The organism is Enterobacter sp. RHBSTW-00994 (assembly GCF_013782625.1).
Classification (GTDB): Bacteria; Pseudomonadota; Gammaproteobacteria; order Enterobacterales; family Enterobacteriaceae; genus Enterobacter.
Genome location: NZ_CP056199.1, coordinates 287,480 through 402,822 on the forward strand (window position 1 = coordinate 287,480; position 115,343 = coordinate 402,822).

Annotated in this window: 108 protein-coding genes, 2 tRNA genes, 3 rRNA genes and 4 pseudogenes (2 of these 117 running past the window's edge); 45 read left to right on the forward strand and 72 right to left on the reverse strand. The window is 52.1% G+C overall.

Going from position 1 to position 115,343, the window contains the following annotated elements:
- Together dnaB and alr are read left to right on the forward strand one after the other, a co-directional pair.
- Window positions 1-176: the end of a replicative DNA helicase gene (dnaB, locus tag HV346_RS01335; RefSeq protein ID WP_181621840.1), read on the forward strand. The gene continues 1,237 nt to the left of window position 1, outside the view; only the last 176 of its 1,413 coding nucleotides appear in the window; its start codon lies off the left edge, out of view; its stop codon occupies window positions 174-176.
- Window positions 177-321: 145 nt separating this feature from the next.
- Window positions 322-1,401 (forward strand): alanine racemase, encoded by a 1,080-nt coding sequence (gene alr, locus HV346_RS01340; protein WP_181621841.1) that lies wholly within the window; start codon window positions 322-324, stop codon window positions 1,399-1,401.
- 59 nt (window positions 1,402-1,460) lie between these two features.
- Here the strand turns inward: alr and HV346_RS01345 are convergent, their stop codons facing one another.
- The gene (locus tag HV346_RS01345; RefSeq protein WP_181621842.1) at window positions 1,461-2,594 is read right to left on the reverse strand and encodes a hypothetical protein; all 1,134 of its coding nucleotides are present in this window, start codon (window positions 2,592-2,594) and stop codon (window positions 1,461-1,463) included.
- 316 nt (window positions 2,595-2,910) lie between these two features.
- On the opposite strand from HV346_RS01345, the gene HV346_RS01350 reads away from it, so the two are divergent.
- On the forward strand, window positions 2,911-3,504 hold the full coding sequence (locus HV346_RS01350) for a response regulator transcription factor (protein WP_239006406.1): 594 nt from the start codon (window positions 2,911-2,913) through the stop codon (window positions 3,502-3,504).
- Window positions 3,505-3,589: 85 nt separating this feature from the next.
- Here HV346_RS01350 and HV346_RS01355 read toward each other — a convergent pair whose 3' ends face one another.
- From HV346_RS01355 to HV346_RS01380, 6 genes are all read right to left on the reverse strand, one after another.
- On the reverse strand, window positions 3,590-3,880 hold the full coding sequence (locus tag HV346_RS01355; protein ID WP_181621844.1) for a hypothetical protein: 291 nt from the start codon (window positions 3,878-3,880) through the stop codon (window positions 3,590-3,592).
- Window position 3,881: 1 nt separating this feature from the next.
- Entirely contained in the window at window positions 3,882-4,289 is a 408-nt protein-coding gene (locus tag HV346_RS01360; RefSeq protein WP_181621845.1) for a hypothetical protein, read from the reverse strand.
- Between the two features lie 70 nt (window positions 4,290-4,359).
- The gene (locus tag HV346_RS01365) at window positions 4,360-4,842 is read right to left on the reverse strand and encodes a ribonuclease domain-containing protein (RefSeq protein WP_181621846.1); all 483 of its coding nucleotides are present in this window, start codon (window positions 4,840-4,842) and stop codon (window positions 4,360-4,362) included.
- 16 nt (window positions 4,843-4,858) lie between these two features.
- On the reverse strand, window positions 4,859-5,308 hold the full coding sequence (locus HV346_RS01370; RefSeq protein ID WP_181623663.1) for a lysozyme: 450 nt from the start codon (window positions 5,306-5,308) through the stop codon (window positions 4,859-4,861).
- Window positions 5,308-5,913, reverse strand: a complete 606-nt coding sequence (locus HV346_RS01375; protein WP_181621847.1) for a DUF2589 domain-containing protein — start codon at window positions 5,911-5,913, stop codon at window positions 5,308-5,310. Before HV346_RS01375 ends, HV346_RS01370 begins: the two co-directional genes overlap by 1 nt.
- Before the next feature lie 75 nt (window positions 5,914-5,988).
- On the reverse strand, window positions 5,989-6,546 hold the full coding sequence (locus HV346_RS01380) for a DUF2589 domain-containing protein (RefSeq protein WP_181621848.1): 558 nt from the start codon (window positions 6,544-6,546) through the stop codon (window positions 5,989-5,991).
- A gap of 207 nt (window positions 6,547-6,753) precedes the next feature.
- On the opposite strand from HV346_RS01380, the gene tyrB reads away from it, so the two are divergent.
- From tyrB to HV346_RS01395, 3 genes are all read left to right on the forward strand, one after another.
- Window positions 6,754-7,947 carry an aromatic amino acid transaminase gene (tyrB, locus tag HV346_RS01385; protein WP_181621849.1) on the forward strand — a complete coding sequence of 398 codons (1,194 nt, stop codon included), beginning with the start codon at window positions 6,754-6,756 and terminating at the stop codon, window positions 7,945-7,947.
- A gap of 218 nt (window positions 7,948-8,165) precedes the next feature.
- A complete protein-coding gene (aphA, locus tag HV346_RS01390) occupies window positions 8,166-8,879 on the forward strand; it encodes an acid phosphatase AphA (RefSeq protein WP_181621850.1) in 714 nt (237 codons plus the stop codon).
- A gap of 115 nt (window positions 8,880-8,994) precedes the next feature.
- Window positions 8,995-9,348: an MmcQ/YjbR family DNA-binding protein gene (locus tag HV346_RS01395; RefSeq protein ID WP_181621851.1), complete on the forward strand. Its 354-nt coding sequence runs from the start codon at window positions 8,995-8,997 to the stop codon at window positions 9,346-9,348.
- Window positions 9,349-9,351: 3 nt separating this feature from the next.
- Here the strand turns inward: HV346_RS01395 and uvrA are convergent, their stop codons facing one another.
- A complete protein-coding gene (uvrA, locus tag HV346_RS01400) occupies window positions 9,352-12,174 on the reverse strand; it encodes an excinuclease ABC subunit UvrA (protein WP_181621852.1) in 2,823 nt (940 codons plus the stop codon).
- A gap of 251 nt (window positions 12,175-12,425) precedes the next feature.
- Here uvrA and ssb1 point away from each other — a divergent pair, with 251 nt between their 5' ends.
- On the forward strand, window positions 12,426-12,950 hold the full coding sequence (ssb1, locus tag HV346_RS01405) for a single-stranded DNA-binding protein SSB1 (protein ID WP_181621853.1): 525 nt from the start codon (window positions 12,426-12,428) through the stop codon (window positions 12,948-12,950).
- Window positions 12,951-13,007: 57 nt separating this feature from the next.
- On the opposite strand, the gene HV346_RS01410 is transcribed toward ssb1, so the two are convergent.
- The 3 genes from HV346_RS01410 to HV346_RS01420 form a co-directional block, all read right to left on the reverse strand.
- The gene (locus tag HV346_RS01410; protein WP_181621854.1) at window positions 13,008-13,499 is read right to left on the reverse strand and encodes a hypothetical protein; all 492 of its coding nucleotides are present in this window, start codon (window positions 13,497-13,499) and stop codon (window positions 13,008-13,010) included.
- Between the two features lie 142 nt (window positions 13,500-13,641).
- A complete protein-coding gene (locus tag HV346_RS01415) occupies window positions 13,642-14,241 on the reverse strand; it encodes an EAL domain-containing protein (protein WP_181621855.1) in 600 nt (199 codons plus the stop codon).
- Window positions 14,220-14,414 (reverse strand): EAL domain-containing protein, encoded by a 195-nt coding sequence (locus HV346_RS01420; RefSeq protein ID WP_181621856.1) that lies wholly within the window; start codon window positions 14,412-14,414, stop codon window positions 14,220-14,222. Before HV346_RS01420 ends, HV346_RS01415 begins: the two co-directional genes overlap by 22 nt.
- Between HV346_RS01420 and HV346_RS23515 the strand changes: the two are divergent.
- From HV346_RS23515 to HV346_RS01430, 3 genes and pseudogenes are all read left to right on the forward strand, one after another.
- Window positions 14,376-14,459, forward strand: a pseudogene (locus HV346_RS23515) (peptidoglycan endopeptidase); the annotation flags it as partial. The gene HV346_RS01420 and the pseudogene HV346_RS23515 overlap by 39 nt on opposite strands.
- 39 nt (window positions 14,460-14,498) lie before the next feature.
- Window positions 14,499-15,409: pseudogene (parM, locus tag HV346_RS01425) on the forward strand (plasmid segregation protein ParM domain-containing protein).
- Window positions 15,402-15,881 carry a hypothetical protein gene (locus HV346_RS01430; protein WP_181621857.1) on the forward strand — a complete coding sequence of 160 codons (480 nt, stop codon included), beginning with the start codon at window positions 15,402-15,404 and terminating at the stop codon, window positions 15,879-15,881. The pseudogene parM and the gene HV346_RS01430 overlap by 8 nt, the downstream one beginning before the upstream one ends.
- 125 nt (window positions 15,882-16,006) lie before the next feature.
- Here the strand turns inward: HV346_RS01430 and wcaA are convergent, their stop codons facing one another.
- Both wcaA and HV346_RS23350 read right to left on the reverse strand, forming a co-directional pair.
- On the reverse strand, window positions 16,007-16,876 hold the full coding sequence (wcaA, locus tag HV346_RS01435) for a colanic acid biosynthesis glycosyltransferase WcaA (protein WP_249415139.1): 870 nt from the start codon (window positions 16,874-16,876) through the stop codon (window positions 16,007-16,009).
- A gap of 72 nt (window positions 16,877-16,948) precedes the next feature.
- A pseudogene (locus HV346_RS23350) lies at window positions 16,949-17,212 on the reverse strand (pentapeptide repeat-containing protein); the annotation flags it as partial.
- 594 nt (window positions 17,213-17,806) lie between these two features.
- Here HV346_RS23350 and HV346_RS01440 point away from each other — a divergent pair.
- Entirely contained in the window at window positions 17,807-19,357 is a 1,551-nt protein-coding gene (locus HV346_RS01440) for a hypothetical protein (RefSeq protein WP_181621859.1), read from the forward strand.
- A 49-nt stretch (window positions 19,358-19,406) separates the two neighbouring features.
- Here HV346_RS01440 and fecE read toward each other — a convergent pair whose 3' ends face one another.
- The 8 genes from fecE to HV346_RS01480 form a co-directional block, all read right to left on the reverse strand.
- A complete protein-coding gene (gene fecE / locus HV346_RS01445) occupies window positions 19,407-20,174 on the reverse strand; it encodes a Fe(3+) dicitrate ABC transporter ATP-binding protein FecE (protein WP_181621860.1) in 768 nt (255 codons plus the stop codon).
- A complete protein-coding gene (gene fecD, locus HV346_RS01450; RefSeq protein ID WP_181621861.1) occupies window positions 20,175-21,131 on the reverse strand; it encodes a Fe(3+) dicitrate ABC transporter permease subunit FecD in 957 nt (318 codons plus the stop codon). It abuts the gene before it with no gap.
- A complete protein-coding gene (gene fecC / locus HV346_RS01455; protein ID WP_181621862.1) occupies window positions 21,128-22,126 on the reverse strand; it encodes an iron-dicitrate ABC transporter permease FecC in 999 nt (332 codons plus the stop codon). The genes fecD and fecC overlap by 4 nt, the downstream gene beginning before the upstream one ends.
- Window positions 22,123-23,025: a Fe(3+) dicitrate ABC transporter substrate-binding protein FecB gene (locus HV346_RS01460; RefSeq protein WP_181621863.1), complete on the reverse strand. Its 903-nt coding sequence runs from the start codon at window positions 23,023-23,025 to the stop codon at window positions 22,123-22,125. The genes fecC and HV346_RS01460 overlap by 4 nt, the downstream gene beginning before the upstream one ends.
- A 44-nt stretch (window positions 23,026-23,069) precedes the next feature.
- On the reverse strand, window positions 23,070-25,397 hold the full coding sequence (gene fecA, locus HV346_RS01465; protein ID WP_181621864.1) for a TonB-dependent Fe(3+) dicitrate receptor FecA: 2,328 nt from the start codon (window positions 25,395-25,397) through the stop codon (window positions 23,070-23,072).
- Between the two features lie 86 nt (window positions 25,398-25,483).
- Window positions 25,484-26,437: a ferric citrate uptake sigma factor regulator FecR gene (gene fecR / locus HV346_RS01470; RefSeq protein WP_181621865.1), complete on the reverse strand. Its 954-nt coding sequence runs from the start codon at window positions 26,435-26,437 to the stop codon at window positions 25,484-25,486.
- Window positions 26,434-26,955 carry a ferric citrate uptake sigma factor FecI gene (fecI, locus tag HV346_RS01475; RefSeq protein ID WP_181621866.1) on the reverse strand — a complete coding sequence of 174 codons (522 nt, stop codon included), beginning with the start codon at window positions 26,953-26,955 and terminating at the stop codon, window positions 26,434-26,436. The genes fecR and fecI overlap by 4 nt, the downstream gene beginning before the upstream one ends.
- A gap of 120 nt (window positions 26,956-27,075) precedes the next feature.
- Window positions 27,076-27,357, reverse strand: a complete 282-nt coding sequence (locus HV346_RS01480; protein ID WP_181621867.1) for a YjcB family protein — start codon at window positions 27,355-27,357, stop codon at window positions 27,076-27,078.
- Between the two features lie 496 nt (window positions 27,358-27,853).
- Between HV346_RS01480 and HV346_RS01485 the strand changes: the two genes are divergently transcribed.
- Window positions 27,854-29,257, forward strand: coding sequence for a sensor domain-containing diguanylate cyclase (locus HV346_RS01485; protein WP_181621868.1), 1,404 nt, complete (start codon window positions 27,854-27,856; stop codon window positions 29,255-29,257).
- Window positions 29,258-29,596: 339 nt separating this feature from the next.
- Complete coding sequence (locus tag HV346_RS01490; RefSeq protein ID WP_181621869.1) at window positions 29,597-31,162, forward strand: EAL domain-containing protein; 1,566 nt, start codon at window positions 29,597-29,599, stop codon at window positions 31,160-31,162.
- A 15-nt stretch (window positions 31,163-31,177) separates the two neighbouring features.
- Here HV346_RS01490 and soxS read toward each other — a convergent pair whose 3' ends face one another.
- Entirely contained in the window at window positions 31,178-31,504 is a 327-nt protein-coding gene (gene soxS / locus HV346_RS01495; protein ID WP_003860277.1) for a superoxide response transcriptional regulator SoxS, read from the reverse strand.
- Window positions 31,505-31,602: 98 nt separating this feature from the next.
- Between soxS and soxR the strand changes: the two genes are divergently transcribed.
- From soxR to HV346_RS01515, 4 genes are all read left to right on the forward strand, one after another.
- Window positions 31,603-32,061, forward strand: coding sequence for a redox-sensitive transcriptional activator SoxR (gene soxR / locus HV346_RS01500; protein WP_181621870.1), 459 nt, complete (start codon window positions 31,603-31,605; stop codon window positions 32,059-32,061).
- A 269-nt stretch (window positions 32,062-32,330) separates the two neighbouring features.
- A complete protein-coding gene (locus HV346_RS01505) occupies window positions 32,331-32,996 on the forward strand; it encodes a glutathione S-transferase (RefSeq protein ID WP_181621871.1) in 666 nt (221 codons plus the stop codon).
- Between the two features lie 303 nt (window positions 32,997-33,299).
- A complete protein-coding gene (gene ghxP, locus HV346_RS01510; RefSeq protein ID WP_181621872.1) occupies window positions 33,300-34,649 on the forward strand; it encodes a guanine/hypoxanthine transporter GhxP in 1,350 nt (449 codons plus the stop codon).
- A gap of 151 nt (window positions 34,650-34,800) precedes the next feature.
- On the forward strand, window positions 34,801-36,447 hold the full coding sequence (locus HV346_RS01515; protein ID WP_181621873.1) for a Na+/H+ antiporter: 1,647 nt from the start codon (window positions 34,801-34,803) through the stop codon (window positions 36,445-36,447).
- Between the two features lie 48 nt (window positions 36,448-36,495).
- On the opposite strand, the gene HV346_RS01520 is transcribed toward HV346_RS01515, so the two are convergent.
- Window positions 36,496-37,389 (reverse strand): LysR family transcriptional regulator, encoded by an 894-nt coding sequence (locus tag HV346_RS01520; RefSeq protein WP_181621874.1) that lies wholly within the window; start codon window positions 37,387-37,389, stop codon window positions 36,496-36,498.
- Window positions 37,390-37,491: 102 nt separating this feature from the next.
- Here HV346_RS01520 and HV346_RS01525 point away from each other — a divergent pair, with 102 nt between their 5' ends.
- Complete coding sequence (locus HV346_RS01525; RefSeq protein ID WP_181621875.1) at window positions 37,492-37,902, forward strand: CidA/LrgA family protein; 411 nt, start codon at window positions 37,492-37,494, stop codon at window positions 37,900-37,902.
- Window positions 37,895-38,584 carry an LrgB family protein gene (locus tag HV346_RS01530; RefSeq protein WP_181621876.1) on the forward strand — a complete coding sequence of 230 codons (690 nt, stop codon included), beginning with the start codon at window positions 37,895-37,897 and terminating at the stop codon, window positions 38,582-38,584. The genes HV346_RS01525 and HV346_RS01530 overlap by 8 nt, the downstream gene beginning before the upstream one ends.
- Before the next feature lie 34 nt (window positions 38,585-38,618).
- Here HV346_RS01530 and actP read toward each other — a convergent pair whose 3' ends face one another.
- From actP to acs, 3 genes are all read right to left on the reverse strand, one after another.
- Window positions 38,619-40,268 carry a cation/acetate symporter ActP gene (gene actP, locus HV346_RS01535; RefSeq protein ID WP_181621877.1) on the reverse strand — a complete coding sequence of 550 codons (1,650 nt, stop codon included), beginning with the start codon at window positions 40,266-40,268 and terminating at the stop codon, window positions 38,619-38,621.
- Complete coding sequence (locus HV346_RS01540) at window positions 40,265-40,582, reverse strand: DUF485 domain-containing protein (protein ID WP_181621878.1); 318 nt, start codon at window positions 40,580-40,582, stop codon at window positions 40,265-40,267. Before HV346_RS01540 ends, actP begins: the two co-directional genes overlap by 4 nt.
- 142 nt (window positions 40,583-40,724) lie before the next feature.
- Window positions 40,725-42,683: an acetate--CoA ligase gene (gene acs / locus HV346_RS01545; protein ID WP_181621879.1), complete on the reverse strand. Its 1,959-nt coding sequence runs from the start codon at window positions 42,681-42,683 to the stop codon at window positions 40,725-40,727.
- A gap of 423 nt (window positions 42,684-43,106) precedes the next feature.
- Here acs and gltP point away from each other — a divergent pair, with 423 nt between their 5' ends.
- Entirely contained in the window at window positions 43,107-44,420 is a 1,314-nt protein-coding gene (gene gltP, locus HV346_RS01550; protein ID WP_181621880.1) for a glutamate/aspartate:proton symporter GltP, read from the forward strand.
- A gap of 86 nt (window positions 44,421-44,506) precedes the next feature.
- On the opposite strand, the gene HV346_RS01555 is transcribed toward gltP, so the two are convergent.
- The 3 genes from HV346_RS01555 to fdhF all read right to left on the reverse strand — a co-directional run bounded on the left by HV346_RS01555 (window position 44,507) and on the right by fdhF (window position 47,921).
- Window positions 44,507-45,181: a tetratricopeptide repeat protein gene (locus HV346_RS01555; RefSeq protein ID WP_181621881.1), complete on the reverse strand. Its 675-nt coding sequence runs from the start codon at window positions 45,179-45,181 to the stop codon at window positions 44,507-44,509.
- Between the two features lie 119 nt (window positions 45,182-45,300).
- The gene (locus HV346_RS01560; RefSeq protein WP_181621882.1) at window positions 45,301-45,453 is read right to left on the reverse strand and encodes a Hok/Gef family protein; all 153 of its coding nucleotides are present in this window, start codon (window positions 45,451-45,453) and stop codon (window positions 45,301-45,303) included.
- Window positions 45,454-45,773: 320 nt separating this feature from the next.
- The gene (gene fdhF, locus HV346_RS01565; protein WP_181621883.1) at window positions 45,774-47,921 is read right to left on the reverse strand and encodes a formate dehydrogenase subunit alpha; all 2,148 of its coding nucleotides are present in this window, start codon (window positions 47,919-47,921) and stop codon (window positions 45,774-45,776) included.
- 257 nt (window positions 47,922-48,178) lie between these two features.
- On the opposite strand from fdhF, the gene HV346_RS01570 reads away from it, so the two are divergent.
- A complete protein-coding gene (locus HV346_RS01570) occupies window positions 48,179-48,910 on the forward strand; it encodes a response regulator transcription factor (RefSeq protein WP_181621884.1) in 732 nt (243 codons plus the stop codon).
- A gap of 3 nt (window positions 48,911-48,913) precedes the next feature.
- Here the strand turns inward: HV346_RS01570 and HV346_RS01575 are convergent, their stop codons facing one another.
- From HV346_RS01575 to HV346_RS01600, 6 genes are all read right to left on the reverse strand, one after another.
- Window positions 48,914-49,918 carry a carbohydrate kinase family protein gene (locus HV346_RS01575; RefSeq protein ID WP_181621885.1) on the reverse strand — a complete coding sequence of 335 codons (1,005 nt, stop codon included), beginning with the start codon at window positions 49,916-49,918 and terminating at the stop codon, window positions 48,914-48,916.
- On the reverse strand, window positions 49,919-50,779 hold the full coding sequence (locus HV346_RS01580; RefSeq protein ID WP_181621886.1) for a ketose 1,6-bisphosphate aldolase: 861 nt from the start codon (window positions 50,777-50,779) through the stop codon (window positions 49,919-49,921).
- A gap of 10 nt (window positions 50,780-50,789) precedes the next feature.
- A complete protein-coding gene (locus tag HV346_RS01585; RefSeq protein WP_181621887.1) occupies window positions 50,790-51,476 on the reverse strand; it encodes a D-lyxose/D-mannose family sugar isomerase in 687 nt (228 codons plus the stop codon).
- A 96-nt stretch (window positions 51,477-51,572) separates the two neighbouring features.
- Complete coding sequence (locus HV346_RS01590) at window positions 51,573-52,514, reverse strand: ABC transporter substrate-binding protein (protein ID WP_181621888.1); 942 nt, start codon at window positions 52,512-52,514, stop codon at window positions 51,573-51,575.
- Between the two features lie 29 nt (window positions 52,515-52,543).
- The gene (locus HV346_RS01595; protein ID WP_181621889.1) at window positions 52,544-53,539 is read right to left on the reverse strand and encodes a ribose ABC transporter permease; all 996 of its coding nucleotides are present in this window, start codon (window positions 53,537-53,539) and stop codon (window positions 52,544-52,546) included.
- Entirely contained in the window at window positions 53,536-55,056 is a 1,521-nt protein-coding gene (locus tag HV346_RS01600) for a sugar ABC transporter ATP-binding protein (RefSeq protein ID WP_181621890.1), read from the reverse strand. The genes HV346_RS01595 and HV346_RS01600 overlap by 4 nt, the downstream gene beginning before the upstream one ends.
- A 148-nt stretch (window positions 55,057-55,204) precedes the next feature.
- On the opposite strand from HV346_RS01600, the gene HV346_RS01605 reads away from it, so the two are divergent.
- Window positions 55,205-57,487, forward strand: coding sequence for an ATP-binding protein (locus tag HV346_RS01605; protein ID WP_181621891.1), 2,283 nt, complete (start codon window positions 55,205-55,207; stop codon window positions 57,485-57,487).
- Window positions 57,488-57,556: 69 nt separating this feature from the next.
- Entirely contained in the window at window positions 57,557-57,877 is a 321-nt protein-coding gene (yjdP, locus tag HV346_RS01610; protein WP_181621892.1) for a DDRRRQL repeat protein YjdP, read from the forward strand.
- On the opposite strand, the gene HV346_RS01615 is transcribed toward yjdP, so the two are convergent.
- The 17 genes from HV346_RS01615 to HV346_RS01695 all read right to left on the reverse strand — a co-directional run bounded on the left by HV346_RS01615 (window position 57,874) and on the right by HV346_RS01695 (window position 70,097).
- Window positions 57,874-58,356, reverse strand: a complete 483-nt coding sequence (locus tag HV346_RS01615; RefSeq protein WP_181621893.1) for a hypothetical protein — start codon at window positions 58,354-58,356, stop codon at window positions 57,874-57,876. The two genes, yjdP and HV346_RS01615, sit on opposite strands and share 4 nt — an antisense overlap.
- Window positions 58,357-58,429: 73 nt before the next feature.
- Window positions 58,430-59,188 (reverse strand): phosphonate metabolism protein PhnP, encoded by a 759-nt coding sequence (gene phnP / locus HV346_RS01620; protein ID WP_181621894.1) that lies wholly within the window; start codon window positions 59,186-59,188, stop codon window positions 58,430-58,432.
- An 8-nt stretch (window positions 59,189-59,196) separates the two neighbouring features.
- A complete protein-coding gene (phnO, locus tag HV346_RS01625; protein ID WP_181621895.1) occupies window positions 59,197-59,631 on the reverse strand; it encodes an aminoalkylphosphonate N-acetyltransferase in 435 nt (144 codons plus the stop codon).
- Window positions 59,618-60,175 (reverse strand): ribose 1,5-bisphosphokinase, encoded by a 558-nt coding sequence (gene phnN, locus HV346_RS01630; protein ID WP_181623664.1) that lies wholly within the window; start codon window positions 60,173-60,175, stop codon window positions 59,618-59,620. The genes phnO and phnN overlap by 14 nt, the downstream gene beginning before the upstream one ends.
- Window positions 60,172-61,308 carry an alpha-D-ribose 1-methylphosphonate 5-triphosphate diphosphatase gene (gene phnM, locus HV346_RS01635; protein WP_181621896.1) on the reverse strand — a complete coding sequence of 379 codons (1,137 nt, stop codon included), beginning with the start codon at window positions 61,306-61,308 and terminating at the stop codon, window positions 60,172-60,174. The genes phnN and phnM overlap by 4 nt, the downstream gene beginning before the upstream one ends.
- On the reverse strand, window positions 61,305-61,985 hold the full coding sequence (gene phnL / locus HV346_RS01640; RefSeq protein ID WP_181621897.1) for a phosphonate C-P lyase system protein PhnL: 681 nt from the start codon (window positions 61,983-61,985) through the stop codon (window positions 61,305-61,307). Before phnL ends, phnM begins: the two co-directional genes overlap by 4 nt.
- Window positions 61,986-61,994: 9 nt before the next feature.
- A complete protein-coding gene (gene phnK, locus HV346_RS01645) occupies window positions 61,995-62,750 on the reverse strand; it encodes a phosphonate C-P lyase system protein PhnK (protein ID WP_181621898.1) in 756 nt (251 codons plus the stop codon).
- Entirely contained in the window at window positions 62,747-63,592 is an 846-nt protein-coding gene (gene phnJ, locus HV346_RS01650; RefSeq protein WP_181621899.1) for an alpha-D-ribose 1-methylphosphonate 5-phosphate C-P-lyase PhnJ, read from the reverse strand. The genes phnK and phnJ overlap by 4 nt, the downstream gene beginning before the upstream one ends.
- Complete coding sequence (locus HV346_RS01655; protein ID WP_181621900.1) at window positions 63,585-64,649, reverse strand: carbon-phosphorus lyase complex subunit PhnI; 1,065 nt, start codon at window positions 64,647-64,649, stop codon at window positions 63,585-63,587. The genes phnJ and HV346_RS01655 overlap by 8 nt, the downstream gene beginning before the upstream one ends.
- On the reverse strand, window positions 64,649-65,233 hold the full coding sequence (gene phnH / locus HV346_RS01660) for a phosphonate C-P lyase system protein PhnH (RefSeq protein ID WP_181621901.1): 585 nt from the start codon (window positions 65,231-65,233) through the stop codon (window positions 64,649-64,651). Before phnH ends, HV346_RS01655 begins: the two co-directional genes overlap by 1 nt.
- Window positions 65,230-65,682, reverse strand: coding sequence for a phosphonate C-P lyase system protein PhnG (gene phnG / locus HV346_RS01665; RefSeq protein ID WP_181621902.1), 453 nt, complete (start codon window positions 65,680-65,682; stop codon window positions 65,230-65,232). The genes phnH and phnG overlap by 4 nt, the downstream gene beginning before the upstream one ends.
- A complete protein-coding gene (phnF, locus tag HV346_RS01670) occupies window positions 65,683-66,408 on the reverse strand; it encodes a phosphonate metabolism transcriptional regulator PhnF (protein WP_181621903.1) in 726 nt (241 codons plus the stop codon).
- Between the two features lie 20 nt (window positions 66,409-66,428).
- Entirely contained in the window at window positions 66,429-67,208 is a 780-nt protein-coding gene (gene phnE, locus HV346_RS01675; protein WP_181621904.1) for a phosphonate ABC transporter, permease protein PhnE, read from the reverse strand.
- Window positions 67,209-67,281: 73 nt separating this feature from the next.
- Window positions 67,282-68,298, reverse strand: a complete 1,017-nt coding sequence (phnD, locus tag HV346_RS01680; RefSeq protein ID WP_181621905.1) for a phosphonate ABC transporter substrate-binding protein — start codon at window positions 68,296-68,298, stop codon at window positions 67,282-67,284.
- A 24-nt stretch (window positions 68,299-68,322) separates the two neighbouring features.
- Entirely contained in the window at window positions 68,323-69,111 is a 789-nt protein-coding gene (phnC, locus tag HV346_RS01685) for a phosphonate ABC transporter ATP-binding protein (protein ID WP_181621906.1), read from the reverse strand.
- 137 nt (window positions 69,112-69,248) lie between these two features.
- Window positions 69,249-69,680: a VOC family metalloprotein YjdN gene (gene yjdN / locus HV346_RS01690; protein WP_181621907.1), complete on the reverse strand. Its 432-nt coding sequence runs from the start codon at window positions 69,678-69,680 to the stop codon at window positions 69,249-69,251.
- A gap of 81 nt (window positions 69,681-69,761) precedes the next feature.
- Complete coding sequence (locus HV346_RS01695) at window positions 69,762-70,097, reverse strand: zinc ribbon domain-containing protein YjdM (RefSeq protein ID WP_181621908.1); 336 nt, start codon at window positions 70,095-70,097, stop codon at window positions 69,762-69,764.
- A gap of 598 nt (window positions 70,098-70,695) precedes the next feature.
- Here HV346_RS01695 and crfC point away from each other — a divergent pair.
- Together crfC and HV346_RS01705 are read left to right on the forward strand one after the other, a co-directional pair.
- Window positions 70,696-73,050 (forward strand): clamp-binding protein CrfC, encoded by a 2,355-nt coding sequence (gene crfC / locus HV346_RS01700; protein WP_181621909.1) that lies wholly within the window; start codon window positions 70,696-70,698, stop codon window positions 73,048-73,050.
- Window positions 73,047-73,925: a diguanylate cyclase regulator RdcB family protein gene (locus HV346_RS01705; RefSeq protein WP_181621910.1), complete on the forward strand. Its 879-nt coding sequence runs from the start codon at window positions 73,047-73,049 to the stop codon at window positions 73,923-73,925. The genes crfC and HV346_RS01705 overlap by 4 nt, the downstream gene beginning before the upstream one ends.
- Before the next feature lie 53 nt (window positions 73,926-73,978).
- Here HV346_RS01705 and kdgT read toward each other — a convergent pair whose 3' ends face one another.
- Window positions 73,979-74,971 (reverse strand): 2-keto-3-deoxygluconate transporter, encoded by a 993-nt coding sequence (gene kdgT / locus HV346_RS01710; protein ID WP_181621911.1) that lies wholly within the window; start codon window positions 74,969-74,971, stop codon window positions 73,979-73,981.
- 648 nt (window positions 74,972-75,619) lie between these two features.
- Between kdgT and proP the strand changes: the two genes are divergently transcribed.
- The gene (proP, locus tag HV346_RS01715) at window positions 75,620-77,122 is read left to right on the forward strand and encodes a glycine betaine/L-proline transporter ProP (protein WP_181621912.1); all 1,503 of its coding nucleotides are present in this window, start codon (window positions 75,620-75,622) and stop codon (window positions 77,120-77,122) included.
- A 34-nt stretch (window positions 77,123-77,156) separates the two neighbouring features.
- Here the strand turns inward: proP and HV346_RS01720 are convergent, their stop codons facing one another.
- Entirely contained in the window at window positions 77,157-78,110 is a 954-nt protein-coding gene (locus HV346_RS01720; protein ID WP_181621913.1) for a nickel/cobalt transporter, read from the reverse strand.
- A 327-nt stretch (window positions 78,111-78,437) separates the two neighbouring features.
- On the opposite strand from HV346_RS01720, the gene HV346_RS01725 reads away from it, so the two are divergent.
- Window positions 78,438-79,952 carry a phosphoethanolamine transferase gene (locus HV346_RS01725; RefSeq protein ID WP_249415118.1) on the forward strand — a complete coding sequence of 505 codons (1,515 nt, stop codon included), beginning with the start codon at window positions 78,438-78,440 and terminating at the stop codon, window positions 79,950-79,952.
- Between the two features lie 111 nt (window positions 79,953-80,063).
- On the opposite strand, the gene HV346_RS01730 is transcribed toward HV346_RS01725, so the two are convergent.
- Both HV346_RS01730 and HV346_RS01735 read right to left on the reverse strand, forming a co-directional pair.
- On the reverse strand, window positions 80,064-80,300 hold the full coding sequence (locus tag HV346_RS01730) for a hypothetical protein (RefSeq protein ID WP_249415119.1): 237 nt from the start codon (window positions 80,298-80,300) through the stop codon (window positions 80,064-80,066).
- The gene (locus tag HV346_RS01735; RefSeq protein WP_181621914.1) at window positions 80,284-80,616 is read right to left on the reverse strand and encodes a YkvA family protein; all 333 of its coding nucleotides are present in this window, start codon (window positions 80,614-80,616) and stop codon (window positions 80,284-80,286) included. The genes HV346_RS01730 and HV346_RS01735 overlap by 17 nt, the downstream gene beginning before the upstream one ends.
- A 723-nt stretch (window positions 80,617-81,339) precedes the next feature.
- Here HV346_RS01735 and HV346_RS01740 point away from each other — a divergent pair.
- The 4 genes from HV346_RS01740 (at window position 81,340) to rrf (ending at window position 86,384) form a co-directional block, all read left to right on the forward strand.
- A 16S ribosomal RNA gene (locus HV346_RS01740) occupies window positions 81,340-82,879 on the forward strand.
- Between the two features lie 85 nt (window positions 82,880-82,964).
- Window positions 82,965-83,040, forward strand: a tRNA-Glu gene (locus HV346_RS01745).
- 231 nt (window positions 83,041-83,271) lie between these two features.
- Window positions 83,272-86,175, forward strand: a 23S ribosomal RNA gene (locus tag HV346_RS01750).
- Window positions 86,176-86,268: 93 nt separating this feature from the next.
- Window positions 86,269-86,384 (forward strand): 5S ribosomal RNA (rrf, locus tag HV346_RS01755).
- The 16S, 23S and 5S rRNA genes sit together here with 1 tRNA gene alongside, the layout of an rRNA operon.
- A gap of 75 nt (window positions 86,385-86,459) precedes the next feature.
- Here the strand turns inward: rrf and HV346_RS23355 are convergent.
- The 4 genes and pseudogenes from HV346_RS23355 to HV346_RS01770 form a co-directional block, all read right to left on the reverse strand.
- Window positions 86,460-86,606 (reverse strand): annotated as a pseudogene (locus tag HV346_RS23355) (molybdopterin-guanine dinucleotide biosynthesis protein B); the annotation flags it as partial.
- Window positions 86,607-86,662: 56 nt separating this feature from the next.
- Window positions 86,663-87,139: a GNAT family N-acetyltransferase gene (locus HV346_RS01760; protein WP_181621915.1), complete on the reverse strand. Its 477-nt coding sequence runs from the start codon at window positions 87,137-87,139 to the stop codon at window positions 86,663-86,665.
- Window positions 87,140-87,830: 691 nt separating this feature from the next.
- Window positions 87,831-88,760, reverse strand: coding sequence for a nucleotidyl transferase AbiEii/AbiGii toxin family protein (locus tag HV346_RS01765; RefSeq protein ID WP_181621916.1), 930 nt, complete (start codon window positions 88,758-88,760; stop codon window positions 87,831-87,833).
- Entirely contained in the window at window positions 88,747-89,529 is a 783-nt protein-coding gene (locus HV346_RS01770; RefSeq protein WP_181621917.1) for a type IV toxin-antitoxin system AbiEi family antitoxin domain-containing protein, read from the reverse strand. Before HV346_RS01770 ends, HV346_RS01765 begins: the two co-directional genes overlap by 14 nt.
- Before the next feature lie 285 nt (window positions 89,530-89,814).
- Between HV346_RS01770 and HV346_RS01775 the strand changes: the two genes are divergently transcribed.
- The 6 genes from HV346_RS01775 to HV346_RS01805 all read left to right on the forward strand — a co-directional run bounded on the left by HV346_RS01775 (window position 89,815) and on the right by HV346_RS01805 (window position 98,666).
- Window positions 89,815-92,913 carry a type I restriction endonuclease gene (locus tag HV346_RS01775; protein ID WP_181621918.1) on the forward strand — a complete coding sequence of 1,033 codons (3,099 nt, stop codon included), beginning with the start codon at window positions 89,815-89,817 and terminating at the stop codon, window positions 92,911-92,913.
- A complete protein-coding gene (locus tag HV346_RS01780) occupies window positions 92,907-94,541 on the forward strand; it encodes a class I SAM-dependent DNA methyltransferase (protein ID WP_181621919.1) in 1,635 nt (544 codons plus the stop codon). The genes HV346_RS01775 and HV346_RS01780 overlap by 7 nt, the downstream gene beginning before the upstream one ends.
- On the forward strand, window positions 94,534-95,820 hold the full coding sequence (locus HV346_RS01785; RefSeq protein WP_181621920.1) for a restriction endonuclease subunit S: 1,287 nt from the start codon (window positions 94,534-94,536) through the stop codon (window positions 95,818-95,820). Before HV346_RS01780 ends, HV346_RS01785 begins: the two co-directional genes overlap by 8 nt.
- Before the next feature lie 341 nt (window positions 95,821-96,161).
- The gene (locus HV346_RS01795) at window positions 96,162-96,632 is read left to right on the forward strand and encodes a hypothetical protein (protein WP_181621921.1); all 471 of its coding nucleotides are present in this window, start codon (window positions 96,162-96,164) and stop codon (window positions 96,630-96,632) included.
- Window positions 96,629-96,850 (forward strand): helix-turn-helix transcriptional regulator, encoded by a 222-nt coding sequence (locus HV346_RS01800; protein WP_181621922.1) that lies wholly within the window; start codon window positions 96,629-96,631, stop codon window positions 96,848-96,850. The genes HV346_RS01795 and HV346_RS01800 overlap by 4 nt, the downstream gene beginning before the upstream one ends.
- A 934-nt stretch (window positions 96,851-97,784) precedes the next feature.
- Window positions 97,785-98,666, forward strand: coding sequence for an integrase domain-containing protein (locus HV346_RS01805; RefSeq protein WP_181621923.1), 882 nt, complete (start codon window positions 97,785-97,787; stop codon window positions 98,664-98,666).
- Window positions 98,667-98,855: 189 nt separating this feature from the next.
- Here the strand turns inward: HV346_RS01805 and HV346_RS01810 are convergent, their stop codons facing one another.
- The 7 genes from HV346_RS01810 to aspA all read right to left on the reverse strand — a co-directional run bounded on the left by HV346_RS01810 (window position 98,856) and on the right by aspA (window position 106,095).
- A complete protein-coding gene (locus tag HV346_RS01810; protein WP_181621924.1) occupies window positions 98,856-100,115 on the reverse strand; it encodes an integrase arm-type DNA-binding domain-containing protein in 1,260 nt (419 codons plus the stop codon).
- A gap of 163 nt (window positions 100,116-100,278) precedes the next feature.
- Window positions 100,279-100,354: transfer RNA gene (locus tag HV346_RS01815), tRNA-Phe, on the reverse strand.
- A gap of 162 nt (window positions 100,355-100,516) precedes the next feature.
- Window positions 100,517-101,092 carry a transcriptional regulator gene (locus tag HV346_RS01820; RefSeq protein WP_181621925.1) on the reverse strand — a complete coding sequence of 192 codons (576 nt, stop codon included), beginning with the start codon at window positions 101,090-101,092 and terminating at the stop codon, window positions 100,517-100,519.
- Window positions 101,093-101,129: 37 nt separating this feature from the next.
- Complete coding sequence (locus HV346_RS01825) at window positions 101,130-102,827, reverse strand: protein-disulfide reductase DsbD (RefSeq protein WP_181621926.1); 1,698 nt, start codon at window positions 102,825-102,827, stop codon at window positions 101,130-101,132.
- On the reverse strand, window positions 102,803-103,126 hold the full coding sequence (gene cutA / locus HV346_RS01830; RefSeq protein ID WP_181621927.1) for a divalent cation tolerance protein CutA: 324 nt from the start codon (window positions 103,124-103,126) through the stop codon (window positions 102,803-102,805). Before cutA ends, HV346_RS01825 begins: the two co-directional genes overlap by 25 nt.
- A gap of 113 nt (window positions 103,127-103,239) precedes the next feature.
- A complete protein-coding gene (locus HV346_RS01835) occupies window positions 103,240-104,541 on the reverse strand; it encodes an anaerobic C4-dicarboxylate transporter (protein ID WP_181621928.1) in 1,302 nt (433 codons plus the stop codon).
- A gap of 117 nt (window positions 104,542-104,658) precedes the next feature.
- Entirely contained in the window at window positions 104,659-106,095 is a 1,437-nt protein-coding gene (aspA, locus tag HV346_RS01840) for an aspartate ammonia-lyase (RefSeq protein WP_181621929.1), read from the reverse strand.
- 335 nt (window positions 106,096-106,430) lie between these two features.
- Here aspA and HV346_RS01845 point away from each other — a divergent pair, with 335 nt between their 5' ends.
- Window positions 106,431-106,901 (forward strand): FxsA family protein, encoded by a 471-nt coding sequence (locus HV346_RS01845; RefSeq protein WP_181621930.1) that lies wholly within the window; start codon window positions 106,431-106,433, stop codon window positions 106,899-106,901.
- 55 nt (window positions 106,902-106,956) lie between these two features.
- Here HV346_RS01845 and yjeH read toward each other — a convergent pair whose 3' ends face one another.
- Window positions 106,957-108,195, reverse strand: a complete 1,239-nt coding sequence (gene yjeH / locus HV346_RS01850; protein WP_181621931.1) for an L-methionine/branched-chain amino acid transporter — start codon at window positions 108,193-108,195, stop codon at window positions 106,957-106,959.
- A gap of 178 nt (window positions 108,196-108,373) precedes the next feature.
- Here yjeH and HV346_RS01855 point away from each other — a divergent pair, with 178 nt between their 5' ends.
- The 3 genes from HV346_RS01855 to HV346_RS01865 all read left to right on the forward strand — a co-directional run bounded on the left by HV346_RS01855 (window position 108,374) and on the right by HV346_RS01865 (window position 110,842).
- Complete coding sequence (locus tag HV346_RS01855) at window positions 108,374-108,667, forward strand: co-chaperone GroES (protein ID WP_003855929.1); 294 nt, start codon at window positions 108,374-108,376, stop codon at window positions 108,665-108,667.
- A 44-nt stretch (window positions 108,668-108,711) separates the two neighbouring features.
- The gene (gene groL / locus HV346_RS01860) at window positions 108,712-110,355 is read left to right on the forward strand and encodes a chaperonin GroEL (protein ID WP_181621932.1); all 1,644 of its coding nucleotides are present in this window, start codon (window positions 108,712-108,714) and stop codon (window positions 110,353-110,355) included.
- A gap of 133 nt (window positions 110,356-110,488) precedes the next feature.
- Window positions 110,489-110,842, forward strand: a complete 354-nt coding sequence (locus tag HV346_RS01865) for a DUF4156 domain-containing protein (protein WP_181621933.1) — start codon at window positions 110,489-110,491, stop codon at window positions 110,840-110,842.
- Between the two features lie 44 nt (window positions 110,843-110,886).
- Here HV346_RS01865 and epmB read toward each other — a convergent pair whose 3' ends face one another.
- On the reverse strand, window positions 110,887-111,915 hold the full coding sequence (gene epmB, locus HV346_RS01870) for an EF-P beta-lysylation protein EpmB (protein ID WP_181621934.1): 1,029 nt from the start codon (window positions 111,913-111,915) through the stop codon (window positions 110,887-110,889).
- Between the two features lie 41 nt (window positions 111,916-111,956).
- Here epmB and efp point away from each other — a divergent pair, with 41 nt between their 5' ends.
- The 3 genes from efp to ecnB all read left to right on the forward strand — a co-directional run bounded on the left by efp (window position 111,957) and on the right by ecnB (window position 113,037).
- On the forward strand, window positions 111,957-112,523 hold the full coding sequence (gene efp, locus HV346_RS01875; protein ID WP_181621935.1) for an elongation factor P: 567 nt from the start codon (window positions 111,957-111,959) through the stop codon (window positions 112,521-112,523).
- A 128-nt stretch (window positions 112,524-112,651) separates the two neighbouring features.
- A complete protein-coding gene (locus tag HV346_RS01880) occupies window positions 112,652-112,783 on the forward strand; it encodes an entericidin A/B family lipoprotein (protein ID WP_181623668.1) in 132 nt (43 codons plus the stop codon).
- Window positions 112,784-112,890: 107 nt separating this feature from the next.
- Window positions 112,891-113,037, forward strand: a complete 147-nt coding sequence (gene ecnB / locus HV346_RS01885) for a lipoprotein toxin entericidin B (RefSeq protein ID WP_038984044.1) — start codon at window positions 112,891-112,893, stop codon at window positions 113,035-113,037.
- Between the two features lie 36 nt (window positions 113,038-113,073).
- Here the strand turns inward: ecnB and HV346_RS01890 are convergent, their stop codons facing one another.
- A complete protein-coding gene (locus HV346_RS01890) occupies window positions 113,074-113,673 on the reverse strand; it encodes a LuxR C-terminal-related transcriptional regulator (RefSeq protein ID WP_181621936.1) in 600 nt (199 codons plus the stop codon).
- 264 nt (window positions 113,674-113,937) lie between these two features.
- Here HV346_RS01890 and sugE point away from each other — a divergent pair, with 264 nt between their 5' ends.
- Window positions 113,938-114,255, forward strand: coding sequence for a quaternary ammonium compound efflux SMR transporter SugE (sugE, locus tag HV346_RS01895; protein WP_181621937.1), 318 nt, complete (start codon window positions 113,938-113,940; stop codon window positions 114,253-114,255).
- On the opposite strand, the gene HV346_RS01900 is transcribed toward sugE, so the two are convergent.
- Window positions 114,252-114,782 (reverse strand): lipocalin family protein, encoded by a 531-nt coding sequence (locus tag HV346_RS01900; RefSeq protein ID WP_181621938.1) that lies wholly within the window; start codon window positions 114,780-114,782, stop codon window positions 114,252-114,254. The genes sugE and HV346_RS01900 overlap by 4 nt on opposite strands.
- Window positions 114,783-114,925: 143 nt before the next feature.
- A protein-coding gene (blaACT, locus tag HV346_RS01905) for an ACT family cephalosporin-hydrolyzing class C beta-lactamase (protein ID WP_181621939.1) crosses the window boundary here: on the reverse strand, window positions 114,926-115,343 show its 3' portion. Its footprint extends 728 nt past the window's final position; the window shows 418 of its 1,146 coding nt (coding positions 729-1,146); the start codon falls outside the window, past its right edge; the stop codon is at window positions 114,926-114,928.

The following is a 115,343-nucleotide window of genomic DNA, read 5'->3' on the forward strand; positions in this document are numbered from 1 at the left end:
TAATCATGTTTATCTATCGTGATGAGGTTTATCACGAGAACAGCGACCTGAAAGGGATCGCCGAAATCATTATTGGTAAGCAGCGTAACGGCCCTATCGGTACGGTACGTCTGACCTTTAACGGACAATGGTCGCGTTTCGATAATTACGCTGGCCCTCAGTATGATGACGAATAAATCTCCGTCATCCTTCACGCCGCAGGTACGTTGACAACGCCCGATCATCCCAGACACTTAGCTTTCTAAGCTCCGGGAGATTCACGGGCTTGTCGCTTTCCTGCAACGCGAATGATTCTGGAGATTCTTTTATTAAGGATTTCAAATGCAAGCGGCAACAGTAGTCATTAACCGCCGCGCTCTGCGACACAACCTGCAACGCCTTCGTGAACTGGCTCCTGCCAGCAAGCTCGTTGCAGTCGTGAAAGCGAACGCTTACGGACACGGTCTTCTTGAGACCGCGCGAACGCTCCCCGATGCCGATGCTTTTGGTGTCGCCCGTCTCGAAGAGGCCCTCCGACTGCGCGCGGGAGGGATCACACAACCCGTCCTGTTGCTCGAAGGGTTTTTTGAAGCGGCAGATCTGCCGACCATTGCCGACCAGCATCTGCATACGGCGGTACATAACGAAGAGCAACTTTCTGCACTCGAAACCGCAGAGCTGAGTGAGCCTGTCACCGTCTGGATGAAGCTTGATACCGGTATGCATCGTCTGGGTGTGCGCCCGGAAAATGCAGAGGCGTTTTACCAGCGTCTTTGTCAGTGCAAAAACGTACGCCAGCCGGTGAATATTGTGAGCCACTTTGCCCGTGCTGATGAACCGGAATGCGGTGCGACGGAGCAACAGCTCGATATTTTCAATACCTTCTGTGAAGGCAAGCCGGGAATGCGCTCTATTGCGGCGTCCGGTGGCATTTTGCTGTGGCCGCAGTCTCACTTCGACTGGGCGCGTCCGGGGATTATTCTCTATGGTGTTTCACCGCTGGAGAACAAGCCCTGGGGGCCTGATTTTGGCTTCCAGCCTGTGATGTCGCTGGTGTCTAACCTGATTGCCGTACGCGATCACATGGCGGGTGAGCCGGTGGGTTACGGTGGAACCTGGGTCAGTGAGCGTAATACCCGGCTGGGTGTGGTCGCAATGGGGTATGGTGACGGATATCCGCGCGCTGCGCCATCCGGCACGCCAGTGCTGGTCAATGGTCGTGAAGTGACGATCGTGGGCCGCGTGGCGATGGACATGATTTGCGTCGATCTGGGCCCAGACGCCCAAGATAAAGCCGGTGATGCCGTGGTGATGTGGGGTGAAGGCTTACCCGTTGAACGCATTGCTGAAATGACAAAAGTAAGTGCTTACGAACTTATTACGCGCCTGACCTCACGGGTCGCAATGAAGTACGTTGATTAAGCTGGCTTGAGTCAATGCATCCAACAGACGTGATGGCTGTTGGATGCTATGCCGACTTTTTATGGTTTCAGCACATCATAAATAGCCTGATGGGTTAAATAGTCCGAGGCCAGTCCTGATTCCGGTATGAAAGTATTTCCCCGCAGAGTCGAGAAAGGCACGCCGGTGCTGCCTGAAGAGACATAGCGTTCACCTTTATCATTCTCGGAAACGGTATAGACGCTCTTTTGCATTTGCATAAACAGCGCGGCTTTGCGTTGGATCGACTGGTGCAACTCCAGCAGTTGTACGCCATCCAGACTGAGTTTTTTATCCATATTCACTCCCCATCTTTGCAGGCAAACTTCTGCAAAATGACGCACGATCATCCCCGGTTCGTGCAGGAGCTTCTCGCCTTTGTCTCCGTTTGCAGATGCATTTCCGACGAGTGTGGCGTGTCGCCCTGCCATAGGGTAAATATGCACCTGGGTCACTTTGTCTGTTTTCGGAATAACGCAGGAGAAACCTTTTGAGCGCTCATCTTTAGCATAGAATGCAACATATTCTCTGACGTTACTGCCTAAGGTCACTTTCTCTGTCTGAAAATTACCTGTTCCCGGAACCGGATCAACTGCAAAAATATTGACCGGGATGGTGGTCAGAACAGGATCGGCAAGCATGGCATTGGCGAGCATGTGGCAGCTAATGCCACCCCGACTCCATCCCACTAAGTTGACCTGTGTTGGCAGAATCTGTCCTTTTCGGAAGGTTTTAATAATCTGCTGCTGAAGTTCCTGTTGGGTGACTTTTCGATCGCCATAATCATATTTTCGCCACCAGAAGGAACCTGTTACTTCAACATCTTCAATGGGAATACCTGCTTTTTTCAACTGAGCGTAATTTTCTTTGGTCAGTTTTTCACGCTGCCAGTCAATATGTCCTTTCATAATATTGAGAGCATGCTGAACATTCTCTTTCCAGCCACTTCCAAGGAGTTGCCCTCGCAGTTGAGAGTAATCACCACTTTTAACCCATAACTCGTCGCTTTGCAGGTTACCACTTCCTGGACCATCAAGAATAACCCATTCCGCAAACTCTTTTCCTTTGTTATTCGCCGCCAGCATTGAAATCAATTCGCCATTCCAATAATTATCATGTGAATCATCAAATTTATTAGAGCCTGTACCACAGAAATACACTGTTAATGTTGTCATAGCAAACCTCATTTAAATATTAATATGTAAAGGGAAGGCACATGTGCGTTTGAATAATAAGCATGAAAAACGCATGATAAAATAGACCGATAAGCCTAGGTTATTGTTCGTATGATCAATGACTGTATATAGTTAATTAGAGCTATATTTTTTGTTAAGTGCAGCTTAAATATTTAAACAGGAATATGACAATTGCCTTATGCCAAATGCAGTTTTTAAAGTTTGAAAATACCACCCATACTCATTTCGGAAAAGGTTGATTGAATAATCTAAGGAAGACGAAATTACATGAGGTCAAATCGCAATGAATATATTGATGATCGATGAATTACCGATCTACATTCACGGTATGAAGACTGAACTGAAGAGAGTGATGCCGGAGTGTACCGTGTTTGCTACAAACAGCATTGAAGATGCACAATCAATTTTGTCATCAAGGCAAATCAGTATTGTTTTGTTGGATGGAGAAATAAAATGCAGTGATTTTATAAATATACTGACGTCGGAGCGGCCAGCATTGCCCATTGTGGTTATGTTGAGAAAAACGACGGAGAGAATATTTAATTTTTATATTAGGCAGAATGTAAAAGGTATCTTCACCAAAGATCTCTCTGTGGAGAAGATCAGCCAAATATTGACGATGGTGGCATCTGGTGTGGTCTGTTTTCCTGAGCAGGCAGTCGTACACCGTGAGCAACCCACCTTTGCTGCCCCCATTCACTCACTAAGCCAGCGTCAGCAAGAGGTGTTGCATCTTCTGGCGAATGGAGGGACTAATAAGCAAATCAGTCGGCAGTTGAATATCAGCGCGGGGACGGTAAAGGTTCATCTTGAATCTATTTTTCACCGTCTCCAGGTTAACAACCGCACACAAGCCGCGATGATCTATTTTAAATATATTGCTAATTAGATATTGTTTACGAAATTTTATTATGGCGTCGCAGTACGCATTAATTAAAGCGCAACAAGCAGTATTGTGTTGCGCTTTAAACATGCTATTTATATTTTGCTTGAAAGTAATAAATCACAACAACCAGCGTTCCAAAATCCTGCAGTAGCCAGAAAGGAAAACTGTCACTCAGAATATCAGCCCCCGTTAAAATGAATTTTATGTTCAAACTGCTTTCACCAAAAAAACCAAACGCCAGTGCGGCTATGCCGACTTTACTCATTACGGGTAAAGCATGAACTCTACGACTATACGCTGCAAAGAGGATAAGAAATGATGTGGTAAGATCGACAGCAATAATAAAATACAGAAGCCAACCATTCATGATGTTAGGCATGCTACTCTCCGTCTATTTTATTGTCATTTAACTGTGGCGAAGGGATAGACTCATTTCTGACTTTTCTTCTAATGACGCTGGCAACATCGAAAATATCGCGTTGTTCATTGCGTCGAAAGAAATTGGCCAGCCAGACAATCAAACCGTTGCTGAGTGCGCCCAATATATATCCCAGTCCTAGGGTAATATCGGCCTGATTGAGATCGATTTTTAGCCAGCGGGCAGATAGCCCTCCAAGGGCTACTGCTGCTCCCATACTGATACCACCAAATATAATGCCAGCCATAAACCGGCTATGCTGGTGTAATCGTTGAGGCTGCCAGAAAAAAGAGATACTCACACCACCAAATAAACCTGAAAAAGCCAGTAATGCTTCACTTATCAGTGTCGGAAGATAGATAGCAGACATGAAATTATCCTCAGCAAGAATAAAGTCCCCTTAACTAAGAAGGGGACTTTATCACCGTTACATAGACTCGTTATTGGCAAGGCGCTAACTCAACCAGGTGTTGATAATTATCGGTAGTGATATACCGCTGCTGCCCAGAAAAACTATAAATCACGTGCTTAGGGCTGCGATGGCCTTTGGCAACATCAATATCTGCGCTCAGCCAGGTCTGAGGTGTAGGCAGAGATGGATGGCTATAACGATCGCCGCCAATCCACTTTTTATTGGTCGGTTTTAACCCCCAAAGTGACTCTGAATCTTTACCAGACCAGCCAAGCCTTTTGGCTTCTTCCGTCGTGATATAGCGATCCGGCAAGCGGCCAAAATTTTTAATCGTGCGAAGTGTAGTGGCAAGATCCGTGATGTCATTAACGGGAACTGCGCCTTGCCCGGTTAAAAAAGTATTCGTTTCCTTAATTTCTTCTTCGCAGGTTTTGAGTGCCGCATGGACTTGCAGCGTGGCGGACAGAGTGATGAGTGCGAGAGCCATCTTCAGTGAAAACATTGTGTTCATCGGAGTTTCCTCTCACTTAGCTAAGAAATAATTTCATTTCGGCTTCACGGCGTCTTGTGAGTCCCGCCAGCACTTTACCGCCTGCTTTATTCCAGCTTTTGAATTGCAATGCCGCGCCTTCCATATCGCCGGAATTAAATTTCTTTAAGAGTGTCGATTTTTTTAAGTTCCCGACCCCCAGGTTGAACGCAAATGAGATCAATGCATCGAACTGGTTCTGCGTTGCAGAATGCGTCAGGAGTCTTTTCACCCCATCTTCCGTGCGCTTCAGGTCGTTCCGCAGGATGCTTTTGGCTTCTCCGGTGGTGATTTTTGTCAGTTTTTCCATCTCCTCTTTTAAAATCAAATGACCGTAACCAATGGTCCATAAACCTACGGCATCGCGATAACGTTCCAGCTTGAGTCCTTCAAACTGGCAAATAAGCTGCACACCTTTTTCGCCTGTACTTCCAGGTTGTTTTTGCATCATCGAGTCTCCTCTGCTTTTGGACGGGGGATCACTTTATTGGTGTATTCGTCTATCAAACGCATCACGCTCTCAGGTGGCTCCAGAGCGGTGAATTGCATTTCCACATCGACATGCCTGCTGTCACGGCCCCCTTTGTTATCGCTGGCTGGCGAGAGGCTGACATGAAAGCGGCCAAATTCGTTTTCTCCCGATTGCCGGGAGGGCGCCTGCATACCTTCTGTACGTATCGTCAGGTTCACTTTCATCTTTTCCAGCATCAGTCCGCGTGGAGTAGACAGGGCGACTAAAGGCAGATCGAAATAGTGGTTTTCATCCAGAGCCAGTTGTACGGTACGCGGTATCAGTGAACCGTCATCTGCAGGTTCGAAGAAAGGATCCAGCGCTTTCATATATTGCTGAGCAATTAACTCGTTCGCAGCCGTTGCCGCGTACTGCATTCCACGCGTAATGTCCTCAAGCGTGACCGGCAGGCCGGGAATATCTGCTGGAGGCGACGGTGGATTATTTCCCTGTACCGGAGGCGATGTTCCTGCAGCCTCTTTCTCCGTCTTGTTTTCCGGTTCTTCATCCTTGTCGCCGCGTAGCCATTTTTTAAAAGACATAATTCGCTCCTGAAAGGAGGCCACCGGTGGCGGCCCCTGTGTGACGGAATAGCAATACACTCACGGCGCGAAGCGTTACTGCGCAGCGACAGGCTTGGTTTTGGCGTTGGTTAAGTAATCGATAACGCGTTGCAGGGCTTCAGGGGGGTCCTGGCGCTTAATCTGCGTATGGATGGAGTATTTGGCGCGTGTATCAGTCGAACGGGTTTGCTCGGATTTATGTGAGACTTTGCCGGTCATTTTGGCTTTGAAAATCCCCCAGCCAATGGAGGCTTCCACGGACGCTTCGGTGTCGGTACTGCTTGAGCTGGCCTCGCTCTGGCTCACCTCCAGCTCGAAGTCGATCGTACCCTCTTCGATGCAAATAATCGGATGAGCAATGGCAGCCAGCAGCGGAATGCTCATTTTGCGGGTGACGCTGCCTTTGCTTACCCCTTGCTCATCCACCAACGTTTCGTCGTAATCAAACTCGATTGCAACAGCTTTTCCGTCCTTGATACAAACGGAAAGCAGGAAATCGGTATAGGATTTGCTGGCCTGTACCTGAGCTTTGATCATGGCCTGCAGTGGGCCGCCAATCATATGTTCAAGTGGAAGGGCGTTGATAACTGAACCAATAAATTGTGAATCCATAATGTGAACTCCTTGAATCAGTGAATGCGCGGTTGCGCAGGAGTCACATTACGGCACTGAAAATGTGCGGGGTATTTGGCAAATATCCCATCTGGTAGACACAAAGAACCTATGTCATCTGCGGGATAGGGGGGAAAGAGTGGTGTTACGTCATATTCCGGTTTATTGTTGAAATCCCTGCCTCATCGATTTCCGGAGAACCATCGCGTGTTTCAAAAAGTTGACGCCTATGCCGGCGACCCCATTCTCTCCTTAATGGAGCGTTTCAAAGAAGACCCTCGTAGCGACAAAGTGAATCTCAGCATTGGCCTTTATTACAATGAAGAGGGCATTATTCCTCAGTTGCAGGTCGTGGCCGAAGCGGAAGCGCGTCTGAATGCCGTTCCGCATGGTGCATCGCTCTATTTACCGATGGAAGGGCTGAATACCTATCGCCACACCGTTGCGCCACTGCTGTTTGGGGCCGATCATCCGGTGCTGCAGAAAAAACGGGTGGCGACTATTCAGACGCTGGGTGGATCGGGCGCGTTGAAAGTGGGTGCAGACTTTTTGAAGAAATACTTCCCGGATTCCGGTGTGTGGGTCAGCGATCCAACGTGGGAAAACCACGTCGCCATCTTTGAAGGTGCGGGTTTTGTTGTAGGGACTTATCCATGGTTCGACACCGAAACCAACGGTGTTCGCGCAGATGCACTGCTGGAAAAACTGAATACGTTACCGGAGCACAGTATCGTCCTGCTGCATCCGTGCTGCCATAACCCGACTGGTGCTGATCTGACTCATACCCAGTGGGATGCCGTCATTGAAGTGCTGAAGGCGCGCAACCTAATCCCATTCCTCGACATCGCCTATCAGGGCTTTGGTGCAGGCATGGAAGACGACGCTTATGCCATTCGCGCGATTGCCCGCGCCGGGCTGCCTGCCCTGGTCAGCAACTCATTCTCCAAGATTTTCTCCCTGTACGGTGAGCGAGTGGGTGGCCTGTCTGTGGTATGTGAAGATGAAGAGGCTGCCGGGCGCGTACTGGGCCAGCTCAAAGCTACAGTACGTCGCATCTACTCCAGCCCGCCAGCGTTTGGTGCGCAGGTTGTCGCGACGGTGCTGGGTGATGAGCCGCTTAAAGCTCGCTGGCTTGCGGAAGTGGAAACCATGCGTAAGCGGATCCTGGCGATGCGTCAAACGCTGGTTGATGTGCTGAAAGACGCTGCGCCAGAACATAATTTTGACTATCTGCTTAAGCAGCGCGGCATGTTCAGCTATACCGGTTTCAGCCCGGCGCAGGTTGATCGTCTGCGGGACGAGTTTGGCGTTTACCTGATTGCCAGCGGCCGAATGTGCGTGGCAGGGCTTAACGTAAACAATGTTCAGCGTGTGGCAAAGGCCTTTGCTGCCGTGATGTAAGCACTCACTTACCCGCCTCTCTCCCTGTGGGAGAGAGGCGGTGTGAGGGCATCAGGCCGTACCTGCATGTCGCTCAGCACTCTGTGATCTTCTTCTTTTTATTCAGATTCATAAGTAAAAACTCCTTTCATTCGACTCCCCCAGAGGTTATGGTCGGATAGTTTTTTGACCATTTGCTCAAAATAAAACGATAACAAACTGAATATTCAGGGGAAAATATGCGCAAGATCACACTGGCGCTCAGCGCCGCCTGCTTATTGTTCTCGCTTAATAGTGCAGTCGTTGCGCGCGCCTCCGCACCGACGCCGCTTTACACCGGAACCACCGCCGCCATTCTTGCCGAACAAGCCCCCATTCACTGGGTTTCCGTGGCTCAAATTGAAAATAGCCTGATGGGGCGTCCACCCATGGCGGTCGGTTTTGATATCGACGATACGGTCTTGTTTTCCAGCCCTGGCTTCTGGCGTGGTAAAAAAACCTACTCACCTGACAGCGAAGCTTATCTGAAGAACCCGGAGTTCTGGGAAAAGATGAACAACGGCTGGGATGAGTTCAGTATCCCGAAAGAGGTGGCCCGCTCACTGATTGCCATGCACGTGAAACGTGGTGACAGCATCTATTTTGTTACGGGACGTAGCCAGACCAAAACTGAAACGGTTTCCAAAACGTTGCAGGATGATTTTCTGATCCCGGCAGTCAACATGAATCCGGTAATTTTTGCCGGTGATAAAGCCGGGCAAAATACCAAGACGCAGTGGCTGGAACAGAAAAATATCAAAGTATTCTACGGTGATTCTGATAACGACATCACGGCAGCCCGCGATATTGGGGCCAGAGGTATTCGGGTATTACGCGCCTCTAACTCGACCTATCGACCATTGCCGATGGCAGGTGCGTTTGGTGAAGAGGTGATCGTTAATTCGGAATACTAGGCGTGCTGTTTTTTTGAACAAATCTGGTCTGCCGGGTTTACCTTTTGTCGTCTTGCTGCACACTTAAAAGGGCAGATACTCAGGTCGCGTTCAACCCATTTACAGGGGAGCAAAGATGACAATTTCGGAGATACTTCAATACTGCATGAACAAACCCGGCGCTGAACAAAGCGTCCACAGTGACTGGAAAGCTACGCAGATAAAGGTCGGGGATGTTCTTTTTGCAATGGTGAAAGAGGTTGAAGGCCGCCCGGCGGCATCACTGAAAACCAGCCCGCATCTGGCAGAGTTGCTGCGCCAGCAGCATCATGATGTCAGGCCGAGTAAACATCTGAATAAGTTGCACTGGAGTACCGTCTATCTTGATGGTTCTCTGCCAGGATCACAGATTTACTATCTGGTGGATGCGTCATATCAGCAGGCCGTTGAGTTGCTGCCGGAAACGACCCGACAGCAACTCTCGGTGTGACAATTACAGCAATGGTTTGAGGAAGCGCGCGGTGTGCGAGGCTTCGCACTCAGCGACTGTTTCTGGTGTACCCGAAACGAGGATTTCACCGCCGCCGCTGCCGCCTTCCGGACCGAGATCGACAATCCAGTCTGCGGTTTTAATCACATCCAGGTTGTGCTCAATCACCACAATGGTGTTGCCCTGATCGCGCAACTGATGCAGGACGTCGAGCAACTGCTGGATATCCGCAAAGTGCAGGCCTGTTGTTGGTTCATCAAGGATGTAGAGCGTCTGGCCTGTGCCACGCTTGGACAGCTCACGCGCCAGCTTCACGCGCTGGGCTTCACCACCCGAAAGCGTCGTTGCTGACTGACCAAGACGGATATAGGTCAGGCCCACGTCCATCAACGTTTGCAGCTTGCGCGCCAGTGCCGGAACGGCATCAAAGAACTCACGTGCTTCTTCAATGGTCATATCCAGCACTTCGTGGATGGTCTTGCCTTTGTATTTGATCTCCAGTGTTTCGCGGTTATAGCGTTTGCCTTTGCACTGGTCACACGGTACGTAAATATCCGGCAGGAAGTGCATTTCCACTTTGATCACTCCGTCTCCCTGACAGGCTTCGCAGCGTCCGCCACGCACGTTAAAGCTGAAACGTCCTGGTGTATACCCGCGCGAACGGGCTTCCGGTACGCCTGCGAAGAGTTCACGTACAGGTGTGAACACGCCGGTATAGGTTGCCGGGTTAGAGCGTGGGGTTCGGCCAATCGGACTTTGGTCAATGTCGATAACTTTATCGAAATGTTCCAGGCCCTGAATATCGCGATACGGCGCTGGTTCTGCGAGTGTCGCCCCGTTTAACTGCGTTTGCGCAATCGGGAACAGTGTGTCGTTGATAAGGGTGGATTTCCCTGAACCTGAGACGCCCGTGATGCAGGTGAACAAACCAACAGGCAGCGTCAGGGTGACATCTTTCAGGTTGTTGCCTCGCGCCCCGGTGAGTTTAAGCACTTTTTCCGGGTTAGCCGCGACACGCTGTTTGGGGACTTCAATTTTGCGTTTGCCACTCATGTACTGACCCGTGAGCGACTCAGGTACAGCCATAATGGCATCCAGCGTACCTTCTGCCACAACCTGGCCTCCATGCACACCTGCGCCAGGGCCGATATCGATCACATGATCGGCTGCGCGAATCGCATCTTCGTCATGCTCAACCACAATCACCGTGTTGCCGAGATTGCGTAGGTGGATAAGCGTACCGAGCAGACGTTCGTTGTCGCGCTGATGCAACCCAATAGACGGCTCATCCAATACGTACATCACACCGACCAGGCCAGCGCCAATCTGGCTTGCCAGACGGATACGCTGTGCTTCACCACCGGACAGCGTCTCTGCTGAGCGAGAAAGTGACAGATAGTTCAGGCCAACGTTCACCAGGAACTTCAGGCGATCGCCGATCTCTTTCAGCACTTTTTCCGCGATTTGTGCGCGTTGGCCGGAAAGTTTCAGGTTGTTGAAGAAGTCCATCGCATGACCAATGCTCATATCCGAGATGGTCGGTAGCGCGGTATTTTCAACAAAGACGTGGCGCGCTTCACGGCGCAGACGGGTTCCGTCGCAGGTGGTGCAGGAACGGTTGCTGATAAACTTCGCCAGCTCTTCACGTACCGCGCTGGATTCTGTTTCTTTATAGCGGCGTTCCATATTGTGCAGTACGCCTTCGAACGGATGGCGACGCACCGAGGTATCACCACGATCGTTCATATACTTGAATTCGATGTTCTCTTTGCCGGAACCGGAGAGGATCACTTTATGAACTGCCGGACTCAGGCTGGCCCACGGCGCTTCGACATCGAATTTGTAGTGTTCTGCCAGCGACTTCAGCATCTGGAAATAGTAGAAGTTACGGCGATCCCAGCCGCGGATCGCGCCGCCAGCCAGTGATAATTCCGGGTTCTGAATCACCCGATCCGGGTCGAAGTATTGCTGCACGCCCAGGCCGTCACAGGTTGGACATGCCCCTGCCGGGTTGTTGAACGAGAACAGACGTGGTTCCAGTTCGCGCATACTGTAGCCGCATATTGGGCAGGCAAAGTTGGCGGAGAAGAGTAATTCTTCGGCTTTCGGATCGTCCATATCGGCAACAATGGCCGAGCCACCCGAAAGTTCAAGCGCCGTTTCAAAGGATTCTGCCAGACGTGTCGCCATGTCTTCGCGTACTTTGAAACGGTCAATAACCACTTCGATGGTATGTTTCTTTTGCAGCTCGAGTTTTGGCGGATCGGATAAGTCACACACTTCACCGTCGATACGGGCGCGGATATAGCCCTGGCTTGCCAGGTTTTCCAGCGTTTTGGTGTGCTCGCCTTTACGTTCTTTAATGATAGGGGCGAGCAGCATCAGGCGTTTACCTTCCGGCTGTGCCAGAACGTTATCCACCATCTGGCTTACGGTCTGCGCAGCCAGAGGAACGTCATGATCCGGACAACGCGGCTCACCCACACGGGCGAACAGCAGACGCAGGTAGTCGTGAATTTCAGTGATCGTCCCCACGGTGGAACGCGGGTTGTGTGACGTGGATTTCTGCTCAATGGAGATAGCAGGCGATAACCCTTCAATGTGGTCAACGTCCGGTTTTTCCATCAGTGACAGGAACTGACGTGCATACGCAGAGAGCGATTCAACGTAACGACGCTGTCCTTCGGCATACAAGGTGTCGAAAGCCAGTGAGGATTTGCCAGACCCCGAAAGCCCGGTCACGACGATGAGTTTGTCGCGAGGGATTATGAGGTTGATATTCTTGAGATTGTGGGTGCGGGCGCCCCGAACTTCGATCTTATCCATTCACCTTTCCCGGTAGGAACACTGTTTGCCTGGTCTGTTTGAAGGACAACCGGCTGTCAGAAACGGCTAATTATGACACAATTCGACCTGTTTGAATATACAGTATTGGAATGCAAATTCAGATCGACTGTGCAACAATGATCTGTCCACGCGAGAACTCTGGAAGATGCGTCGAAACTATCAAAAGGCCGCATGGAAATGGTACACTCGCGCGTTTACACTATTAAGAAACGTATTCAGGAGACACGAACATGGCCAGCAGAGGCGTAAACAAGGTGATTCTCGTCGGTAATCTGGGCCAGGACCCGGAAGTACGCTACATGCCGAGTGGTGGCGCAGTTGCCAACATTACGCTGGCTACTTCCGAATCCTGGCGTGATAAAGCGACCGGTGAGATGAAAGAGCAGACTGAATGGCATCGCGTTGTGCTGTTCGGCAAACTGGCCGAAGTGGCTGGTGAGTATCTGCGTAAAGGTTCTCAGGTTTATATCGAAGGCCAGTTGCGTACCCGCAAATGGACCGATCAATCCGGTGCTGAGAAATACACCACGGAAGTGGTTGTGAACGTTGGCGGAACCATGCAGATGCTGGGTGGCCGTCAGGGTGGTGGTGCTCCGGCAGCGGGTGGCCAGCAGCAGGGCGGTTGGGGTCAACCTCAGCAGCCACAGGGCGGCAACCAGTTCAGCGGTGGCGCGCAGTCTCGCCCACAGCAGCAGTCTGCTCCGGCGCCGTCTAACGAGCCGCCAATGGACTTCGATGACGACATTCCGTTCTAAGGTTTGTTGCTGCATAAAAAAAGCCCCGTCAGGGCTGAGGGATCCCCAGAAACATCATCAATACACCATGATGATGTTTCGATAGGCCCTTGCCATATCTGCATATACCCTGTCGGGGTTCATCCCCGACAGGAGTCCCGGTGACTGCCGGATGACATTTTCACTCAATGTCAGATACGACAGCACCCTGCGTGATTTCTCACTGTTCGCCTGGAACCATCGATTTATTCCCTTACTTTCAAGGTAATATCCCGTCAGCCATAGGATGATGCTGTAGAGAACTGCAACCAGGCAAAGCACGGATAGTCTTTTTTCTCCCCGACTTTTACTTGCCCGCACTCCCAGCCCATAGCGCTCGCTTTTTTCATCTCTGATAATCTTGTGCTTAACACGTGCGGGGCTTGGCAGGTATCTGCCGATGCTGGTAAGAGAAAGCGAAGCACCACGTGTCAGGGCCACGGTCATATCGAGCAGGGCGTTTTTACGGTACTGATGAATGGAGTTCAGGGACTGGCTGAAAAATTTATGGCAAACTTGTGAAGCAGGCATAGAGGAGTGACCTTACTTTTTGGTGGAACACTAAGTAGATCACAACCTTCTATGCCTGTCTTTATTTATGGGGAGCCGTCAGCCCTGACGGGGCTTTTTTGTTATCACCACCTCCAGGGGAGGTGGTGATGGATTTTGGGGTCTATACCGCGTGTTTATTCAAAAACACGATAAAATCATTAAACGAGAGCGGTCTGGAGAAAAAGTACCCCTGCAAACAATCAATCTGGTTGTTTTTGAGATAGTCGACCTGATAGTCATATTCGACGCCCTCAGCCGTTGTGAGGATGTTCATTCTTTTCGCCATATCTATCACGCAGTCAATTAACGGCGTTGCGACGTCTTGCGAGATTTGCCGGATAAACATTCTGTCTATTTTGATGCTGTCAGGCCTGAGGTTAGCGATAAAGGCCAGATTCGAAAAAACCGTACCAAAATCATCCAGCGCGATCAGGGTCCCGCTGTTTTTGATATGGGTAATTTTTCTGGCGATGGCATCAGACAGATCGATGTTTTCGCGTTCGGTAATTTCAAAGACCAGGGTGATTCCCTGCGCCGCAAAAACAGGGGCCCTGGTATCAATAAACGTATCAAAGGAACCGTCGGCTAAGTGGGCGTAGCTAATATTGAGATTCAGGTTGAAGCCAGGCTCAAGTGCTATTACGCCACGACGGATATCGTTGACGACTTGCACCAGCAGGCTTTCCGTCAGATTGATAACTAACCCCGTACTTTCCGCCACTGGAAAAAAACATCCGGCGGGATAAAACCCAGCTCTTCATGATTCCAGCGGGCGAGGAGCTCTGCCCCGGAAATGGTGTTGTTACGGGCGGAAATCAGCGGTTGATAGTATGGGTGGATCTGATGGTGCTTAATCGCATTAGCCAGCTTTCCGACCACTTTTGGCAGGACCATTACCTTGGTGCTCGCCGGATACTGACAGATGAGGTCGTGCTCTGATGCGCGGTCCGTTAATTTAAGATGGATAGAGACATTTCCATGGCCCAGACACGCCTGAAATTTGCCATTGATGATGGTTCGACAAACGTAAAAATTAGCTGGATTGAGAACGGCATCCTGAAAACCGTGGTCTCCCCGAACTCTTTTCGCAAAGACTGGAAGAGTGCGGCATTGCTGCGCGGTCAGGCGGTGTACAACTACACCATCGGTACGACCAAATATACCTATGACGCGACCTCGGATAAGGCGCTGTCGACTACGCACATTGAATACCAGTATGGCGATCTGAACCTGCTGGCCGTCCATCACGCACTGCTGCAAACCGGCGTTGTTCCGCATTGTTGACGTTCAGGTGATGCCGGAGAGTCTGCCTGCTGCCCTGTCACATTTGGTGAATTCCAGCGTGAACGAATTCACCAAATCACTGGTGGTTGATTGCGGCGGCACAACCCTGGACATGGGCGTGATTGTTGGCGAGTTTGATGATGTGTCGGCTATTTACGGCAACAATGAAATTGGTGTGGCGATGGTGACCGATGCTACCTGCAAGCTGCTGGCGGCGGCGGGTAGCGATTCCAGGTTATCTGGTGGCGAATGAACTGATTAAACGCCGCCACGATCCCGACTTTGTGAAGAGCGTGGTTAATGACGAGTCGCGGATCGATGAGATCCGCGAAAAGATTGAGATCAAAATCCAGTAGCTGGGCGCTCAGGTGGCCTATGAGGCGAAGACGTTCGCCAAGAACCCAAACCGTGTTTATCTGGTCGGCGGCGGGGCGCATCTGATTGAAGAGGCGATGCGCCAGGCATATGCCACGCTGGATGAACGAGTCATCAGCATCGATAACCCGCAACGTGCGCTGTCACGTGAGATCTGCCTCTATCACTCTGACGCTGGTGCGCAGGCGATCGATGAACCCCTGATGGCTGAGGTGGGTGAGGATGCGTAAGGGAGGGATCCGCCGCGTCAATCTGTCCCTGCACCTGACACCGGAAAAATCGCGCGCAGACCTGCGCGCGATGCAGCAGTTGCAACGCTGGCATCAGTCGATGAACCAGTCGGACAGCATTGATGACTCCAATATGGAGATTCGCGCGTTTCACCGTAACGTCTATCTGGCAGGATTGCAGTTGCATCTGATGGACCCGGCGTTGTGCCGCCATGTGGCGGAATCTCTGGGGCGAGAACATCTTACGCCGGCAGAACTGCTCAGTGAATTGCAGCCACAAGAGGTGCTGGCCGATCGATCCGATACGGCTTCAGAGCACCTCTCGCAACTGCACAAAATCCGTGAAGAGGTCGCGGCGTTAAAACCGTTGCTGGAGCAGCAAAAGCTTGCATTGCAACCACTCAGACTGGCCGGAAAACCGCAAGCGTGCCAGAGCCGGAACGCACTAGCGGCAAAGAAGAGATTGATTTGAGCACTGTCGATGCCCCCACCCAGAAAATGCAGAAGGTGAGGCAGAAAGGGATTTTCTGACGGAGGATGTTTTCCCCTCTCACGCTACCGGAGAGGGGAGTGTGCCGATCTTCCCCGAATCACATATCAATACTTACGGATGCGTAAGGTCAATTTTCCGGTAATAAATCGCTTAAGGTTGCGCAAGGTCATCAATCTTAGCAACGTTCTGCAGGACATTTTTTTATTACGAATAACATAAAAGGTGAAGAGCTGATATTTGCGGCTGGAGATATCCAAACTGGCCTGATGTTTTCTGTAAAAGTTGAAGTAGCCTGAGAATTTTTTCCCGGACTGGGTGATCCGGCCTTCGCCGTGGTCAACGTAAAGTACCTGCGTGGCGAGATTAATTTTGTAGGGCCGCCCATACTCCTGCTGTAGACGGTAAAAGGCGTCATAGTCCTGTGCGGCTGTTAACGTCTCATCAAAAAGAACAGGCTTTAACCTGTCAGTACAAGTAAAAATCTGGTTGCCGATGATATTTCTTTTTTGGAAAAGCGACCCTGAAAAAGCAGGTTTAGGATAGAGGCGAAGGTCATTAAGACTCGAATACGATTCCCCTTCGCAGATAAAATCATCGGCATAAAGAAAAGAGAATCCAGCCAGTAAATAGTGATATTTCATAAATGTGGTCAGTCTGTTAGGTAGCCACTCATCGTCATCATCGATTCCGGCAATATATTTACCTTTGGCTTGCTCAATCGCCTGGTTTCGTACACTACAAGCACCTGATTTGAAATCGTTATAGATGTAGTGAATACGAGGGTCTGCCGTTGCGTTGATAAATGCCTGTAGTTGGCTATTCTCAGGTGAGTTGTCATCAACAATTATTAGCTCCCAAAATGGATAGGTCTGCTCCAGTACGGACTGGATGGCGCGCATAGCCATCTTTTCTCTGTTCCAGGTTGGCATATAAATAGAGACCATCAGGCTGGACTGAGTGGCCTGGCTTGGCATTTCCAGGCTGAACGTATTGGTAAATTCAGCGGTATGAACGTCACTGCCCGACAAACTGAGTCCTGTCACATCCACATTCTGAAACTGGCAATCTGAAAGATCGCAAAAGTTGAGATTCACCGAGTTCAGGGAACTTGATACAAACTGGCAACCTACCAGTTTACTGTGTGAAAGGTCGGTTCCAGTAAGGTCAACAAATTCAAAGCGTACTGATCTGAGGTTAGAAAAACGAAGATCCGCTCCCTGTAAATCAAGGTGACTGACAGTCCCTTTTTTTATTGCACTCTGATGCTTATTTAATCTTTTTAATAAATTATCTTTCTTGCGAGGTAGCATATATAAATTGCCTGAATAAATAAGAGGGGGATGTATATTGTCTTTTTTAATGTATAAATATTACGGTGTTTTTTGTGGTTGTGATTTATTATTGCCTGATAACCTTTCTAAGGTAAAGCCGTTTAGACACAATTCGCATCACATTGTTGTGAATATCAGTACGTTGAATGCTGATGGTGATGATGTGGTTTTAAGATGTTGTTTATTTGAAAAATAAGCCATTGCTTAATATGTCAGTTGAATCTTATGGCTGATGATTAATTACGGGTGTTTTTTGTGTTTTCTATTTGGAAAATATAATCCTTTTTATTGACTGTTATTGGAATCTAAATTCAGGGATATTGATATGGAAAGTCGTGTTGTTACGAATCGCATGATGAGTGATGTGAAATTTGTTACCCCAGCCATGTTTATGGGTGATGGAATATCGGTTTCTGCTGCGTTGCAGGCAATGTGTGATTATGCGAAAGAGTGTGCCGTACCTGTCATCGCCACAGGCTTTAGCGGCACACTTGATGCCAGTCTGGTCATTGATGGGATCCAGTTTATCGGGGGCGGTTCAAAGGCCACTGGACGATCACCGTCAAGGGAGATGTGTTTATCCATGATGCCGTGTTTGATGGCCCCGCAATGGTACATGGTGGAGGGGATATTATTCTTCGCTCTCTTGAATTTAAACATCAGGTCTCAACGGCGGCGCTCCTCGTGATGAACTTACCTGTTGTCAGTTCGCTGGAGGTGACGGATTGTACTTTTTCCAGTTGCCACTTTGGCATTCTTCAACAAGGTAATGAAGGTGAAAAACTGCAATGGGGAAGAATTACTCGCAGTTCATTTACCGATCTGAATGGTGATGCTATTGAGTTGAATGTGGTGAACGGACACTACCAAAATGGCGGCATGCTGATAGAAAATATTCAGATCAACAATATTAATCATAAAAATGCGCAGCCCAACTGGGGAATTGGTATTGGTATTGCGGGAAAAGGACCTTATTCACTTGACCAGAAAGATTCCGATTTTGCCTCTGATATTATCGTTCGAAATGTGTATGCAACCAAAACCCGGCAATGCATACATTTTGAAGTGTCGCGAAATTTTATCGTTGAAAATGTCGAGGTTTATCCTGACAGCAATGTGTCACTGAACACCGGTTTGACGTTTTCAGGTCTGGCCTTTTATGGCTGTCGTGATTTTCAGGTGAAGGGTGTGAAAGGTGAGCCTGTCGGAAACGGTAAAAGAATCGTGTACGTGGCCTGGGGGACAAACAACGGCATCTATACTGCACCCTGCCGTAATTTTGTTTTGTCTGATATTACGACTCAGGATGGTACTGTTGAGGTTGCCACCTCCAGCACAAATGACGTCAGCAATGAGTTTTCACTGACGAATATTACTGCAAATATTGTGCGGCATCGGGGGTCTGGTTCGAAAATGACGTTTAGCTGGATCCGTTGTCAGAAATTCGATGCCATAGGGAATTACAAGTTCGGCGAAGGGGAAGGGGGAGGCGTATACAATCGACAGGCATATATCGAGGCTACCATCAATGCCGTCCAGGAAATGAAGGGAGGGCAGCAACCGAATAGTGCTTTTTCCCGTCTGGAATGTGATCGGTTGTATACCAGTGATTGTAATATTGATGTCGTTCAGTCGACATCTGTCACAGGCGCCCGGGGTTATATCCTGGGTAATATCGATCACAGTTATTTTTTGTCTGGGGACGCTTTCCCTCAGGGTTTTGAATTTAGCGAAAATGATGTGTTGTATAAAAAATCTGGGGGTATGTTTGTTGTCACGCAGGCTGGGGCGTTGATGAGCGGCGGTGATACAGTAAAAGCGGCAGAGATTGGGCAGGATTATCTTATCTGCGCAGGCTCTCGAAACTGGGCGTCCACTAATACGAAGTCAGCGAAAACCAGAATTATGATTCCTGGCGGTGGACGGGGAGGTGAAACGCTCATTGCCACGATAACCCGAGCGCCTTATCCCGTCAGTGGGGCTTACAGGATTTACATCACTCCTGCACTGTTTGCCCCCATATCGGAAGGGACGATCATCAGTCCAGCCTCCCCTGTAAAGTATGTTGATGTCAGTGCTGATGTTCTGGATCTAAATACTTATCAGGAAAATGCCTCTCTTTAAATCACGTCCCTGATACCTGAACAGGTGTGTTCTGTTCAGGTATCGCGTGTTACACCACCACGCACATCGGCCTGCCTGACACCGGATCGGGGTGGATTTCGGCTTCGACGCTAAATACCGTTTTCAGTAACGCGGGCTGCATCACCTCTTCCGGCGATCCTTGCGCCATTACGCGCCCGTTTGCCAGGACCACCAGATGATCGCAATAGCGGCTGGCCTGGTTCAAATCATGCAGTACGGCGACCACCGTTTTTCCCTGTGTTTTTAGTGTGCCCATCAGTCGCATCAGCTCAACCTGGTGATTGATATCGAGATAGGTTGTGGGTTCATCGAGCAAGACGACCGGAGTATCTTGCGCCAGCACCATTGCCAGAAAAGCCCGCTGACGTTGTCCGCCGGATAGCTCGGTTAGCCGACGCTCGGCAAGATGGTGCGTCTGAGTCTGGCTCATGGCTACATTGACCCGCGCATTGTCTTCAACGGACAACCGTCCCCATAACGATACCCACGGGCTACGGCCATAACTCACCAGTTCCCGAACGGTGATGCCTTCAGGGGTTAAGTGATGCTGCGGCAATAGTGCCAGTTGACGGGCGAACTGACGTGATGTGAGGCGGTTAATGGGGTGTTCTTCAAGCCACACTGAGCCAGATTTTGGGGCTAGCAGGCGTGAAAAACAGTTCAGCAGCGTGGATTTCCCGCATCCGTTGGGGCCGAGTAGCGCAGTAATTTTCCCCTCAGGTAACGTGAGTGAAAGCCCGTCCAGCACCGTTTGCGAACCATAACTGACGGTCAGATTTTCAGTACGTAATCTCATTTATCGCATTCTCACAAGCAGCCAGACAAACCACGGTGCACCGATAATGGCGGTCAGTACGCCAGCCGGAAGTTCCAGCGGCGGGTGGATAATTCGCGCCAGCAGATCGGCAACCACCAGCAGCAGTGCCCCCATCAGAGCGGAGACTGGCAGCAGCCAACGGTGACGTCCCCCGGTCATTTTTCGCACCATATGCGGCACGACCAGACCGATAAAACTGATGGGGCCGCAGACGGCAACACCGGTTGCCGTCATGGCCACGGCCAGCATGAGTCCCCAGAACTGAAGACGCCGGACCGGTACGCCAAGCGTGGTGGCTCTGGCATCGCCCAGCGCCAGCAGATCGAGGTCGCGGCAAAATCGCAGGCTTAACGGCAGAAGCAGCACCAACAGGGGAACGGCCACTTTCACAAAGCTCCAGTCGCGCCCCCACAGGCTACCGGTCAGCCAGAGCAGGGCATTGCTGACATCTTGCGGGCGGGACAACATCAGATAATCGGTGATGCTTGCCCAGCAAGCAGAAAGGGCAACACCGGTGAGCGCCAGTCGCATCGGCTGGGCGGTATCGGCCAGGAGTCGCAGCAGGAGCAGTGCTGCCATTCCACCGCCAAACGCCAGCAGTGGCAGAAATATGACCGGAAGTGAGGGCAGTAAAAGCAGCGCCCCCACGGTCGCCAGGCTGGCCGCATGGTTTACGCCAAGGATATCCGGCGAAGCCAGCGGATTACGCACGATGCCCTGAACCAGTACACCGGCGACGGCCAGTGCGGCCCCGACAAACAGCGCCAGAAGCAACCTCGGCAGGCGGTAATCCATCAGAACGTAGTAGTGTTCCCGGCCAGTATGCCAGTCGGTCAACAGGGCATGCCACGGCACGGCGATGACCCCCATCTGGAGTGATAATACGGCGCAACCCGCTAACGCAATTGCAAGGAGGCTCACCATCGCGAATCTCATCCGCGCCTCCTGACCAGCCACACAAAGCAGGGCGCGCCAAGCAATGCCAGCACAGCGCCTGCGGGAAGATCGCCGGGGAAAGCCAGCGCTCTTGCCAGTACATCGGCCAGCAGCATCAACGTAGCGCCCATCAGCATACTCATAGGCAAAACCTTGCGCTGATCAAACCCAATCCAGACACGGGCGAGGTGCGGCATGAGTAAGCCAATAAATGCGACAGGTCCCGCCACGCTGACACACGCGCCCACCAGAATCAGCACCAGCACATTGATGAGCAGACGTAGTCTCGGCAAATTCACGCCCAGCGTATGGGCGGTATGGTCGCTAACGTTGAGCAGATTAAGTTGATTCGCCAGCAGCAAAATGATCGGGGTGACGATCATCACCATCGGAAAGAGTTGCCAGAATTCCTGCCAGCGTGCATGGGAAACGCCGCCGGCAAGCCAGTAAAAAATGCCATAAGCGTGATCTTCAGCCAGCAGTAGCGTGATGCGGGTAAGGGCCATGCAAAACGCCGAAAGTGCGATGCCCGCCAGGATCAGCTTATTGCGATCCTGCGTGTGCCGGAATCCCCCGCCTGCTGTCATCACCAGCAGCCAGCTCATACCTCCGCCACAGGCTGCGATAAACGCCACGGAATAACCAGCGATGGGCGTCGGGCTGAGCGCACTGGTCAGCGCCATCGCCAGCGCCGCACCGCTGTTAATACCGAGGAGTGAAGGCGAAGCCAGCGGGTTGTGGGTCAGGGTTTGCAGCAATGCGCCCGCCAGTGCGAGACTCGCACCAATCAGCATAGCGACCAGGCTTCGCGGCAGGCGAAGATTATGCACCAGCGCTTCGGGCAGCGTCGGCGTGTGGCCTGGAATGAGCGCTCGCAATGCCTCTGCCCCAGAAACAGGAATGGCCGAGTAGCAAAACAGACTCAGCCAGAAAATAGCGATAAGCGCCACGATGGGAATGCCCCACCGCAGCGCGGGATGATGTAGATCGATCATTTCACATCGGCAAGTGGCTGGTGGTGAAAGATTTTTACCGTGTCACTGGCAATGCGTTCTGCGGCGAAAATTCCCCGCATTCGCGCCCAGGCGTTACTGTCGACCGACGCGACCTGCTGTTTTTGCGCTGCGGTCAGTATCTGCCAGAGCGGATCCTGCTGCCAGTTTTTGACGATGCTCTCCTGACGGTAATGGGCAACCAACAACCAGGTTGGGTTAATCGCCAGTAACTGCTCAAGGCTGATGGAGGGCATAGCGGCGCCAGCCATTGCGGTCGGGACATTCAGCCCCAGTGCTTTCAGTACACTGCCGGTGTAGGTGTCCTGGGTATGCAGGTTGAACTGCTGTTCGCGGGATGTGCCAAAGACGACGTGCGTTCCTTTGGGTAACTGGCTGGCCCATTGCGCCATCTTCTCGTGATGCTGCTCAATGCGTGCCTGCATCTGCGCTTTTTTTCCAATCACCTCGCCGATGATTGCCGCTGATTGCAGATTTTCGGCATAGGTTTCATTACGTGATTTGAGCAACAGTACCGGGGCGATTTGCTGTAGCGCACTGTAGATCCCGGCATGGCGACTGCTGTCGGCAATGATCAGATCCGGCTTCAGCGCACTGATCGCTTCAAGGCTGGGTTGTGCGCGGGTTCCGACAGATTGCCAGGGCTTCAGATGTGCACGTACATCAGGCAGAATTCGGCTGGCATCGTTATCGTCTGCGATCCCGACCGGGCTGACATCGACGGCTGCCAGCGCATCTGCAAACGACAGTTCCAGCACCACAATCCGTTGTGGTGTTTTATCGAGTGTAAAAGTGCCATGCTCATCCTGAACCGTGGCGGCAAAGGCGTGGCTGGTGACCAGCATCAGGCCTGCAAAAAGAAAACGGATAAATGCCAACATCGTTGTATTCCTGCTAAAAGCCCGGCAAGCCGGGCATTAACACGTCAGAACTTCAAAGAACCCTGCATGTACAGCGTACGCGGCTGGCCTGCATAGATGCCTTTGTTGTTATCGTCATACGCGCGGGTGAAGTATTCCTGATCGAAGATGTTCTTCACGCCAAACGCCAGGTTCAGGTCAGCCATCTGTGGACCGAAGTCATACGCCACGCGAGCGCCCCACAGCATGAAGCCTGGAATGCGACCGGTACTGCCGTCAGCACTCTCTTTCACGGTGTTGGCGTTATCCGCAAACTGGCTCGACTGGAAGTCACTGTTCAGATTGAACGTCCAGCTACCGGGTTTGTAATCCACACCCAGCGTGCCTTTATGTTTTGGTGAGAACGGAACCTGATTGCCGTAAGTGTCGCCATCTTCACGGATCCGGGCATTCACGTAGGCATAGCTGGCGTACACGGAGACGTTATCCAGTGTTGGCGTCAGTGTGCCCAGATCGTAGCGCGCCTGTGTTTCCAGCCCGGTATGGCGGGTTTTACCCCGTGCAGTCACGGTATCGTTGGTCTGATTAGAGTCGTACTGATTATTGAAGTTAATCAGGAACAGCCCCATTTCTGCGCTCAGCGCACCGTCGTCGTATCGGGTTCCGAGCTCCCAGGTTCGCGCTTTTTCCGGTTCCACATTGCCGCTTTGCACAGCCTTGCCAATTTGGCTGTACTGTACGGTGCCGAACGAGCCTTCAGTGTTGGCATAAAGATTCCAGCTGTCAGTCAGGTGATAGAGAACGTTGAGCGCCGGGAGTGGGGCGTTATAGCTCACTTCCTCGCGCGTGCCTTTGATGTTGTTGTCCTGGTATGACTCGATATGTTCAAAGCGCATACCTGGCGTAATGGTCCAGTTGCCCACATCGATTTTGTCATCCAGATACCAGGCATGCGCCTCTGTTCCGGAGCGGGTATCACGATCATACGGGCTGGAGGTGGACGGCAACTGACCGCTGCTGGTGTTGGTGTAGTAGCGCATTTCATGCGTCGATTCATTGACATAACGGTAACCTACACCGACTTCGTGCGCGGTGGGGCCCATCATAAAGCTCTGGCTATAGCGTGGCTCAATGCCGCGCACCCAATAGTTACGAGGGGAAAGGGTGATGCGTTTACCTTGTTCCAGATAACCGCTGCGCAGCGTTTCGGTGTAGAAACCCTGAATATTGAATTTATGCTGGTTGTCCGGCTGGAACTGGTAGCCCAGGCTCGCCAGTTTGCGACGTCCCCAGAAACGATCATACGGGCGAGTTGATTGCCAGCGATCGGCGTTGTAATCCGCACGTGACAGGCCGCCGGGCATGTCAGCTTCGCCATCGTAATATTGCAGCAGGCTATTAAAAGTATGCACCTCGTTTGGCGCATATTTGCTTTTCAGCATCAGGTCGTCGATTCGCGTGGCGCTGTGCTCGCGCCAGTCGCTACCGCGTGTACCGGAATAGAGAAGTGATGTGCCAAAACCATTATCCGCCGTACCGCCAACCATCAGGTTGTGCGTCTCTTTCGGATTATTTTGCGAAGAGGTTGGGCTGAGCTGGCCTTCAACACCCGCTTCAATCCCAAAATCCTGCGGGATGGCGCGGGTTACAAAGTTCACTACGCCGCCCACGTTCTGCGGTCCGTAGCGAACTGCACCGCCGCCACGCACCACATCGATGGCATCCATGTTACCCAGCGAAACCGGAGCAAGTGAAAGCTGTGGCTGACCGTAAGGGGCAAACGGGACGGGAATTCCGTCCATTAATACCGTCGAACGGCTGGCAAGGCGTGGATTAAGCCCGCGGATACCAAAGTTCATCGCCAGGTCGTGGCTACCGGTTCCGTTGTTTTCCGGGGCGGTGACGCCAGGAATACGGTTAAGCACGTCGCGCATGGTGGTTGCGCCTGTTTTAGCGAAATCCTCACGGCGGATCACGTCGCGTGCGCCAGCATGTTCGAAAACGTCGTTTTCACGCGCATCGCCCAGCCAGTCACCCACCACGGTCAGGGCATCTTCTTTTGGCGTGGGGGCTGCCTCCAGCGTCCAGCTGTTGTTGCCCAGAGGCTTAACCTGCAAACCGCTACCGCTCAGCAGCTGTTGCAGTCCTGTTTCCACGTCGTAGTCGCCGTGCAGTCCGTTGCTGTGTTTGCCGCGCGTCAGGCTGGCATCTACGGACAGGGTGATCCCGCTGTGGGCGGCATACTGGTTGAGTGCTTTGTCCAGCGATCCCGCCGCGATATCAACCTGTGCAGCCAATACGGAAAACGATGCCAGCCCTGCCAGTGGCAGCAGGCTCAGGCGAATGGCGTTAACCAAAGGTGTTGTGTTATGAAAAACGCGTAAAGGCGTCATACCTTCTCCATCATCATTTTTGTTGTATTCAGTTATGAGTCGAACGAGAAGGGTAAAAAGGACAATCGAAATGAGAATTATTTTTCTTACAGTGGCGAGATGTTGACCCAGTATCGCGTAACTGACTGAATTTTAACGGGGAGTGTTTGGGCGATCACATTCAGGATCGCGTCGGTATTCTTCAGCGGGAATGTCCCGCTCAGGCGTAACCCAGCGACGGCAGGATCGCAGCGCAGTACACCATTACGATAACGCGCCAGGGTTAATATCACTTCCCCAAGCGGTTTATCACTGAAGCTCAGTACGCCCTGGGTCCAACTGGTAACGTCGTCATCCTGCTGGGTGAGGACGCCAAATTCAGTGGCGCTGAATGACAAACTCTCTCCGGCATGTACGATGCGCTTTTGTGTCGGGGCGTTGGCCAGAATCACTTCCACGGCGTGCTGCTGAACGGCGAGGCGGGTGATGTCGTCCTGTTGGTGAACGGTAAATTCTGTGCCCAGGGCGGTTAACTGGCCCTGGCGAGTGAATACCCGGAACGGGCGCTGCTGTGCATCTTTCGCGGTGGTGATAGCAATTTCGCCGTACCAGAGTTTCACTGTGCGTTGCCGGGCGTCAAAACGGACATCTGCGGCACTTTGCGTATTGAGCATCAGCAAGGAGCCATCTTCCAGTTTGTGCTGGCTGACGTTGCCTTTCGCCGTACGGTAATCGGCGCGCAGTCCTTCACCCGTTTCGGATTGCCAGAGTTGCCAGCCCCCACCCACTCCGAGTAACAGCAGAAGACCTTTCATCACGTTGCGACGGGTCAGCCGTGTGTCGTGCAGCGCCCGGCTGGCGACATCACCAGGAACATGGCTAAGCTGGCTGCGCAAGTTTTCTACCTGCTGCCACGCCCACTGGTTATCCTGATCTTGCTCGTACCACTGCTGCCAGCGTTCCTCCTGCTGAGGACTGACACGCTCGCCGCTTAAGACGGCATACCAGTGCGAAGCGGAGCGCAATGCCTGACGGCGTGAATCGGTTAACGACGGGGTCATAAACCGTGCTCCAGGCGAAACAGCAGACAGTGTTCAATGGCCCTGGCGACATACTTTTTCACAGAGCTGACCGAGACTCCCAGTCTTTGGGCAATGTCGCTATACGTCAGGCCTTCCAGTTGCGAAAGCAGAAAGGCCTCGCGGGTTTTGCCGCTCAAACCATCAAGCATGGTGTCAATCAGTTGCAGGGTTTCGAGCTGGCTTTCACGCTCTTCTGGTGAAGGGGCCAGGGCCTCAGGCAGATTCCCGAGCATCTCAAGGTATGCCTTTTCCAGTGCATGGCGGCGAAAGAGATCAACCATCACCCGTTTGGCAATGGTACAGAGAAATGAACGCGGATCGCGGATCGTGGACAGCGTTTCGCTACTCATCACTCTCAGGAAGGTGTCCTGGGCAATATCATCGGCATCAAATGCCGACTGGAGTTTGCGAGTGAGCCAGGTTTTCAGCCAGCCGTGATGCGCGCCGTAGAGCGATTCAAGTGTGAAAGCAGCGGTGGTAGCGGCGCGGTCAGACATGCGGAATGTATCAAAAGTTAATCATCACGCGGCTATATTAATATGAGAATGGTTCTCATTACAATTGGAAATAAAAAAGCCTCGCAATGGAGGCTCTTAACACATTGTTATCAAAGACGATCAGGTAATCACCATCGGCCAGTCTGGCGGGGTGTGGCTCATCGCTTCAACCATCACCACTTTTACGTTTTCCCAGATCGTTGCGACATCTACCAGAGTGATGCCAAGCAGACCCGTTGCAAACCAGCAGGCGGCTCCGAGTCCCAGGACAGTGCTGATGATGGCAAGGCCAGCGTAGTCAGATTTACGAAATTGAATGTTCAGCGTGCTGGCTAAAAACATCAAAACCGCACTCAGTAACGGCCAGCGCAGAAGAACCATGCTGGTAGTAATGGTTGCCATAAAACCAATCCTCGACAGGGCAGACGAAACGTAATGAAACAGTGTTTTGTGTTACATAAGATATGTGAACTATATCACACTTGCTGTTTTATTCGCCAGCGTTCATGTGATGAAAAATCGATGTTTTATAGCCAGGGTAAATGTGTAGAGCGCCGACGGAAAATATATCTTTGCAGGCGAAGGAATGATTCTTTGTACTCTTTATAATAAATTCATTGAGATAGCAAAACCTCTGCAATAGGTCGTAAGTTGTATAATATTTACAGTATTAAACCTATGGATTATGCTTGAGTGGACATATAAATGTACTCGCAGTTAATAATTCAGGATTTTGAATTTATTGGTTTTCTTACTTTTATGTATCATTTTTATTACGCACAGAATAAGACTGTAATCTTTTAAATATTATTTGGATGTTTAATCTGATTTACCATTTTCCCGAATCCTGATTTATTCGTTGCGGTCGGTTTATCGCTCAATGACCTGCGAATCAACGATGAAAGAAAAACGACGCGAGATTGTTAATGACAGTATGCGGGCGTTGCATGCACTGGCAAAGCTAATGCCTCAACTCACCTCGCAATCCTCTCTGGTAGAAATGCTTGAAACCATCAATCGCACGCTGGGGTCGACACTGGCCTGGGTAAGTGTCGATGATGACACTGGTTTACAGCGTGTTGTGTGTGCCGGTGACGTGACCTGTCATTCTTTTGATGTGACTGATTTTCTGGCCAGCACGTTACTGCAAAGGCACAAACGCTCATGGAGAGTGGTGTACTGGAAAGAAAATATTGGCAGAGCATTGTTTCCTTCTCAGCATCCTGGCTACTCGCAATTACAAAGCGGCGTATTATGTAAGCTCTCATCACAGGACTGGCGATGCAGTGGCTATTTCTTTTTAGCCTTTGACGAACGGTTATATTCGTTACCGATACTCAAAAATATCGTGATGGTTTTGGTTGAAAAATTAAAAGATTATTTGGCAGAAATCGTCGCCAGGGAGAAAACGGCGCAAGAAATGCAGCGAGTTGTCACGCAATATAAAACGCTCTTCGAACGTGCGCCGGTGTTGATGAACGCTTTCGACCGACATAACCGATGTGTGTTATGGAATGCGGAATGTGAAAAAGTGTTCGGCTGGAGCATGGCTGAAATCAGTGCACATTCCGATCCGCTGATGCTGTTTTATCCCGATCCTGAAGAACGGAGGCGGGTGCGAGAGTCGATTCATATCTCCCCACTTAAGGATATGTATGAATGGTATCCTGTGCGCAAAGACGGAATGCAACTCACCATCCTGTGGTCAAATATTCTGTTACCGGACAGCTCTATCCTTAATATAGGTCTGGATATTACCGAGCGTAAAAAAGTGGAGCAGCAACTGGCGGTAAAAGCGACCACTGACGATCTCACCGGATGTTTCAATCGTTCTGCGATTTTGCAGCAACTCAAGTCAGCACTGGCAGTACATTCACTTCAGGATGCGAACAGCCATTTTTGTGTGCTGATGTTTGATCTGGATTATTTCAAGCAAATCAATGACGAATGGGGACACCAGGTCGGTGATGCTGCTCTGGTCCATTTTTGCGATCGGATCCGGGAGTTGAGCCCGGTAGATTCTGCTTTAGGACGGGTGGGGGGGGAGGAGTTCTTACTGCTGCTGGAGGGGACGGACAGCGATGCCGCGATGCTACTATCCGCCAGATTACGCACAACGCTCAGCACAATACCGTTGTTGGTCGGGGATAAAACGTTGATCCTCTCCTTTAGTGCAGGATTGGTAGAGGTGTGTCATGGTCAACGTGATACCTCAGCATTACTGACGCGCGCAGATAAAGCGTTATATGATGCTAAGCGGACGGGAAGAGGGAAAACGGTAGTCGTCTCTGATTATTTATAAATCAAACCCAGAAATGGTCATGAACAAATAGTATGAATTTTCACACTCAAGTTGTGCTTTTTTCATGCTGCCAGCAGTTTGGCTTAATCAACGATCCTCTGTTGTGTTATCTTAAAACTTCCCTGCCAGAATGGATAAATATTTTCCTTAATAGAAACGAAACGAATACTTTCAGTTTGGCTTACGGGAAAATATTATCGTCATAACGAAATTTAAGATTTTTAATACCAAAAGTCAGTTGCTAACTTCGCATGATTCATGCAACGTAATCACCTGTTTATCAAAGCATCCGGCCTTCATTACTACAGGCGCACAAAGAGCAGGGATATAGGGCGGAAAATGAATCGTAGCGCGCAGCGCAAGATGCTGAGAGTGGTAGGGATCATCATGGTAGTTTTGCTACCGGTGATGCTTGCGCTATGGTTTGCTCAGTTACGCGCGGTGACCGAAACAAGTGCCCAACTCCGTTCATTTGCACAACTCGCCTTAGACAAAACTGAACTGGTAATTCAACAGGTTGATTTAGCTCGCGACGCCGCTGAAAAATACCAGGGTAAGTTGTGTACGCCTGGCCATCGTCAATATATGTTGAATGTTGTTCGTGGCCGCCTGTACGTTGCAGATTTAATTTATGCAGAAGGTCAGAATTTTCTTTGTTCGACCGTTTTGACGCCTGACCATCCTTACTTAATACCCACAGCCAATTACAAACGTAAACCTGATGTTGCGATCTATTATTATCGCGATACGCCATTCTTTACTGGCTATAAAATGACGTATATGCAACGTGGGAATTATGTTGTGGTGGTCAATCCACTTTCCTACAGTGAGGTCATGTCGACGGACCATTCACTGTCGTGGGGAGTATATGATACGGTCACTAATGCATTCTTTTCGGTGAGTACGGAAGCAAACGTTTCATTATTAAATTCGAGAATTCGTCATGACGAATCCTCATTTCAAAAGGATGATCGTTTCTATACGATCGTTAATTCTGATAAGCGGCCAATAGCGGCCATTGTGTCGACATCCAATACCCGTTTTTATGAAATTCTTTACCACCAGGCTACGCTGACACTGCCGCTGGGGATGATTTGCAGCATCATTATATTATTGGTGTGGTCACGTACTCATCGCGAGCTCAATTCACCAGGTCGATTATTGCACCGGGCGCTGAATAAGCATCAGCTTTGTGTGCATTATCAACCTATTATTGATATTAAAAATAACAAGTGTGTCGGTGCTGAAGCCCTGCTGCGCTGGCCTGGTTTTAATGGACAAGTCATGAGCCCTGCGGAATTTATTCCGCTCGCAGAAAAAGAGGGCATGATCGAGCGCATTACGGATTACGTCGTTGAGGGCGTGTTCAGCGATCTGGGCCATTTCCTGGCAGCAAACCCACACCTGTATATTTCGATTAACCTGTCCGCGTCTGATTTCCACTCTTCGCGCCTGATTGCCCTGATCTCCGAGAAGGCGAGGTTTTACTCTGTGCGGGCGCAGCAGATCAAAATTGAAGTCACGGAGCGCGGGTTTATCGATGTTCCGAAAACGACGCCAGTGATTCAGGCCTTCCGGCAGGCAGGTTATGAAGTGGCGATTGATGATTTTGGTACAGGTTATTCCAACCTGCACAACCTCTATTCACTGAACGTCGATATCCTGAAAATCGACAAATCCTTCATCGATACCTTAACCACCAACAGTACCAGCCACCTGATAGCTGAACACATCATCGAGATGGCCCAAAGTCTGCGCTTAAAAACGATTGCGGAAGGGGTTGAGACGGCCGAGCAGGTAAACTGGTTGCTGAAGCGTGGCGTACAATACTGTCAGGGTTGGCACTTTGCGAAAGCGATGCCGCCGCAGGAATTCATGACCTGGCAGCAGCAACCTTTACGCTAAACGTGTACATACGCATTAATTCAATTGATGGCGGTAGTCGCTCGGTGTGCGATCAAACTCGCGGCGAAACACGCGAGAGAATGTTTGTTGCGACACATATCCAAGGTCCATTGCGATATCAAAAATGGGGCGCTGCGTAGAGCGCAATGCCTGAGCGGCCAGTAGCAGTCTGCGCTGGCGAATATAGTCGCCCAACGTCTGATGCATGACGGTGCGGAACATTCTTTGCAGATACCACTTCGAGTAACCGGATTTCTTAGCGACCACATCAATGTTTAACGGTTGGTCGATATGTTCATCAATCCATTCAATAAGTGTCTGAATAATTTGCTGATGTGACATAAAGTTGCCCCTCTCTAGATACAACTATCTCTGTTGATTCGTCGTTTTCTCTGCGGGCGAGTATAATTCCTCAAGTTAACTTGAGGTAAAGAGGTTTTATGGAAAAGAGATTGCCGCGAATTAAAGCCCTGTTAACCCCAGGCGAAGTGGCGAAGCGAAGCGGTGTCGCGGTGTCGGCGTTGCACTTCTATGAAAGCAAAGGGTTAATTAAAAGTCTCCGCAATGCCGGAAACCAGCGGCGTTATACCCGCGACGTGCTTCGTTATGTGGCGATTATTAAAATTGCACAGCGGATTGGGATCCCCCTGGCAACCATCGGTGACGCCTTTGGGGTGCTGCCGGAAGGCCATTCGCTGAGTGCTAAAGAGTGGAAGCATCTCTCCTCACAATGGCGTGAGGAACTGGACAGACGTATTCATACGCTGGTTGCGCTACGTGACGAACTCGATGGGTGTATTGGTTGCGGCTGTCTGTCACGCAGCGATTGCCCGTTGCGTAACCCTGGTGACCAGCTCGGCGCACAGGGGACGGGCGCACGATTGCTGGAAGAGGATTAACCCAAAAAACTAAAGCGCCAAACCAAGGCGCTTTAGTTTATTCCCGGTCTTTGTCTTTCTCTCTATCCCGCTGGTTCACGGGAGGGTTTTCCCCCGACATCAGCACCCCTCATGTCGAGCTGGTTGAGGAGGTTCCGGTTTGTGCTGACACTTTAATTCTATGCATAACCTTTTTTTTTGCCAGTTGTGATGACTGTTTTTTAGCCAAATTTTTTTCGTGATGTTGTTCGATTTTCTATAGTTAATAAGTATGAAAACAGGAGAACACGATGCTAACGGTACATCACCTCAATCAGTCCCGTTCCCAGCGAGTGATTTGGGCGCTGGAAGAACTCTCCCTGCCTTATGAGATCGTTCACTATCAGCGAGAAAAGAACATGCTTGCTCCTGCCTCGCTCCGGAAAGTTCATCCTCTGGGTAAGTCTCCGGTCGTGGAAGACAATGGACTTATCCTTGCGGAGTCGGGCGCTATTCTTGAGTATCTCCAGGAGACCTACGATCGGGAGTCAAGGCTCAAACCACAGGATGCTGTCAACAGAGTGCAATACCGTTTCTGGCTGCATTACGCAGAAGGTTCGCTTATGCCACTGCTCCTGATGAAGCTGGTTTTTGCGAGCCTGGGCAGACCGCCCATTCCTTTTGGTCTGCGTGCGCTGGGGAAAGTGCTGGGGCAAGGCGTGCAAAAAGCCTGGCTGAATCCTCAGCTAGAAACGCATGCCCGCTATATTGAATCTCATCTTACAGATAATCTCTGGTTCGCCGGCGATCACCTCAGCATGGCGGATATTCAGATGAGTTTCCCGGTTTTTGCGCTGCTGTCGCGTGGGGGGATTGATCACTTGCCCCATATTCATGCCTGGAAGAAAAGGGTTGAGATGTTGCCTGGCTGGCAGCGTGCAGTTGCGCAAGGCGGCCCGTTTGATATTCCAGGTTAGGGATAAATGTTATCAAATTGCGCATAGACGATAACGTTTGCGCATCCTCTGATTATTTCTTCAGCGTCATAAGGGAATTTTAGCGAAAAACGATAAAGTTAAGTTGAAAAGGGCTGTGATTAGGCTAGATAATCGTTTGCCTTAATTTGACCACCCGTTTTTTAAGCGCGGAGCTAAACGTTTGCTTTTTTTGTGACGCCCCTTTTCGTTACAAACGCAGCACAAGGATTTGACGTTTCGCTGGCAGTGGAGTGTCCACCACGCTTATTGACGAATGATAAAAACTCTCAGGGGATGTTTTCTATGTCTACGCCATCTGCGCGTACCGGCGGTTCTCTCGACGCCATGTTTAAAATTTCTGCCCGCGGCAGCACCGTACGTCAGGAAGTTGTTGCTGGTCTGACAACGTTTCTGGCGATGGTTTATTCCGTCATCGTTGTGCCGGGAATGTTAGGTAAAGCTGGTTTCCCTCCTGCGGCGGTCTTTGTGGCGACCTGCCTCGTTGCCGGTGTGGGTTCCATCGTGATGGGCCTGTGGGCAAATCTGCCGCTGGCAATTGGCTGTGCTATCTCTCTGACCGCATTCACCGCATTCAGTCTGGTGTTGGGTCAACACATCAGCGTTCCGGTTGCGCTGGGTGCTGTGTTCCTGATGGGTGTGCTGTTTACCATTATTTCTGCAACCGGCATCCGTAGCTGGATTTTGCGCAACTTGCCGCAGGGCGTGGCGCACGGGACGGGAATTGGTATCGGTCTGTTCCTGCTGTTGATCGCGGCTAACGGTGTTGGTCTGGTTATTAAGAACCCGCTGGACGGCCTGCCGGTAGCGTTGGGCCACTTCGCCAGCTTCCCGGTGATCATGTCGCTGATCGGTCTGGCGGTGATTATCGGTCTGGAAAAACTGAAAGTCCCTGGTGGCATTCTGCTGACCATCATCGGTGTGTCCATTGTCGGTCTGATTTTCGATCCAACGGTTCACTTCTCCGGTATCTTCGCCATGCCATCGCTGAGCGATGACAAAGGTAACTCCCTGATTGGTAGCCTGGATATTGTGGGTGCGCTGAACCCGGTGGTTCTGCCAAGCGTGCTGGCGCTGGTTATGACTGCGGTATTTGATGCGACCGGGACGATCCGTGCCGTTGCCGGTCAAGCCAATCTGCTCGATAAAGACGGCCAGATTATCGATGGCGGCAAAGCGCTGACCACCGACTCCCTGAGCAGCGTGTTCTCAGGTCTGGTGGGAGCTGCGCCTGCTGCAGTGTATATCGAATCAGCAGCGGGTACGGCGGCAGGCGGTAAAACGGGTCTGACGGCGATCACCGTAGGCGTACTGTTCCTGCTGATCCTGTTCCTCTCCCCGCTCTCTTATCTGGTTCCGGCGTACGCAACAGCACCTGCGCTGATGTATGTCGGCCTGCTGATGTTGAGCAACGTTGCAAAAATCGACTTTGCGGATTTCGTGGATGCGATGTCCGGTCTGATCACCGCCGTCTTCATTGTGCTGACCTGTAACATCGTTACCGGCATCATGATCGGTTTCGCGTCGCTGGTGATTGGCCGTCTGGTTTCCGGTGAATGGCGTAAGCTGAACATCGGTACGGTGGTTATCGCAGTCGCACTGGTCGCATTCTATGCGGGTGGCTGGGCAATCTGATTTGTCCTTTACGGCTAAAACGGGTGGCTTTGGCCGCCCGTTTTTATTTTCAGGACTCATCCCGTTGCCTTTTGCGTTACTCTGGAGAGGATAGAATAGAGGCACGACGCCTTACGTTTTACTTATAAGAAATATCGCAAACAGGGAACGCATGGAAATTTTCTTCACAATACTCATCATGACCCTTGTGGTCTCACTATCCGGGGTTGTTACCCGCGTACTCCCCTTCCAGTTACCGCTTCCGTTGATGCAAATTGCCATTGGCGCTTTGCTGGCATGGCCTACGTTTGGCTTGCACGTCGAGTTCGACCCGGAGCTGTTTCTGGTTCTGTTTATCCCTCCACTGTTGTTTGCCGATGGCTGGAAAACCCCCACGCGTGAATTCCTGGAACATGGGCGCGAGATTTTCGGTCTTGCGCTGGCGCTGGTGGTGGTTACGGTCGTGGGGATTGGTTTCCTGATTTACTGGGTCGTGCCGGGTATTCCGCTGATTCCGGCCTTTGCGCTGGCGGCCGTATTATCGCCGACCGATGCTGTGGCGCTTTCCGGCATCGTCGGGGAAGGGCGTATTCCAAAGAAAATCATGGGAATATTGCAGGGCGAAGCGTTGATGAACGACGCCTCCGGCCTGGTTGCGCTTAAATTTGCGGTCGCGGTCGCCATGGGCACGATGATCTTCACCGTGGGCGGCGCCACTATCGAATTCTTTAAAGTGGCAATCGGCGGCATCCTGGCCGGGTTTGTGGTGAGCTGGCTGTATGGCCGTTCGCTACGCTTCCTGAGCCGCTGGGGTGGCGATGAACCCGCCACGCAGATTGTGCTGCTGTTCCTGTTGCCATTCGCTTCGTACCTGATTGCCGAACATATTGGTGTATCGGGCATTCTGGCGGCGGTAGCGGCGGGGATGACCATTACCCGCTCCGGCGTGATGCGCACCGCGCCCCTGGCAATGCGTCTGCGTGCCAACAGCACCTGGGCGATGCTTGAGTTTGTGTTTAACGGCATGGTGTTCCTGCTATTGGGTCTGCAGTTGCCGGGCATTCTGGAGTCTTCTCTGGTGGCGGCTGAAGCCGACCCGAATGTCGAAACCTGGATGCTGTTCACCGACATTGTACTGATCTATCTCGCGTTGATGCTGGTGCGTTTTGGCTGGCTGTGGACGATGAAAAACTTCAGTCGTCGTTTCCTGAAGAAAAAACCGATGGAGTTTGGCTCGTGGTCGACGCGTGAACTGTTGATTGCGTCGTTTGCGGGTGTTCGTGGGGCGATTACCCTGGCGGGTGTACTCTCCATCCCACTGCTGCTGCCGAGCGGCGACGTCTTCCCGGCGCGTTATGAGCTGGTATTCCTGGCGGCAGGTGTGATTCTGTTCTCGCTGTTTATCGGCGTGGTTATGCTGCCTATTTTGCTACAGCATCTGGAAGTCGCTGACCATACCCAACAGCACAAAGAGGAGCGCATTGCCCGTGCTGCTACGGCTGAAGTGGCGATTGTGGCGATCGAAAAGATGGAAGAACGTCTGGCGGCCGACGCGGAAGAGAACATCGACAACCAGTTGCTGAAAGAGGTCAGTTCCCGCGTTATTGGCAACCTCCGTCGTCGCGCTGATGGGCGTAACGACGTGGAAAGCTCTGTGCAGGAAGAGAACCTTGAACGCCGGTTCCGTCTGGCGGCTTTACGCTCTGAACGTGCCGAGCTGTATCACCTGCGAGCGACGCGCAAGATCAGCAATGAAACGCTGCAAAAGCTGTTGCACGACCTGGATTTGCTGGAAGCATTGCTGATCGAGAATCAGTGATCTGTACGGGCTGATGCCCTCTCCCTGTCCTTTCCCACAGGGAGAGGGCTAGGAGGGGGTATTATCAACCCAAAACCCCTCGCAACAATCCAGCCATGCCTGAGCGCTGTGCGACAAATAAACCCCCTCACGCCAAATCATGCCTAACTGCCAGTGCAGATCGCTCTCCAGCGGGATCCAGCGCAGCGTGTTCTTATCCAGACGTTCGCAGATAGGCTGTGGCAAAATCGCAATCCCAACCCCGGCCTGTACCATCGCCGCCAGAAAGTCCCATTGCCCGCTACGTACCGCAATGCGCGGCTTCACGTTGTGCTGCTGGAAGAGCGCCATCAACTGGCGGCTGAGGGCGAAATCTTCGTTGTAGATGAGCAAGGGGTGTTCGCCGAGGCGTTCAGGTTGTACCGAATCGATATGTAGCCAGTCACCAGAACGCGGTACAAGTACGCACAGCGGATGGCTGAACAGCGGTAATGTCGCCAGACCGCTTTCTTCCTCGACGGGCAGGGCCGTCATTGCCACATCCAGTTCGCCGTTCATGACTGCCTGCTGGACAGTTAAGCCACCAAATTCGGAAACTTTTAACTCAACGCCGGGATAACGCTGACGAAACAGGCTAATGGGGCCTGCCATCATCATGCCGACCATCGGCGGGATGCCGAGGCGCAACAAGCCTTTATTCAGATGGTTAATATCGCCCAGTTCCGCTTCCAGTTGGCGGAATTCCGCCAGGATTGCCAGCCCGCGCTCGAACACGACACGCCCGGTGTCGGTGAGTAGCAGCTTGCGACCGTCGCGGATCAGCAGGGTGCAATTCAGTTCATCTTCGAGGTTTTTCAGCATCTTGCTGATCGTGGGTTGAGTGACAAATAACTTTTCCGCTGCGCGGGTAAAACTTTGCTGACGAACCACTTCGACAAAATAGCGCAGCGTTCTTATGTCCATGATTATTCCTCGAAACTATACCTTTGATGATTTTAATTCATTTCAGTCCATTGCGTGCGCTCACTATACTGGCGCTTCGTCTCATTTTTGAGGAAATCACCCATGGCTGTGGCGTTAAGTCGTGTTACGCCTGCCGTTGTGCAACGACTCCAGGTTCCGGTTCAGGTCCTGCTTTATGCCGGTCTTTTTGTTTTTGCCGAATATCTCGTCACCTGGCTGCATTTGCCATTGCCTGCCAACCTGGTGGGGATGGTCTTGATGCTGACGTTGATCCTGTTTCGCGTTATCCCGCTGAACTGGGTGCGTGCAGGGGCGCGCTGGTTACTGGCAGAAATGCTGCTGTTTTTTGTTCCGGCAGTGGTCGCAGTGGTCAATTATGCGCAATTGTTGATGGTCGATGGCTGGCGTATTTTCGCCGTCATTGCGCTGAGCACGTTAATGGTGCTGGGCGCAACCGCATGGGTGGTGGATAAGGTCTATCGTTTTGAAATCAGCAGGCAGAAGCATGACTAATTTCCAGATCAGCATGTTGTGCCTTATTGCTACGCTGGTGGTCTATTTTGCGAATAAGCGTCTGTATCGCCGTTTTCACACATTGCCGCTGATGCCGCTGGTATTCACACCGATCCTGCTGGTACTGATGCTGGTGTTCGGGCATATCTCCTGGCAGAACTACATTGGGGAGTCGCACTGGCTGCTGTGGCTGCTGGGCCCGGCGACCATCGCCTTTGCCGTACCGGTGTACGACAACCTCGCCATTATCAAACGTCACTGGATGTCTCTGACCGCTGGTGTGGTGACGGCGACGGTTGTCGCGGTGACCAGCTCCGTCTGGCTGGCGCGGCTGTTTACCTTATCTGATGAAATTCAGCGCAGCCTGGCTGTGCGTTCAGTGACCACACCCTTTGCGCTCGCGGCGGCAAAACCGCTGGGAGGACAACCGGATCTGGTGGCGCTGTTTGTGGTCGTCACTGGGGTATTCGGAATGGCGGTCGGGGATATGCTTTTCCTGCGCCTTTCTATTCGGGAAGGCATGGCAAAAGGGGCAGGATTTGGCGCAGCATCGCACGGCGCAGGAACGGCGCGTTCTTACGAACTTGGCCAGCAGGAAGGGGTGGTAGCCAGTCTGGTGATGATGCTTTCAGGGGTGATGATGGTACTGATTGCACCGCTGGTGGCGTGGGCGATGTTTTAGCTCCCCGGCCTGAATGGCCGGGGAGAAGAGCAGATTAATGCGCGCGGCCTTGCTCGACACCCAGACCCGTTTGAGACCGGATAAACTGGGCGCGGAATTTCTCGCGTTCCAGATTACCTTCCGGAGAGTTGTCGGTGGCAGAGAAGAACCAGATGCCAATAAATGCCACGGCAATGGAGAACAACGCCGGGTATTCATACGGGAAGATGGCCTTTTCGTGCCCGAGGATCTGTACCCAAATCGTTGGGCCAAGAATCATCAACACCACGGCTGTCAGCAGGCCCAGCCAGCCGCCAATCATCGCGCCACGGGTGGTCAGTTTTGACCAGTACATGGAGAGCAGAATGATCGGGAAGTTGCAACTTGCAGCAATCGAGAACGCCAGCCCCACCATAAAGGCGATGTTCTGTTTCTCGAACAGGATGCCCAGCAGGATCGCCACCACACCCAGCACCAACACGGTAATTTTGGAGACTTTTAGCTCCTGACGTTCGGTCGCCCCTTTACGGAAAACGTTGGCATACAGATCATGTGATACCGCAGAGGCGCCTGCCAGCGTTAGCCCGGCGACCACGGCCAAAATGGTGGCAAAGGCGACTGCCGAGATAAAGCCGAGGAACAAGTTGCCGCCGACCGCATCAGCCAGATGCACCGCCGCCATGTTATTGCCGCCAATCAACTGACCCGCCGCATCTTTAAATGCCGGGTTTGCCCCGACCAGCATGATGGCGCCAAAGCCGATGATAAAGGTCAGGATGTAGAAGTAACCCATAAATCCGGTGGCGTAGAACACGCTCTTACGTGCTTCACGCGCATCGCTCACGGTGAAGAATCGCATCAGAATATGCGGTAAACCTGCCGTACCAAACATCAGGCCCAGACCGAGCGAAAGCGCGGATATCGGGTCTTTTACCAGCCCGCCTGGGCTCATGATGGCTTCACCTTTCGGGTGAACCGCCATTGCTTCGGTAAACAGGTTATTGAAGCTAAAGCCGACGTGTTTCATCACCATAAAGGCCATGAAACTTGCGCCAAACAGCAGCAGGACGGCTTTGATGATCTGTACCCATGTTGTGGCGAGCATGCCGCCGAACAGGACGTACATCACCATCAGAACGCCAACCAGCACCACCGCCACGTGATAGTTCAGGCCAAACAGCAGTTCGATAAGTTTGCCTGCGCCAACCATCTGGGCAATCAGATACAGGGCGACAACCACCAGCGAGCCGCAGGCAGAAAGCATACGGATGGGGCCTTGCTTGAGGCGATAGGATGCCACGTCAGCAAAGGTGTAGCGTCCCAGATTGCGCAGACGTTCTGCAATCAGGAACAGAATGATCGGCCAACCCACCAGGAAGCCGAGGGAGTAAATCAGTCCGTCGTAACCGGAGGTATAGACCAGCGCAGAGATCCCCAGAAACGATGCTGCCGACATAAAGTCGCCCGCAATGGCAAGGCCGTTCTGGAAACCGGTAATGTTACCGCCTGCGGTGTAATAATCACTCCGGGAGCGTACGCGCTTTGAGGCCCAGTAAGTAATATACAGCGTCAGCAGGACGAAAATCAGGAACATGATAATGGCCTGCCAGTTAGTTGGCTGGCGCTGTACTTCGCCGGTAATGGCATCGGCTGCATGAGCCGCAAAAGGAAGTGTGGCGGCAAGCGCCGTCAGGACTCTCTTCATGATGCTTGTACCTCGCGCAGTACTGCTTTGTTAAGACGATCAAATTCTCCGTTAGCCCGCCAGACATAGATGCCGGTCAACACAAACGAAATCACAATCACACCAATACCGATCGGAATGCCGCGCGTTACGCTGGTTCCCGCGTGGAGCGGTGTGCCGAGCCAGTGAGGCGCAAAGGCGATCAGCAGAATAAAGCTGACATAAATAACCAGCATGATGATGGAAAGCATGAAGGCAAACCGTTGCCGTTTTTCGACGAGCTCCCTGAAATGCGCACTATCTTCAATCCGTTGATAAATGTTGATGTCATTCATCACAGAGTCTCCAGAGGTTTTGTAGGGTAGATGTTTATCGTTATTCCCTCTCCCCGGAGGGAGAGGGTTAGGGTGAGGGGGAAAGGTGCGGTCTGATGCCCTCACCCCGGCCCTCTCCCGTCAGGAGAGGGGGAGAACAGCGCTATGATGGCATCGCGATGGCCTGCTTCTCTTCGAGCAGTTTTTCCACCACGCCAGGATCGGCGAGTGTTGAAGTATCACCGAGGTTACTGGTGTCACCTGCGGCGATTTTGCGCAAGATACGGCGCATAATTTTGCCGGAGCGGGTCTTCGGCAGCGAGTCTGTCCAGTGCAGGACATCCGGTGTTGCAAGCGGGCCAATCTCTTTACGCACCCAGTTGCGCACATCAGCATACAGCTCAGGCGACGGTTCTTCGCCGTGGTTGAGCGTGACATAGGCGTAAATCGCCTGACCTTTAATGTTATGTGGAATACCTACCACGGCGGCTTCAGCAATTTTCGGATGAGATACCAGTGCCGATTCAATCTCGGCGGTCCCCAAACGGTGGCCTGATACGTTCAGTACGTCATCGACACGTCCGGTGATCCAGTAGTAACCATCTTCATCACGGCGTGCACCGTCACCACTGAAGTACATATTTTTAAAGGTTGAGAAATAGGTCTGTTCAAAACGGTCGTGATCGCCGAACAGTGTACGTGCCTGTCCAGGCCAGGAGTCCGTGATCACCAGGTTGCCTTCGGTCGCACCTTCCAGCGGGTTGCCTTCGTTATCAACTAATGCAGGCTGCACGCCAAAGAAAGGACGGGTAGCGGAACCGGCTTTCAGTTGGGTCGCACCAGGCAGCGGAGTGATCATGAAGCCACCGGTTTCGGTCTGCCACCAGGTGTCCATTACCGGGCATTTTTCGTTGCCGATTTTCTTCCAGTACCACTCCCAGGCTTCCGGGTTGATTGGCTCGCCAACGGAACCGAGGATACGCAGGGAAGCGCGCTCAGTCCCTTCAATGGCTTTATCACCTTCAGCCATCAGGGCGCGGATAGCCGTCGGCGCAGTGTAGAGAATGTTGACCTTATGCTTGTCCACGACCTGGCACATACGGGCAGGCGTCGGCCAGTTAGGGACACCCTCAAACATCAGTGTGGTTGCACCGCAAGCCAGGGGACCGTACAGCAAATAGCTGTGGCCCGTCACCCAGCCCACATCAGCGGTACACCAGTAAACATCGCCCTGATGATAGTCAAAGACATATTTAAAGGTTGATGCTGCATACACCAGGTAACCGCCCGTGGTATGCAGTACGCCTTTCGGTTTTCCGGTGGAGCCAGAGGTATAAAGGATAAACAGCGGATCTTCAGCGTTCATCTCTTCAGGCTGATGTACGTCGCTTGCCTGATCGATAAGGTCGCTCCACCACAGGTCGCGCCCCTCTTTCCAGTCGACTTTTCCACCAGTACGTTTGAGAACCACGACGTGACTGATGCTTTTCACGTTCGGGTTTTTCAGGGCTTCATCAACGTTTTTCTTCAGTGGGATGTTACGCCCGGCGCGAACGCCTTCGTCAGCCGTGATCACCAGCTTCGAGTTAGAGTCGATAATACGGCCCGCGACAGCTTCAGGAGAGAAGCCACCGAAAATCACGGAATGGACTGCGCCGATGCGAGCACAGGCCAGCATGGCAACCGCAGCTTCCGGGACCATGGGCATATAGATAGCAACCACATCGCCTTTTTTAATGCCCTGCGCCAGCAACACGTTGGCGAAGCGGCAGACATCGCGATGTAGCTCGCGATAGGTAATATGCCTGCTCTGGGTTGCATCATCGCCTTCCCAGATAATGGCGGTTTCGTCACCACGTTCGGCGAGATGTCGGTCCAGGCAGTTTGCAGCCAGGTTCAGCGTGCCATCTTCATACCATTTAATAGAGATGTTGCCGGGGGCAAACGAGGTATTTTTGACCTTCTGATAGGGTTTGATCCAGTCCAGAATATGTCCCTGTTCACCCCAGAAGGCGTCAGGGCTGGAAATAGATTGCTGATACTTTTCGTGGTACTGCTCCGGATTAATCAGGCAACGGTCCGCAATGTTTGCGGGAATGTCGTGTTTGTGGATTTGGCTCATGGCTTTTTTTCTCCGTGTAAGATGTTAATAATATGTCGCAAAAACGTTAATAGTAGGGGCTTTGCCAGCTTTGTTTAGTATTTGGGCGACAGATCACGCATTAATTATGTTGTATGAAAAAACAGCAAATGAAACTTTGAACGGAAATAATTCAGCTTTGAGGTTATTCACATTTCGTGAGAAAAAAGCGTTTTTATAACAAAAGGTTATTTATAAGAATTATTACAAATTAGTGTCAGCGAGGGTTTTTGCAGTGGAAAGCCTCGTTCTTTAAGGCTTGCGTAGCATGCCGTGCAAATGATACTCATACGCCGCGTTAAAAAACCCTATAAACCAACGCAACACAATTCATACCCTTTCAGTATGTCTCCATATTCATGCAGTTCTTGTGAATAGGACGCTTCATTGAGGAAGTCTGTTTTTATGAAAAATTTGAAAATCAGCCTGGCCTGGCAAATCTTGATCGCCATGGTGCTGGGTATCTTACTGGGCAGTTATCTTCATTATCACAGCGACAGCCGCGAGTGGCTGGTTGCGAATATGCTCTCTCCGGCCGGTGACATCTTTATTCACCTGATCAAAATGATTGTCGTCCCTATTGTGATCTCCACGCTGATCGTCGGTATCGCAGGTGTTGGGGATGCAAAACAACTGGGCCGTATCGGCGCGAAAACTATCATTTATTTCGAAGTGATCACTACGGTTGCCATTATTCTCGGTATTACACTGGCGAATGTTTTCCAGCCGGGAGCCGGGATTGATATGTCGCAACTGGCGACGGTGGATATTTCGAAATACCAAAGCACAACTGCAGACGTGCAAAGCCATGCTCATGGCCTGATGGGAACCATTCTGTCACTCGTACCGACCAATATTGTGGCGTCGATGGCGAAGGGTGAAATGCTGCCGATTATCTTCTTCTCGGTGCTGTTTGGTCTGGGGCTTTCGTCTCTGCCTGCTACGCACCGTGAACCACTGGTGACGGTATTCCGCTCGATCTCTGAGACCATGTTTAAAGTGACACACATGGTGATGCGTTATGCACCTGTCGGTGTCTTTGCACTGATCGCCGTGACCGTTGCGAACTTCGGCTTTGCCTCCCTGTGGCCGCTGGCGAAGCTGGTTATTCTGGTACACTTTGCGATTCTGTTCTTCGCCCTGGTGGTGCTGGGGCTGGTGGCGCGACTCTGTGGGCTGAGTATCTGGATCCTGATCCGTATTCTGAAGGATGAGCTGATTCTGGCTTACTCTACGGCCAGTTCCGAGAGTGTTCTGCCGCGTATTATTGAGAAGATGGAGGCCTATGGCGCGCCAGCTTCTATTACCAGCTTTGTTGTGCCGACGGGTTACTCTTTCAACCTGGATGGCTCTACGCTGTACCAGAGTATTGCCGCTATCTTCATTGCGCAGTTGTACGGTATCGACTTGTCCCTGTGGCAGGAAATTGTGCTGGTTCTGACGCTGATGGTGACGTCAAAAGGTATTGCCGGTGTGCCTGGCGTCTCCTTTGTGGTGTTGCTGGCAACGCTGGGCAGTGTGGGTATTCCGCTGGAAGGTCTGGCGTTTATTGCCGGTGTTGACCGTGTTCTCGATATGGCTCGTACTGCACTGAACGTGGTGGGTAACGCACTGGCTGTGCTGGTTATCGCTAAGTGGGAACACAAATTCGACCGTAAAAAAGCGCTGGCGTATGAACGCGAAGTGCTGGGTCGTTTTGATAAGACGGCGGATCAGTAATGTAAAAAAGCCGGGTGGTGCTTGCGCTTACCCGGCCTGCGTAGCATTTCCTCTCCCACAGGGAGAGGTCAGGGTGAGGGAGTCACTTACTCCCCACTCAACGCATCAAATTCCTCGCATCCTGTATCAAACCCTTCGCTACAGCTCAGGTTTAACCAGTACAGTGCTTTCTGTTTGTTGGGCGTAATAAAGCCTTTCTCACCCTGTTGAAACAACATGCCTGCCCAGTATTCGGCATAGCCCGTGCGGGACAAAGAAGAACTGCGTTTGAACCAGGATTCAGCTTTGGCATCGTCGCGCGTCACCTCAACGCCATTGGCGTAAATCAACCCAAGCAATAATTGTGCGTCAACGGCGGAGTCGTTATCCGTATCTTCAGTGGCTGTTTCCAGCAGCTTAACGGCGTGTGGGTAGTCGGTTTTGCCCGCCAGCGTGTTAACCAGAATCCGGGCCAGCATGATTGCCCCACGTTTACTGCCCGCGATAGTCGCCTGCTGGGCCAGTGTTTTGGCTTGTGCGTAATCACCCAGGGTGAAATGGATTTGTGATAACAGCGCCATGGCATCGATATCTCCGCCTTTTGCGGCTTTCTCGGCCCACAGACTTGCCTGTTTGTCGTCTCCGGAGCTGAAGTAAGTATCAGCCAGATAGTATTGTGCTCGTGCGTCGCCAGCTTCGGCCTGTTCACGGTATTGGCTGCCAATCTCGTCGGCACGGGCAAAAGAGGTAAACAGTAACAACAGTAGAAAAATGCGTTTCATGGATTCTCATCATCAGGGTACAGTCGCGCAGTATAATCGTGCTCATAGAAGAAAAAAAAGGTGCATTAAGACCTCAGCATCCGACAAGCCAGGCGGAACCGTCGCTCCGCCCGTAGAGATTAGCCTGGATTGCAGGCCAATTTCGCCGCCACTTCCTGATGCTCACTCCTTATTGTGAGTTCGTATAACTTACCGCGATTAATAAAGGTAAATATCACTATCTTCAGGCAAATAATAAAGCCAATGCCTGGCGCCGTTTTTAATGGCGTCATGCCTTTTACTCTTTGTGAAAAATAGAATAAGAGGCTACTCCCAACCTGTTGGTTGTTGAGGGGGAGCCTCGGGTAAATAAAATTTCCCGGGGCTTTCCACTTTCTTTCCCTCAACAATGCTTAAAACAGAAAGTCTTAAGCACCCGCCGCACATCTTATCTCTCTGAATTAAATTGCAAAGATGTAATTCTTTTCTGTGTAAATTACATTATTTCTGCGATCCATCTTCCAGAATATATATTTGATTTATTAATCATCTATTCATAAATAAAAATGGGGTGAATATTTCACCCCATTTATTCATTGATTAATTAACGGCATCACCCCATTGCACTTTCACGCAGCCGGGATTTTAGCTTGTTATATTCATCAATCACATATTGCTCGGCGGCTTGCTGATCGGCGATCGGCTCCACGCGCACAGCGCAATATTTATACTCCGGTGTTTTGGTTATTGGGCTAAGGTTCTCCGTCACCAGCTCGTTACACGCACCAATCCACCACTGGTAGGTCATATAGACCGCTCCTTTGTTGGGGCGATCGCTGACCTGCGCGCGAGTGATGATTCGGCCTTTACGCGAATTCACCCAAACCAGCGCTTCATCCTCAATACCCAGACGAGCAGCATCGGCAGTGTTGATCTGCGCATAACCCGGCTCATCTGCCAGGGCAGCCAGCGCGGCGCAGTTACCGGTCATCGAGCGACAGGAGTAGTGGCCCACTTCGCGCACGGTGGAGAGCACCATTGGATACGCTTCAGTGAGCTTATCAATTGGTGCGACCCAGTCGCAGGTGAAGAACTGTGCCAGCCCGTTCGGGGTATCGAATTTCTCTTTAAAGAGATAAGACGTGCCCTGATCGGCCTCAGACTCATCGCGACATGGCCACATGATGTAACCCAGCTCACCCATTTTTTCATAGGTTGCCCCATAAAAATCAGGGCACAGATGGCGCAACTCGTCCCAGATCTCCTGGGTGTTGTTGTAGTGCATCGGATAACCCATTCGGGTGGCGATTTCGCTAATAATCTGCCAGTCGGTTTTCAGGTCCCACTTTGGTTCCACCGCTTTAAAGAAGCGCTGGAATCCGCGGTCTGCCGCGGTGTAGACACCTTCATGCTCTCCCCATGACGTTGACGGTAAAATCACATCCGCCGCCGCCGCCGTTTTCGTCATAAAGATATCCTGAACAATCACCAGTTCCAGATCCTCAAACCCTTTGCGTACCGCAGAAAGCTCGGCGTCAGTTTGCAGGGGATCTTCACCCATGATGTAGGCTGCACGCACTTCACCATGTGCTGCACGGTGCGGCAACTCGCTGATGCGATAGCCCGTATGTTCAGGCAGACTCTCAACGCCCCAGGCCTTCGCAAATTTTGCGCGGTTTTCCGGGAACTTGACGTACTGATAGCCCGGATAGGTATCCGGCAGTGCGCCCATATCGCATGCGCCCTGAACGTTATTCTGACCGCGTACCGGGTTCACACCCGCATGCGGTTTACCGAGGTTACCGGTCAGCATCGCGAGGCTGGTGAGCGAGCGCACCGTTTCCACACCCTGATAGAACTGGGTGACACCCATACCCCACAGAATGGCGGCGGTTTTCGCCCCCGCGTACATCCGCGCAGCCTGGCGAATCTCCTGCGCACTCACACCGGTTATCGCTTCGACGGACTCTGGCGTGTAGCCTTCGACAATTTTGCGATATTCTTCAAAGCCTTCTGTACGTGAGGCGACAAACGTCTGGTCGTACAGATTTTCTTCAATAATGACGTGCCCGATGGCATTCAACAGCGCGATATTCGAACCGTTTTTCAATGCAATATGCATATCCGCGATACGTGCCGTTTCGATTTTACGCGGATCGCAGACGATGATTTTCGCCCCGTTGCGTTTCGCGTTAATGACGTGATTCGCGACGATCGGGTGAGAATCCGCCGGGTTATAGCCGAAAATAAACACGAGATCGGTATTGTCTATCTCGTTGATGGCATTACTCATTGCGCCGTTACCGACCGACTGGTGCAGACCTGCAACCGATGGGCCGTGTCAAACGCGAGCGCAGCAGTCGACGTTATTCGTACCAATAACGGCGCGCGCGAATTTTTGCATTACATAGTTAGTTTCATTGCCCGTCCCGCGTGAGGAGCCGGTCGTCTGAATAGCATCCGGGCCATATTTTGCTTTGATGGCACTCAGGCGCGTGGCGACATAGTCCAGCGCTTCGCTCCAGGAGACAGACTCCAGCTTGCCACCGCGCTCGCGGCGGATCATAGGGGTTTTCAGACGGGGGGTGAGGATTTGGGTATCGTTAATAAAATCCCAGCCATAGTAGCCTTTCAGACACAGCGTACCTTGGTTCGTTTTCCCCTGTGCCGCCTCCGCCCGGACGATTTTGCCGTTATCGACCACCAGGTGAATCTTGCAACCTGAGGCACAATATGGGCAAACCGTGACGACTTTTTTCATCGGTCTTGCTCCAGTTAATCGATTCTTTCGCACCCATTATGCAGCTTCTATGCCATGTTTTTATTGTGGGTATCCCCTGACTTTACGGGTGATTTTTGGTCAAAACACTGACGAAAAGCAGCCAATCGTCAAAATTGACGTGTCGAAGGGGGTATGGATGTGACGTGGGTTAAAATTCCATCACGTAAAAAGGAATTTGGCTGGAGCCGATTGCAGATTGGATCAGACTTAACATAATCCCACTACGGAAGCATACGATGAAGCCGGCGATCCTGGTTGTAGATGACGATACCGCAGTCTGTGAGCTGTTGCAGGATGTGCTCAATGAACACGTCTTTACGGTATTTGTCTGCCATAACGGTCAGGATGCGCTGAAACTGTCACAGCGGGAGCCGCACATTGCTCTGGTCTTGCTGGATATGATGCTGCCGGATATCAACGGATTGCAGGTTCTTTTGCAATTGCAAAAACAGCGTCCGGAACTGCCAGTGGTGATGCTGACGGGGCTGGGGAGTGAGTCTGATGTGGTGGTGGGGCTGGAAATGGGCGCTGATGATTACATCGGCAAACCTTTTAATCCGCGCGTGGTGGTCGCGCGGGTGAAAGCCGTTCTGCGGCGCACCGGCGTACTGGCCGCAGAAACAAACGCCCCGCGCGTTGCCGGGGTCGCGTTTAATGGCTGGACGTTAGACACCGTTCGCTGTGAACTCAGCGATCCGCAGCGTAATGTTATTCCCCTCACGCAAGGCGAGTACAACCTGTTGCTGGCACTGGCACAAAATGCCCGGCGAGTACTCAGCCGCGAACAGTTGCTTGAACTGACGCACAATGAAAGCGCGGAGGTATTTGACCGCACCATTGACGTGCTCATCATGCGGTTGCGGCGAAAAATAGAGGTCAACCCTCACCAGCCGATGTTGATTAAAACCATCCGTGGGCTGGGCTATGTCTTCGCCTCCGATGTTTCTCACAGTGATAAAGCTGCCTGAATCTCAGGTATTCTCGTTAATAAATGACTGCAATTCTGCCAATGTTTTTGCGCCGTCGATGGCATTGGCAGCCAGCAGGCTTGCCCGTGCGCAGGCGTGTGCCAGATAAATGCTGGCAGTCAGCGGCAGTGATTCATGGCAGCCATATAAAAAGCCCGCACAAAAGGCATCTCCCGCGCCGACGCTGCCGATGATCTCTTTTTGCTCCAGCATCCATGAGGGGATCCAGCGGCCTTCTTCCCCAGGCGCTTCGCCCCATGCACCTTCCGGGCAGTGGATCACCACGCGTTGTCGGACACCCGCCGCCAGCAGCTGTGATGCGGCGTCGGCGAGATGAGCAATGTTCAGTTCCTCGTTCTTATCGCGTATCTCCAGCCCACTGAACTCGCCGGCCTCCAGCTCGTTGATCACCAGATAATCGAGATACCGTAGGGCAGGGAGCACCAGCGGCTGATAGCGCGGGTCGCCTTTGCGGGAGACAAGATCGAGCGAGGTTTCAAAACCCAGGTCTCGCATCTGCGCCAGCAGGCGCGCGGCACGTGTACCAAATTCATCGTCCGGTATATCCAGGCTATCGAGTAGCAGCAGATACCCCAGGTGGAAGATTTTCATGGTGCTATCGAGACGATCAAAGGCGGGCAGATCCAGCAGACGGTTGGCCCCTGGTGAGTGGAAAAAGGTCCGTTGCCCGCTGGGATCGGTCATGACCTGCGACATCGACGTTGAGGCAAATGTGGTGCGCTGTACGCGCTGACGGTTGACATGATACTGGTCTAGCATCGCCAGGATATAATCCCCATCGCTGTCCTCACCAATCAATCCCACCGCCTGTAGCGGTAGCCCGACATGCATTTTGGCCAGCGTCAGCAGAACGTTAAGCGGTGCACCACCGGTTGATCGTTCACTGTGGGTAATTTCCGCCAGCCAGCCACGTTCCGGCCATTGCACGATCTGGTGGACATGATCCACCAGCATATTACCTGCTGCGATGATCCCTTTACGTTCCATTTATACCTGCCCTGCGCTACCGAAGATGCGCATCTGTTCTGCCACGGTATCGGTAATGGCTTCTTCAATGCCGAGCAGCAGTTCTGCAAATTCATCATACAGCGGCTGACGGTTCGCCATACACTGGTCCACCGCCGCCAGTGCAGCCTGCGACATGCCGGTGTAGAAATTGATTTTGTGAATACCTAGCTCAATGGCGCGCCGGAAATCGGCATCGCTGATACCGGAGCCACCGTGCAGCACTAGCGGCAGTCCCGTTTGCTGGCGAATGGCATCCAGTCGCGGAAAATCGAGTTTTGGCTCACCTTTGTATTTGCCGTGTGCGTTACCGATAGCGACGGCCAGGGCATCAATGCCGGTCAGGTCGACAAACTCACGAGCCAGTTGCGGGTCGGTAAAAAAGGCTTCATCAGCATGGCCGTAAAGTGCGCCGCCCTCATCGCCCCCAACTGCGCCAAGCTCAGCCTCCACAGAAACCCCCACGGCATGACACATCTTCACCACTTCACGGGTCTGGCGGATATTTTCGTCATAACTCAGCGTTGAGCCATCAAACATCACGGAACTAAAACCTAAGCGCAGTGCCCGCACGATCGCCTCATAATGCAGCCCGTGATCAAGGTTAAGTACCACAGGAATATCGTGGCGAGCGGCTTCGAATTTAACGGCCTCCACAAGCGATTCCAGCGAGACATATTTAAAATGGACTTCCGCAATGTTGATGATAAAAGGCGAGCGCTCCTGCTTAGCCGCCGCAAACAGCGCGCGCAGGAAGTGGGAGTCGAGAACGTTAAATGCGCCCAGCGCGTAGTGATGTTCCCTGGCGTGCTCAAGACCGTCGGCAAGCGAAATCAGTGGCATAAATCACTCCTTATATCCGAAACAAGGCGTACTCGTTACACAGCACCAGCACCGCCGGTTCGTCTTCTTCGATGTTGTTATATCGGGAGAGCGGCTGGAGAAAGTGGTTGTCGTGCTCATCATCGTTGACAGAAGACACTTCCCCCACCAGAACATCGCCAAAGCCCCGTTCTCCCCAGAAGCTGTGGTACAGACCCGGCGTCAGGCAGATGCTTTCCCCTGGCTGGAGGCGCAACTGGCTGCCAGGCGCATGTGTCTGAATTTCTCCATTAACGACTACCGTCACATCGGTATTTTCAGTCTCTTCGTGCGCGTCGGCATTCCACAGTTCGATAATGAGGTTTCCGCCCGCGCGATTGATAATGTCCTCGCGCTTACGCCAGTGAAAATGCATGGGAGTGACCTGACCGTCACGGACGTGCATGATTTTTTCGGCATAGCACTTTTCATAGGGCACGCCGTTTGGCGATCCATTGCGCAGCGTAAAAAGGGTTAATCCTTGCGCCGCGAAGTTGTTACCGCCAAAAGCGGTCACGTCCCAGCCAAGTTTGAGATCGAACACTTCCCGCCATGCGTTTTGGTCGAGCTGTTGCCATTTGGTTGGGGGAAAGCTGGCAAACGGCGGAAGATGAACATCGTGCATGGAAAAAAATTGCCGTGTGTGGCCGAGGATTTCGTTGATTTCGGCGCGTTTCATGGGAACTCCTTGCGTTACGTGCAAAGTCTTACCCCTCATGCTAACCCTCCCCCTAAGGGGAGAGGGCTGGGAAGGGGACAACTGGCTGCACAACGATTACTTAACCGTCCACCCCTTGTACGATCCGACATTCTGCTTATCGATCATCGTCACCGGGATCAGCACAGGCTCTTTCGGCGCAGGTTTGCCCTGTAGAATGTCATAGCCGATTTCGACCGCTTTTGCCGCCATAACCTGCGGATCTTGTGCGGGTGTCGCCACAAACAGGGAATTTTCGCGTTTCAACGCTTCTTCACCATCCGGGCTACCATCGACGCCGACGATAAAGAATTCATTACGCTGAGCCTGTTTTGCCGCCAGATCTGCGCCGATCGCGGTAGGATCGTTAATGGCGAACACACCGTCGATCTTCGGATTGGCGGCCAGCAACGCGGTCATAATCTCCAGACCCCCTTCACGGCTCCCTTTGGCGTTTTGGTTGTAGGAGAGAACGTTGATATCCGGGTGACGTTTGAATTCAGTCTGGCAGCCTTCCACACGGTTTTGTACAGCGGATACCGGTGGTCCGTTGATGATCACCACATTGCCTTTACCTTTCAGGCGATCGGTAATGTATTTGCAGGCCATTTCACCTGCCTGGGTGTTATTGGAAGTGATTGTCGCATCAGCCCCTTCTGCGGCGACGTCCACTGCCACGACGACGATCCCCGCTTCTTTCGCGCGTTTAACCGCCGGGCCGATCCCTTTGGAATCTGCGGCGTTCAGGATGATCATGTCCACTTTTGCCGCGATAAAGTTATCGATCTGCGCCACCTGCTGACCCAAATCGTAACCGCTGGACACCAGCGTCACTTTGACGTTATCGCCTGCCAGTTTTCTCGCTTCCAGCTCGGCCCCTTTGGTGATCTGCACAAAGAACGGGTTCGCCAAATCGCCCACCGTAACACCGATGGATTTTAAATCTTTTGCCTGCGCAAATGGTGTAGCGGCAAGCAGTGCGCCAGCACAGAGCGCGGTCACTAACGGTTTCAAACGCATAGGGTATTCCTCAAGGTAAGATGTTGTTGTTATGCACTTTGATGGTGTCGGGTACGGTATTTGTCGATCAGCACCGCTATGATGATCACCGCCCCTTTGATCACCAGTTGCCAGAAGTAGGAGACGCCCATCAGCGTCATGCCGTTGTTCAGGGTGGCGATAATCAGTGCGCCCACCAGCGTGCCGGTGATCGTCCCGATCCCACCGACAAAGCTCGTTCCGCCGAGGATCACCGCCGCGATGGCGTCCAGCTCATAACCTGTCCCTAAGTTGCCGTTGGCGCTGTAAAGCCGCGAGGCGCTCATCACCCCGCCAAGCCCGGAGAGCAGGCCGCTCATGCCATATACAAACAGCAGTACCAGCCACACCTTGATGCCTGTTAAGCGTGCGGCCTGCATATTGCCGCCCACCGCGTAAATATGAACACCCAGTGTGGTACGGCGCAGAATAAACCAGCACACGACGATTACCGCCAGCGCGATCACCACCAGCCACGGGATCGGCCCGAGGTAGTTATTGCCGATCCATTCGAAATTAATGTTTGAGTTAATCACCGTTGTGCCGTCTGCCAGCAGGTACGCCGCACCGCGTAGCGCCGTATACGTGCCGAGGGTGACGATAAACGGCGGTAGCCCGGCAAAGGCCACCAGCGCGCCGTTAAACAGGCCGAGCACCAGACCGAGCATTAGTGCGGCGGGAATGGAGAGCATGGCGAGTTCTGGTATTAGCGACACCACCATTGCTGCGACTGCAGTTGTTCCCAGAATGGAGCCCACGGACAAATCAATACCGCCGGTCAAAATGATGAAGGTCATCCCCGCAGCCAGGACGATGTTAATCGATGCCTGGCGGGTAATGTTCAGCAGGTTGCTCTCGGTGAAGAAGTTTGGAGCGATAAAACCAAATACCGCCACGATCAGAATTAAAATGGGCAAAATACCGACCGTTTGCATCAGATCGCTCATCAGCATTTTTTTGGCGGAAGCGGATTTTGCGACCTGCTGCGGGTTGGTTGAGTTCGTCATGATTGCACCGCCTGGTGATGAGAGTCGTTCACGCCGGTTGCCAGCGTCATAATGTTTTCCTGGGTGATGTCGTGTCCGTGTAATTCGCCTGCAATGCTGCCTTCGCGCATCACATACACGCGGTCGCTCATCCCTACCACCTCCGGCAGTTCACTGGAGATCATCAGGATCGCCACCCCTTTGCGCGCCATCTGGTTCATGATGCGGTAGATTTCACTTTTCGCCCCCACATCCACACCACGCGTTGGCTCATCCAGAATCAGAATGCGAGGTCCAATGGCGACCCAGCGGGAGATCAGCAGTTTTTGTTGATTGCCTCCGGAAAGCCCGCCTGCACGAACTTGCGAATGTGGAACACGGATATTGAGCAGGGCGATGGCATCATCAGAAATCGATTGGGCTTTTTTGCGGTTGAGCATGCCAAAGGTGGCGTCACGCTCCAGTGTCGCCATGGTGATGTTTTCCTGTGCCGCCAGCTCCAGGAACAACCCTTGTTCTTTGCGGTTTTCGGTGAGGAAACCAATGCCGTTATCAATGGCCGCGCGCGGGGAGTGGATCACCACGGGTTCGCCATCCACTTCAATCATGCCGCCCGTGGCTTTACGCACGCCAAAAATCAGCTGTGCCAGTTCGGAACGTCCTGCCCCCACCAGCCCTGCCAGACCGACGATCTCCCCGGAACGGACCTGCAAACTGCAGGGGAGCACTTTCTTGCCGTCGGTGAGGTGATGCACATTAAGGCGCGGGCTACCGAGCGGGATATCGCGCTCTTTGTTGAACAGATCACTCAGCGGGCGACCTACCATCATCTTCACCAGTTCAGAAGCGCTGAGCTTGTCACGCGTCAGGCTGCCGACGTATTGCCCATCACGCAAAACGCTGACCCGGTCGGACAACTCATACACTTCGGCCATACGGTGGCTGATATAGATAATCGCCATGCCTTCATCACGCAGGCGCAGGATCAATTCAAACAGGCGATGGGTTTCGCGAGAAGAGAGTGCCGCTGTGGGTTCATCCATCACCAGGATACGGCTGTTACGGTGCAGTGCGCGGGCGATTTCTACCTGCTGCTGTTCGGCGATGGTCAGCTTCATCACCAGATCGGTCGCTTTGAAGTGCGCACCCAGGCGGTCAATGACGGCCTGGGCCTGGGCAGCCATCTCTTTACGCTGCACCAGTCCGCCACGCGACAGCTCGCTTCCGAGAAAGATGTTTTCGGCTACGCTGAGATTGGGGGCAAGCTGCATCTCCTGATAAATCAGGGTAATACCTGCGGCCAATGCATCTTTTGGCCCTTTGATGTGAAACACCTGGCCGTCGATCAGGATCTCACCGCTGGTGGCGGTGTATGCCCCGGCCAGGATCTTCATCAGCGTGCTTTTACCCGCACCATTTTCACCCATTAATGCGTGGATCTCACCGGGAAATACCGTCAGATCCACACCTTTGAGCGCGTGGAAACTGCCAAACACCTTGGCAATATTGCGCATCTCTAATACCGGGGTTCTGCTCATGGCGGATCTCCTGTGAAGCTCGATATCCGCACTTCATCACAGGTTCGTAAATGCAAAATGTCAGAAGCCGTTCATATTTGTCATAGTTATGAATAGTTAATATGGATCACAGTTACGGGACGAAATCGTCCTGCACCGGAGCGAAGCGATGCCCTCACGCCGTCCCCCTTTTTTCACCAGCGCCCGTGGTCGCCTGCTGATTTTCAACCTGCTGGTGGTCGCGGTGACGTTGATGGTGAGCGGTGTGGCGGTACTGGGCTTTCGTCATGCCAGCCAGATCCAGGAGCAGGTGCAGCAGCAAACGCTTGATGACATGACCGGCAGCATGAACCTGGCGCGTGATACTGCCAATGTGGCGACGGCGGCGGTGCGGTTGTCGCAGGTGGTGGGTGCGCTGGAGTACAAAGGTGAGGCAGACAGGCTTAAGCAGACACAAATGGCTTTACGTCACTCTCTGGAACAACTGGCTGATGCCCCGCTGGCGCAGCAGGAACCGGCACTGGTGGCGCGAATTATCCAGCGCAGTAATGAATTACAGCAAAGCGTGACGGAGATGCTGGAGCGGGGGCAACGCCGTCATCTGGAGCGCAACGCGCTGCTTAGCGCACTCTATCAAAGCCAGAGTTACTTGCGTCATTTACAGGATATTCAGCGTCGTTTTGGCGGTAACGTACCAGATGCACAGCTGCTGGGAGAGATGGATCGGCTGATTGTGGCGGCAATAGGTACGCCTTCGCCACGTGCCACCATTCAGCAATTAAACGGAGTAATGGCCTCTCTGCCACGAACGGCTCCACAGCCTGTTGCGGATTTTGTCCTTCCCGATTTCAACGCTGAACTGCGCAAGCTTGCCCCCTTATCCAAACAGCTGGAAGAGAGCGATTTGGCGATTAGCTGGTATATGTTCCACATTAAGGCGCTGGTTGCGATCTTAAACAGCGATATTAATCAGTATGTTGAGCAGGTGGCTCAGGCATCCCAGCTTCGCACTGCCCAGAGCCATCAGGAACTGCGCTCGATCAGCGTCTTTATCTCGATTTTCGCCGTTCTGGCACTCATCATCACCGGCTGTGCCTGCTGGTATATCTACCGCAATTTAGGCTCCAACCTGACGGCCATTTCCCGCGCAATGTCGCGATTAGCGCACGGCGAGCAGGATGTTTCCGTCCCCGCCCTGCAACGCCGTGACGAGCTGGGCGAGCTGGCGCGCGCGTTCAACGTTTTTGCCCGCAACACCGCGTCACTGGAACACACCACCCGGCTGCTGAAAGAAAAAACCTCGCAGATGGAGGTCGATCGTATTGAGCGCCAGGGGCTGGAAGAGGCGCTGTTGCACAGTCAAAAAATGAAAGCCGTGGGGCAACTGACGGGCGGCCTGGCGCATGACTTTAACAACCTGCTGGCGGTGATTATCGGTAGCCTGGAGCTGACGGATCGTGCCTCGCCGGATGCACCGCGCATTACCCGTGCGCTGAAAGCCGCGGAACGCGGCGCGTTGCTGACTCAGCGTCTGCTGGCGTTCTCTCGCAAGCAGTCCCTCAATCCGCATGCCGTGGAGATGAAACCGCTGCTGGAGAACCTGGGGGAGCTGATGTGCCATTCATTGCCCGCTTCCCTGACGCTGGATATTGAAGCGCAGTCTCCGGCGTGGTCTGCCTGGATTGATGTTAGCCAACTGGAAAACGCCATTATCAATCTGGTGATGAACGCCCGCGACGCGATGGAAGGGCAAACAGGTGTCATTAAAATTCGCACCTGGAACCAGCGTGTTACCCGCAGTGACGGACGCAAGCAGGACATGGTGGCGCTGGAAGTGATCGACCACGGAACGGGGATGTCGCAGGAGGTGAAGTCCCAGGTTTTCGAACCGTTCTTTACCACTAAACAGACCGGAAGCGGCAGTGGGCTAGGGTTGTCGATGGTCTACGGATTTGTGCGCCAGTCCGGTGGACGGGTGGAAATTGAAAGTGCGCCAGGGCAGGGGACAACCGTCCGCTTGCAACTGCCACGTTCTACGCTGCTGGCCGTACCCAGGGAAGAAATACGGACTGCGACGGCCTCAGAGCCAAGCGACCAGTTGGTTCTGGTACTGGAGGATGAGGCTGATGTTCGCCAGACGCTGTGTGAGCAACTGCACCAGCTGGGTTATTTAACGCTCGAAGCGGAAAGCGGTGAGCAGGCGCTGAGTATGCTGGAAGCCTCGCCGGATATTGGCATGTTTATCAGTGATTTAATGCTGCCAGGGAACTTAAGCGGTGCGGAGGTGATTAACCATGTTCGCAGCCGTTTTCCGCATCTTCCCGTGTTGCTGATGAGCGGCCAGGATTTACGTCCGGCGCATAACCCACAGTTGCCGGACGTGGCGCTATTGCGCAAGCCTTTTACCCGCGTGCAACTGGCGCAGGCGCTGCGGAAGGTGACCGCGAATTGAGATTCCTCCGCTACCTCTGCAACCTGCTGCTGTTTACTGTAAAGCCAGCCCCCCTGCGAGACTGGCTTTATGAAATGTTACTCTACCGCTCTGTTATTGGGTTTGCTGTCTTTAACCAGTCAACTGGCTCACGCCGATATTGTAGATGATGCCATCGGCAATATTCAGCAGGCGATCAACGATGCCTATAACCCCAGCAGTAGCCGCAGTAATGATGACGGAGATCATTATGATGACAGCCGTCGGAATGACAGCAGGCAGTATGACGATCGTCGCCGACAGCTTGAAGACCGACGCCGCCGTTTAGACGAGCGTCAGCGTCGGCTTGATGATGACAGACGACAGCTTGAAGACGACGAACGAAGGCTGGAAGAGAGTGACGATCGTTAATGGTCAGGTGCGGTTTCTTCGTGCGCGATGGAAACCGTTTTGGCTTGCATGCCATCCGTCTGCTCGCCACGAAACGGGAGATACGGCACAGCCCAGCCCATGATTAGCCCGGCCAACAGTCCAGGGCCGGTCGACATCCAGAGAAAATCAGGGGGAAGCTCTTTGATGATCAGCAACCAGCAAAAAGAGGCGATAACCGCGCCGATCGCACCGCAGGCAAGCGTTCTTCGCCAGGCAGAGTGATAGATACGTTGAGGAAAGCATGCCGCAGCTATGCCGGTCAGCAGGGCTGCGAGACCACCTACAATCCAGGTTAATGCCATAAACAGCGGTAAGACGCTGAGGATTTGCAGGAGGAGTTGTCCTGGCGTGTAAGAACTGGTGAGCACTTTACCGACAATGGCAACGGGCACACCAGCGTGTGGGGCTAATAAAGCAAACCAGCAAGCGTGATGGATAATACGGCGTGTTTTTGTCATAGCATTCCCCTTCAGAGTATTCACGTTGAAGGGGGAGGATAATCAGCATAAGTGAAGAGACAGTGAAGTGGCGTTAATCCAGCGCCAGCACCATTCCGTCATACCCCGCTTCGAACCCTTCCGGCAACGGGTTATCCATGAGCCATACGTCAAACTGGTGGCTGATATGGGTCAGAATCACCTGCGGACAGCCAATCACGTTATTCAATGCAATCACCGTATTTAAATCACAGTGGTTGCCTGGCGTTTCATCACGCGGGGCATGGCTACAGTCGATAATAATGACCTGCGGCTGGTTATTGAGCAGGAACTTCACTGTTTTTTCAGGCAGTCCGGCGGTATCGGAGAGCCATGCCACACGGCTGTGGGCGCTTTCCAGTAAATAACCAAAGGTGAGTTTTGAGTGGTTGAGCGGCAATGGTGTCACCCGTAATCCCTGTAGCTCGAAGACCACAAAGGGCTCGACCGTGTGGCTAAAATCCAGAATTCCGGGGTGTTTAAACAGGTCATCGCAGCCAGCGTCGTCCGGCGGGCCGTAGACCGGAAGGGTTGCGCCGACTCCCCAGCGTAGCGGGAACAACCCCTGCACATGGTCCATATGGTAATGGGTGAGCAAAAACTGCTGGAAGCTGCCCGCAGGCCAGTCGTCCATCAGGTCCGGAAGCCCCGCATCCAGCAGTGTCACTGCGTTGTTGAATTTGACCACCGCACTACAGGGGCGACGGCGGTGATTGACTTGCAAACGTGCCCGACGGCATGCCGCGCAGTCGCAGCCAAACACGGGCACAAGCTGAGCGCCACCAGTTCCCGTCAACGTGATCGTCAAACTCATATCCACCTCTACAGCGGTTTGGTAAAGCGAAAGTGGCTCTGTGTGTAGCCTTCACGCACATAAAAACGGTGTGCGTCTACACGCTTCACGCTGGTAGACAGTTCCGTTAATTCCGCACCGGCGTGGCGAGCTTTGTCCTCAGCCCACGCCAGCAGTTGGCTACCGACTTTCAGTCCACGTGCTTGCGGCATCACTACCAACTCCTGGATCTCACCGATCCACCTCGCATGGTGGAGATGAAACTGTAAATGCAGTCCAATCATGCCGATGATATGCCCATCCAGTAGCGCCAGCTGATAGTGCATATTGCGGTCCTGAAGGTTGGCAATAAAGCCGGCATGAAAGGCCTGTCGGTCAAATTCGGCTTGCTTGAGTTCGCAAATCAGAGCGTAAACCGCAAGTGCATCATCAGGCCCGGCGCGGCGAAGTTCACAGGCAGACATGGTGTTTCTCCTTCTGGCGAATCAGTGATAAAAAATTATCGACTGACTGTAGCAAACTTCCGTCGTTGTTGAGGATATGGCAGTCAGAAGGGGTATACCGTGCCGCGCGCTCCAGGCGCAGGTCGATCTCGCGCGCACTCTCTCGCCCACGGTTTTGCAGGCGTTGGCGCAGAATATCGGGCGATACCTGTAAACAAACGGGAAGTAATGCGGCTTCATAGCGGGCATGCGCCTGCGCAAGGTGAGCGCGGGAGCCGTTCACCAGCACGTCAAATCCGGCATGGAGCCACAGATCTATCTCCACGCCCACACCATAGTAGAAGCCATTCGCATGCCAGCTGAGTGCCAGTAGGTTTTGTCCGGCGCGGGTAAAAAATTCCTGTTCGCTCAGTGAAATATGGTTTTCACTTCCGGCGTTCGCTGCACGGGTAATGTAGCGATGCGCGACCAGTAGCTGGGTATGTTCTCGCTGCCGTAACGCCGACAGCAGGCTGTCTTTTCCGGAGCCGGATGGCCCCATTAACCAGATCAGTCTTCCCATCAGAACACCCTTTTTCCCTGACGCCAGACGTGGTCGATATGAACGTGATCGCCTTTGCGATGTGCCAGCACCAGATCTGCCCGTTTGCCTTCCCCAATCACCCCGCGATCCTGAAGATGTAGCGCCTCAGCCGGGTTTTTTGTCACCAGGCGAATAGCCTGCGGCAGAGAAAAACTATTTTCGTCGTCGTCCGCGACACGGAACGCAGCATCCAGCAGGCTGGCGGGGTAGTAATCGGAGGAGAGAATATCCAGAAAACCCAGTGCGGCCAGTTTGCTGGCGGCGACGTTCCCGGAGTGTGAACCGCCACGCACGATGTTAGGTGCGCCCATCAACACGTTCATGCCGTGTTGGCGTGAGGCTTCTGCGGCTGCAAAGGTGGTGGGAAATTCGGCGATCACGCTGCCAAGTTGATGGGATTCGTGAACATGTTCGTGGGTCGCGTCGTCGTGGCTGGCTAACGCGATATGACGATCCCGGCACAGGGCAGCAATGGCGAGGCGGTTTGGCTGTGACCACCGGGCGGCCAGCGCGAGTTGCTCTTCCTCGTAGCGCGCCATCTCCTCATTGGTGAGCGAATATTTGCCCTGATAATACTCGCGATATTTTTCGATATTGGCGAACTGGCGTTGGCCAGGGGAGTGGTCCATCAGCGAGACCAGCGTGACAGGCTCGCGCCCGACCAGCTTTTCAAACAGAGGCAGGGTGGTGTGATGAGGAAGTTCGCAGCGCAGATGAAGCCGGTGCTCGGCGCGGTTCAGACCCCGCTTTTGCGTCTCTTCCACCGCGTTGATCATCTTCTCCAGGTTTTCCAGTCGATCGCCACCATCGCGGACATCGCCAATCGCCACTGCGTCCAGAACGGTCGTAATACCGCTGGCGACCATCAGCGCATCGTGGCTGCTCATCGCTGAATGAGCAGGCCAGTCGACTTTCGGGCGCGGCGTAAAGAATTTATCCAGGTTATCGGTATGCAGTTCAATCAGACCCGGCAACAGCCAACCGCCTTCGCCATCCATCGCCTCAGGAGAACGGCTTTGCGATTCAGCAAACGCGCGGATCACTCCGTCCTGTACCTCAATCGATCCGTCGATCACCTCGTTTTCCAGAACCAGTTTTACGTTATTGATAATCATGGTGCGACTCCCATCGCATAGAGACGATCTGCCACACGATCGCGGACAGTTGCGTCGTGGAAGATCCCGACGATCGCTGCTCCGCGCGCTTTGGCTTGTTCAATCAGTTCAACCACGGCTGCGCTGTTTTTGCTGTCCAGCGAGGCGGTGGGTTCATCCAGGAGTAAAATCGGGTAATCGACGATAAAACCACGGGCGATATTGACGCGCTGTTGCTCGCCCCCGGAAAAGGTGGAAGGCGCCAGATGCCATAAGCGTTCTGGTACGTTCAGGCGAGTCAGCAGGCTGGCGGCTTTGGCGGCGCAGGTTTCACGCGGTACGCCCAGATCCAGCAAGGGTTGCATGACGACGTCGAGTGCGGAGATCCTGGGGATCACCCGCAAAAACTGGCTCACCCAGCCGATCGTTGAACGGCGGACATCCAGCACCTTCCGCGCAGGAGCCTGAACCAGATCGACCCATTCATCACCATGGCGAATGTGAATGTGGCCTTCGTCCGGCAGATAGTTGGCATAGAGCGAACGCAGCAGCGTCGATTTTCCACTGCCGGAATGACCGTGCAGCACCACACATTCGCCGCTTTTGACATTCATCGTGGCATGTTGCAGTACCGGCAGACGCACGCCGTTTTGCTGGTGGAGTACAAAGGTCTTACTCACGTTTTCTACGCGGATCATGTTGGCCTCTTAGTTCTGCAAAACGGACGACACCAGCAACTGGGTGTACGGATGGTGTGGGTCGTCGAGTACGCGATCAGTTAGCCCACTTTCCACCACCTGGCCTTGTTTCATTACCAGCAGACGGTCGGCCAGAAGGCGTGCAACGCCCAAATCATGGGTGACAATCACCACCGCCAGATTCAGTTCCACCACCAGGCCGCGCAGCAGGTCCAGCAGGCGTGCCTGAACGGAGACATCCAGCCCCCCGGTGGGTTCATCCATAAACATCAGCTTTGGGTGGGTCACCAGGTTGCGGGCGATTTGCAGGCGCTGCTGCATACCGCCGGAGAAGGTGGTTGGCAGGTCATCAATACGTGATGCGGGGATCTCCACGTCTTCGAGCCACTGTTGCGCCGTTGCGCGGATATTGCCGTAGTGACGCGCGCCCGTTGCCATCAGCCGTTCGCCAATATTGCCGCCCGCCGAGACCTGACGGCGCAGACCGTCCATCGGATGTTGATGCACCACGCCCCACTCGGTGCGCAGCAAGCGACGTCGTTCGGCTTCGCTCATTCCGTACAGCGACTGGCCTTCGTAGAGGATCTCCCCGTTTTGTGGGGTAAGGCGGGCGGAAATCGATTTAAGCAGTGTGGTTTTGCCGGATCCGGATTCCCCGACAATTCCCAGCACTTCCCCTGGCCACAGCTCGAACGACACATCGCTGAAGCCTTTTCCTGGCGCATATAAATGGCTCAGGTTATTCACCGAAAGCAGCGGTTTCATTGGCTGTTCGCCTCGCTCTGTTGGCGGCAGAAATCGGTGTCGGAACAGACAAACATGCGCTTGCCCGTATCATCCAGCACCACTTCATCCAGGTAACTGTGTTTCGAACCGCAGATGGCGCAAGGTTCGTCCCACTCCTGAACCGTAAAGGGATGGTCGTCAAAATCGAGACTCTCCACGCGGGTATAGGGCGGCACAGCGTAGATACGCTTTTCGCGCCCGGCCCCGAAGAGCTGGAGCGCAGGCATCATGTCCATTTTGGGGTTATCGAATTTCGGGATCGGTGATGGGTCCATAACGTAGCGTCCGTTGACTTTCACCGGGTAGGCGTAGGTGGTGGCGATATGGCCGAAGCGGGCGATATCTTCATACAGCTTCACCTGCATGATGCCGTACTCTTCCAGGGCGTGCATGGTGCGGGTTTCGGTTTCACGCGGCTCGATAAAACGCAATGGCTCCGGGATAGGAACCTGAAAAATCAGGATTTGGTCTTCGGTGAGTGGTGTTTCTGGAATGCGGTGGCGAGTCTGGATCAGCGTCGCATCCTCAGTTTTTTCCGTCGTATTCACCCCGGTGACCCGTTTGAAGAAATTACGGATCGACACGGCGTTGGTGGTGTCATCTGCGCCCTGATCGATGACCTTCAGCACATCGGCTTCGCCAATCACGCTGGCGGTAAGCTGGATCCCGCCGGTTCCCCAGCCGTATGGCATGGGCATTTCACGGCCGCCAAACGGAACCTGATAGCCCGGAATAGCAACCGCTTTTAAAATGGCGCGACGGATCATCCGTTTGGTTTGCTCATCTAGATAGGCAAAGTTATACCCGCTCAAATTAGCCATGTTCGCGCTCCCGTTGCAGGCGTTTCAGCAGTTCCAGTTCGGCCTGAAAATCGACGTAATGCGGCAATTTGAGGTGCGAGACAAACCCGGCGGCTTCAACGTTATCTGCATGCGCCAGCACAAACTCTTCATCCTGTGCCGGGCCTGAAATGGTTTCGTCGTATTCCGGGGCTTGCAGGGCGCGGTCGACCAGCGCCATCGCCATCGCCTTGCGTTCACTCATGCCAAACACCAGCCCATAGCCACGCGTAAAATGTGGAGCTTCGTTTTCCGGGGCGACGAAGCCGTTCACCATTTCGCATTCTGTCACCAGCAGTTCACCGATGTTGACGGCAAAACCCAGCTCTTCCGGAACGATGGTGACATCGACGTGACCACTGCGTATTTCCGCTGCAAACGGGTGGTTGCGCCCGTAGCCGCGCTGGGTCGAGTAGGCCAGCGCCAGCAGGTAGCCCTCGTCGCCGCGCATCAGTTGTTGCAGGCGTGATGAGCGTGAACACGGATAAACCGGTGGCGTGCGGGTGATGTCATCGGGTGTTGTTCCGTTGTCTTCTTCAGCTTTCGCCAGCCCCTGATTTGTCAGCAGGCTAAAGACGTGCGGGGAGGGGGGGGGTTGAAATGCGGCTTTTTTCAGTTCTGGCGATTCACCGTTTGCCAGCAGGGTGAAATCCAGCAGGCGGTGAGTGTAGTCGTAGGTCGGGCCAAGCAACTGACCGCCGGGGATATCTTTGTAGACCGCCGAAATACGGCGCTCCAGTCGCATGTCGGCCGTGGCAACAGGGTCGCTGACTGCCAGCTTAGCCAGCGTTGTCCGGTAGGCGCGCAGCAAGAAAATCGCTTCAACGTTATCGCCACTGGCCTGTTTCAGCGCCAGTGCCGCCAGTTCCCGGTCGGCAATGCCGCCTTCCGTCATCACGCGGTCCACGGCGAGGTTTAACTGTTGTTCAATCTGGGCAACGCTCAGCTCGGAAAGCTGCTCATCACCCCGTCGTCTGTGCTCCTGCAACGCATGGGCGGCGGCTATCGCCTTTTCGCCCCCTTTGACAGCAACGTACATCAGCACACCTCCACATGGGTGGTTCGTGGAATAGCCAGCAGGCGTTCGCCGCAGGTCAGGAGCAGGTCGATACCCAGCGGGAACGGGTGTGGACGTTCGGTCAGCTCATGAATGATGCACTCCGGCAACTGTGGCGCGACCATGCGTTCATCGGCGATCCCCGCGCCAGTCAGACGCAGCATACGTCCTCCGCTCAGGCTGGCGACCTGCAAAATCAGCGTGGCGCTGGTTTCCGGTGCAACGGCCGATCCTGTGGAAAGGGCGTTAAGCTGTTCGTGGCTAATTTGTTCATCCGCCACGGCAAATATGGCCTGTTGCGGTTGTTCAACCAACGGCGCGCTGGTGTGAAAACGCAGGTTCTGTCTGGCGATATCGTTCGCCAGCGCGGCAGAGAGCCATACCGGGGTGTCATTGTCTGCCAGCGTGAGTAAGACGCTGGTGGTCGCGAGGCTCAGCGGCAGCCAGCCTTGTGAAAGCGGGTGAAGCGAGACAATGACGCCAGGCTCGCTCATGGCCTTCAGCAGACGGCGAAAACTGTGTTGGGCATCCTGGACGGCCAGGGTAAAAGCAGGTTGAAGCGTCATGCGTTATCTCCGCGAACAAGCGTAAAGAAGTCGACCCGGCTGGTGTTCACTTCGGCCTGACGTGCAGCAGTGCGTGCAGCGTGGTCAGCTTCCAGCGGGGCAATTAAGGTTTCCATCAGGGTCTGAAAATGGGTCTGTTCCTGCAAAAGTGCATCGATAACTGCACAGCGCTCAGCGTGCTGTTTATCGCGACCCAGGACATAGCTGTAGCCCAGTGTCCCGCTTTTCAGGCGGACAACGGCGCGGGTGAGGGTGGCATCACCGGCAAAAAAACGCGCTCCTGTGCCGCCCATACGCGCCTGGATCTGAACCAGGCCAATTTCCGGCGCGCGAATGGTCGTATAGTCTGGCGTCAGATGCAGGGCATGCATGCGGGTTTGCAGCGCGGCTGGCTGACTTTTGGCAAGTACGCTCATCCAGCGCTGGCGAGTGGAGGTGTCGACTGACATTCAGTGCTCCATGGTGAATTCAATCATGTCGGCGCGGGTCAGGCTGACGGAGTATTCCGTTGCGTTGACCTCGCCGTCACGGTGGTTAAGGGTGCGAACACAGAGCAGGGGAGCCATGTTTGGGATCTCCAGCACTTTGCTCTCTTTCGCCTGAGCGCGGCGGGCACTGATGCGCGTCTGGGTTCGTTTGAGTGCAATACCGGTGGCATCCCGCAGAAAGTCGTGCAGCGATCCGCTGGAGAAATTCTGCAACACTGGCCAGAGGGTAAGGTCGGCAAAGTAGTGATCGATCTGACATACCGCCACACCATTCACCCGGCGCAGTGTTCTCAGGTGCACTACGTTATCGCCCTCCTGAATACCGAGCGCATCCGCTACATGGCTGGACGCAGGGCGCAAGACTGAGAGCAGTTTTTCGCTGGTGGGATGGCTGCCCTGATCGAGCAGGTTCTGACTAAAGCGCGCCTGAGAATTGAGCGGGTAGTCAAACGGGCGCATCAGCACCAGTACGCCAATGCCCTGACGGCGCTGTACCCAGCCGCGTTCAACCAGCTGGTCGATGGCGCGGCGCAAGGTGTGACGGTTCACTTCGTAGCGGTCGGCAAGCTGCTGCTCGGCGGGCAGATAATCACCACAGCGATATTGCGTGCGCAGCTCGACTTCGAGTTTTGCGGCAATCTCTTGCCAGCGGGTAGGGTAACTGGTCGGATGTCTGGATACGTGCATATAAATCAAAGCCTCGCTTCTCAGATGAAATGCTTACGCAAACGTTGAGAGAGGAAATCAAGCAGGCTGACAGTGATGATAATGAGCACCATCAGGGCACAGGTTTGCTGGAACTGGAAACCGCGAATCGCTTCCCACAGGGTGACGCCAATTCCGCCTGCGCCGACCATACCGACCACCGTTGCGGATCGGACGTTGGATTCAAAGCGATAGAGTGAGTAGGAGATGAGCAGTGGCATCACCTGCGGCAATACGCCGTAGAGGATCTCTTCGATTTTGTTTGCACCCGTCGCGCGAATCCCCTCGACCGGGCCGGGTTCGATGGCTTCAACGGCTTCTGACAGCAGCTTGGAGAGGACGCCGGTGGTGTGAATAAACAGCGCCATCACGCCCGCGAAAGGACCAAGTCCTACGGCGACCACGAACAGCATCGCGAAGACCATTTCATTGATCGCGCGACAGGCATCCATCAGGCGACGCATTGGCTGGTAAACCCACCAGGGGACGATGTTTTCGGCGCTCATCAGGCCAAACGGAATGGAGAGAATAACGGCAAGGGCTGTGCCCCAGACGGCGATTTGCATCGTGACGGCCATTTCACCGAGATAGTCTTGCCACTGGCTAAAGTCTGGCGGGAAGAAATCGGCGGCGAAGGTCGCCATGTTGCCGGAATCTTTGACCAGCATCAGCGGGTCCATTTCCGCACCCTTCCAGGAGATAACAAGCACTGCCAGCAGAATGGCCCAGCTAATCAGGGAGAACCAGCTGCGTTTTGGTGGCGGGACGGTGATGGTTTGCATGTGTGACACCTTTGGTTTATGTCCCTCACGCAGCCCTCTCCCCTTGGGGAGAGGGCTGCGTGAGGGCTAAAAGTTACTGAACCGCTTTATTCACGCTGGTCATGGCGCTCAGCGCCGCGGTCAGACGATCCAGGTCTTCCAGCTTCGCCTGAATTTCAGACACTTTGCTGGTCTTCTCTTCTTCCTTAAGACCTTTGTTATCCTTCACGCCCTGCATCTCTTTAAACAGGGCGAGTTGGCGAATCGGAACCAGTTGAAGGTCGCTTGATGCACGGAATGGCGCCCAGCCCAGACGCTCCAGAACGGTTTTCTCTTCCGGTGTTTTGCCGTAATTCATGAAGAAGTCGTACACCTTGTCCTTGGTGCTCTCGGAAAGGTTTTTACGCCACACGATCGGGTCGCCAGGGATCAGTGGCGATTTCCAGATAACCTTCAGTTCTTTCAGTTTGTCCGGCGCAGAGACTTTCAGTTTGTCGAGGTTTTCAGTGTTGTTTGTCGCAACATCGACCTGTTTGTTTGCGACTGCCAGCGCGTTGGTTTCGTGACCGGCATTCACGGTGCGTTTGAAGTCACTGGCAGAGGCATTATTTTTGGCGAAAACGTAATAGCCCGGAACCAGGAAGCCTGACGTGGAGTTAGGATCGCCGTTGCCAAACGTCAGATCTTTACGTTTGGCGAGCATGTCGTTGAGGTTATTGATGGGACTGTCTTTGTTGACGATCAGTACGCTCCAGTATCCTGGAGAGCCATCTGCCGCAACGGTTTGAGCAAAGACCTGACCATTGGCACGATCCACCGCTTCCATGGCGGAGAGGTTGCCGTACCAGGCAATATCCACTTTGTTAAACCGCATACCCTGGATGATGCCCGCATAATCGGGGGCGAAGAAGGCATTCACTTTGATGCCCAGTTTGGTTTCCATATCTTTCAGGAACGGTTCCCACTGAGGTTTGAGATTCTGCTGTGATTCCGTCGAAATAATGCCGAAGTTCAGTGCTTTTTCCTGTTCTTCCGCGTACGCAGGGCTTAACAGGGTGCTGATGCTGAACATGCTGGTAAAGGCCAGCGCGGCAACGGCTTTGTAGCTCATGTACTTTCCTCGGATCGGGTTGAGTTAAGCAGCCTGCGCGTTCTCTTCGACGCGGTTAATGCTGCGGTAGAGATGGTCAAAACGTTCGCTATCAAACTGATGACTTGCGCCATCAAAGAACACATGGCCCTGACGCAACGCGACGATGCGTTCGCAGTAGCGCAGGGCGTAATCCACCTGATGCAGAGTCACCACAACGGTAATGCCGTCGTTCTGGTTAATGTCGCGCAGGGTTTCCATCACGATGCGGGCTGATTCTGGGTCTAACGAGGCAATAGGCTCATCCGCCAGGATCACTTTTGCTTTTTGCATCAGGGCACGCGCAATGGCGACGCGTTGCTGTTGCCCACCGGACAGGGTGGAAACACGCTGATGGGCAAAGTGCGCCATGCCTACGCGGGTCAGCGCCTGCAAGGCTTGCTGTTTCTGAGAGGGGGAGAACCAGCGCAGGCAGGTGCGCCAGAACGGTGTACTGCCGAGCGCGCCGATAAGTACGTTCTCCAGCACCGTCAGACGGTTCACCAGGTTGAATTGCTGAAAGATGTAGCCTGTCTGCGCACGGCTTTTGCGGATATCACGCGCCAGGCGCCCTGCACGCTGGACGGTGTTACCCAGCAGCTCAACGTGGCTTTCCGGGGTTTTATCGCCGGTGATAAGCCCACTTAAATGACGCAGAAGGGTTGATTTACCTGAGCCGGATGGCCCCAGCAGCGCCACCATTTCGCCCTGCTGGACGGTCAGATCAACGGCATGCAGAGCCTTGTTATGATGAAAGGTCTTGCTGAGTTTCTCGACGCGGATGACAGTTTGCATGTGCTGAAGCCTCACGATAAATGTGGCCTCATGCTGGCGGATCAATGTGACATTTCGGTTAAGTGCGGGTTGCGGAAGTTTGAAGAGTTGAGGGGGAAATGATGACAGGCGGAGGCAGACTGCCCACCGCCAACATCTTAGTGCTGTTTGATGACGTTAATCATCCATGGAACACCATATTTATCAGTGACTTTACCGAATCCGTGGGCCCAGAACGTTTCCTGCCAGGCCATTTCAATAGTGCCACCCAGGGCCAGATTATCGAACCAGCGTTTACCTTCTGCCACATCCTGGGTATCGAGGACCAGGGTAAAACCACTGTAGTGTGCTTTTCCATCAGGCAAGCTGTCGCTCATCATGATATCGCTGCCTGCGATACGGACATTGGAATGGGCAATGGCGGAATCCGGGAATTGTATGCCGGACGGACAGCCTTCTTCGCTGTGTTCGTCTTTTGGCATTTCACCGAAGGTGATTTTGTAGAGGAGTTCTGCGCCGACGGCCTGCTGATAAAAGGCGGTGGCCTCTGTGCAGTTACCGGCGAAAGCAATGTAGGGACTTAACGGCATAATCGTTACCTCAGGTAAGAGAAGCTCGTTAAGTGTAGTTCTGGCAGGCCCGGTAAGCGAAGCGCCACCGGGCCTGGAAAATCAGTTCTTTTTCACGAACTCAGATTTCAGCTTCATCGGGCCAAAGCCGTCAATTTTGCAGTCAATATTATGATCGCCTTCTACCAGACGAATATTCTTCACCTTCGTGCCGATTTTCAGCATTGAAGAGCTGCCTTTCACTTTCAGATCTTTAATCACGGTAACGCTGTCGCCGTCGGCCAGCAGATTACCGTTCGCATCTTTGACGGTCAGTACATCGCTCTCCTGCGAGGGCTCTGCGTCATTCCATTCATGTGCGCATTCCGGGCAGATGAACATGCCGTTATCTTCATAAGTGTATTCAGAATTGCATTTCGGGCAGTGTGGGAGTTGCATGTCGGTATCCTCAAAAAAGTGCTTATCACGCTGGAAAGAGCCAGCTAAAAGGCGGCATAGAGCCGAAAAAGGCGGCAAGTATAGCGCAAATCCACACTTTTGTCGGTGATATCGTTTTATAAAAAAGTGCAAAAAACAGAGATGGGATGACATTTCCTGTCAGTCAGTTAAGCGATGCTAACACCCTTAAGAAGGTGGAAAGAAATGGCACTAAATATATCGAATATTTTATTGCAGCAAATTGCTACACTCTCCCATTTCGGATAAGGTGAAGCAACACGTTGTTATTTATCCATTGCTTCTACTGTCTTGCCTCAAATGACAGTGGTGAATTACCTCTCTTTTTAGGTGGGTAAATAATGATGATATATCCTGAAGTTTCCTGAAATTGAGCTACGCTTTTTATCTTTTGGCTATCTGGCCAAAGGGGGAAGTATTACACGCTATACAACGATGGGAATATATTTCTGATTGCCATCAATTAGTTATATTTAAGTGAACATGTTTTCCACACGTGATCATATAAGCCGAAACAGCATAATTAAAACGAAGTGGCTTAATAAAAGTATTAAATTTGCGTTAAGGGAAGGCTTTTATCATGCACACACAGACCATTTTTGAATTAAGCCAGGAAGCAGAGCGGTTGCTACAACTCGCCTTGCAGAATCTTGATACGTTGAAATCAATGCCGATTGCGATGCTGGATAGCACTACAGCGGCGATAACTGGCGAAAATAACAACGTTTTACCTTTGCATTTCAGTACGCGTGGTGTCGAAGCGCAGCAAGCGATGCTGAATAATGAATTACGGAAAATTACCCGCCTTGAAATGGTGTTGGCGATTGTCGGGACCATGAAGGCCGGTAAGTCGACCACGATTAATGCCATCGTTGGGACGGAAGTCCTCCCGAACCGCAACCGTCCGATGACGGCATTACCCACATTGATTCGCCATACACCGGGCCAGAAAGAGCCGGTACTGCATTTTTTACATGTATCTCCGATAGATACATTGCTTCAGCAATTGCAGCAACGACTGTGCGATTATGATCGGGGAAAACTGGCGCAGCGTCTGGAAATTGATAAAGACATGAATGCGTTGTTGGAGCGTATTGAAAAAGGTGAGGCTTTTGAAAAGCATCATCTTGGTGCGCAACCCATATTTCATTGCCTGAAGAGTCTTAACGATTTGGTGCGACTTTCTTTGGCGCTGGGTGTCGATTTCCCGTTTTCAGAATATGCCGCCATTGAGCATATACCGGTCATTGAGGTGGAGTTTGTGCATCTTGCTGGTCTGGATGCGCATTTGGGGCAACTGACGTTGCTCGATACCCCAGGGCCAAATGAAGCCGGGCAACCGCATCTGCAAAAAATGCTCAGTGAGCAGCTTGCGCGAGCCTCTGCAGTGCTGGCCGTAATGGATTACACCCAACTGAAATCCATTTCTGATGAAGAGGTTCGCCAGGCCATTTCTGCGGTCGGGAAATCCGTCCCGTTGTATGCGCTGGTGAATAAATTCGATCAGAAAGACCGCAACAGCGATGATGAAGAGCAGGTGCGGGCGATGATTTCTGGCACGCTAATGAAAGGCAATATTTCGCCGGGGCAAATTTACCCTGTTTCGTCGATGTGGGCTTATCTGGCAAACCGCGCGCGCTATGAAATGACCGCTAACGGACATCTTCCCGATCATCAGGAGCAGCGCTGGGTTCAGGATTTCGCCGAGGCCGCACTGGGCCGCCGCTGGCGTACGGCTGATTTGGATGATATCGAACATATTCGTCATGCTGCCGACCTGCTGTGGGAAGACTCTTTATTTGAGCAGCCGATCCGTAAGTTGATCTATGCCGCGTATGCCAATGCCTCGTTGTTTGCCTTGCGTTCTGCATCGCACAAACTGCTGAACTATGCGCAAAATGCCAGGGAGTATCTCGATTTTCGCTACCAGGGTCTGACGGTGGCCTTTGACGAACTGCAGCTTAATATTGCCCGTCTGGAAGAGGATATGACGCTGCTGCAAACGCGTCAGGCAGTGGTGAGCGATGAAGTCGAGCATGAGGTTGAGCAGGCGCTGAGCGCAACGGATAGCTTTATTGCGCAGCAAAAGAGCACGCTTCAGCAGGCGATTGCTCATGTGTTCAGCAGCGATAATGTTCTTGATCTGGCAGGTATTGATCCCCTGAATCTGCGCAGCAGTGCACCGGAAGATATGAAGCAACTGGTGCTGGAGGATGAAGGCCAGGCGCAAATTGTGCTGAGTAAGATCCGTTCTTCCTGCGAGCTGATCATGCTGGATGTGCAGAATAAAATCAGCCGTGAACTGGCATTACGCTTTGATCAACTGGAGTCCACGCTGGCGCGATCTCTGAATGAGGCGATGCGCCCCATTGAGACACGCATTAAAGAGCAGCTCAGTCATGCCGGTTTTCGGGCGCGGATTAGCTTCCCGGCATTTCAGGCTAATCAGCTTAACTTTAATACGCGTGCGCTGTTTAACGATGCGATAGCGCTGGATAACCGGCCTGCTGGTCAGGCTTCCGGTGCGGGCAGTATGCGGGAGACGGTTTCTCGCTGGCTGAATAATCCGGGTTGGGGCTGGGAAGATTACGTGGTGACGCGGACCCGATATGTTATCGATATCGCTCAGCTTCATGACAAATTTAAGCAACATATTGATCAGTTTTGTGAACAAATTCGTAAAGCTTTGGCCGCTCAGGTCGATGTCTCTGTTACGGCAGGTATGGCAACGTTTTTTGCGGAATTTTCGTTGTGCCTGACCGGGTTACAGGAAAGCTTGCGTGATAGCCTCGCAGTACGCCAGCAAAATGAGCATTCCACTCGGGGGCTCAGCCAGCTGTTGAAGCAAAGTCTTACGACTGCGACGTGGATTCAGGAAGATACCCGACTGTTACGCGATGATATTCAAACTCTATTCGCGGCAGAGCAACCATGACAACACAACTACTGGACGGTCCCGGGCGGACGCTGGAGTGTATTCATCCTAAATTTATGGTCGATCTGGTTCAGGGGGTGGACGCTGTGCGTCATACCCCTTTGGGGCCGCAACAGCTGCAGTTTCGTGAGCGTTTAACTCAGGAGATCATGACGCACACTCGGCTGCGGCCCTGGGCGATGGCGGGAATGCTCAACGAAAATGCGGCATTGCGCCTCGGGTTGGCCGAAAAACTGACTGGAATGCTTGATCCCGGGCATCTGGCGCTCACCCGGATGACCGAAAAACTGACGGCACTGCGTCAGCAGACAAACCCGCGTACACCGCAATCTCCTGGCCTGATGCAGCAATACGACGACCTCTCTTCACATTTTAACCAGCGTGCAGCCTATAAAGAAAAAGCCTTGTCTCAGCGCGGGTTAACGGTGCAGGCAGGCGAGCATAGTGAGCAGATTTTTACTCGCTGGCGAGCCGGACACTATGATGGCTGGTCGTTGGCTGGGCGTTGCTATATCGCACTGGAAGAGTTGCGTTGGGGGGCATTTGGTGATGCCTGCCGCCTTGCGAATGATGATGTGGCTGAAATGCTCAAGGATAACCTTTGTAGCATGGCGTCAAATTACCTTGCTCAGGGGATAAATGCTTCTCCCGCCACACGCCACTTTTATCATCAGTGGCTGACTACACCTGCTTCCCCTGGATTAATGGATCATAAAGATATGCTGGGCTGGCTGGGGGACTGGTGTCATGCCGATAAGCATCCGGTGAGCTGGTCGGTGACGCAGAACTGGCAAACAGTGGCATTAGGGATGCCGAGATTGTGTTCAGCGAAACGCCTGGTGGGGGCGATGGTCGAAGAGATATTTGGTGGATGAAGGTTTTCCCCTCATCTTCTCTCCATAAAGAAAGAGGATGAGGGGGCAGTGTTTTAGTGATGCATTTCTACCGTTTTTTGCTCGACGCCTTGTTCAGGAACATTGCCGAACCGTTTGGCATACAGTGCCGTAATAATCGGAACCAGGATTGCTGTGACAATTACGCTGGCGGCAACCAGGGCTGTCGCTGATGCGGCGACCGGTTCGAAGGCGGGGTTAATCTGCGCGATGATCACCGGGTTTGCTACGGCAGCACCTGCGGCTGATGAGGCTGCGACACCAGCCGTCCCGTTTCCTCCACCAATCACGCGGTCGGCAATAATCAGCGGAATACCCGTGATGATGATAACGGCAACGCCCAGAACAATCCCCAGCAGACCGGTATCGAGGATCACATTCAGATTGATGGTGTTACCCAGTGCGAAACCAAAGAATGGAATCAGTACCGGGGTTGCTTTGCTGAAGAAATCACGCAGGTCGTGATCCAGATTACCCAGCGCAAAACCGATCAGGAAGGGCAGAACTGCACCGACGAAATGGTGAGGTTCAAACGAGGCCAGACCGGCCGATCCCAGTATCAGCATGGTCATCAGCGGGCCTGACTCCAGAGACATCAGAACAAATGCGCCCGACTCCTCTTTCGTTCCGTATTGGTTCATCAGGCTGGCGTACAGACCGCCGTTAGTCATATCCATAGCAGAGACAATTGCCAGTACGGACAACCCTGCAAAGAAACCGGTTTGCACGCCATTTTCAGGAATAAATACGGCGCAGATCATCGCGACAACCCATGCGACTGCAATTTTGGTAATAACTAACGTTCCGGATTTACGCAAAACCGTACCCGTTGCGCGTAAATTAATGGACGCACCAATACAGAAGAACCATACCGCCAGAATCGGTACTGTTCCTGTAATCATCCCTTTTGTGAAACCACCAAAATAAGCACCTGTATTCGGCGCAAGAGTATTTAAGATTGCGCCTAGCACTAGCGGAACCAGCATCATTCCGCCAGGGATGCGTTCTATCGTGGCTTTGATTTTCATGTTTAACCCTCACATCATATCCCGCGTAACTGGCGGAGATGTCAAAAAAATAAATCAATTAATTCAATGAATTGATCGACTGTTCCGTCGAGCACTTCGTTATCCATGCAAAAAAATTAAGTAAGTGCATTCAATTACCCTTCAATCGAAAGCACCCAAAGTGGTGAATTCAGTTTTATAATGCGATCATTGGAATTGCGATTCAATGAAAATAAAACAATGTTTTAGTTATGCGTATCACATATTTTATGTAAACATTAGAATTGATATTCGATAATTAAAATTTCTGTGAATTGGTTGTGAATAAATGTGGTTTATTTTTTGTTCTGAAGGAAATAATAACGTCCGGGAGGATATTGCTTTTCCCGAAAGGCTGAGGGCTGTAGTAAGCGAAAATTGACAAATACTGAACACAGCTGACGAAGAGGGGGAATATGTGTGAAGTTGATCACAAATATAAACACTGGTAGGGTAAAGAGGTCATTAACTGCCCAGACAGGCGTCAACAGGTTCGGTTGTATCGACGTAAAACGTCAATGTAAGTAAACCTGCTACGCTTGAAGAGGAGATGCGCAAGAGGCGCTCACCAGGTCCACAGACCGCAAAATATACTGTGGTGCGGACAGGGCTCAGTCTACGAGGATAGCAATGCTTAAAAGGAAAAAGGTAAAACCCATCACGCTTCGCGATGTCACGATTATCGATGACGGAAAGTTACGCAAAGCAATCACCGCCGCCTCGCTCGGTAATGCGATGGAATGGTTCGATTTTGGTGTCTATGGCTTTGTGGCCTACGCACTCGGTAAAGTGTTCTTCCCTGGTGCAGATCCCAGCGTGCAGATGATTGCAGCTCTGGGTACGTTCTCCGTTCCCTTCCTGATTCGACCTTTAGGTGGCCTGTTCTTCGGCATGCTGGGCGATAAATACGGTCGCCAAAAGATACTGGCTATCACCATTGTGATCATGTCAGTCAGTACGTTTTGTATCGGCCTGATACCGTCTTACGCCTCGATTGGCATTTGGGCGCCGATCCTGTTGTTGCTGTGTAAAATGGCACAGGGATTCTCCGTTGGGGGAGAATATACGGGCGCATCGATCTTTGTTGCGGAATACTCGCCAGACCGTAAACGTGGCTTTATGGGAAGCTGGCTGGACTTTGGCTCTATTGCCGGGTTTGTGCTTGGCGCGGGCGTGGTTGTTCTGCTGTCGACTCTCGTCGGAGAGGAGAACTTCCTTGACTGGGGCTGGCGTATTCCGTTCTTCCTGGCGCTACCGCTTGGGCTGATTGGCCTTTACCTGCGTCATGCGCTTGAGGAGACGCCTGCGTTCCAGCAGCATGTTGATAAGCTGGAACAGGGTGACCGTGAAGGTTTACAGGAAGGTCCAAAAATCTCGTTCAGGGAGATTGCAACCAAGCACTGGCGCAGCCTGCTGGCTTGTGTTGGTCTTGTGATTTCCACCAACGTTACCTACTACATGCTGTTGACCTACATGCCGAGCTACCTGTCGCATAACCTGCACTACTCGGAAGATCACGGCGTATTGATTATCATCGCCATCATGATTGGGATGCTGTTTGTGCAGCCGGTGATGGGGCTGTTGAGTGACCGCTTTGGTCGTCGCCCGTTTGTGATTATGGGCAGTGTTGCGCTGTTACTGCTGGCAATCCCGGCCTTTATGCTGATTAACAGTAATGTGCTGGGGCTGATTTTTGCCGGCTTGCTGATGCTTGCGGTGATCCTTAACTGCTTCACAGGGGTGATGGCTTCGTCGCTACCGGCGATGTTCCCGACGCACATTCGTTATAGTGCCCTGGCGGCAGCCTTTAACATTTCGGTACTGATTGCCGGTCTGACGCCGACACTTGCCGCCTCGCTGGTGGAGAGTACGCAGAACCTGATGATGCCAGCCTACTATCTGATGGTTATCGCGGTGATTGGTTTGATTACCGGTATTACCATGAAGGAAACGGCAAATCTGCCGCTGAAAGGAGCTACGCCTGCGGCATCTGACCTTCAGGAAGCGAAAGAGATCCTGCGTGAGCATCACGACAATATCGAGCAGAAAATTGAAGATCTTGATGCTGAGATAGAAGCGTTGCAGGAGAAGCGTTCACGTCTGGTGGATCAGCATCCACGGATTAACGAGTAAGACAAAAAACCCGCCGCTGGCGGGTTTTCTTTGACTAGCATCCGGCTGCGATATAGTCCCCGTTAGCACTCATGGGGATGACTGTCAGGAACAGGACGACCGCGAACAGAATCAACATCACGCCACCCACAATTTTGACGGCTGGAACCAGCCAGTTGAGTGCAGAATTGCCACCGAAGCAGGCCACCGTTCGTTCACGGGCATACCTTACTGCCAGCGATAATCCCATAATAGACAGCGCCGTTCCCAGCGCCATGGTCATGACGGCCGCAATACCCCAGGTCACAATGCCCAGCGCATTTGAGAACATCAGAATCATAATTGCGCCACTGCATGGTCGCGCGCCAATGGCCAGAATCACGCCCAGCCGGGTTTTCCAGTCACCTTTTGTCAGGTCCGCACCGACGCCGTGATGGCCGCAGCCACAGTGTTCGTCATGCTGATGTACTGGTTTGAGCGAACTGATGGTCATTTTTCGTGGGCGCAAAGTCTTGAGTGCCTGATAAATGACAAATGCGCCGAACGCGCCAATAAGAACGGCGCTGATTTTCTCCACATACCAGCGACTGGTACTGAGATCCCCTGATGCCAGATTAAACCCGATGGCCAGAATAAAGACGAACAGAATGGCGCTGACGCCCTGCATCAGGCTACCGATAAACGGTACGACGCGTGCTGCGAGTTGGCTTTCTTTATTGGTGCTCAGATACGTGGTGACAATAAACTTGCCATGTCCCGGCCCGATAGCATGGAGTACGCCATAGAAGAATGCGCCAGTCAGTAACCATAGCCCTCCGCTGTACTGATGGTTATTGAGCTGCAGTAAATACATCACCAGATAGCGATGTAGAGTGATTTGCGTGGCAAGACACCATTGAATAAAAACATTCCAGTGAGTGTGTAGAGTTAAGCCCGCGAATAAAAGTACCAGCACGATTAACCCGGCAGTGGGGATGCGCCAGTCACGCGTCAGACGTTGTGTGGTCATGGGAGGGCCTGTGACGAGAAAATTTAGGAAAAGTATAGCGGGAGCGGACGTTTTGCGTCCATTGACGTTGATGTCTATATCGGCATTCGATCATTTTAGCACTGATGAAATACTACTATAAATAAGGGTAGACAGACGTTATATCTTGTCGGGTATCTATTAATTAATGGTGTATATCAAGGGATAAAGGGAATCCAGGGCTTTTCTGGTTGGCTGGGCTTATTGTGTTCAGACTCTACACACCGGCGGTATAACAAGGTATAGTGTCCGCCGCTTTTTTATTCAAATAATATTTACTCATTCATTTTTTCACAGCAAGGCAACGGGATGTTCAATAGTTTATTAAACCGTCTTGGTCATTCATTTCGTATGAAACATAAAAGTACAGACCTTAAAGATACACTCATGTGGTTATTCCCTGCTATCGTTGTATCAATAGTCATTCCGATCTGTATTGGCTATAAAGGGTTTGGTAGCTCAATATTAACCTTTGTTACACTTTATCTTTCCAGAAAGAACAGGGTGACATTTTATGTATCGTGCCTCGTCTTATTCTTTATTTCACTATATATACCTGTAGGTATTAATTTTGGCAGGATAAGTTATGGTTATGTAATATCGGCATTGCAAACAAATACCGGGGAGCTATCTGAATTTTTGCGTGGGACAAGCTTTGCTGCATGGTTTCTGATGTTCCTGGCCATTGCTTCACTCTACATGTTTGCAAAAAATGGTCAGGATTTTGGTAAAAAATACAGCTGGTTATATCTCATTGCGTTTGTTCTGATAAACCTTAATGCCTATCCTAAACGTATGCTTTTTCTCACAACCGAGTACGTAAAGCAGGCAAATGCTGAGCTGAAAAAGCTTGAGAGCTATAGCCAGGTTCCTGATGATTTCACGGTGGTCGATAATCATCAGAGGTATAAGAATATTATTGTTGTTGTTGGGGAAAGTGTTACCAGGGATTACTTATCGGTATATGGATACCAGCATGACACCACACCGTGGCTGAATCATGCTCCGGGGTATTTCTATTCAAACTATGTATCATCAGCCCCAAATACCTTTATGTCGTTACCGCGAACACTGACAGTGAGTGACGGCATAAAAACCGAAGAGAATAACAATATTGTTGCGCTGGCAAAAAAAGCAGGCTTGTACACTCACTGGATTTCTAATCAGGGGTTTGTCGGCGAATTTGACACGCCAAGTACGATTATTGCGAAAAATGCACAGCATGAAGTCTTTTTTAAAAAGGGTGATTACAACGCTAACAATACCGATGATATGGATCTACTGAAGCAGTTGAGCAGTATCATCAACAATAAAGAGCATGATCGTAATGCTGTTTTTCTGCACATGATAGGCTCTCACCCTGATACCTGTGAAAGATTGAATGGATTCCCGGTGAATATAAGAATAAGTCATCAGGAAAAATTCAATTGTTACCTCGCGACATTACAGAAACTCGATCTCTTCCTGGAACGTGCTGTCCAGATACTGAACCAAAGTGGGGAGTCTTACGCGCTGGTGTACTTTTCCGATCATGGTATGACGGTTGATGAAAGCGATCGCCCGGTGCGCCACGGTAATGATGCCCGACAGAACTATAATGTCCCCTTCTTCATTTTCACCAGTGACAGCGATAAGCACATCACTTCTGACAAACCCATCAGTGCAAGACAGTTCATCTCTATATTTGAGTGGTTGTCCGGTTTTAGCTCCGATAAGGTGACGGCCCATTCCCCGGAACAGACTACCAGTGGAAACATTACTGTTTTTGACGGTGGCAAGCTCACTGAGTATCAGGGTTTGAAGAACAATCCGATCATCCATTAATCTCGGGCCTGCTGAAGGCGATGAAAATAGAATCGGCTTCAGCAGGTAGTCAGCACGATTGACGAGACAAAGGCCAGGCATGACCTTGCCAGGATTGTCATTCGAGAGTGATTACTTGTTTTCGTCTTTTGGTGCAGCTTTCAACTTGTCAAACATATCTTTAGCTTTGAACACCGTAGAGGCATCTACTTTTTCAAAAACTTTTTCGGCCAACTTATCAACATGCGTATCTAACGCACCATTAAGGCCAAGCTTGTTATTAATCTGTTTTTTCACTTGATGTTTAATGATTTTTTCTTTTGTTGCTTCGGGTAAGAGTGCATCTCTCATTTTAGTCAAAAAGCTCATCTGCTTTCCCCTTTGCTTTTCCTTTTACGACATCATCAATGCATCCTGTGACAGCGACAAGAGCCGCAGCGATCATAGCCATATCATCTGTGTATCCTAAAACTGGCGTTAAATCAGGAATCAGGTCAATTGGCGATACAAGATAAGCGAGTGCACCGTAAATGATCGTCTTATCTTTGGTTGAGCATTTTTCACTCTCCAGGGCGTAATACAGGGTAAACACCTGCTCAAGGGAAGTGCGGCCAATGCTCTTGCAATACATTTTCGCTTTTGCCCAAAAACCCTCTTCGTTGTAATCATCTATCTCTATAGCCATTCGTTTCCCCTTTGCTTGTCTTTTTCACGGTGTTATCGGTTTATCGCTTTTCTATAGTGCTGGAGCTGGCTGACGATAAATGTCAGTCATCCTTATTTCATTTTCGACCAGAATAGCGATGGCTTTAACTAAATCCGGCATAGCCTTGCTGGAGAAACATCTGGACAGTGAAAATCGTAGCGCCACGCTTTCTTCTATATGTACCTCTATATACTGGTGTGCTTGCTGCACATTAATGAATGTATCGCGGCGATGGAGTGCGTAAATTCATACCGTGTTGAGCCTCATCACCCTGGAATGTGGCCGAAAACAACGATGATTGTGGATAAGTCTGTGAGCAAAAGGGTATAAGGCGGTGTTTTGCTGTGGAATGCAGCAGTCAGTCATTTTTCTGCAATTTAAGGGTTGCGGCCTGATGAGAACTCCCTATAATGCGCCTCCATCGACACGGCGGATGTGAATCACTTCACAAACAACCCGGTCGGTTGAAGAGAAAAATCCTGAAATAACGGGTTGACTCTGAAAGAGGAAAGCGTAATATACGCCACCTCGCGACAGAGCGCTAAAGCGCGTCGCACCTGCTCTTTAACAATTTATCAGACAATCTGTGTGGGCACTCAAAGTGACATGGATTCTTGACGTCGCAAGACGAAAAATGAATACCAAGTCTCTGAGTGAACATACGTAATTCATTACGAAGTTTAATTCACGAGCATCAAACTTAAATTGAAGAGTTTGATCATGGCTCAGATTGAACGCTGGCGGCAGGCCTAACACATGCAAGTCGGGCGGTAACACAGGGAGCTTGCTCCCGGGTGACGAGCGGCGGACGGGTGAGTAATGTCTGGGAAACTGCCTGATGGAGGGGGATAACTACTGGAAACGGTAGCTAATACCGCATAATGTCGCAAGACCAAAGAGGGGGACCTTCGGGCCTCTTGCCATCAGATGTGCCCAGATGGGATTAGCTAGTAGGTGGGGTAATGGCTCACCTAGGCGACGATCCCTAGCTGGTCTGAGAGGATGACCAGCCACACTGGAACTGAGACACGGTCCAGACTCCTACGGGAGGCAGCAGTGGGGAATATTGCACAATGGGCGCAAGCCTGATGCAGCCATGCCGCGTGTATGAAGAAGGCCTTCGGGTTGTAAAGTACTTTCAGCGGGGAGGAAGGCGTTGTGGTTAATAACCACAGCGATTGACGTTACCCGCAGAAGAAGCACCGGCTAACTCCGTGCCAGCAGCCGCGGTAATACGGAGGGTGCAAGCGTTAATCGGAATTACTGGGCGTAAAGCGCACGCAGGCGGTCTGTCAAGTCGGATGTGAAATCCCCGGGCTCAACCTGGGAACTGCATTCGAAACTGGCAGGCTAGAGTCTTGTAGAGGGGGGTAGAATTCCAGGTGTAGCGGTGAAATGCGTAGAGATCTGGAGGAATACCGGTGGCGAAGGCGGCCCCCTGGACAAAGACTGACGCTCAGGTGCGAAAGCGTGGGGAGCAAACAGGATTAGATACCCTGGTAGTCCACGCCGTAAACGATGTCGACTTGGAGGTTGTTCCCTTGAGGAGTGGCTTCCGGAGCTAACGCGTTAAGTCGACCGCCTGGGGAGTACGGCCGCAAGGTTAAAACTCAAATGAATTGACGGGGGCCCGCACAAGCGGTGGAGCATGTGGTTTAATTCGATGCAACGCGAAGAACCTTACCTACTCTTGACATCCACGGAATTTAGCAGAGATGCTTTAGTGCCTTCGGGAACCGTGAGACAGGTGCTGCATGGCTGTCGTCAGCTCGTGTTGTGAAATGTTGGGTTAAGTCCCGCAACGAGCGCAACCCTTATCCTTTGTTGCCAGCGGCTAGGCCGGGAACTCAAAGGAGACTGCCAGTGATAAACTGGAGGAAGGTGGGGATGACGTCAAGTCATCATGGCCCTTACGAGTAGGGCTACACACGTGCTACAATGGCATATACAAAGAGAAGCGACCTCGCGAGAGCAAGCGGACCTCATAAAGTATGTCGTAGTCCGGATTGGAGTCTGCAACTCGACTCCATGAAGTCGGAATCGCTAGTAATCGTAGATCAGAATGCTACGGTGAATACGTTCCCGGGCCTTGTACACACCGCCCGTCACACCATGGGAGTGGGTTGCAAAAGAAGTAGGTAGCTTAACCTTCGGGAGGGCGCTTACCACTTTGTGATTCATGACTGGGGTGAAGTCGTAACAAGGTAACCGTAGGGGAACCTGCGGTTGGATCACCTCCTTACCTTAAAGAACCTGCCTTTGTAGTGTCCACACAGATTGTCTGATGAAAAGTAAATAGCAAGGCGTCTTGCGATTGAGACTTCAGTGTCCCCTTCGTCTAGAGGCCCAGGACACCGCCCTTTCACGGCGGTAACAGGGGTTCGAATCCCCTAGGGGACGCCACTTGCTGGTTTGTGAGTGAAAGTCACCTGCCGATATATCTCAAAACTGATTCCGTTGCGTGAGCAGCGAGTCACGTTTGAGATATTTGCTCTTTAAAAATCTGGATCAAGCTGAAAATTGAAACGACACACTGTGTCTGTTCTCCGTAATAAGAACAGATGAAGGTGTGTTCGAGTCTCTCAAATTTTCGCAATTTGATGATGAATCGAAAGAAACATCTTCGGGTTGTGAGGTTAAGCGACTAAGCGTACACGGTGGATGCCCTGGCAGTCAGAGGCGATGAAGGACGTGCTAATCTGCGAAAAGCGTCGGCGAGGTGATATGAACCTTTGACCCGGCGATGTCCGAATGGGGAAACCCAGTGCAATTCGTTGCACTATCGTTAACTGAATACATAGGTTAACGAGGCGAACCGGGGGAACTGAAACATCTAAGTACCCCGAGGAAAAGAAATCAACCGAGATTCCCCCAGTAGCGGCGAGCGAACGGGGAGCAGCCCAGAGTCTGAATCAGCAGGTGTGTTAGTGGAACGGTCTGGAAAGTCCGGCGGTACAGGGTGATAGTCCCGTACACAAAAACGCATCTGGTGTGAACTCGAAGAGTAGGGCGGGACACGTGGTATCCTGTCTGAATATGGGGGGACCATCCTCCAAGGCTAAATACTCCTGACTGACCGATAGTGAACCAGTACCGTGAGGGAAAGGCGAAAAGAACCCCGGCGAGGGGAGTGAAAAAGAACCTGAAACCGTGTACGTACAAGCAGTGGGAGCCTCTTTATGGGGTGACTGCGTACCTTTTGTATAATGGGTCAGCGACTTATATTCTGTAGCAAGGTTAACCGAATAGGGGAGCCGAAGGGAAACCGAGTCTTAACTGGGCGTTAAGTTGCAGGGTATAGACCCGAAACCCGGTGATCTAGCCATGGGCAGGTTGAAGGTTGGGTAACACTAACTGGAGGACCGAACCGACTAATGTTGAAAAATTAGCGGATGACTTGTGGCTGGGGGTGAAAGGCCAATCAAACCGGGAGATAGCTGGTTCTCCCCGAAAGCTATTTAGGTAGCGCCTCGTGAACTCATCTTCGGGGGTAGAGCACTGTTTCGGCTAGGGGGCCATCCCGGCTTACCAACCCGATGCAAACTACGAATACCGAAGAATGTTATCACGGGAGACACACGGCGGGTGCTAACGTCCGTCGTGAAGAGGGAAACAACCCAGACCGCCAGCTAAGGTCCCAAAGTCATGGTTAAGTGGGAAACGATGTGGGAAGGCACAGACAGCCAGGATGTTGGCTTAGAAGCAGCCATCATTTAAAGAAAGCGTAATAGCTCACTGGTCGAGTCGGCCTGCGCGGAAGATGTAACGGGGCTAAACCATGCACCGAAGCTGCGGCAGCGACACTATGTGTTGTTGGGTAGGGGAGCGTTCTGTAAGCCGTTGAAGGTGTCCTGTGAGGGATGCTGGAGGTATCAGAAGTGCGAATGCTGACATAAGTAACGATAATGCGGGTGAAAAGCCCGCACGCCGGAAGACCAAGGGTTCCTGTCCAACGTTAATCGGGGCAGGGTGAGTCGACCCCTAAGGCGAGGCCGAAAGGCGTAGTCGATGGGAAACAGGTTAATATTCCTGTACTTGGTGTTACTGCGAAGGGGGGACGGAGAAGGCTATGTTAGCCGGGCGACGGTTGTCCCGGTTTAAGCATGTAGGCGGAGAGTTTAGGTAAATCCGGACTCTTTTAACGCTGAGGTGTGATGACGAGGCACTACGGTGCTGAAGTAACAAATGCCCTGCTTCCAGGAAAAGCCTCTAAGCATCAGGTAACACGAAATCGTACCCCAAACCGACACAGGTGGTCAGGTAGAGAATACCAAGGCGCTTGAGAGAACTCGGGTGAAGGAACTAGGCAAAATGGTGCCGTAACTTCGGGAGAAGGCACGCTGATATGTAGGTGAAGCCCCTGCGGGTGGAGCTGAAATCAGTCGAAGATACCAGCTGGCTGCAACTGTTTATTAAAAACACAGCACTGTGCAAACACGAAAGTGGACGTATACGGTGTGACGCCTGCCCGGTGCCGGAAGGTTAATTGATGGGGTCAGCGGCAACGCGAAGCTCTTGATCGAAGCCCCGGTAAACGGCGGCCGTAACTATAACGGTCCTAAGGTAGCGAAATTCCTTGTCGGGTAAGTTCCGACCTGCACGAATGGCGTAATGATGGCCAGGCTGTCTCCACCCGAGACTCAGTGAAATTGAACTCGCTGTGAAGATGCAGTGTACCCGCGGCAAGACGGAAAGACCCCGTGAACCTTTACTATAGCTTGACACTGAACACTGGTCCTTGATGTGTAGGATAGGTGGGAGGCTTTGAAGCGTGGACGCCAGTCTGCGTGGAGCCGCCCTTGAAATACCACCCTTTAATGGCTGGTGTTCTAACGTGGACCCGTGATCCGGGTTGCGGACAGTGTCTGGTGGGTAGTTTGACTGGGGCGGTCTCCTCCCAAAGAGTAACGGAGGAGCACGAAGGTTAGCTAATCCTGGTCGGACATCAGGAGGTTAGTGCAATGGCATAAGCTAGCTTGACTGCGAGAGTGACGGCTCGAGCAGGTGCGAAAGCAGGTCATAGTGATCCGGTGGTTCTGAATGGAAGGGCCATCGCTCAACGGATAAAAGGTACTCCGGGGATAACAGGCTGATACCGCCCAAGAGTTCATATCGACGGCGGTGTTTGGCACCTCGATGTCGGCTCATCACATCCTGGGGCTGAAGTAGGTCCCAAGGGTACGGCTGTTCGCCGTTTAAAGTGGTACGCGAGCTGGGTTTAGAACGTCGTGAGACAGTTCGGTCCCTATCTGCCGTGGGCGCTGGAGAATTGAGGGGGGCTGCTCCTAGTACGAGAGGACCGGAGTGGACGCATCACTGGTGTTCGGGTTGTCATGCCAATGGCATTGCCCGGTAGCTAAATGCGGAAGAGATAAGTGCTGAAAGCATCTAAGCACGAAACTTGCCCCGAGATGAGTTCTCCCTGACCCTTTAAGGGTCCTGAAGGAACGTTGAAGACTACGACGTTGATAGGTCGGGTGTGTAAGCGTAGCGATACGTTGAGCTAACCGATACTAATGAACCGTGAGGCTTAACCTTACAACGCCGAAGATGTTTTGGCGAAAGAGACATGATAATCAGCCTGATACAGATAATATTAGCCGGCGAAAGCGGGTTAATGAACAGAATTTGCCTGGCGGCTTTAGCGCGGTGGTCCCACCTGACCCCATGCCGAACTCAGAAGTGAAACGCCGTAGCGCCGATGGTAGTGTGGGGTCTCCCCATGTGAGAGTAGGGAACTGCCAGGCATCAATTAAGCAGGAAACCCCGGTCCGAAAGGTCCGGGGTTTTTTGCGTCTGTGAGTATGAACGAAAAAACAGACCTAACGACTTGTCATCCACTGCTGAATAAAGCTAACCATCCCGTCAGTATCATTCAGATCCAAAACCGGTACTGGAAGTGATAGCCCAGTGTCGCTGGCGACAGCAATAACATGCTCATCCAGTGTTAGTTCACACGTATCATGACCTGTTAGTGGTGTGACGCGGTCGTTAGATCGGGGGGGACTCTCAGTACTATCGATCATCAATCTGTTATTGTCTTGCTCATGTTAACGCCCGTAACCCCAAAACCTGTAGCCTCATAGACATGCTGAGCACATGTGTTGTCACCGGCAACACGAAGCCTGATCTGCTCAAAACCCTTCACTCTTAGCTCCTGCTCAAAAGCCAGAAGAGCCTGCTTACCCAGCCCTTTCCCTTGGCAGGAGTTGAAAATATGAAAATCATAGATAAATACGATACGCTTGGCTGTATCGGGTTTGTACCAAAGATAACCTACATGCCTGTCTGCATTGTTTGAGCGAGAAATAAGGCACAACAAAATCTGCCCGGGTGTATTAACGCCTTCCGGCAGGTCTTCAGCTATTTCCTGCCTTGCTCTTGCGAGCGAGTCCTTATCAGAAAGTCGATAGTTTGATGCAATTTCATGCGCGTAATCTGGAATGAAGTATTCCAGATAGCCAGGATATTCGTCCTCATGCATTGAACGGAAGATAATCATTGGTTGAGCCTGTTATGTCGGTAGGGCGTAGTGTAGACAATGAGAGCTTATATCTGCTACTGGCATAGCCCACTTATAGTTTGTTAAGGATAAACAGAAAGGTGGTCAGATTGACTGCAATTATGTATTGGTCAGGAAAGATATTGGGAATAGATTTTCCGCGATAAGATCATGAGGAATCGGCGGAAATGCTTAAAAGCAAAAAACCAGCCCTAAGGCTGGTTTTTCTAAATAGTGGTGCCGGACTCGGAATCATATCCACGATTAACATGCTGTTTGTTATTGGTTTTGTTGGTATTTCTTGTAAACAGCGCCCCCACGAAGGCCCCCATAAAGAGCCGCTTTGGTTCTGTGAGGGTTATCACGAAAAATCGATGGTTAAAGGTAGGGGGCTTCGTTATGTGTGGAGTCAGGTCCACATATAGTGGATGGAACTCCACACATAACGGTTCGAGGTCCACATATAACGGCGTGAGAAATATACCCACCTCGCTTGTAGGGGGTTGATCCGTCACCCCTGCATTGAGCTTTTAGTTGATATGTCGGATTAAGCGCTTTTGAGATAATATTTAACGGTGTTGATTATTGTTCATTGAATTATATAAATATCTTCATCTGTTTTTGATATATTGCCATGAGGCATTTAAGGTAACCAAACATTATGGCCCAATTCAATCTCTCAGAACCAGAGCTAAAAATACTGCTCCAGAACCCCCTCTAACTTACTCACCGCCGCTGCAAATTTGGCCGGATTTTTATCATTCAACACTGCCAGATTGCGCAGCTTCCAGCGAATCGCCGGAAGATGTTGAATTTCAGGATAGCGATACAGCGACCAGTCAGGGGTATTTTGCTTATAACTGAGCAAGAACTGACGATCCCTGTCCGTAAGATGCGATTTCAGCGCTTGTGGCAGCAACGTCGTTACTGATAAAAGCGACTCCAGCGATGTTTCCCGCTGTGTCATTCCTGAAAATTCTTGTGCGTAAAGAGTCGCGATCCGCGGTGTATCCCAGTTTGGTGCCAGCAGCTCGGCAATGGGGCGGGGATGGCCTACCAGATAGCAAAGAAAACCGTCAAATATCTCGCGCGTCAGGCCCGGTTTCTCCAGCATATTCAGCACGTCAAACAGATCGCGCGGATGCTGGCGATCGAGCGCGGCGCAGATTTTACCGCCGTATAGATCTGCCAGCGAGACGATATTCATGGTGGTGAAGCCATACTCCATTTCCACCTGTTCACATACAGGCATTTCTGTTGGTGGCAGCAGCAGCCCGCGCCAGACTGGACTAACCTCAATCTTTATCTGCGCGTCGGCGGTGTTGACGATGATGCGCTTTTCATCCGCTTTATTCTCCTGCCGGATAGCGGTGATCCCTGGTCTGCCGTTCAGCGATTCAGTAATACGCATCAAGGCGTCATTGATGGCCGCCAGATCGGTATCGCGATCCGCATAGCTCTTATACGCCAGATCGATATCTACCGACAGGCGAGGGAAATCCTGCACAAACAAATTGATTGCTGTGCCGCCTTTCAGGGCGAAGCAGGACTCCTTTGCCACATATGGCAGGACTGTCATTAATAGCCTGACCTGTCGGGCATAACTGTCACGCAGATCCATCTTCGACTCCTTCCGGTTTAAATGCGCGGGGAACGGTGATCTGATAATTCGGCTCCAGCCAGCCGCCGGGAACGATTTGCCTTTTTCCCGTACCTGTTTCTATACCGCTTTGATCGAGATACCGAAAATAAGGATGCTCATTGCGTTGGGCAAGATAGAGCATCACCCGGTTGGTTTTAATCGAATGGCTGGCGCAGAGCAGTGTTTGTAATTTACGCGGGCTGAGAAGATTCATTCCCTGAAACAGAGCGTCGGCATGTTCGAACGAGATCAACGAAGGAACTCCGCAGGCGATCTCATACGCGGCCAGTTCCGGGACACTGCCCGCTAACAGCCGGTCGCCAATTTTCAGTTCCGCGGTAAATGACGTTACATCAGCGGTAAGACCCGATGTATACAGCGTGATAAACGTTGCAGATTGTTCAAAGGCTGCAAACCATCCCGGCAGTTTGACGTAAGCCGGAAGCGCGAGCCAGACCTGCTGTCTGCCCGGCTCGGTATAGTGCGCATGGCCCTGTAGTGCAAGGCTGGTCAGTCCCGCAACGCGAACCGGTTTTTCCCACTGCGATTGCAGGCAGTAAACCGCGTCCACCCAATCCGGCTCACGGCCCGTCCGACAGTAAACGCCGTGAGCGATCCGCCTGAGCCAGCCGTTCTGGACATAGAGGTAAGAGAGTTTACGATCTATGCCGCTGCGGGTAAGCCATGACTGGAGCAGCACCTGGCCGGGTAGCGTGTTTTGCATCAGCCAGTTTAGATAGTTTGGCAAATGTCGCTCCTGAATAGACATTAATACGAATATGTAAACCAGTGTAGATTCATGGATACCCCACAGCAAGAAATAGTTTAATGATTCCTCATTTTGTCGACTTAAAATCGACATTGAATAAAAAATCCAAACTTAACCCCATTCGGGCAAAGTGCGACAAATAGACTCGGTCGGTTTACAGAGAACGTGTAACATAGAGGCAAATCGAACAGACATTGTTGCCAGCCGTTCCGGGGTTGTGGGGCGCAGCATGGCCTGAGACGTGACAAAAAAACAGGGAACACGATGAAATTCACTGAAGATACCCGGGTAAAAATCCCCGTCATCCTCCACCTGATACGGTTGGGCTACCACTACCTGTCCCTGAAAGAACAGCATTGGGACAAAGAAACCAACATCTTCCCTGATCTCTTTACCGCTGCGCTTGGCAAAATAAACCCCGGAATCGCGCCCGATGACACCGGACGCCTGTTAAAAGACCTCACGCTCCTCCTCGACAACGATGACCTGGGGCGCGCCTTCTTCGAAAAACTCAGCGACCGCTCCGGCATCAAACTGATTGACTTCGACAACTTCAACAACAACAGTTTCCATGTTGTCACCGAACTGACCTGTGAAAACGGTGACGAAGAGTTCCGCCCGGACATCACGCTACTGATCAACGGCATGCCGCTGATCTTTATCGAAGTGAAAAAACCCAACAACCGCGAAGGCATCGTCGCAGAACGCAACCGCATCAACGAACGCTTTAAGAACCCCAAATTCAAGCGCTTCGCCAATATCACCCAGTTCATGCTCTTCTCCAATAACATGGAGTATGACGACAGCGACCCGGAGCCGATTCAGGGGGCTTTTTACGCCAGCAGCTCTTACAGCAACCCGGTATTCAACTACTTCCGCGAAGAAGAACTCTTCAACCTCACCAACTTACTGAAACCGCTGTCTGAAGAAACCGAAATCGCTGTCCTGAAAGACAACAACCTGGAAGTGATCCGCACCAACCCGGAATTTCAGACCAACAAAGATCACAACCGCCCGACCAACCGCCTCTGCACCGCGCTGTTGAGCCGCGATCGACTGGCATTTATCCTGCGCTATGCGCTGGTGTACGTCGCCGAACCCGGCGGCATCCAGAAGCACATCATGCGCTACCCGCAGCTCTTCGCCACCAAAGCGATTGAGCGCAAACTGAACGTGGGTGTGAAAAAAGGCATCATCTGGCACACTCAGGGCAGCGGGAAAACCGCACTTGCCTACTACAACGTGCGCTTCCTGACGGATTACTTCCAGAATCAGCAGGTGATCCCGAAATTCTACTTTATTGTCGATCGTCTTGATCTGCTCCAGCAGGCGCAGCGCGAGTTCACCGCCCGTGGCTTAATCGTTCACCTTATCGACTCTCGCGAAGCCTTCACCCGCGACATCAAAGCGACGCAGGCGCTGCACAACCACCACGGCAAAGCGGAAATCACCGTCGTCAACATTCAGAAATTCCGCGATGACCCGGACGTCGTCACCACCAAAGACTACGACATCAACATCCAGCGCGTGTACTTCCTCGATGAAGTCCACCGCAGCTACAACCCTAAAGGGAGCTTCCTGGCGAACTTAAGCCAGTCGGACACCAACGCCATCAAAATTGGCCTGACCGGTACGCCTCTGCTGGGAACGGACTACAACTCCCGCGACCTCTTCGGCGACTACATCCACAAATACTACTACAACGCCTCCATTGCCGACGGCTACACGCTGCGCCTGATCCGCGAAGAGATCGCCACCAACTACCGGATGATCCTGCAACAGGCGCTAAAAGAGGTGGAAGTCAGAATGGGCGATGTGGATCGCAAATACATCTACGCCCACCCCAGCTTCGTCAAACCGATGCTGAACTACATCGTCACCGACTTTGCCAAAAGCCGGGGCGCGCTGAATGATGACACCATCGGCGGCATGGTGATTTGCGACAGCTCAGAACAGGCCAAACAGATGTTTGAGTTATTCAACACTGACTACGCCGAATCGCCCACCGTCGCCGATGACGTCACCGAAGAAATGCCGGTATTGCAGGCCGCAGAACCTGCCGCCGTTTATCAGATTAACGCCAGAGAAACGCGAAAAATCAAACGCGCTGCCCTGATCCTGCACGACATCGGCAGCAAGCAGGAACGCAAAGAGTGGGTAGATCAATTCAAGGCGGGCGAGATTGACCTGCTGTTCGTCTACAACATGTTGCTCACCGGCTTCGACGCTAAACGGCTGAAAAAGCTCTACCTCGGGCGGGTGATCAGAAAGCACAACCTGCTCCAGGCGCTGACCCGCGTCAACCGTACTTATAATCACTTCCACTACGGCTACGTGGTGGACTTCGCAGACATCCGCCAGGAATTTGACGCCACCAACAAGGCCTACTTCGAAGAGCTACAGGCCGAACTGGGCGACGAAATGGAGCACTACTCCCGTCTGTTCAAATCGGTAGAAGAGATCCGCGAAGAAATCGAACACATCAAAGACGTCCTGTTCAGCTTCGATACCGAAAACGCGGAAATCTTCACTGACCAGATAAGCCAGATCCAGGACCGGGAAACCGCGCTGGCGCTGAAAAACGCGCTGGCCGACGCCCGCAGCCTGTACAACCTGATCCGCCTTCAGGGCAACACGGAATTTCTTCAGGCGCTGGACTTCAACAAACTCAACATCCTGTACCGCGAAGCCAGCCACCGCCTCGACTTACTCAACCTGAAAGCGGATCTGGAGCAGGGTGTTGACCTCTCCGGCCTGCTGAACCGGGCGCTGGAAGAGGTTGTCTTTGAATTCCACAAAGTGGGCGAAGAAGAGCTGGTACTGGCCGACGAACTGAAAGAGACGCTGCGCCGCACCCGCGAGGCGCTGGCCGCCAATTTCGACCAGCAGGACCCGCAGTTCGTCAGCCTGAAAGACGAACTGGAGCGCCTGTTTAAGAAAAAGAAACTCAGCGAAGTCACCCAGCAAGAAATGGTTGCGAATATCGGCACACTCAATAAAATTCATGACCGCATCAAAGAGCTGAATCGCCAGAACAACCTGCTGCGCCAGAAATACCGGGGCGACGTCAAATACGCGCGTACCCACAAACACCTCTGCGAGCGCGGCGGCCTGAGCGAGCCGGAGCGTAAAATCTTCGAAGCACTGCTCGGCGTCAAGCTGGATGCGGATGAAAAAGTGCTGAATAACAGCCAGATACTGAACAATGAAAGCTATTTTGAGCGCCAGATTGTGTCCTGTGTGCTTGATCACTTTGAACAACAGCAGCACATCACCCTGAGTGCGAAAGCGGCTGGCGACATCAACCGCCTGATTGTGGCGGAATACCTGAACGAATTTAATACCGGAGCACGAACGTGGTAGAACTGGAATTTAGAGACAAAACCAAAACCCTGATCGACAGCCTGAAAAGCATCTGTGCGAACTACGGTCTGGGTAACGACGGTAACGAATTCAAAATTATCACTCAGGCATTCCTGTACAAATTCCTGAACGACAAATTCGCCTTTGAAGCTAAAAAGGTGGATAAAAGCATCGCCAGCGCCGAAAAATGGGAAGTCGTGCTCAATCAGATGAGCGAAGAACAGCGGGACAAGCTGCAACTGAAGATGAGCGCCGACACCGCGCGTCTGAAGCCGCATCACTTCATTCAGTATTTATACAACCGTCAAAATGAGGCGAATTTCGCCACCACCTTTGACGACACCCTGATGGACATCGCCGCCACCAACAACGACGTCTTCGCCGTCAAAACCGACGGCGGCGCGAAAGTGGTGCTGTTTGAGCGCCTCAGCCAGTACATCGCCGACGAATCAAAGCGCGATGACTTCTGCCGCGCCATCATCAACAAGCTGGCCGATTTCAGCTTCGAACGCATCTTCACGCAGAAATTCGATTTTTACGCCACCATCTTTGAATACCTGATCAAAGACTACAACAGCAACTCCGGCGGCAAATACGCGGAATACTACACGCCCCACGCCGTGGCGCGCATCATGGCGGAAATCCTGGTGCCGAAAGCGCAGCAGGGCGTGGTGCGCAACGTAAGCTGTTACGACCCGTCCGCCGGTTCCGGCACGCTGCTGATGAACGTGGCGCACGCCATTGGGGAAGATCGTTGCAGCATCTTTGCCCAGGATATCTCGCAGAAATCCTCCAGCCTGCTGCGCCTGAACCTGATCCTCAACAATCTGGTGCATTCGATCCCTAACGTTATCCAGGGCAACACCATTCTGCACCCGTTCCACAAGGACGGCAGCGCGCTGAAACGCTTTGACTACATCGTCTCCAACCCACCGTTTAAGATGGATTTCAGCGATTTCCGCGACGATCTCGACAGCAAGGAAAACCAGCAACGTTTCTTTGCCGGGATACCGAAAATCAAAGCCAAAGCCAGGGACAAAATGGAAATTTACCAGTTGTTCCTGCAACACATCATTTTCTCGCTGAAACCGGGTGGCAAGGCGGCGGTCGTGGTACCGACCGGGTTTATCACCGCGCAATCGGGCATTGATAAAGGCATTCGCGAACATCTGGTGCAAAACAAGATGCTGGCGGGCGTGGTCTCTATGCCGTCGAATATCTTCGCCACCACCGGCACCAACGTGTCGATCCTGTTTATTGACGCCAGCAACAAAGAGAAAGTGGTGCTGATCGACGCCTCGAATTTAGGTGAAAAAGTCAAAGACGGCAAAAACCAGAAAACGGTACTGACGGAGTGCGAAGAAAAACGGATCTGCGAAGCGTTCAACAATAAGTGGAGCGAAGAGGATTTCTCGGTGGTGGTCAGCTATGACGACATCGCCGGGAAAAATTACTCGTTCAGCGCCGGGCAGTATTTTGATGTGAAAATTGAATACACCGATATGACTCCGGAACAGTTTGCCGCGAAGATGAAAGGGTTTACGGAAAATCTGGAGAGTTTGTTTAGCCAGTCGCGCGAGCTGGAAGCGGAGATTAAGAAGCAGATGGCGGGGCTGAAGTATGAGTAATCAGATAAATTCGACGCTCGGTAATTTGGTTAAAGAGGGTGGAGGGATCATTCATACTGGACCTTTTGGTAGCCAACTCCATGCTGAAGACTACGTTGCGCAAGGCATCCCCTGTATTATGCCTGCAAATATGAAGGATAATAGAGTTGATCTTTCAAATATTGCATATATCTCAGAGGCAGATGCGCAACGGTTGTCAAAATATCTCGTCAAAGAAGGTGACATTGTTTACAGCAGAAGAGGTAATGTCACACTCAAAGCCTTGATTCGAAAAAATGAAGTCGGGTATTTTTGTGGTACAGGTTGCTTATTATTAAGACCAGGTAATCTACTCGATTCTGACTACCTTACTTATTACCTAAGTACACCAAAAATTCAGTCCTGGATCATTAGCCAGGCTATTGGGGCAACGATGCCCAATCTCAATACGGGAATTTTATCGAGAATTCCTTTTTCTGGCCCTGAAAAGTCTGTTCAGGAGAAAATTTCATCAACGCTTAGGGCGATAGATGACAAATTAGAAATCAACAACCGCATCAACGCCGAACTGGAAGCGATGGCGAAAGCGCTGTACGACTACTGGTTTGTACAGTTTGATTTCCCTGATGCCAACGGAAAACCGTATAAAACCTCCGGCGGTAAGATGGAGTATAACGCCACGCTGAAACGGGAAATTCCGGCGGGGTGGAATTTAAAGCCTATTGTTGAATGTTGCGATGTTATAGATTGTTTGCATTCTAAAAAACCAGTGTTAAATTACACCTCTGATGAATATTATTTGCTTCAACTTGAAAACATTGAAGATAATGGACTTTTGGATATGTCTATGAAATATTTCGTCTCTCATGATGATTATATTAACTGGACTTCTAGAATTGAAGTAAAACAACATGATATTGTAATGACTAATGCCGGAAGAATTGCCGCATTTGCTCAAATTCCTGAAGGAATTAAATGTGGAATTGGGCGTAACATTACAGCTATACGCCCCAAAAACATAAAGAAAAATTATTTTTTCTCTGCTCTTTCAGGTATGGATATACAAAGTCAAATTGCAAGAAACCTTGACCATGGTGCTTTCTTTAAAAGTTTTAATGTCAAAGGCATTAAGCTTTTGAAAATAATAAAAACAGATAATGGTTTAGAAGATAAATTCGAGTCTTTAATTACTCCAGTAATTGAAAAAAGACAGCGAGTGCAACATGAAAATCAGATGTTAAAAGAACTCCGCGACTGGCTCCTCCCCCTGCTTATGAACGGGCAGGTCACGGTCAAATAATCCCCGCCGTGTTTTGCGAGGCGCATTCCAGATCTGCATTGCGCCGCGCTCGCCGCCGCAAAACCGCTTGCCGTTCATAACCGATCGCAGTATCTTTCCCCCGCGCCTGCAAAATCAGGCGTCGGGCTTGACCTCCTGAAAACCTTCATCGACGACACAAGGCGCGTCTGCGCTTTTTTGTGTCGTGCGCACGGCTACACCTCAATGGCGGGCCGGGCGGGGGCGTCGCAAGACGCGCCGGTGTCGATGAGGCCGGTAAGGTCAACCCCGTCCGGTTCCGCCACCCGTGAGATTGACCTCTCCGCTGGCGGTAATAAACATTACTCATCGGAGGTTGCCCCATGGCTACAATCCTCACCCCTGACTGCGATTTACTCGATTTATTGTCCGTTCCCTTCAATGCCACCACGGATTTTACCGTCCTTGCCGACTACTGCGCCCGCTTCGCCGAAACTCTGATAGAAACCGACGACCCCGCGCTACGGCTGGCGCTCTGCGGACGGCTGCACGCGGCTCTTGCGCTGCTGCAACCCACGCTCAACGACCCCATCCCGCCGCATCTTATCGACAGCCTGACCGTGGATACACTGCCACCCGAACCACCGCACTTTGTTTCTGAACCTGATGCGTTATGCGAATACTGCCTCACGCTGCTCCAGCTTCTGCTGGCACGCCCGGCGGAGCCGAAAACGGAGCAAACCCTGACCGGGCTGCTGTGTGAACTGGTCTGGTATTTCACCGAAGGACTCAAAGCCCCGCGATGGCTGCGTACCGCCGACGGCGTAAAGTTTATCGCCGAGGTGGCCGCATGATGCAACCAGACTGGCATTCTGCCGACATTATCGCGGCGCTGAAAAAGCAGGGGACGTCGCTGTCCGCCGTTTCCCGCAACTCAGGGCTGGCGTCCTCCACGCTGGCAAACGCGCTGATAAGGCACTGGCCTAAAGGTGAGAGGTTGATCGCCGAAGCGCTGGGTGTTGCGCCAGAGCAAATCTGGCCTTCCCGCTACCGTAAGTCTGAAAATTGTTAAATCGTCTCTCCCGATCTTCTGATGGCTTTGCTGTCAGAAGATCGGGAGAAGGCAAGCGAAGCGCGGCAGACTGTCATTCACAAAATGACGAAAAGATCCACAAACAACTCAATTTCCAGAAAAAAAGGTTTCCCCTTTTCATCCTCGTAAACTGGGTGTAATCTCCCTCCTGCACTCCGCTGCTTCGGCAGCTCCCAATGCTTCATGGCCTGAAAGAAGCGCCTGATTCGTCAGGAGATGGTTGATCCCTTTACCGGTGCAGACCTCTGCAAACACCGGGTCGCAGAACATCGCGGCGGAGGCTCGGAGTCACACTCGATACATTCTTTCACTGCGCCAGTTCACCGGCTGCAATTCTACTCGACCAGAAATCACCCGATTTCTAGTTCCACTTGCACCTGCTGAATTTCAGCGCCTTTTCCTGCGCCAGATCTCTGGTCAATGCTGCACTACGCCGGAAACGATCCGGTAACCCTTGTACTTGCTGCCACACCAGCGCCTTAACTTTTACGGGCTGCGGCCTGCATTGCCGCAAGGCTTTGCTGCCGCGTGGCCGTAAAACTGCACCAGAATTTGCGTTCTCGGAGCGCAACGCTGAACCGGGCGTCACTTTCGTCGCGTAAAGCGGCAAAGTGACGCCGTTCCACCACGCCGACGCAAGCCACGGAAAGTCTGGCCTGCGCCCCCAATCCCCCACACTGACACGCCGTTTTCAGGCCGCTGTCGGTTCAGAAAAGGAGAAAAAGATCGATACCGAGGGGGGCATGATGCCCCGGAGAATTTCCTGCTCACGCAGGCAGACTGTACCGCGTACAGTCTGAAACTCCCTACACCTCAACAACCTGCCACCCCGGCGTGAAGGTATCGTTCTGGCGCAGCCATAAAGCATACGCCGGGGCCAGATTGTGCTTTTTAACAGCGGCAAGGGGTAGCTATGGGTAAATTAGGCGGTGAAATGAAGGCGCTGGCAAAAAAAGTGGGCGGCAGTTTTAAAACGGTGGATAACCGCATTCACATTGTGCAACGGTTCAGCCGCCATTTACGCTCGCTGAATATCCAGATCCAGCGGGTGGCACAGATTAAGGTTCGTCATATTGAAAGCTATATTCATGACAGGCTTGCGCAGGAGATCGGTCTGCGGACGCTGCAAAATGAAATGGCTTCGCTTCGGGCAGTGTTGCAACAGGCGGGGCGCAGTCAGGTGGCGGAACATACGCGACTGACCAATAAATCATTGGGGCTGGCAGGCGCATCGCGCAACGGGACGCGGCAGGCCATCACGCCGGAGCTCTACCTCCACGTGCTGGCCGTGGCCCGCAATAAAGACGCAGGTCTGGCGGCAGCGGTGGAACTGGCGCGACTGATGGGATTACGCTCGCAGGAGGCGGTGCAAAGTGTGCAGTCTCTGAGAACGTGGAAGCAGGCCATTGAACGCGGCGAGACACGGCTTACCGTGGTCTATGGCACCAAAGGCGGTCGGCCCCGCGAAACGGTCATTCTGGATGCTGGCGCAGTTCGCAAGGCGCTTGAGAATGCGTTAACTGTCGCAGAACAGCATAACGGCAGGCTGATCGACAGGTCCGATCTCAAATCGGCCATGAACTACTGGCACAAACAGGCCGTCAACGTCGGGTTGACTGGCGCATATTCTCCTCACTCACTGCGCTATGCCTGGGCGCAGGACGCGATCCGTCATTATCTGGCGCAGGGATTCAGCGAAAAAGAGGCGCTGGCAATGACGGCGATGGATTTGGGCCACGGCGACGGGCGCGGGCGTTATGTGGCGCAGGTGTACGGGCGGCATGAAGAGGAATAATTTCCTGTTCTGGTGCAGTCATGAAAAGCAAAAGGGCGAAGGGTAAAGGAGTTTTAAGGGTAACAGCGCCAGACCGGAAAAGGCCAAAGGGCCGGAACTGGCGCAGATCGATGTTTATCCGAGTGAACTGGTGCAAATACAAAAAGCAGATCTGCGAGATCTGCTTTTCGGCGTGGCGCGTTAACGGGTTCAGGCCACCTGAACCTGCCTGTCATACCGATATGGCGCAACAAACTTCTGCCGACAGGCGTCGAGATAGTCCGACCACCACTGCATCATCTGCGTGCGTTCGTCGAGGTGCTCCGCTTTGTGGATATACGCGGCGCGAACGTTGTTACGCTCCTGATGGCTCATCTGCCGCTCAACCGCGTCTTTCGACCAGCGCCCGGACTCGATCAGCGCGCTACAGGCCATAGTGCGGAAGCCGTGACCGCAGATGTCCACCTTCGTATCATAGTCCATCACCCGCAGCGCCTTGTTGATGGTGTTTTCGCTCATTGGCTTACGCGGATCGTGGTCGCCGGGAAACAGTAACTCACTGCTGCCGGACAGCAGCTTCAACTGTTTTAGCACCGTGACCGCCTGTTTTGACAGCGGCACCAGATGCGGGGTTTTCATCTTTGCGCCACGCTCCGAATAGCGCACGCCGGGAATAGGCTCACGCTGGGCGGGGATAGTCCACATTGCGCCATCCAGATCGATCTCCGTCCAGCGGGCAAAGCGCAGCTCGCTGGAGCGGATAAAGATCAGCAGATTGAGCTGCACCGCCAGACGGGTTAACAGCCTGCCGGAATAGCTTTCCAGATGCTCCAGCAACTCCGGCATCTTTTCCAGCGGCAGGGCGGGGTAATGGTTTTTCGGCGGCGGCGCGATAGCGCCTGTAAGATCGTTAGCCGGATTGCTGGCGATCAGGCTCTCCTGCACCGCGTAGCGCATGATTGCCGTGGTGCGTTGTTGGATCCGTGCGGCAGTTTCCAGATTGCCTTTCTTTTCGGCCACCCGTAGCGGGATCAGCAGATCGGCGGTTTTCAGGTCGGCAACGGGAATTTTGCCAATCAGCGGGAATACGTGCAGCTCCAGCGAGCGCAGGATTTTCGCCGCGTGGTGCTCCGTCCAGCGGATATTGCCAGCCAGCCACTGACGGGCGACTTCTTCAAAGCTATTACCGCTTTTCTTTGCCTGCTTCTCCTGCTGCTTTTTCACCCCCGGATCGTCGCCTGCGCTGAGTACGGCACGAGCTTCTTCACGCAGCTTACGCGCATTCGCCAGCGTAACGGTCGGGTAAGGGCCAAACGCCAGCTTCTTCTCCTTGCCGCCAAAGCGGTACTTGAGCTGCCAGAGTTTAGAGCCGTTGGGTTTAATCAGCAGGTACAGACCCTGCGCATCACTGAGTTTCCAGGGTTTATCGAGCGGCTTTGCGTTACGGATGGCGGTATCGGTGAGTGGCATAGCGGGGGCTCCAGAGTTTATCGAACCAACAGGCCCCCAATTAAGCCCCCAAAAACTCTGGATGTCAAAAAAACTGACGGAACTTTTCAGTACCATCAGGTTTCTTTAACTTACTGATTTTATAACGTTTCAGGACGTATAGGGACATCATGAAACTAAATTTTGGTGCCCGGACTCGGAATCGAACCAAGGACACGGGGATTTTCAATCCCCTGCTCTACCGACTGAGCTATCCGGGCAACGGGGCGCATTAAACCGCAATCACGCACAATCGTCAACCTTATTTCTGAAAAAGCCATTCAACTGCTTAAGTTTGCGGCAATTTGTCGGTTTTCACGCCGAAATGACGAAATTTCTCCAAAAGCCCACCCCTGTTTAATGTCAGGGCTGGAATTGTTCATTCAGGTGAGCGCACCACCCGTACGACACTGCGCAAAGCGCAGGATATCTTCCGCGAGGCGGTGTGCAGTATCAACATCGGCCTGGCTACGATTGACCAGCATTCGGCTCAGGCAGCCCTCCAGTACCAGCTCCATCTGTCTTGCAACCATCGCTGGGTCATCCACTTCAAGCCTGGTGAGCAGTTCATGCGTAAAATCATGTGCAGCGCGTTTCTGCTGATCGGCCAACTGGTGAATGGGATGGTCGGGATCGGGATAGAATGTGCACGCGGCGATGAACAAACAACCCGGATAACGGTTATTGCTCACACACTCTGTGAGAGCGGTATAGCGCGCCAGTAGCTTTTGCTCGGCTGTCAGTTCTTCATCCAGCATCAATTTTCTGCGCCAGGTATCAACCTGCTGACTCAGATAGCGCAAGGCGTCATAAAGTAATGCCTCTTTGTCGGGCCAGAACCGACGCAGGTCATCCAGAGGATAATCAATACGTTCTGCCACCATCTCAAGTGTGGTGCTGGCGATCCCTTGGATTTCAAGTAATTGCAGGGCTTGTCCCAGTACGTCTTCACGTTGCACGGTTATCTCCTCCCCGTTATCCCGATTAAAGTGTTGTTTACGGTTGGCGATCGCGCAAATGTGCGCTGAATGTTGTGGCATCCATAAATCCGGTTACGCGCTTGTCTTGCTGCTCGTTACCGTTTTCATCAAAGAACAAGATAGTTGGCAATCCGAGTACGTTGAGCTGTGTAAGTAAGGCTTTATCCTGCGTATTGTTGGCCGTCACATTGGCCTGCAGTAGAACCGTTTTTTGCAGTGCGTTTTGCACTTGCGGATCGCTGAAGGTGTATTTTTCAAGCTCTTTACAGGCGACACACCAGTCAGCATAAAGATCGAGCATAACCGGTTTACCCTTTGCTTGCGCCAGGGCGTTATTCAGTTCATCAACATTCGTAATTTGTGTGAAGTTCAGATGAGCCTGAGTTTGTACGGTATGGGAACCAAATGCCCAATCCTGCAATGGACGAACGCTAATCAGCGCGGCCGCCAGCAGGATAATTTGCACGATTCGAATCCATGCTTTTTTTGCCGAAAGGCTGGTGATAAATGCCCAGCCAAAGAATGCCACACCGAGCATTGCCCATAAACGTAACCCCCAGATATCCCCGATTACACGTTCCAGCAGGAATACCGGCAGCGCCAGAATCACAAAGCCGAACGCTGTTTTCACCGTTTCCATCCACGGACCGCTTTTCGGCAGCAGTCGGTTACCGAAGACGGTAACCAGAATGAGTGGCAGGCCCATCCCCAGCGCGTACAGATAGAGCGTTCCTCCCCCGAGCCACAAGTTACCGCTCTGGGCGATATAGAGCAAAATAGCGCTGAGTGGCGCAGTGGTGCACGGCGAACAGATTAACCCGGCAATTGCGCCCATCGCAAACACACCACCGGGTGAACCACCCTGCTGACGATTACTCATCAACGTTAGGCGGGTTTGCAGTGATGAGGGTAATTGCAGAGCGAACAGGCCAAACATTGACAGTGCCAGTAGGGTAAATACTACTGACAGACCGATAAGTACGTAGGGATGCTGAAGTGCTGCCTGGAACTGCAGTCCGGCGGCCGCGACGACGAGACCAAGCGCAGTATAGGTGAGGGCCATGCCCTGAACATAAATAAATGCCAGCAGCAGCGCACGGGCTGTGGAAAGACGTTGTTTACCCCCCAGAACAATACCGGAGATCAGCGGGTACATCGGTAACACACAGGGCGTGAAGGCAATGCCGATGCCAATCAATAAAGCCCAGAGTGCGGAAAAGGGAAGTTCGCTCTTCGCGTTTGCTGGTTCCCTGGATGTATGAGGAGGCGTCGAAGGCTCGGCAATAGCTTGCACTTCGCTGAGTGGGACGACTTTGGTTTCAGGCGGGTAGCAAAAACCAGCGTCCGCGCAACCCTGATAGGTCACTGTCAGTGTCGCACCTTTATCCGCCTGGTTAATCGTGACAGGGACGGTTAGCCGGTGGCGATAAATCTCACTTTTACCGTAAAACTCGTCTTCGTGCCATTCGCCTGCTGGCAGTTGCACTTCACCAACGCGTGCGTGAGCAGGAGTAATACTCACCTGCTTACGGTAGAGATAATATCCATCCTTCACCTGCCAGGTCAGATTAAGGTCGTGCTGGTTTTGCTGAAAATCGAACACGAACGCCTGGTCGGCGGGAATAAAGTTAGAGCGGCCGGGAGCATCAAACAACCCGGCAAAAACTGATGTGCTGCACAGTAGCAGGATCAGCGTAAGGAAGCGTTGAGCCATGAGAGATAATCGTTATCGCCGTGGATGACTGGCAGTACCAGCAGTTCCGGGGTTTGGTAAGGGTGATGAGATTTAAGACAATCGAGAAGTGCTTGCTGGTTAGCAAGGTTGGTTTTGAGCAGCATCTGAACCTCGTACTCTTGCTCCAGCTTGCCTTCCCAGTAATACAGGGAGGTTGCACCGGGGAGCAGGGTCACGCAGGCCGCCAGTTTTTCTGCCAGCACTTTGGCGGCCAAATCCTGGGCGGAAGCTTCATCGGGAGCGGTACAAAGCACAACAACAGCGTCAGGCGTGTTCACAGGTCGACCTCGTTCTCGCGAAAAAAATCACTATACCACGCGAGGCTGATGGTCATTAATGAATCGGGCCGCTACGCGACCCGATTTTAACTATTTTTACAACCACAAAACATTTACAGCACGATACCGCCAATGATAAAGCCCAGGATCACACACAGGGTAATCGCAATGACACCTGGGATCAGAAACGCATGGTTAAACACGTATTTACCGATACGAGTGGAGCCTGTGTCATCCATTTCAACTGCTGCAAGCAACGTTGGGTAGGTTGGCAAAACGAACAGGGCAGACACGGCTGCAAAAGAGGCAATCGCAGTCAGCGGGGTCACGCCCAGCAGTAGCGCCGCAGGCATCAGGGCTTTGGTGGTCGCAGCCTGGGAGTAAAGCAGGGTGGCCGCAAAGAACAACACCACGGCCAGCAGCCACGGGTAGTTGTGCAGCAGGTCACCCGCCACAGTCTGGATATCGGCGATATGTGCTTTCACGAAAGTATCACCGAGCCACGCTACACCCAGTACACATACGCAGGCACTCATACCGGATTTAAAGGTGCTGGCGTTCAGCACTTCGCTGGTGTCAATTTTACAGGTGATGCTAATCAGCGTTGCGATAGTTAGCATGAAGACCACAATCGCTTCGTTACGTGGCAGAACCGGGTTCTGAATCAACCCCACCGTATCGCTAATAGCAGTGGCGTAGAACATCACGGCCACGATGCCGATCAGGAACAGCATCACAGAGCGTTTTGCATGAGGTTTTAGCTCAAACACCTGGCTGCCACGCAGGCGCACTTCACCTTTCGCCAGACGTTCCTGGTAAACCGGATCGTCTTTCAGCTCGCAACCCAGGAAGTTACAGACCACTGCGGTAATCATAACGGCGATCAACGTGACCGGAATACAGATCCCCAGCAGTGTCAGGTAACTTACGCCCATAGGCTCCAGAATACCGGCGAAGAAGACCACAGCGGCTGAAATAGGCGAAGCAGTAATCGCAATCTGCGAAGCCACTACGGCGATAGAGAGCGGACGTGAGGGGCGAATGCCTTGCTCTTTCGCCACTTCGGTAATGACCGGCAGTGTGGAGAATGCGGTATGGCCTGTACCCGCAAGAATGGTCATAAACCAGGTGACCAGTGGGGCAAGGAAGGTGATGTATTTCGGATGGCGACGCAACATTCGTTCCGCCAGGCTTACCAGATAATCCATACCACCTGCCACTTGCATAGCAGCGATTGCGGCGATAACCGCCATGATGATTTCGATAACGTCAAAAGGGATTGCGCCAGGTTTGATCTGAAATATCAGGGTAAGAACGAGTACCCCGAGCCCCCCCGCAAAGCCAATGCCGATACCACCGAGTCTTGCTCCCAAATAAATCGCCAGTAAGACGACGACGAGTTCTGCTCCAAACATAGTAGGGTTCCTTGTTTATTAACAAGTTGATATTAAATTGTTGTGTAATTGGTAATGCTTAAAAAGAAAAAAGGCACGTCACAAGTGACGTGCCTTCGGCAAGTTTAACCGGAACGGTTACTGTTCGCTTTCATCGGTATACCGTTTTGCTTTGTATGCCGGGTGCATCAGGTTCTGTGCTGAGAAAATATCATCCAGCTCAGCTTCCGTCAGCAGGCCGCGCTCCAGCACGACTTCACGTACGCTCTTACCGGTTTCGGCGCAAATCTTACCGACAATGTCGCCATTATGGTGGCCGATGAACGGGTTAAGATAGGTCACGATACCGATCGAGTTGTAAACGAAGCTCTCGCACACTGCTTTGTTGGCGGTGATGCCGTTGATGCATTTCTCCAGCAGGTTATAGCAAGCGTTGGTCAGGATGTGGATAGACTCGAACATCGCCTGGCCGATGACAGGTTCCATCACGTTCAGCTGCAATTGACCCGCTTCGGAAGCCATGGTGACGGTGATATCGTTACCGATGACTTTGAAGCACACCTGGTTTACCACTTCTGGCACAACCGGGTTCACTTTGGCTGGCATGATAGAAGAACCTGCCTGCAGTTCTGGCAGGTTGATTTCATTCAGGCCAGCACGCGGGCCTGAAGAGAGCAAGCGCAGATCGTTACAGATTTTAGACAGTTTCACCGCCAGACGTTTCAGGGCGCTGTGTACCATTACGTAAGCGCCGCAGTCTGAGGTCGCTTCGATTAGGTCTTCTGCCGGGACAACTGCCAGGTTAGACACTTCAGCCAGTTTCTGTACGGCCAGTTGTTGGTAACCGTCTGGCGTGTTCAGGCGCGTCCCGATCGCTGTCGCACCAAGGTTCACTTCCAGCAACAGTTCAGATGTACGCAGGATATTTTTGGTTTCTTCGTTTAACAGGACGTTAAACGCATGGAATTCCTGACCGAGCGTCATCGGTACGGCATCCTGCAACTGGGTACGGCCCATTTTCAGGATGTCCTGGAACTCAACCGCTTTACGCTGGAAACCATCACCTAACTGGTTAATTGCATCGACCAATTTCACCACGGAGGCATATACCGCGATGCGGAAGCCAGTAGGGTAGGCATCGTTGGTGGACTGGCATTTGTTAACGTGGTCGTTCGGATTGAGGTACTGGTATTCACCTTTCTGGTGGCCCATCAACTCCAGGCCGATATTCGCCAGCACTTCGTTGGTATTCATGTTGACGGAGGTTCCCGCACCGCCCTGATAGACGTCAACCGGGAACTGATCCATACATTTGCCGTTGTTCAGTACTTCGTCACAGGCGGCGATAATCGCATTTGCAGCGCTTTTAGGAATGGTTTGCAGTTCTTTGTTAGCCAGCGCAGCGGCTTTCTTCACCATAACCATGCCACGTACAAACTCAGGGATGTCGCTGATTTTGCTATTGCTGATGTAGAAGTTTTCAATCGCTCTCAGAGTGTGAATACCGTAGTAGGCATCCGCTGGAACTTCCCTGGTACCCAACAAATCTTCTTCGATACGAATGTTGTTTAACATGTGAACCTTCTTTTCAAGCTGCCGATGGATTGTACTAAACACACAGTATATATGTGGTTTTGAATATTTTCTGACCGACGATTATTCCCTCAATCAGCCAGATGTTCGAGATCATATGCTGATAATAGCGAATTGCCGTAATCTGGATCACTTATTATTGCCCTCGTAACATGATAATTATTAATCTGTGAAATGAATCACCGCTTTAATATTTCCAAAAAAAATATCCGTGCAAACTGATTGAATTTTGGCTAATCGCCACCATCTTGTGTAGACGCGAAGTGCGAACACATTCAGACAGGGGCCAAAAGGCCTCTGCCATACAGGAGATGCCAGTGCGCTGGATACCGTTTATTGCTGTTTTTCTCTATGTCTACATTGAGATATCGATTTTTATTCAGGTCGCTCATGTGCTTGGCGTCCTGCTGACGCTGATCCTGGTGATCTTCACATCGGTGATTGGGATGTCGCTGGTGCGTAATCAGGGTTTCAAAAATTTCCTGTTAATGCAGCAGAAGATGGCGGCAGGTGAAAGCCCGGCGGCTGAAATGATTAAAAGCGTGTCACTGATTATTGCTGGGTTATTGCTGATTCTGCCTGGGTTCTTCACCGACTTCCTTGGCCTGTTACTGTTGCTGCCACCGGTACAAAAACACCTGACCATGAAACTGATGCCGCACCTGAGCTTCAGCCGTATGTCTGGCGGCGGGTTTAGCTCTGGTCCTGAAAATGGGGACACCTTCGAAGGGGAATACCAGCGTAAGGACGAACAGCACGACCGTTTAGACCATAAAGACGATCGTTAAGCAGAGCGCTTCACCAAATGACTGGCCCGGTAAGCATTGCGTTACCGGGCTTTTTTTACATTACACTACGCTTCGGCAAGCATACCCACAGCATTGCCAGCATGATGATGGCGTACAAACTCTTCCATCCCACCATTGCCAGCAGCAGCAAGCACAATACCCCCCCGATAATTGCCAGGGCTTTGAAACGGCCTTGTAGTAACCGACAGCCTGCCAGCATGCACAGCAGATAAATCATGATGAAGATGCCGTTGGCGTACACAATCAGGGCATCAAGATTGATATTCAGCCAGTAGATAGCCAGTGTACTCAACACACAACAGCCCAGTACGGCGTTGAGCGCATTTAGCGGTAATTGACGTTTTGACAGGTGTGCAAGGCGGCTATCGGGTTTGTATTGCGCCTGTGACCATACCAGGCGTGCAAAGCTCTGAATGTAGATATTCAGGCTGGCGAAACAGGCAAGGTAACCAATCACGCAGGCCACCCACAGCGCTTTTACGCCAAATAACTGCACGACGATACCCGGTAGTGACGCAGCAGCGGCTTTATCTGCCCCGAATGCGTTAAAGTGCAGTACCAACACAGTACAGGCCCAATAAACCGAGCCCGCTAACAGCAGGCCTATCATCAGGGCGCGCGGAAAATCACGCTCGGGCTGTTTAAACTCTGACGCCAGATGAGCAAAAGCCTCCAGGCCGACGAAACACCAAAACATCACGGAGAGTGCGGCGAACAGTTGTGAATGATCGACATTCGTGATGGCCGGGAACGGAATTTCTGCCACCGTGATATCGCCAGCCCACCAGGTCGCGGCAATCAGTGCGACGATCAGCACGGCAACCAGCGTTTGTAGGTTAGCGCTCGAACTGGCTCCCCGTGAACCGACCCACCAGACAATCGCCAGTGTACCCAGTTCAGCGAACAAAAGTTGTTTATCGTGCCAGCCAAACAGCGCCTGTCCGAACCCCGTCGCAATGTGCAGTGCCGCCGGAAGCCCGACCGGAATCACCGACAAAAAAAGCCAGCCGGTGACACGCTCAAGACGAGGGCCAAAGGCCATGCCGACAAAGTGCGCCACGCCTCCTGCGCTGGGGAAATGCCGGCCCAGTACGGCAAAAACGATCGCTACTGGAAACACCAGTACAATCAACACTGGCCATGCCCACAGGCTGTTATTTCCGGCAACCAGTGCGGCCAGCGCGGGTACGGCAAACACGCCCGTACCTAACAAGGAGGTTGAGAGTAAGCCAACGCCTTGTGCCAGCCCCAACTCCTGTTTGAGTCCACTCATTTACGTCGTCCTGCCAAGATCAAAAGAGGGGCGATGGTAACACTTTCGCAAATTTTTTTTCGACTCCCCCTTGAAGGGAGAAAAACCCATCCCCATCTCTCAGGGCACTAGCCGGAAAACCGTATACGGCCCGGCGTCATCCATAACTGATAATGACTTTCTCAAAGGAGAGCTATCAATGAGTATTCGTCCGTTACATGATCGTGTGATCGTCAAACGTAAAGAAGTTGAAACCAAATCTGCTGGCGGCATCGTTCTGACCGGTTCTGCAGCAGCTAAATCAACGCGTGGCGAAATCATCGCTGTCGGTAAGGGCCGCATTCTGGAAAACGGAACTGTGCAGCCTCTGGACGTTAAAGTTGGTGACATCGTGATTTTCAACGATGGCTACGGCGTGAAATCCGAGAAGATCGACAATGAAGAAGTGTTGATCATGTCCGAAAGCGACATTCTGGCAATTGTTGAAGCGTAATCCGCGAACGACACTGAACATACGATTTTAAGGGAAAGATTAAAATGGCAGCTAAAGACGTAAAATTCGGTAACGACGCTCGTGTGAAAATGCTGCGCGGCGTAAACGTACTGGCAGATGCAGTTAAAGTAACCCTGGGCCCGAAAGGCCGTAACGTAGTGCTGGACAAATCCTTCGGCGCACCAACCATCACCAAAGATGGTGTTTCCGTTGCACGTGAAATCGAACTGGAAGACAAGTTCGAAAACATGGGCGCTCAGATGGTGAAAGAAGTTGCCTCTAAAGCGAACGACGCAGCTGGCGACGGTACTACCACCGCGACCGTACTGGCGCAGGCAATCATCGCTGAAGGCCTGAAAGCGGTTGCTGCGGGCATGAACCCGATGGATCTGAAACGTGGTATCGACAAAGCTGTCGTTGCGGCTGTTGAAGAACTGAAAGCGCTGTCTGTACCGTGCTCTGACTCTAAAGCGATTGCCCAGGTGGGTACTATCTCCGCTAACTCCGACGAAACCGTAGGTAAACTGATCGCGGAAGCGATGGATAAAGTCGGTAAAGAAGGTGTTATCACCGTTGAAGATGGTACAGGTCTGGAAGACGAACTGGACGTGGTTGAAGGTATGCAGTTCGACCGTGGCTACCTGTCCCCATACTTCATCAACAAGCCGGAAACGGGTGCTGTAGAACTGGAAAGCCCGTTCATCCTGCTGGCTGATAAGAAAATCTCCAACATCCGCGAAATGCTGCCAGTACTGGAAGCCGTTGCGAAAGCCGGTAAACCACTGGTTATCATCGCTGAAGATGTTGAAGGCGAAGCACTGGCTACGCTGGTGGTTAACACCATGCGCGGTATCGTGAAAGTGGCTGCGGTTAAAGCTCCTGGTTTCGGCGACCGTCGTAAAGCAATGCTGCAAGATATCGCTACGCTGACCGGTGGTACTGTGATTTCTGAAGAAATCGGTATGGAACTGGAAAAAGCGACCCTGGAAGATTTGGGCCAGGCGAAACGCGTTGTGATCAACAAAGACACCACCACCATCATTGATGGCGTGGGTGACGAAGCCGCGATTCAGGGCCGCGTTGGTCAGATCCGTAAGCAGATTGAAGAAGCCACTTCTGATTACGACCGTGAAAAACTGCAGGAGCGCGTAGCGAAACTGGCAGGCGGTGTTGCGGTAATCAAAGTCGGTGCTGCGACCGAAGTTGAAATGAAAGAGAAAAAAGCACGCGTTGACGATGCCCTGCACGCGACCCGTGCTGCGGTAGAAGAAGGTGTCGTTGCAGGCGGTGGTGTTGCGCTGGTTCGCGTTGCTGCAAAACTGTCTGGCCTGACTGCTCAGAACGAAGATCAGAACGTGGGTATCAAAGTTGCGCTGCGCGCAATGGAAGCACCACTGCGTCAGATCGTATCCAACGCAGGTGAAGAGCCATCTGTTGTTGCGAACAACGTGAAAGCGGGTGAAGGTAACTACGGTTACAACGCTGCAACTGAAGAATACGGCAACATGATCGACTTCGGTATCCTGGACCCAACTAAAGTAACCCGTTCTGCTCTGCAGTACGCGGCATCTGTAGCGGGCCTGATGATCACCACCGAGTGTATGGTCACCGACCTGCCAAAAGGTGATGCTCCTGACTTAGGCGCAGCCGGTATGGGCGGTATGGGTGGAATGGGCGGCATGATGTAATCGTGCGCTATACCCCATAGCATCAAGAAACCCCCAGGCAGAAATGTCTGGGGGTTTTTCTTTTGGTCATCTTTTAGGTATAAGGTTTACACACGGACAACTACTGTCCAGCTTATTGAAAACGAGGAATAACATGCGCGTAAAAGTCTGTGCAGGGATCGTAGGGGCAGCATTGCTGCTGGCGGGTTGTAGCTCCAGTAATGAGCTGTCTGCTGGTGGTCAGAATGTTCGCTTTGTGGAAGATAAGCCGGGCAGTGAGTGCCAGCTGTTAGGTACAGCAACCGGTGAGCAAAGCAACTGGATGTCTGGTCAACACGGTGAAGAGGGGGGGTCTATGCGCGGCGCGGCAAATGCTCTGCGTAACCAGGCGGCTGCAATGGGTGGCAATGTGATTTATGGCGTGAGCAGCCCAACGCAAGGAATGTTGTCGAGCTTTGTCCCTACGGCCAGCGCAATGAATGGCCAGGTCTATAAATGCCCGAACTGATTGCCTTTTTACCCTCTCCCTTGCAGGGAGAGGGTTTGGATTAATCAACTCTGACGCAGTTGCAAATCCAGCGGCGTTTTACTCGGTTCACCACCAATCTCACGCGCCAGTTTCGGAACCATATAACCCGAGACCAGGGTCAGTAGCTCGCGCATAATCTGTCGGGCTTCCTCATCTGTGACCATGAAATGCGCCGCACCTTGCACACGGTCCAGCACGTGCAGGTAATAGGGCATCACACCTGCATCAAACAATGCGTTGCTGAGCTCAGCGAGTACTCGTGCATTATCATTGACGCCGCGCAGCAGTACGCTCTGGTTTAACAATGTCACGCCCACTTTACGCAAACGTGTCATTGCAAAGCGGAACGCGTCATCGATTTCGTTAGCGTGGTTGATATGGTTCACCAGCAGGATCTGCAACCGGGACTGCTCAAAACGCGAGACCAGACCGTCGGTAATGCGTGCAGGGATCACTATCGGCAAACGGCTGTGAATGCGCAGACGTTTAATGTGCGGAATCGCTTCCAGTTGGGCGAGTAGCCAGTCCAGTTCATGATCTTTTGCCATCAGCGGATCGCCGCCGGAAAAAATGATCTCATCCAGCTCAGGATGCGTTGCAATATAGTCCAGGGCAACCTGCCAGTTTCGCTTATTGCCCTGATTTTCGGCATAAGGGAAGTGACGGCGGAAGCAATAGCGACAATTTACCGCACAACCGCCCTTGACCAGTAGCAGCGCACGGTTCAGGTATTTATGCAATAGTCCTGGCACGACGCTGTTCTGTTCTTCCAGCGGATCAGTGCTAAACCCCGGTGCGGTAACAAACTCATCCTGAGAGGTAAGTGTTTGTTTTAGCAGAGGGTCATCAGGGTTGCCTTTTTCCATTCGCGCAACAAACGCGCGGGGAACACGCAGCGCAAAGAGACGCTTAGCCTCGCGGCCTGCGAGCAAATTTTCATGCTTATCCAGGTCTAACAGATGCAGCAGTTCATCAGGACTGGTGATTACATCGGCAAGTTGCGATAACCAATCTTCTCTGGACGGGGTATTTAGGGTTACAATATGCGCCATTTTGTGGCTTAGCTACCAGTTAACAATTTTTAGAGGGCCTTATGGCGACTTACTATAGCAACGATTTTCGTGCTGGTCTTAAAATCATGATGGACGGCGAACCGTATGCGGTTGAAGCCAGCGAATTCGTTAAACCAGGTAAAGGCCAGGCGTTTGCACGCGTTAAGCTGCGCCGCCTGCTGACCGGTACTCGTGTAGAGAAAACCTTCAAGTCCACCGACTCCGCTGAAGGCGCAGACGTTGTCGATATGAACCTGACTTACCTCTACAACGACGGTGAGTTCTATCACTTCATGAACAACTCTACTTTCGAACAGCTGTCTGCTGACGAGAAAGCCGTTGGCGAAAACGCGAAATGGCTGCTGGATCAGGCCGAGTGCATCGTGACCCTGTGGAATGGCCAGCCTATCTCTGTGACCCCACCTAACTTCGTCGAGCTGGAAATCGTTGAAACCGATCCAGGCCTGAAAGGTGACACCGCAGGTACTGGCGGTAAGCCAGCTAAACTGTCTACCGGTGCAGTGGTTAAAGTTCCACTGTTCGTACAGACGGGCGAAGTGATCAAAGTGGATACTCGCTCTGGCGAATATGTATCCCGCGTGAAGTAATTCACGTATACCCGTCATATTTTACGTTGCAAAAGGCGTTGGCTTTTATGCAGCGTGAATGACTTTGGGTATGAACGAGTAAAGGCGCAGCGTTCGCTGCGCCTGAACGACTGATTCAGGCAGGGATGATGAAACGTACCGTTAAAATTCTACTGCTGCTGGTCCTCTCCAGCGCGATACTTTCCGGTTGCAACACCGCGCGCGGCGTTGGCGAAGATATCAAAGACCTGGGCCACGCGATCTCGCACGCTGCCAGCTAATTCTCTCCAGTATTCCTAAAATCGCTTCCGGTTCCGTCATGTTACGGGATTTTGTCTATGCTTAAGTGGCTATGCACAAACAACTTTGGCTATAAAAGGAAGAAATTATGGTTAAGAAAACAATTGCAGCGTTATTTTCTGTCCTGGTGCTTTCTTCAGTTTTAACCGCCTGTAACACCACGCGTGGGGTTGGTCAGGATATTTCTGAAGGTGGTAGTGCAATATCGGGTGCAGCAACAAAAGCACAGCAGTAATGAAAAACGGTACGGGACTGAGCCGTTGCCGTACCGTTAGCTTTCCGATTCCTGCAAAGACAAAAATGGAGAGAAGCGCGTATCCATATGCAGTTTCATGCGGATATTGCGCTTGTAGGTATAGACCGTTTTCCCGTTGATACTCAGGTGGCTGGCAATTTTTTGGTTACTCGCGCCATCCATCCACAATGTCAGCACTTTCTCTTCTTGTCGGGTCAATAGTGGCGCGGCAATTTGTGGTATCTCCACGCTGGAACAGGATGTTAATGCATCATTAATGACGGTTGCCAGTTTCTCAAGATCCACATTTTTCAACAGCGATGACCAAACCGGGAATTGCGCCAGATAGCCCCCCATCTCTTGTTCTTCACCCGACTGCAGCAAAATAAAGGGTAATGTCTCGCTGGCAATCAACAAGGATGACAGCTGCTGGAAATGATGAATATCCTGCTTGAAGCTGTGTAAATCAGCGATAACCAGCGTCGGTTTCCACTGCAGAATGTGCTCTCTGGCGAGGAAAAGATTATTCAGTCCGGTCACAACGAAATGACCAGGAAACAAGCCTGAATGATTGAGCCATGCTTCAAACCCTGCACGGGTGAAGTGACAACGGTCAATCAAAAGAATTTTGAACATATTGTATTCGCAGTTGGCAAAGGGGTTGGGCTTCCTGCCATCAGAAAGCACACCATCATAGGGAAGTCGGATGAGTGATAAATGCCTGAACTACGCGGCATACTGAGGCTATTTCTTGCCTTAACACGTTCAGCACAAAAGGATTGAAAAAAAATCACTCACTAACCAAAATATGACGAGTAATCTCTGCCTTACAGGACGACCTGTAAGTGCATCCTTCATCGGGGACGGCCCCAACTGTTGTTTAAGTTAAGGAGCCTGACTATGTCCTGGATTATTCTTGTCGTTGCCGGTTTGCTTGAGGTGGTATGGGCGATTGGCCTGAAATACACCCACGGTTTTACCCGCCTGACCCCCAGCATTATTACTGTCACTGCTATGATCGTCAGCATTGCTCTGTTGTCATGGGCGATGCGTACATTGCCGGTCGGTACAGCTTATGCCGTCTGGACGGGTATCGGTGCGGTGGGCGCTGCTATCACGGGGATCCTGCTACTGGGGGAATCGGCGAGTCTGGCACGCATTGCCAGCCTCGCCCTGATAGTCGCCGGCATTATTGGTCTAAAGCTCAGTGCACACTAATGCGGTTGTTCGACCCAGATTAGCTTCGTAACATCAAACCCTTGCCGGGTTGCGATATCCAGCATCTGCTGCTTCATTTCACTGGAAATGGTTGGCGTGCGGGAGAGTATCCATAGATAGTCGCGATCCGGCCCGCAAACCAGCGCGTGCCGATACTCTCTGTCCAGTGCGATCACGTTATATCCGCCATAGAATGGCCCGAAAAACGACACTTTCAGGGCTGCTCTGCTTTGCGCGCCGGTAAAGTACGCTTTGCCGATTGACTGCTGCCACATGCCGCGATCAGGATTATAGCCCCGGTTGATCACCTGGACACCCCCGTCGTCCATTGTGCTGTAGTTTGCCGTCACTCTCTGTAAGCCACGCTCAAATCGATGATCAAAACGGGCGATTTCATACCACGTGCCCAGATATCGCTGGGCGTCGAAATTACTGACGACGGTAACGCCGGAAGGCGGGGTTGGTGAGCTACAGGCAACCACTAAAAACGCGGCTGTGACTGCGGCGATAACAGGTAGGATGCGCATGGTCGTTTCCTTACTGACTTTTTGTTAAGTGTAGATTACAGCAAGGAAAATGCGGGGCATGTGCGGTATGTTTTGCCGGGCGGCGCTAACGCTTACCCGGCCTAAAGAAGGCAGACCCGCGCAAGCGCAGCACCGCCGGGCAACTAGCGCAGAGCGTCAAGAATACGGTAAGCCGTTTCCACTCGCGCCGGGTTGGGGTAGCTCTTGTTTGCCAGCATCACGATACCAAGGTTCTTTTCAGGGATAAAAGCGACGTAACTGCCGAACCCGCCAGTAGAACCCGTTTTATGTACCCAGGACGCTTTGACTGGTGGTGCAGGAGGATCCACTTCTGTTGCCGGTAACGGTGCAAGTGCGACTTTATTATCACTGCCATCAATCACTGTTTTAGCGTTTACCGGCCAGTTTAGCATCTCCCAGCCCAGGCCCTGATACATAGAACCGACACGCCAGTAGCGTGATTGCGCCAGAGCGATCCCCTGTTTTAATGACGCATCCTGAATCTTGTCTGGCGCTATGTTGGCCATCACCCAATTTGCCATATCCCTGATATTCGTTTTA

Coding starts and splice junctions, on each gene's coding strand:
- fecR (WP_181621865.1), bottom strand. CDS start 26,437: ATGACCCCGTCGTTAACCGATTCACGCCGTCAGGCATTGCGCTCCGCT.
- HV346_RS01485 (WP_181621868.1), top strand. CDS start 27,854: ATGAAAGAAAAACGACGCGAGATTGTTAATGACAGTATGCGGGCGTTG.
- HV346_RS01525 (WP_181621875.1), top strand. CDS start 37,492: ATGGCTGTGGCGTTAAGTCGTGTTACGCCTGCCGTTGTGCAACGACTC.
- HV346_RS01580 (WP_181621886.1), bottom strand. CDS start 50,779: ATGCCACTGATTTCGCTTGCCGACGGTCTTGAGCACGCCAGGGAACAT.
- fecE (WP_181621860.1), bottom strand. CDS start 20,174: ATGAGATTACGTACTGAAAATCTGACCGTCAGTTATGGTTCGCAAACG.
- HV346_RS01410 (WP_181621854.1), bottom strand. CDS start 13,499: ATGCCTGCTTCACAAGTTTGCCATAAATTTTTCAGCCAGTCCCTGAAC.
- soxS (WP_003860277.1), bottom strand. CDS start 31,504: ATGTCACATCAGCAAATTATTCAGACACTTATTGAATGGATTGATGAA.
- HV346_RS01560 (WP_181621882.1), bottom strand. CDS start 45,453: ATGACGCCATTAAAAACGGCGCCAGGCATTGGCTTTATTATTTGCCTG.
- phnH (WP_181621901.1), bottom strand. CDS start 65,233: ATGACGCTTCAACCTGCTTTTACCCTGGCCGTCCAGGATGCCCAACAC.
- aspA (WP_181621929.1), bottom strand. CDS start 106,095: ATGTTAAACAACATTCGTATCGAAGAAGATTTGTTGGGTACCAGGGAA.
- HV346_RS01350 (WP_239006406.1), top strand. CDS start 2,911: ATGATCGATGAATTACCGATCTACATTCACGGTATGAAGACTGAACTG.
- HV346_RS01355 (WP_181621844.1), bottom strand. CDS start 3,880: ATGCCTAACATCATGAATGGTTGGCTTCTGTATTTTATTATTGCTGTC.
- HV346_RS01805 (WP_181621923.1), top strand. CDS start 97,785: ATGGGTAAATTAGGCGGTGAAATGAAGGCGCTGGCAAAAAAAGTGGGC.
- HV346_RS01480 (WP_181621867.1), bottom strand. CDS start 27,357: ATGGCAACCATTACTACCAGCATGGTTCTTCTGCGCTGGCCGTTACTG.
- actP (WP_181621877.1), bottom strand. CDS start 40,268: ATGAAGAGAGTCCTGACGGCGCTTGCCGCCACACTTCCTTTTGCGGCT.
- yjeH (WP_181621931.1), bottom strand. CDS start 108,195: ATGAGTGGACTCAAACAGGAGTTGGGGCTGGCACAAGGCGTTGGCTTA.
- fecI (WP_181621866.1), bottom strand. CDS start 26,955: ATGTCTGACCGCGCCGCTACCACCGCTGCTTTCACACTTGAATCGCTC.
- crfC (WP_181621909.1), top strand. CDS start 70,696: ATGCACACACAGACCATTTTTGAATTAAGCCAGGAAGCAGAGCGGTTG.
- HV346_RS01460 (WP_181621863.1), bottom strand. CDS start 23,025: ATGTTGGCATTTATCCGTTTTCTTTTTGCAGGCCTGATGCTGGTCACC.
- HV346_RS01575 (WP_181621885.1), bottom strand. CDS start 49,918: ATGGAACGTAAAGGGATCATCGCAGCAGGTAATATGCTGGTGGATCAT.
- HV346_RS01420 (WP_181621856.1), bottom strand. CDS start 14,414: ATGGTCCTGCCAAAAGTGGTCGGAAAGCTGGCTAATGCGATTAAGCAC.
- HV346_RS01490 (WP_181621869.1), top strand. CDS start 29,597: ATGAATCGTAGCGCGCAGCGCAAGATGCTGAGAGTGGTAGGGATCATC.
- phnC (WP_181621906.1), bottom strand. CDS start 69,111: ATGCAAACTGTCATCCGCGTCGAGAAACTCAGCAAGACCTTTCATCAT.
- HV346_RS01515 (WP_181621873.1), top strand. CDS start 34,801: ATGGAAATTTTCTTCACAATACTCATCATGACCCTTGTGGTCTCACTA.
- HV346_RS01855 (WP_003855929.1), top strand. CDS start 108,374: ATGAGTATTCGTCCGTTACATGATCGTGTGATCGTCAAACGTAAAGAA.
- epmB (WP_181621934.1), bottom strand. CDS start 111,915: ATGGCGCATATTGTAACCCTAAATACCCCGTCCAGAGAAGATTGGTTA.
- groL (WP_181621932.1), top strand. CDS start 108,712: ATGGCAGCTAAAGACGTAAAATTCGGTAACGACGCTCGTGTGAAAATG.
- HV346_RS01655 (WP_181621900.1), bottom strand. CDS start 64,649: ATGTACGTTGCTGTCAAAGGGGGCGAAAAGGCGATAGCCGCCGCCCAT.
- yjdP (WP_181621892.1), top strand. CDS start 57,557: ATGAAATGTTACTCTACCGCTCTGTTATTGGGTTTGCTGTCTTTAACC.
- HV346_RS01570 (WP_181621884.1), top strand. CDS start 48,179: ATGAAGCCGGCGATCCTGGTTGTAGATGACGATACCGCAGTCTGTGAG.
- HV346_RS01720 (WP_181621913.1), bottom strand. CDS start 78,110: ATGACCACACAACGTCTGACGCGTGACTGGCGCATCCCCACTGCCGGG.
- phnO (WP_181621895.1), bottom strand. CDS start 59,631: ATGTCTGCCTGTGAACTTCGCCGCGCCGGGCCTGATGATGCACTTGCG.
- HV346_RS01785 (WP_181621920.1), top strand. CDS start 94,534: ATGAGTAATCAGATAAATTCGACGCTCGGTAATTTGGTTAAAGAGGGT.
- HV346_RS01585 (WP_181621887.1), bottom strand. CDS start 51,476: ATGAAACGCGCCGAAATCAACGAAATCCTCGGCCACACACGGCAATTT.
- HV346_RS01800 (WP_181621922.1), top strand. CDS start 96,629: ATGATGCAACCAGACTGGCATTCTGCCGACATTATCGCGGCGCTGAAA.
- HV346_RS01775 (WP_181621918.1), top strand. CDS start 89,815: ATGAAATTCACTGAAGATACCCGGGTAAAAATCCCCGTCATCCTCCAC.
- HV346_RS01890 (WP_181621936.1), bottom strand. CDS start 113,673: ATGTTCAAAATTCTTTTGATTGACCGTTGTCACTTCACCCGTGCAGGG.
- HV346_RS01705 (WP_181621910.1), top strand. CDS start 73,047: ATGACAACACAACTACTGGACGGTCCCGGGCGGACGCTGGAGTGTATT.
- HV346_RS01365 (WP_181621846.1), bottom strand. CDS start 4,842: ATGAACACAATGTTTTCACTGAAGATGGCTCTCGCACTCATCACTCTG.
- HV346_RS01555 (WP_181621881.1), bottom strand. CDS start 45,181: ATGAAACGCATTTTTCTACTGTTGTTACTGTTTACCTCTTTTGCCCGT.
- phnG (WP_181621902.1), bottom strand. CDS start 65,682: ATGTCAGTCGACACCTCCACTCGCCAGCGCTGGATGAGCGTACTTGCC.
- ssb1 (WP_181621853.1), top strand. CDS start 12,426: ATGGCCAGCAGAGGCGTAAACAAGGTGATTCTCGTCGGTAATCTGGGC.
- HV346_RS01380 (WP_181621848.1), bottom strand. CDS start 6,546: ATGGATTCACAATTTATTGGTTCAGTTATCAACGCCCTTCCACTTGAA.
- HV346_RS01430 (WP_181621857.1), top strand. CDS start 15,402: ATGCGTAAGGGAGGGATCCGCCGCGTCAATCTGTCCCTGCACCTGACA.
- fecC (WP_181621862.1), bottom strand. CDS start 22,126: ATGATCGATCTACATCATCCCGCGCTGCGGTGGGGCATTCCCATCGTG.
- phnM (WP_181621896.1), bottom strand. CDS start 61,308: ATGATTATCAATAACGTAAAACTGGTTCTGGAAAACGAGGTGATCGAC.
- sugE (WP_181621937.1), top strand. CDS start 113,938: ATGTCCTGGATTATTCTTGTCGTTGCCGGTTTGCTTGAGGTGGTATGG.
- ghxP (WP_181621872.1), top strand. CDS start 33,300: ATGTCTACGCCATCTGCGCGTACCGGCGGTTCTCTCGACGCCATGTTT.
- HV346_RS01695 (WP_181621908.1), bottom strand. CDS start 70,097: ATGCAACTCCCACACTGCCCGAAATGCAATTCTGAATACACTTATGAA.
- HV346_RS01835 (WP_181621928.1), bottom strand. CDS start 104,541: ATGTTTGGAGCAGAACTCGTCGTCGTCTTACTGGCGATTTATTTGGGA.
- HV346_RS01795 (WP_181621921.1), top strand. CDS start 96,162: ATGGCTACAATCCTCACCCCTGACTGCGATTTACTCGATTTATTGTCC.
- phnE (WP_181621904.1), bottom strand. CDS start 67,208: ATGCAAACCATCACCGTCCCGCCACCAAAACGCAGCTGGTTCTCCCTG.
- phnD (WP_181621905.1), bottom strand. CDS start 68,298: ATGAGCTACAAAGCCGTTGCCGCGCTGGCCTTTACCAGCATGTTCAGC.
- HV346_RS01590 (WP_181621888.1), bottom strand. CDS start 52,514: ATGCGTTTGAAACCGTTAGTGACCGCGCTCTGTGCTGGCGCACTGCTT.
- HV346_RS01725 (WP_249415118.1), top strand. CDS start 78,438: ATGTTCAATAGTTTATTAAACCGTCTTGGTCATTCATTTCGTATGAAA.
- soxR (WP_181621870.1), top strand. CDS start 31,603: ATGGAAAAGAGATTGCCGCGAATTAAAGCCCTGTTAACCCCAGGCGAA.
- HV346_RS01395 (WP_181621851.1), top strand. CDS start 8,995: ATGACAATTTCGGAGATACTTCAATACTGCATGAACAAACCCGGCGCT.
- HV346_RS01865 (WP_181621933.1), top strand. CDS start 110,489: ATGCGCGTAAAAGTCTGTGCAGGGATCGTAGGGGCAGCATTGCTGCTG.
- HV346_RS01530 (WP_181621876.1), top strand. CDS start 37,895: ATGACTAATTTCCAGATCAGCATGTTGTGCCTTATTGCTACGCTGGTG.
- phnF (WP_181621903.1), bottom strand. CDS start 66,408: ATGCACGTATCCAGACATCCGACCAGTTACCCTACCCGCTGGCAAGAG.
- HV346_RS01540 (WP_181621878.1), bottom strand. CDS start 40,582: ATGAATGACATCAACATTTATCAACGGATTGAAGATAGTGCGCATTTC.
- uvrA (WP_181621852.1), bottom strand. CDS start 12,174: ATGGATAAGATCGAAGTTCGGGGCGCCCGCACCCACAATCTCAAGAAT.
- HV346_RS01765 (WP_181621916.1), bottom strand. CDS start 88,760: ATGGATCTGCGTGACAGTTATGCCCGACAGGTCAGGCTATTAATGACA.
- efp (WP_181621935.1), top strand. CDS start 111,957: ATGGCGACTTACTATAGCAACGATTTTCGTGCTGGTCTTAAAATCATG.
- HV346_RS01760 (WP_181621915.1), bottom strand. CDS start 87,139: ATGATTATCTTCCGTTCAATGCATGAGGACGAATATCCTGGCTATCTG.
- gltP (WP_181621880.1), top strand. CDS start 43,107: ATGAAAAATTTGAAAATCAGCCTGGCCTGGCAAATCTTGATCGCCATG.
- HV346_RS01730 (WP_249415119.1), bottom strand. CDS start 80,300: ATGAGCTTTTTGACTAAAATGAGAGATGCACTCTTACCCGAAGCAACA.
- HV346_RS01735 (WP_181621914.1), bottom strand. CDS start 80,616: ATGGCTATAGAGATAGATGATTACAACGAAGAGGGTTTTTGGGCAAAA.
- HV346_RS01900 (WP_181621938.1), bottom strand. CDS start 114,782: ATGCGCATCCTACCTGTTATCGCCGCAGTCACAGCCGCGTTTTTAGTG.
- phnJ (WP_181621899.1), bottom strand. CDS start 63,592: ATGGCTAATTTGAGCGGGTATAACTTTGCCTATCTAGATGAGCAAACC.
- ecnB (WP_038984044.1), top strand. CDS start 112,891: ATGGTTAAGAAAACAATTGCAGCGTTATTTTCTGTCCTGGTGCTTTCT.
- HV346_RS01345 (WP_181621842.1), bottom strand. CDS start 2,594: ATGACAACATTAACAGTGTATTTCTGTGGTACAGGCTCTAATAAATTT.
- aphA (WP_181621850.1), top strand. CDS start 8,166: ATGCGCAAGATCACACTGGCGCTCAGCGCCGCCTGCTTATTGTTCTCG.
- fecA (WP_181621864.1), bottom strand. CDS start 25,397: ATGACGCCTTTACGCGTTTTTCATAACACAACACCTTTGGTTAACGCC.
- kdgT (WP_181621911.1), bottom strand. CDS start 74,971: ATGAAAATCAAAGCCACGATAGAACGCATCCCTGGCGGAATGATGCTG.
- phnL (WP_181621897.1), bottom strand. CDS start 61,985: ATGATCCGCGTAGAAAACGTGAGTAAGACCTTTGTACTCCACCAGCAA.
- HV346_RS01505 (WP_181621871.1), top strand. CDS start 32,331: ATGCTAACGGTACATCACCTCAATCAGTCCCGTTCCCAGCGAGTGATT.
- HV346_RS01880 (WP_181623668.1), top strand. CDS start 112,652: ATGAAACGTACCGTTAAAATTCTACTGCTGCTGGTCCTCTCCAGCGCG.
- acs (WP_181621879.1), bottom strand. CDS start 42,683: ATGAGCCAAATCCACAAACACGACATTCCCGCAAACATTGCGGACCGT.
- yjdN (WP_181621907.1), bottom strand. CDS start 69,680: ATGCCGTTAAGTCCCTACATTGCTTTCGCCGGTAACTGCACAGAGGCC.
- HV346_RS01810 (WP_181621924.1), bottom strand. CDS start 100,115: ATGCCACTCACCGATACCGCCATCCGTAACGCAAAGCCGCTCGATAAA.
- HV346_RS01615 (WP_181621893.1), bottom strand. CDS start 58,356: ATGACAAAAACACGCCGTATTATCCATCACGCTTGCTGGTTTGCTTTA.
- HV346_RS01520 (WP_181621874.1), bottom strand. CDS start 37,389: ATGGACATAAGAACGCTGCGCTATTTTGTCGAAGTGGTTCGTCAGCAA.
- fecD (WP_181621861.1), bottom strand. CDS start 21,131: ATGAGATTCGCGATGGTGAGCCTCCTTGCAATTGCGTTAGCGGGTTGC.
- HV346_RS01360 (WP_181621845.1), bottom strand. CDS start 4,289: ATGTCTGCTATCTATCTTCCGACACTGATAAGTGAAGCATTACTGGCT.
- phnK (WP_181621898.1), bottom strand. CDS start 62,750: ATGAAACCGCTGCTTTCGGTGAATAACCTGAGCCATTTATATGCGCCA.
- HV346_RS01370 (WP_181623663.1), bottom strand. CDS start 5,308: ATGCAAAAACAACCTGGAAGTACAGGCGAAAAAGGTGTGCAGCTTATT.
- HV346_RS01595 (WP_181621889.1), bottom strand. CDS start 53,539: ATGACGAACTCAACCAACCCGCAGCAGGTCGCAAAATCCGCTTCCGCC.
- HV346_RS01600 (WP_181621890.1), bottom strand. CDS start 55,056: ATGAGCAGAACCCCGGTATTAGAGATGCGCAATATTGCCAAGGTGTTT.
- alr (WP_181621841.1), top strand. CDS start 322: ATGCAAGCGGCAACAGTAGTCATTAACCGCCGCGCTCTGCGACACAAC.
- proP (WP_181621912.1), top strand. CDS start 75,620: ATGCTTAAAAGGAAAAAGGTAAAACCCATCACGCTTCGCGATGTCACG.
- wcaA (WP_249415139.1), bottom strand. CDS start 16,876: ATGCCAAGCCAGGCCACTCAGTCCAGCCTGATGGTCTCTATTTATATG.
- HV346_RS01375 (WP_181621847.1), bottom strand. CDS start 5,913: ATGTCTTTTAAAAAATGGCTACGCGGCGACAAGGATGAAGAACCGGAA.
- HV346_RS01605 (WP_181621891.1), top strand. CDS start 55,205: ATGCCCTCACGCCGTCCCCCTTTTTTCACCAGCGCCCGTGGTCGCCTG.
- phnP (WP_181621894.1), bottom strand. CDS start 59,188: ATGAGTTTGACGATCACGTTGACGGGAACTGGTGGCGCTCAGCTTGTG.
- HV346_RS01825 (WP_181621926.1), bottom strand. CDS start 102,827: ATGGCTCAACGCTTCCTTACGCTGATCCTGCTACTGTGCAGCACATCA.